Consider the following 115,343-nt stretch of genomic DNA (forward strand, 5'->3'; position numbering starts at 1 on the left):
AAATCTACAAGAACCGTACCGGATCCTTCTACTTCAGTTGAGAAAGATTGGTCAGACACATTAACGATAGCCATGATTCAATTTCTCCTTTTGCGGAAATAATGTCAACATGTAAAGTATACCACATCGAGAGCCTTTTTCAACCGAGCCAAAGTTTGCACAATTGTCACTTTACATCCTTTACAATGGAAGGCGATTTTGGGTATACTAGCCGTATATGAGTATCGCTAAGCTGCCTAAGCTGTGCCGTCAGGCGGCTTTGCCCGGCACAACCCTAAGGAGGAACCTTGTATGAACGACTCGACAAGAAATCCCGAACTGCACGTGTACGAAGAACAACGGAATGACTTTATCGACGTTGCTACGGGCTTCGGCGTTTTCTTCGCCATCCTGCTCGTGATCGGCATCATCGCGACAGCGGCTTCGCTTATGATGAAGTAATGAGGGCCCGGCCGTTGCGAAAAGCCTCTGCTTGATCTCCGTTTCCGGAGGGCGGCAGAGGCTTTTTTGTGCATCTTCCATGCTGAGCTAAAAGAGCGCGGCCCCTTAGGATCAGGATCGCGCTCCCCGTTTGTTATACCCGTTGACCATGACCACGTCGACGAACGGCCGAATCCGGTCCATGATGCGCCGTCCTTTGAACTCCTCGTCTCCGTCCTTGCTGGTGAAGCTGAAATGCTTCTCCAACGCGTCCAAATCGTGATTGGACGTGAAAAACGTCGGTTTGCGGTTCATCCGGTAGTTCAGAATCGCCCCCATCACATGGTCGCGAAGCCACGGATTCAAATTCTCCGCCCCGATATCGTCGAAGACGAGCAGGTCCGTTTCCTTCAGCACATCGATCGTTTCCTTCAGCTTAAGCGGATCTTGGAACATCGTTTTCAGATCCTCGGCAAAATCCGGCATGTACACAATCGCCCCGCTGTAGCCTTCTTTTGCCAGCTCATAAAGCAAATAGCACATCAGAAACGTCTTGCCTGTTCCGAAGTTACCGGCTAAATAGAGGCCCGTTGGCTGAAGCCCCTGTTGACGAATAGTTACAATATATTGCATAATCCGGCCGACCGCTTCTTCCCGGTCCGGATCTTTATCGAAAATTTCGAGCGACGAGTACCCTTGGGACAGCGCCCGCTCGTCCACATAGAAGCTCCGAATCCGGCTTCGTACCGCGTCCTGCGTCGATTTGGCGATAAATTTCTTGCATGCGACCTTCTGGTCGTACACCCGGGTCCAATCTTCTCCGGGTTCGACGTTAAGCAACGTGTAATGACCTTCCATATCGTTCGGGCATCGATCCAGTCCCGGGCAATTGTTGCAATTGTTATATTCCTTAATATATTGGTGCAGCTTGTTCAAATTCAGCTTGATCGTCTGGCTGTCGAGCTCCGGGTGTTTGGCTCTCAGCTTGACGATCAGCGGATCGGACGCAACTTCCCGCACCTTATTTTCCGCCTGCTGCAGCAACTGACGGCCCTGGCCGCCCCGCAAAAGTTCCCCAAGCGACTCCATCCGCTGCACCTCCCCATTGATTGCCAGCCGTGCATCGCTGACGCTTCTCTAGTATGATTGCGTCCTCTCCAGTCCTCTCTCAGGACTTCTATAGCTTGCCGTCGAGCTGCTGCGCCATTTTACGGAGCGCTTCCCGCTCGGCGGAAGACAGCGTTTTGGCTGCCGGCGTATCCTTGACGATCGGAATGACCGGCTTCTGCCGCCCCCGGCCTCCCCGGGCCGGAGCGCTCGTACCGCTTGCGCCTGCGCTGCGGCGCGTCCGCTGCTGCTCCTGAAACTTCATTTGCTCGCGGATGTACTGAACCGCTTCTTCGAACGTATTGACCTGCTTGGCCAGCATGTCCGTGACGCTGAACTCGATGGACGCTCTCGACCAGGAACGCTTATTGACATACATGTAATGAATCAGCACATTCATAACTTCCTCGCGCAGGCCGTAGTTCAAATCGACCTTGGCCAGCGTATCAAGCAGCCCGTCCGGGATCGAGCCTTGGCTGAAAATCTTCTCCAGCAAAAACGTATACGGCTCATTGCGCAAAATGTAGTTGTATTGGTGCTGGTTGCATTCCCCTTGAAACAGGTCGGGCACTTCGAGGTAATATTCCATCTCGACGATCTTGTCTCCCGTCGGTGCCGGACTCTCGCTTGCGCGTTCCGCCTCGCCGGTTTTGTCCGCAATCCTCGCCATATACCGCGTCCGCTCTTCGGTCCGCTTTTTGTCCTGCCGGAACACTTGGTTCGCCTTGTGCTGCAGCAGCTCGAGCATAATCCGTCCGTCCTCGTCGAACACGCCGTCTTCGTCCAAGAGCCGGCACACGTCGGTCAGGAACAGGTTGTACTTTTTCGCCACAAAATTGATCGTCGCCAGCTGCTCCGGCTCGTATTTGAGCCGCTCCACGAAGTCCCGGTTTACCGACTCCCGCGGGAAATGCATAATGATCTCCGCATATTGGTAACCCTTGTATATGACCTCCGGCTTCGCTTCGGCAGGCTTGGCCGCCGCCGATTCGAAGAACGCCTTCTCCAGCTCGTGATCGATCACCTGCGTGTTCAGACGGAACAGCTCGTAGAACGGAACGGACAAATTTTCGGTATTGGCGTCCGCCATTTCCTTCGCTTCCGGCAGCACCAGCTCGTCCCGCAGCGCAAACACCGCATATTTGCCGACCTTGTCCCGCAGCAGCAGCGTCAAATGCTGATTCCGGAAAAATTCCGTCGGCGGCAGCGGCGCAAACAGCGTGTACTCATACACATAATCGTCCGAAGCGGCCGCAAACCGGCGCGATGTCTTGAGCAGTCCCACTGCTTCCAGCCTTGAAGTCTGCTCGATGAACAGCTTCCGGCCGTTCTCGCTCGCTTCCAGCTCCAGCGCCAGAAACAGCTTGCGCTGCTGCTCCATCGCCGAATGCCCGACTTTGTCCGCAGGCAGCTGCTGGAACAGCGTCATGTATACGCTGACGGCGTAAGCGCCGATCATCGGCTGATACACCGCGGCCATCATCTTATAATCCAAGCTGCTCAAAGCGAAATCCCGCACGACATAGAAACGGTGATATTCGGAAAAATGCAGCAAATTCGTTATCCGCATTCAGTCAAAACTCCATCCGTAATTCAAGTGTTTACCCTCCATTTTATCACACAAATCGACAAAGAGGATAGGAGGAAAAAGCAGGCTTTTTGGGGTTGGCAGAGGTAGTTTTTGATGGGGCGAGGATTAGGGAGTTTCGCTGCGAGTCGTGCTGACTGCCTCCGGCCGCTCTTAAAATCGGATTCTATTTAACTTACCTTGCGGTAAGAATCCGATTTTAAAGGCGGCACGTAGACTCTCCGGCAGTCACACGACTCTCCGCTCCACACCCCGTTCCCCCATAAAAAACATAGGCCCTGCCAAACGGCAGAGCCTGCTTTGAAAAGAGTAAGAAAAACAAAACCCAAAACCAAAAAACCAAAAACTAAAACATTTTGAAGCCTTTTTGACGCAAGGATTTGATCGTAGAACCGCTGAGGATGGCGCCGATCAGGCCGCCGATGGCAGGGACGTAATCGGCGACGGAATATTCGGCCAGGTTCGAAGCGAGCGAGCCGGTGCCCCAGCCCCAATAAATGACCAGGCCGATCATGAGCGCTATATATCCGTAAATGGGGAACCAAGTCGTTTTCATAAGCATGTTTAGAATGAAACCGAGCCCGAAAAACAGCACGAACAGCAGCACGGTTACAATGATCAATTGCAGCAAGGCGGACAGCTCCTTTCCATATGCCTATATTGTATAAAAAAACAAAGGCGCGGTAAAGTGAGCCGTTGTGAACGATATATGAAAAAAATCACAGGCGCGAGCTACAAAAGAGAACAAACAAAACGGTACCAGCCGACCGCCGCGATCCAAAACGGGATGCTGATAAGCGTCCCCGTCAAAATGCCTAGCGCTAACCGGTTTGTCATGACGGACGCCTCCTTTAACAGGTACATCGGCATACGGGCTCCGAATTATAATAGTATTTTTCCGGGAAGCTGTTCACAAAAAGTTTGCCGTTTCGTCACGCGGCGGCATTTGCCCTTTGCGGCCGATTTCGCTACAATAAAACAAGCAGCTGGCAGCAGTGCCCATTTTGAAGGAATAGGGAGTGTCCGTTAATGAGTGAAGTCGTACATCCATTGGATGGCTGGTATAGCTTGCATGATTTCCGTGCAATCGATTGGAACGCCTGGAAAAGCTTGACCGCTCAAGAAAGAGCGCGCGCCGAGGACGAGCTGTACACCCTGCTCGGCAAATACCAAAGCACCGAGGACCAAAAGCAGGGCAGCACCGCCTTTTATTCCATTGTCGGACAAAAAGCCGATTTCGTCTTCATGCATCTGCGTGAGACATTGGAAGAATTAAACGAGCTGGAAACCGAATTTAACAAAACCATGTTCGCGCAAGTGACGATTCCGACGTACTCTTACGTCTCCGTAGTCGAGCTCGGCGCTTATATGGCCAAGCCAGGAACCGATCCGATGCAGGACCCGGATGTCGTGGCGCGTCTGAAACCGATCCTGCCGAAAGCGGGACATATTTGCTTCTACCCGATGAACAAGAAGCGCGAGGGCAATGACAACTGGTATATGCTGCCTGCCGAAGAGCGCCGCAACTTTATGCGCGGACACGGTATGATCGGCCGCAATTACGCCGGCAAAGTGAAGCAAATCATCGGTGGCTCCATCGGTCTGGACGATTGGGAATGGGGCGTTACGCTGTTCGCGGACGATGCGCTGCAATTCAAGAGAATCGTTCATGAAATGCGCTTTGACGAAACGAGCGCCCGCTTCGGGGAGTTCGGCGATTTCTATGTCGGCAACTTGCTGAATCAAGAGAAAATGGCTTCGATGCTGAAGCTGTAACGGGCCAACCCGCCGAAAAAACCCTTGCTGCCATTCGCCGAAACGAAAGCTGCAAGGGTTTGCTCATTTATTCGTCGTCTTCATCCAAGAGCTCCAGCTCTTTGCGCCGCAAGTACTCTTCCGTGTCCCGGTCGCGCTGCCGCGATTTTTCCTTCAGCCGTTCAATAGCCGGAAGAATGAGAATGTCGATTTCTTTCTGCACGATATACGACAGGTCGTAACGGTTCTGCGATTCGAGGTAATGACCTACATCGAGAAGAGCATTGTACCGGTCAAGCTCCTCCCGGGTCAGCAGTCCCCGAACCTGTATGCTACAATTGCGCATCGGATTAGAATCGGCCTTTCTTCAACACAAGCGGTATACCGCCGATGATGTACAAGTAGCGAAGGTCGATGAGCTTTTTCATCACGGCTGCGGTACCGCCCTTAATTTTCTTGGAGCCGACGATCCCGATCGCTTCGCCGCGTCCGAGAGAAGCTACGGTGCCTTTCGGCTTATACTCGAACTTTTTCAGTTCGGAGCCGCGGATTTGCGCTACGAGATTGTGCGCGCACACATCGGCTTGCTGCATCGAGATTTGCGCCGTTGGCGGATATGGACGTCCTTCCGGGCTCATCACGATCGAGCAGTCGCCGAGCACGTATACGTTGTCGTGCCCTGGAGCGTGCAGCGTATCGTCGACCTTGATGCGGCCGCGCATCGTCTCGAAGCCGGCTTCCTCCAGCATATGGTTGCCGCGAATGCCGCCGGTCCAGATGACGGTAGCGGATTTGATCTCTTCACCGGTTGCAAGCACGACGCCGTCCGGAGTGCACTCTTTGATCGCGGTCGCGATTTTGAACGTGACGCCTTTGTTCTTCAGTACGTTCATCGCATACTCGACAAGCTCGGGGTCAAAGCCCGGAAGCGCCGTCGGAGCCGCTTCGATGTTATATATTTTTACGAGGGATGGGTCCACGTCGAATTCTTTGCACAGTTCCGGAATCCGATCGGCCAGTTCACCGACAAACTCGATCCCGGTGAACCCGGCGCCGCCGACAACGAAGGTCAGATAGTCCGTACGGGAAGGCTCGCGCTTGAACTTCGCGAATTGGTACTCCACGTGCTCGCGAATGAAGCGGACGCTATTGATGGAGCGAATATTCATCGCATATTCTTTCAGCCCCGGAATGCCGAACGTTTCCGGTTCGCCGCCCAGGCCGATGACCAAGTAATCGTAAGAGAGCGTGCCCTCTTCCAGAATGACTTTTTTCTCTTGCGGCCGAATTTGAACGACGGTCGATTTCACGAAATCGATCTTGAACTCGTCGATCAGCTTCAGAATGTTCACGCGTGCATTTTCGGGATTATCCGTCCCTGCCGCGGGCATATGCAGATGGGTCGTAATGTAATGATAGTCGTGTTTGTTTACGAGCGTGACGTCAGCTTCATTATAATTCAGCTCTTTTTGCAACCGAATAGCCGTTACGATCCCGCCGTAGCCTGCACCTAAAATGACTATTCTTGGAATTCGACTCATGGTTCTATCCCTTCCATCACATATTTTTCTATATAGTATATGAGTTTGAAAACTGTTTGTGAAAAATTACACAAGCGACGCCGAAAAATGGTTTTTCTTCCTACAGGGTTCCCTCCGGCGTTTGAAAATATAAGCAAATGATGTGTATTTATACCAACAGTTTTAACCAATTCAAATGCAATAATATAATGATACGAAGCAAATAGCAAGTTTTATTTTGGTTAAAAACCCAGGAAAATCGCCAGACTAACGATGGTATCCCTTCGACTCCTTCGGCTGCTGCCTATTGCCATATAAAAACTTTATCAGGCTAATTAATTATATTACTCATTGAAAAGTCTAATTTATATTTTCAATGCCGTAGCCGTACGATTATAATTAGAATGGACCTTACTATGTTTCGGAGGTGTTTGACCCACCATGAGCAGCGAAATCGTCGACATTATTATCGTGGGCGGCGGCCCGGCAGGGATGTTTGCGGCGTTTTACGGAGGAATGCGCCAAGCTTCCGTTAAATTGATTGAAAGCATGCCACAACTGGGCGGTCAGCTCGCAGCGCTTTATCCGGAAAAATACATCTATGACGTAGCCGGCTTTCCGAAGGTAACAGCGCAAGAGCTTGTTAATAATTTGGAAGCGCAAATGAAGCATTTCCCGCTTTCCATCTGCCTGGAAGAAAAGGTATTGAAAGTGGAGAAAAAAGACGAGCGCCTGTTTGAAGTTACGACGGACAAAGGCGTGCATCAATCTAAAGCGGTCATCATTACCGGAGGCGTCGGCGCGTTCGAACCGAGAAAGCTCGAACTTCCGGAAGCCGCGCAATACGAGAAGAAAAACTTGCACTACTTCGTCAGCGACCTTCACCGTTTCGCAGGCCAAAAGGTACTGATCAGCGGCGGAGGCGATTCTGCGGTAGACTGGGCGCTGATGCTGGAACCAATCGCGGAGAAAGTAACGCTGATTCACCGCCGCGACAAATTCCGGGCTCATGAGCACAGCGTCGAGAATCTGATGAAGTCCAAGGTGGAAGTTATCACTCCGACGGAAATCAGGAAGCTCGAAGGCCGCGACCAAATCGAGAAAGTCACGCTGGCCGACTGCAAGTCAGGCGAAGAACGCGTCATCGATGTCGATGCCGTGATCATCAACTTCGGCTTCGTCTCCTCCCTCGGCCCGATCGCCGAATGGGGATTGAACATCGACAACGGCTCCATTGTCGTCGACTCGCGGATGGAAACCAGCATTCCGGGCATTTTCGCTGCCGGCGACATTACGACGTACCCCGGCAAGCTGAAGCTCATCGCCGTCGGTTTCGGCGAAGCGCCGACCGCCATCAACAACGCGAAGGTGTACATCGATCCGACAGCCAAGCTGTCCCCAGGCCACAGCAGCAATATGAAATTGTAAAAAAACTTTCATCTATATAGGCTTTAACGGAAAGATCGCTCTGCTCCCACAAGACAAGAGCGATCTTTTTTATTATTAAACAGCACATGTCCTATCGAATCAAATACCCCTTAATCCCGGAAAACGTAATTCCCTGAATGAATTTTTTCTGGGTGAAGAAAAACAATATCACGACGGGAATCGTCATCATCGTAGCGACCGCCATCATGAGCCCCCACTCCGAGCCTTTCTGATTCTGAAACTGCTAAAGCCCGAGCGACATCGTATACGAAGCCTCGTTCGTCAAGTAGAGCAACGGACCGATAAAATCCGTCCAACTGTTCATAAATTGAAACAGTGCAACCGATAAAACGGCAGGCTTGGCTAACGGAAGAATCACTTTCCAATAAATCGTGAATTCGTGCGCCGCGTCGTAATAATCCTGCGAAATATCCTGCAAGCCGGCCAAATAGATGACCACGGCCTGACCGATTCCCCACAAAGACATCAGGCTGAGCTTCCCAGCCAGCATGCCGTTCAGCAAGCCAAAATGAGGTTTCAGCAGCCACATCCACAAGACGGTCAGAGCGACCTGGGGAACCAGCGTCGGCAAAAAATAGAGCATCCGGTAAATGGCCATCCCTTTTACCTTCTCGTTCAAAAACAAAGTGTACGTCTTTGTTTCGGCATCGTAGATCCGCTCCTTCTTCTTATCTGCTCATTCTACTAGCCCGATCCAGAAATGCCCTCCCAACCTATTGACAATAATTCACTTGTTGCATATTACCATTTTTAAGTAGTTTTAGTAATTGATGGTAAGGTATAAATATTTTACTAGTTTGTATTACGGTGATTAACAAGAGAAGGGAGGATCATTGTAAAACTGCACTATATGTAAGTATTGCGATGTTCGGAAAGCGTTAACAATCAGTTATTAGGAGGAAAAGTTATGGATGTTTTTCAAAAATGTACCGATTGGGATTTTGTTAAGTTATTACGTTCCGATCAAATGTATCCTTACTTTAAACCCCTACATGAAAAAAATGGATCAGAAGTCGTTTTAGATGGTTTACCCATGATTATGATGGGTTCTAACGATTATCTGGGGTTATCGCATAATCCGACAGTCATGGCGTCAGCGGCAGAGGCTATCTCTAAATATGGCACTTCATCTTCCGGTTCGAGGCTTTTGAACGGTACTTTGACGCTGCATACCCAGTTGGAAGAGCGATTGGCGACCTTTTTGAAGAAGGATAGGGCGATCGTTTTCTCCACAGGTTACGAGACCAATCTCGGCGCTATTTCGGCCTTGCTCGGTCGAGGTGATGTGGCGATAATTGATCGTAGCGTTCATGCCTCCATTATTGATGGAATAAGGCTTGGTGTAGGTAAGATGCTTAGGTTTCAGCATAATGATATGGATGATCTGGAAAATAAATTGAGGAGCATTCCTAAACACTCCGGTAAGCTCATTATTGTTGACGGCGTGTTTAGCATGGATGGCGATACGGCTAACTTGAAGGACATAGTCTATTTGAAGCATAAATATCAAGCACGCTTGCTTGTCGATGATGCCCACGGTATTGGAGTACTTGGAAAGAATGGCAGGGGTACATGCGAGTATTTCGACGTAGAAGCCGAGACGGATCTTATCACCGGAAGCTTCAGTAAGGCGTTTGGAAGTTTGGGAGGGTTCGTTGCGGGTGACAATGATGTCATAGATTATATCCAATATCAAGCAAGAAGTATGATTTTTAGCTCAAGTATGACACCGGCGAGCATAGCGGCTGCAATAAGCTCTCTGGATATCATTGAGAACGGTGAAGATTTGCGTGCCAAACTGTGGGCGAATACCCGCAAGTTCAGCGAATCGCTCCAGCGTATGGGCTTTGATATCGGCCAGAGTACTACGCCTATTATTCCAATCCTTATTGGAGATACCCCTAGGACGTTTCATTTTTGGAAACAGCTTCAACAACATGGCGTATTTACGAACCCTATTGTTTCCCCTGCCGTCCAAGAGGGCAATGAATTAATTCGCACCTCTGTTATGTCGACACACACCACGGCACAACTCGATAACGTTTTGCGCATATTCGAACAGATTGGCACAAGCTTGAATATCATTAACCCTGGCAGTAGAGCACCAGCTTAATTAGAGGAAATACCTACAACATTTGAACATAAGAAGAGAGATTTCTTTAGGAGCCTTCGAACCATCGGGTTTTCTAAAAGAAATCTTTTTTAAGCATTGGACTGGTTGACTGCGGATTTCTCCTCAAGTGATTTTCTGAAGTCATATTGAGTGTGACCACAATACATTCAAACACTGAATTTTGAACACGTTGACCCTAATGCGGTTTGGTCAGGAATGGGTGCGGATAGGTAGCGCACATGATTTTCTGGGGACATTCGCACCGGAAAATGGAAGGGTTTATCCTATTTCCATACATTTTTGAATGAAGAATCGCCGTCGCACCCTCTACGGGTACATGCATGGATCCCCCGTAAAGTGGCATTTCTGATCGGGACTGGCATTTGCGTTTTTGTTTCTGATTCATGCTTTTCTATAGTAAAAAGCCAGGTCAACGGACCTGACTACAGCGAAACCCGGCCAAATCACCGGGTTTTGTATTTTATTCTGAGGCTGCTCATCGGCCGCCCTGCACTTCCTTTACCCACCGCTCGATCAGCCGGCTCCGGTTAGCTCCCGCCCAAGTCTGATCGTACGGCACGACGCGCAGCGCGTCCAAAGAGACCGCATCCTCGGGAGATACCGCCTCCCGGTTCGTCAGCCACTGATAATTGCCGACCTGCTTGCCGAGCTCCTGCGCCTGCTTCGTCAGCGCCCAGTCGATAAAGGTTTGCGCTTCCTTCTCATTCGGACCGCCCCGGATCATCCCCATCGCGCCGATTTCGTATCCGGTGCCTTCGCCCGGGTAATGGATCAGCAGATCGCGAAAGCCTTCCTTGTAAAATTTGACGGCATCGTGCGCGAACATGATGGCCGTTCCCGCCTCGCCCATCCCGACGCTGCGCCCGGGCGTGCTCCCGCTCGTCGTATAGCTGCGGACCTGTCCTTGCAGCTTCTTCAAGTAGTCGAACGCTTTCTCTTCGCCCCACAGCTGTACAAGCGTGGCCAATATCGTATAAGCCGTACCCGAGGATCTCGGATCGGCCAAGACGATCATCCCTTTGTACTTCGGATTGAGCAGGTCCTCCCAGGTTTGCGGCACCGACAACCCGACATCCTGCAGCCATTTGCGGTTGGAGACCAGGGCTAGAGCCCCGACATAAACGCCGATCCAATAGTTGTCCGGATCTTTGTATTTCTCGTCGATCCACTTGGCATTCGGCGACAAGTAGGGAGCCAGCAGCCCCTCCGCTTTGGCCTGGACGAACGTATCCGCGGGACCGCCGTACCAGACGCTCGCTTTCGGGGCGCTTCGCTCCGCACGTATGCGCGCCAGGATTTCCCCACCCGACATGCGGACGTAGGAGGTTTTGATCCCCGTTTCCTTCTGGAACGCTTCTACGACTTTAATCGCATGGTCCTCGTACAATCCTGCATAAATGGTTAACGTTCCTTTGCGCTCGGAAGCACAGGAGGTCAGCACGGCCGCGCAAAGGATAAGGATTAACGCTCCCTGCCATCTCTTGTTCATGCCTGCTGCCCCCTTGCTGTCTGTAGATTAGGCCGGAACGACTTGAATCGAATGCTCGGGAAATTCGAGCGTCACGTGCTCCCCGGTCGGGAAAACCGAGCCTGCCACCGGATTATGCTGGGTGACCTGAAACGTTTTGCCGCCGAAATCGATCTCGTATTCCTGCGTTTGTCCCATGAAGACGCTTTTCGTAATGACCGCATTGTTGCTCGCCGTCTTCAAGACGACGACGGATTCCGGCCGGATAACCAGCGCTACCTGCTGTCCCGCCGTCACTTCCGCATGGTTCGCTGCTACCATTATACCCATTGGCGTATCGATCTCCAAGCGATCCTCGACGACCCGCGTCACCTTGCCTTCAACGAAGTTGGCCGAGCCGATAAAGTCGGCGACGAACTTTGTCTTCGGTCTTTGGTATATTTCCTGCGGTGTTCCGATCTGCTCGATCCGTCCTTTGTTCATGACGATGACGACGTCGCTCATGTACATCGCTTCGCTCTGATCGTGCGTGACGTAGACCGCGGTAATGCCAAGCGTCCGCTGAATGCGGCGGATTTCATCACGCATGACGATGCGCAGCTTGGCATCGAGATTGGATAGCGGCTCGTCGAACAGCAGCACGCTCGGCTCCATCACGAGCGCCCGGGCCAGCGCGACGCGCTGCTGCTGGCCTCCGGACATCTGGGAAGGCATGCGCTCCTTGTACTCGTTCAGGTTCATGATTTCGAGCACGCGCGACACTTTTTCCCGGATCACGGCTTGATCGAATTTTTTGATTTTAAGCCCGTAGGCGACATTGTCCCAAACGTTCAAATGCGGGAACAAAGCGTACGACTGAAACACCATCGTGCAATCCCGTTTATTCGGCGGAATCTCGTTGACCGGCTGGTCTCCGAACAAAATTTCACCGGAGGTAATATCCTCGAAACCCGCAATCATGCGCAGCGTCGTCGTTTTGCCGCAGCCGGACGGACCGAGCAGCGTGGCAAATTGCCCCTCTTCGATGACCAGATTGACATCGGATACCGCATTCGACGGCTGCTTGGTGCCCAAGCCCGCATAAGCTTTCGTAACCTGTTTGAGCGTGACCGATTTGGCTGCCAAGTCTTTCTCCCCCTACATTAACGTTTTTTCTTTGCTGCCGCCGACGAAGCGAAGCAGCAGGTTAAGCAGCAGCAAGGCTGCGATCATGATCGCGATCAGAATCGTGCAGTACGCGCTGGCGACGCCGATCCGTCCGGATTCCACCTGTGTGAGAATGGACGCTGTGATCAGGTTGTATTTGGCCGAGATGAGGAAAATGACGGCGCTCATCGCGGTCATGCTTTTGACGAAACCGTACACAAGGCCGCTGTAAAACGCCGGCTTGATGAGCGGCAGGACGACGGTGAAAAAGTTGCGCGCCTGCCCGGCCCCCAAATTCGTCGCCGCCTCTTCGATCGACGGATCGATCTGCTGTAAGGACGCGATCCCGGACCGGATACCGACCGGAATGGCCCGCACGACGAACGCGACGATAATGATCAGCGCCGTGCCCGTGAGCGCAAGCGGAGCCTGGTTGAACGCCAAAATGTACGAAATTCCGATGACCGTCCCCGGAATGGCGATGGACAGCATGCTGACGGATTCGAGTGCTTTTTTCCCGATGAACTGCTTGCGGACGACCAGGAAAGCGATGATCATGCCGAGCAGGCCGGCAATCGGCGTCGCGATGATCGACAGCAGCAGCGTGTCCTTCATCGATTTTTGACCGAGCGAGAACACGTACTTGTAATGATCCCAGGTGAAGCTGTTGTTAATGCCCCACAGCTTGATGAACGAGCCAATCGGCACGAGCAAATAGAACGCGATAACGATAACCGATAGCAGCATGCACAGCACGAACAGCGACTGCCGGGTTACCCCTTTCTCGATCAGACGGCGGCCGTGGGCAGGTTTGCCGGTAACGGTGACGTAGCTTTTTTTGCCGATCCAAAATTTTTGCAATGCGTAAATCAGAAACGTGATGCTCATCAGCACCATCGCCAGCGCCGCGCCGGCTTGTATATCGTAGCTGCCGACCGCTTGAAGGTAAATTTCGCGGGCGACGGTCGTGTAGTTGCCGCCGAGCGTCATCGGATTGCCGAAATCGGCCAGCGACTGTACGAACACAAGCAGAAACGCATTCGCAATCCCCGGCATCGTCAGCGGCAGCGTGACGTTCAGGAACGTGCGCAGCCGTCCCGCGCCCATGTTCATGCTCGCTTCTTCCAGCGACGGGCTGATCGAGCGCAGCAAGCCGGCCAGCACGAGGAAAGCGACCGGGAAGTACGTCAGCGTCTGGACGAGCACCAGGCCCTTCAGGCCGTAAATGTTGGCGTTTTCCAAACCGAGCAGATGCTTGGAGACGAAGCCCTGCTTGCCGAACAGCAAAATCGCGGAAAGCGAGATGACGAACGGCGGGGAAATGACCGGCAAAATCGCGACGGCGTTAAACAGCTTTTTGAACGGAACCTTCACGTACGCGAACGTATAAGCGAACATGTAGGCGATAGCTGTCGACAGAATGGATACGATGACAGCCAAGAGCAAGGAGTTTTTCAGTGCTTCGAACAGTTGTCCGCCCGACAAAACGCCTACATACGCACTGAGCGAAACCGCTCCGTCCGGGTTGATAAAGCTGCTTTTCAAGATTTGATACAGCGGATAAACGATAAATACCGCCAGACACGCCATGACGAGCAGGATGCAGAGCAGAAGCAGCGGTTCCCGCGTCAGTCTGCGGAGCTCGCTTGCGGTACGGTTCCATGACATGGGCCACAGGCTCCTTTCTTGGGTGGGCCGGGACGGTTTTTGGATTTGGGGCGGGGAAATGTAGGATTCTCTTCGGCTATGCCGTGGAGTATATCCCTCCGGCCGCTCTTGAAACCCGTGAAATTTTGATTAGATTTTCTATAGTATTTTCACGGATTTCAAAGGCGGACGTAAACTCCTACGGAATATACTCCACTTTTCGCAGAGAAATCTAACAACATGTCTTCCCGCTCGGATAAATCCAAAGACCGTCCCGGAGTATTATTTCTTCACTTCACTATTCCATTTGTCGAGCAGGCGTTTGCGCTCTTTGCCCGCTTCCGTAGGATCGTATTGGATCGGGTTGATGTCGGACAGCTTGATCGCCTTTTTCGGCTCTTTCGCGTCCGGGTTCGTCAAGTTCTGGTAGCTGCCTGTACGCTGCCCGACTTCCTGCGCGCTTGCGCCGAGCGACCAGTCGACGAATTTTTGCGCCAGCTCTTGGTTTTTCGTATTTTTGATGACCGCGACGGCGCCGGTTTCATAGCCTGTCCCATCTTTAGGGATCGTCAGCTCCATCGTGTCGAAGCCTTCCTCTTGGTACTTGATGACGTCGTGCGCGAACAGCACGCCGACGGCCGCTTCGCCCATCCCCACCATACGCCCCGGAGCGGAGCCGCTGGTCGTGTATTGCTGAATTTGCGGGTGCAGCTTTTTCAGGTAATCGAACCCTTTGTCTTCCGCGCCTTTCACTTTCAATACCGTGTAGAGAGCGGTGTAGGCCGTGCCGGACGAAGCCGGGTTCGCCATGACGATTTGTCCCTTATACGCAGGGTTGAGCAGATCTTCCCATGTTTGCGGCGCTTGTAGGTTATGATCCTTTAGAAACTTTTTGTTCGACGCGAAGCCGAGGAAACCGACATAAATCCCGGTCCAATGCCCGTTCGGGTCTTTATACTTTGCATCTACCTTCTCGGCGGCAGGCGATTTATAAGGCGCGAGCAGCCCTTCGTTCATTGCAGCAACGAACGTATCCGCCGGGCCGCCGTACCAGATATCCGCCTGCGGGTTGTCTTTCTCCGCGCGGATTTTGGCGAGAATCTCGCCCCCGGACATGCGGACCATGTCGGCTTGAATCCCGGTGTCCTTCGTGAACTGTTTCATCGCCTCGACGGCATGGTCTTCCTGAAATCCGACGTATACGGTCAGCTTGCCTTTCGACTTGTCCGTTTTAGCTGCATCTCCAGCTGCGGGGGCAGGTGCGGCTCCGCCGGAGGCAGGCTTGTCGGCGCTGCCGCAGCCGGCAGCTACGGATGCGGTCAAAATTACGGCGAGCGTAGCGGATAGTGCTTTTTTCATCTTTTGTAACGACTCCCTTCGGTTGTTTGGATAACTTTATCATAAGTGAAGCGTTTCCAACCGGGAAGTTTAAGTCTTTGCCACATCAAACGGCAAAAAATAAAACCTCCGGCCCATGACCACAAGATCATGAACCGGAGGCTCAAACGGGCAGCATCCCGTATTAACCGGCCTCTATGCCGAACAACCGAAGCAGGCCGTTCAAAATCAGCCCGACGACGGCAAAGTCCGTATCCGCGAACGTTGCCCGGACGAAGCCAAGGCTGGAGAGCAGCGGCAGCAAAAAGACCGGCAGCAGCGTAATGACGAAGCCGTGGCATAGCGCAGCGACGATCAGCCCCCTACGGCCGCCGACCTGATACGCGATGACGCCGGAAGCGCCTCCCGAGAAAAAGTGCGGGATCACGCCGGGGATGATGACCGTATACTGGAATGCCATGAGCGTGCCCATCGCGGCGAGCCCGCCGATAAAGCTGAGCAGGAAACCGAGCGCCGCCGCAATGGGCGCATACGTGAACAAAACCGGGCAATCCAGCGCCGGAATCGCTCCCGGCACGATTTTTTCGGCAATGCCGTTAAAGGCGGGAATAATCTCAGCCAGCATCATTCGCACGCCCGACAAAATAACGAACACGCCGGCCGTGAACCAAATCGCCTGAATGGCCGAGACGACGACGGGATGACGCCCGGAAAACATCTCGGACAGCGCTTCGGCCGGCACGAACAAGCTGGATAAACCAAACAGCAGGAGCGTAAAGACGGAGATGACGACCATATGATCCTGGAAAAACGGATAAATCCGTTTCAAGCCTTCCGGCATCGGTTTCTTTTCCTTCGTCCCGACCACCTGCGCGATCAAGCCCGAAAGCGCATAGCCTGCGCTGTTGAAATGCCCGATGGCGAACTCGCTGCCGCCGGTCACTTGACGGACGTACCGCTGGCTCACCGCCGGTCCGAACGACATGGCGAGCGCCAAGAACAGTCCGCCCCATCCGTAAAGCTGCCACGCCGGAAGATGGGCCGAATCGAGCAAAGCCGCCAGCATCGACGCCATGAAAAGCATGTGATGGCCGGTAAGGAATACGTACTTGAACGGCGTCCAGCGGGCGATAGCCAGATGAAGCGCCATGCCGATCAGCATGATAACCGCGATCTCGCGGCCGTAGTTGATCTGCGCGAGCCCCGCAATCGTCTCGTTGTGCGGCATAATGCCGATCATTTGCAGCCCGCGCTGCACGATAATCGACAGATTGGATAAGGACGAACCGGCGGCGGAAGCTCCGATCTGGAGCAAAATATACCCGAGCATCGTTTTGATCGTGCCGCTGAGCAGCTTTTGCGGGGAAGCCTTCTGCAGCAGCAGACCGATCAAGGCAATGACCCCAAGCAAGAAGGCCGGTTCGCCGAGCAGCCCTTTATTGATAATTTGCGACCAGTTCATTCCCGCAATCCCTTCTCCCGTTCCCGCCAGGCCAGAAAACGCGGGCTTTCCATCAGCTTGGTCCGCAAATAATTCCGGTCGGTCATATTTTCCAGCGGTATCCATTCGGCTTGCTCCAGCAGCCGGGGAGGCAAAGAATCGGCGATGTGGTGAGCGCCGACAATCAAGTCCGCGGCCGGACTTAAGCCGAGCGACGCGACATCCATATGCTCGATGTCGGCGCGGAGCCCCTGCTCCCGAAGCAGCGCTTCGAGATGGATGCGGATCATCAGACTGGTGCCGAGGCCGCTTGTGCAAACCACATTAATTTTCAGCGTCAAGCGTCTCGCCCTCCTTTGCCTTCAAACGATCCCATACAGCTGCCGCATCGTCGGTTCGTCTCAGAAATTCCATAAACGCCGCATCGCCAAAAACATCGAGCAGCGTAGATAACGCGGTCAAATGCGACGTTTTGTCCGCAGCGGCCAGCGTAACGAGCAGCCACACCGGCTGCCCCGACGGTCCGAGCGGCACAGGGTCGGCCAGCGCGACCAAGCTGAAGCCGGTGCCCCATACGCCATCCTGAGGCGATGCGTGCGGAAAGGCAATGCCTTCCCCAATGACAAAATGATGCTTCTGCTCGCCAATCATCTGGAGAAGCTTTTCTTCGTACTGAAGTCCGATGATTCCCCGCTCGCGCAGCAGCCTGCTGCCGAGCCGCACCGCCTCTTCCCAGCCTTCGACCGTTTGCCCGGTCAGGATCGAGTCGGCGGGCAGCAGATCGCTCAGCCGCTGCAGCCCTTTATGCCCGGACACGCCTCCGCCCTGCAGCAGATGGATAAGGTCCTCCAGCAGCCGGTTCCGGTTGCGCACGTCGGCATGGCGCTCGACGATGCGGACGATCTCGCCCACCCGCTGCAGCGTATCGGCTTCCATCGGCCGCCCCAGCGGCGACACGCCTAGCAGGCGCCCGATGCTGCTCTCGTCCTCGGGGCTCAGCAGCGGCGATACTTTGATCACCTGCACAGGAAGCGGCAGTTGAATCTCGATCGTCGATAAAATCGCGTCGATTTGCCCGAACGGCAGCTGCTTGAGCTCCTTGTAAGCGAATCTCCCGGCAATCTCCAGCACAGGGAACGTCGACTCCAGTCTCCGCTGAAGAATCGCCGACGAGCCGAGGCCGGAGCTGCATACGATCGCTACCCGTTTCCGGACCGCGCTTACGGCATGGGCTAGCCCGCTGCTTAAATGCAAGGAGATGTAACCGATTTCATCGCGGTCGAAGCAAACGCCCTGCTCCTGCAGCACCCGGTTGACCACCTCTTGCGTTACGTCGAGCAGCGAAGCATATTCTTGCTCCAGCTGCGGCAGCAGCGGATTCGCGCTCTGCAGGCCGAATTTGGCGCGGTACATCGCAGGCTTCAAATGGACGGACAGCCCGTGCACCACCTGTTCGGTACGCTGAAGCGGCCGATGCAGCTCCTGCTCCACCTCCATGACGATCCGCTTGGCCAGTTGGACGTAAACGGACTGCTCCGCCTTGGCATCCTGCGCTTTTTGCGCGCCCAGAATGTGCTGGGTAATATAGCCCGCTTCCTCCAAGGGCACCTCAAGCTGAAAATAACGCTCCATTTCCGGCAGCGCAAGCTGTCGGACGACCCGGAATTCCTCCGCTCCGCTCACTTCGCCGAACAGCTCCGGGTCCATTTGAATGCGGTGGTTGTTTTTCAACCGCTCGACGGCCATTAGAAGATGAAGCACCAACGCCGAATACCCTGCGTCCGTAAATTCGACGTTCAACTTGCGCTCCAGCATCCGCACAATATCGAATAAAAATTGCGCATCCTTGGGCGAGAACCAAGGGTTCCACAGGTTCGTTCCCCCCATCCGGTCTTCCCGGTCTCCAAGAACGACCCGAAGAACATTCTCATCCGTAATTTCCAGCCGCAGCAGTTCGAGGTAAGCCGATCTTTTTTTCCGTTCGTCCCCCAGCACCCGAATCCATCCGCCCTCTCTGGCGAGCTTCAGGTCTTTGCCACCCAGCAGCCTGGTGACTTCCACCAAATCGCTCAGCAGCGTGCTTTTGCTGATTTTCAGCTCTTCCTGCACCTGGTCCGCCCTCAGCTTGGACGATTCGAGCAGCCGCTTGGCCAGCCAGCGGGACCGCCGCTCCGCATCGAGATGATCCGGCCGTTCTCTAAGCAGACGCTCAAGCTTCTCCCGCCCGTCCTCGTCTAAAATAAGCGCAATGCCGTGCTTGCGGCTGCGTTCGATCCCGATGCCGTATCCGGCCAGCCAGTCTTCGATCTGCAGCAGATCGTGGCGAACCGTCCGCGCCGAAATGCCGTACTCCGATTGAAACCGGTCCACAGGCACGAATCCGCGTTGTTCCAATAGTTCCGTCAATATGCTCTGCTGTCTTGCGGATAACATATTTCTGCCTCCGTAGCCGTAAACTTAAGCGAAAAACGATCGCGAGGCCAAGCTGGCAAGAGCGGCAAGCGCCTCTTTCTCATCAGTTCCGCTGGCGCACACCTCAAGCTCCTCACCGTCCGGAACAGCGAGCGCCATGAGCCCAAGCGCGCTTTTGCCGTCGACCGTTTTGTCCCGGAACGTCACAGTAATGTGACTTTGAAAGGTCTGCGCAAGGCTGACCCACCGCGAAACCGGTCTGGCATGAAAGCCAAGCGGCACATTGACAGCAATCGTTAATCGCTCCATCGTTTCTCTCCCACACCCGTCATAGTCGGAACTATTATATCATAGATTTTCCCGATAAAAGAAAAAAGCCCGGTCAGCTGACCTGGGCATTACCTTCTTTGTAGAAGTCTAAGTTGATTTGTCTCCTCTTGATCTCGTCTAACAACAATTCGACAAAATCTTCTTCGAGTTTCAAATCGACGGCTTTGAAATAGGAGTCCACTAAAATCTCATTACTGATCAGTTTCATGGAACAACTCACCTTATTCTGTAATGTAAAATTATATTAACATGCGCCCAAAATTAGAACAAGCGTTCCGTTATCCACATGAAGTTGTGCATATCTTGTGAGTATTCTGTTAATAAGTGTCGAATACATGTCATTGGCGGGGTGTATAGTGTGGACAAAGTTATACACAAGCAGCGTACCGTTTTCGCGATAAAAAAATATGATCGCATTACAACCATTTTGAACCATATAAACTAAAATTGGGTAATCATGGTGTGCGCATGTTATTTATTGTTTAAACGTCCCCCTGTCGGTTGAAACTATGCAGCGTGGCGATGCGAACCTGAAACCGGCTGCCATTTCTAGCGTAAGTAGTCTTACCATCGATGGATTTTGATATATGAAGAAGGGAGTATCCCTCATGGACGCACGCAAACTGATCGCTTCGCTTTGTTATTTCAGCATCTTTTTCGCCGGATTTCTTGTCCCGGTTATCGTGTATTTCGTCACCAACGACGGCTGGGTCCGCGAACACGCCAAAAAAGCGCTTCTCTCCCACATCTTACCGTTCCTCTCGCTGATCTTCTTCCTGATCATCTGGATCGCAACAATCTCGGTCACTTCCACGATTTTTCTGGGCGTCATCAGCCTGATTCTGTATTTCGTCGTTATGATCTGGAACGTGATCAAAGGCATTCAAGTTCTGCTGGAACGATAACAGCCACACTACGTGCGGACGCCACTTCGACCAAGAAGCGGCGTTTTTGGCGTTCGCCAGATTAAAAGAGAAAATAAAAACAGCCTGCCTCCATAAAGGAGGCAAAGCTGTTATTTCGGTTCAGGATAGTAACTTGCGAAAATTAATTAGCATCAAACTTGAATTCGTATTGCTGAGTAGTGCTATAGTCAAATAAGTCGGGTTTTATACGAATATATATCGTATCTCCGGGATTGAGCGATGTGCCTAATCCTTCAAGACCACCCGGACCGTTTTCGCCGGTGTTAAGGGTATATTCCCCCCCTGGTGTAACGAGATACCCCCAAATATCATAATTTAATCCAACTGGTGATTGCAAAGAAGCAGAAACATACTTGGTACTTCCTGTATCATTTCGCCATTTAAACCAATCTTCGTCATTAAAACTATCTAGAGTCCACGTACGAGTGGAGTGCAGATAAAGTGGAATTGCAGTATCGCGGGTGTCTCCTGCACCCTTAATTGCAAAAGCACTCTGAGAACCGACCGATAATAAAATTACTGAAGCAATCAATGAAGGTATCAATTTCTTTTTCATCCAAATTCCTCCTAAAATTTAATATTTTGTTTCTACCTAATTATACCTTTAAGAATAATAAATTACATATTTCTAGACTACTAATTATTGAGTTCCTCTAAATAGTATGTAATATCTATTTTACAAATTGATTTTCTGAAAAATATGGTTTTCTCGCATATATTTCCATTATAATCCTAATAAACCAGTATCTATAGGCCTCTTTTAATTATATCCTAAAAATATATCAAAAAATTAGTAGTTCTTTAGTCTGTAACCAATATTGCTATTAATTTGAATTAAACCATCATTTTCTTATTTCAAATCAACTTTCTACTCGTTATCTTTGTTTGGTTTATTCCGCTGTGCCGCAGTCCAAGCAATCGGGCCGTGCGGTGCGTATGCTGGAAGTCAAAGAGAGGCGATGGCATATGATGAACGTGTACCTGGACGACCTGCGACCTTGTCCGAAAGGATTTAAGCTGGCGAGGTCGGTCGAGCAGTGCATCGATTTGATGAAAGCCGGACCGGTTAACATCTTATCGCTTGATCACGATCTGGGTCTTGGCAAAGCCAGCGGCTACGATCTGGTCAAATATATGGTCGCGAAAGGTCTGTATGCAAAAAAAGAAATTATTATTCACAGCGCCAACCCGATCGGGCGGCATCTCATGTGGACGCTGTTGCACAAGCATAAGCCAAGCCACGTCAAGCTGTCGGTTCGACCGGAGCCGTTGGCGTTCAAGATTTAACCGGCGGATGCGGATATGATACAATGAAGTATCCGTTCGCACGTTCGCTGCCAACTACGGCAGGAACCCGCGGAATAAACCCATGGCTTAGATAGGAGCAGTCACGTGAATGCCAATGTGCTGAATTTTGAAGGAAACTCGCCGAAAGAGGAGGCCAAAGCCAAGCTCGCCGCTAACCCGGATATCGTGTTCGAAGAGCTTCAAACGATTGCGATCCGGCGCGAGGACACCGACTTTTGGCTGAAATTTGCTTCCGAATGGGGCGGGGCTTTGTATTTGCTGGACGAAAAAAACTTCAAGCAGTTCGAGCGCGAGGAGATCGACCCGCAGGCGTTTGAATTTGCGCGAAGAACGTATCGGCTCGGCCTGATTACGCTAAGCGCCTTGTATGACAAGCTGAAGGCTTGGTCGGATTCGAATCCGCAAGAGGACTACCGGCTGGCGATGAATGTATTGGAATGCTACTTTTTGCCGAGCTATCTGGACGACTACGGCCGCGCGTACGCGCCGGGAAAGAAACAGGGCCAAGCCTACGTCGAAGCGATTCGGCAAGCCTTCGGCGAAGACGGTGCCCTCGAGCAAAAGGCGGAGGCCCTGCAAGCGCTGGTGCATGAATATATCGAGCGCCTGCACGTTTATGCCAAACAGTGAGCCAACCTGCGGCATGCCATCATCAACGGCAAAAAAAAGCGGACTCCTTGTACAGGAACGTCCGCTTTTTTGCATGGGTCAGACTTCATCCCGCTTGCTTCTCCGCCAGCTGTTTGATGTAGAGATTTCGTTTCAGCAAAAAATTTTTCATATACGATTCCAGAAACATCCGGTCCGCCAGCTTGCCAACAGGCCCCAACGGCGACGTGTAATCAAATTCGTCAATCATCAACGTTCCCGAATCTACGGCGCAGAACTCATGCGTATGCCGAAACCGCTTGAACGCGCCCCGGACCATCTCGTCCACAAAATAAAAAGGCGACTCAAACTCCGTTATTTTTGCGGTCAGCCGCTGCTTGATGCCGAAATGGACGGCCTCCCACGTTACCGTTTGCCCCAGCTCGATCAACCCGCTCATGACTCCGCCGACCGCTCTTTCCTTCGTTTGCGAAGTCGATTGGGCATGAACGTCGATGCTTCGCGCCAGATCGAAGCAGGTCTCAATCGGCGCTTCTATGTACAATTCGGACCTGATTACCGGCATATTCGTCCTCCTCTCCAAATCGAACGAAGCGCTGCGTCTTCCACGCCCCCCGGTAACAAACACCTGTTCCGATATTACTACAAAATGGTTATTTGAGCAACGAAGCCGTAGTTTATACCGGTAACCAAGAGCCTGATGTGCTGTAACCGCATTCAACGTATCAGTGAAAGCCAAAAAAGCGCCCGAAACTCACGAAAACCGCGAGTTCAAGCGCTCTTTGACGGCAGAACAATAGAACGGGCTTCTAAGAGCAGCCCGCTTTTACTCGCCCTTCTCATGCAGCGAGCGGATAACCAGCCGAAGCGTCTGCACGGCCCCCCCTCGGACAGCTTCATCCTTGCTGGGAGTTTGCTTTTTCCTTCAATACGTTCTCCAGCAGTTCGTTTAGCTTCGTCAGACCATGCACAATATCTTTCAAATCGTCTTCCGACGCGTTCTTCACGAACAGCTCCTGAAAGTCTTTCACGTTCCCGAGAATTTCCTGCATCTTACCCCGGGCCGTGTCGGTCAATTGAATCTTGACCACCCGCTGGTCTTCCTTCGTCCTCACGCGCTCGATCATATCCATCGTCTCCAGCCGCGAGCACACCGCCGATACGTTGCTGTCCACCATATTGAGCCGTGCCCCGATATCGCCCACCCGGGTCGGACCTTCATGATGCAGCAGCAGCAAAATGTTGATCGACGGGCCGGTCAGATTGTGCGGAGAGTAATGCTGGTTCACGATCTTCGAATGCTTGGTATCAATGACCCGCAGCAGTTCCCCAATCATGATACAGTAGTCGATTAGACTCATTGCGTACCCCTCGCTGAACAATTTATTTACCGCGATAAATATTATTAAAATAAATATTATAACGATAAGGATGAACCGTCAATCTTTTTCCTGTTTTACATGTGAAAACCATTTATTGTGCCAAAAGAGAGTTCATTTTCAACGAATAAGGCTCAATTTATCTGCATCATGGAGCACGTGGAAATTCAGAAGTTCGTAAGCTGTCATGGCCTGGAGTTTCTCGTGCAGGTCGAAAATAGTGATCTCCCCTTTATGCGTCTTTCCTAAAATTAATCTGGCACCGCACTCCACGTAAATTCGATGATTTTGCGTCCGGGAAGCCATGGTATAATGAACAATATGGCTTGAAATAAAAAATGCGTGCGACTCGTCCGGCGTCAAATAAGCATCTGTAAGTTCAAAATCATTCTCACCTGCTTCGAGAACAAGGGTTACCCTCTTCAATATATTCTGCCACTCCTTTTTGTTTTAGTTCCGCCTACGACATCGGACGCCTAACTTCCAGCTAAGCGATTAGATCTAACATCATTGCTTCCTTACTTCAATTACGTTTTTCGTAATTTCCTAGTGTTCATATTAATTCCGAATTTCGTAATTGTCAATGTTTATTTTCTATCTTCTCTAGTTTTTTGTATACTCTATTTGGGGTGGATATTGATGAGAAAAGTGCGCTGCAATCTGAAAGCGATTCTTGAAGAACGAGGTATGGAACAAAAAGAGCTTGCACAAATAACGGGGATTAGAGAAGCGACCATTTCCGAGCTCTGCCGCGATATCAATAAAATGTTTCCGCGTTCCGTGATCGATAAAATTGCAAATGCCCTGCAAATCGACGACATTAATCTATTGATTTCTATCCAAAACGAAAAAGACGGCAGCCGATCGGAATAATCCGAAAAGCTATCGTCTTAATTTATTTTCTTGATACGCGTTATGGTTTATGTGATTATAAACTTATTAGCAACGAGCATATGAAGCCTAACCTGCTAATCTCAGTAATAATCGCGGTAGTGCAAAGTCTAACCGTACTTATGGGTCATGGTTGAGGGTGACAGAAAAACCGGGAAAATAAAAACCCCACTCGTTCGCGGCGAGTAGGTCGCTCCAAAAAACACGGAAGCGGTAGCTTCCGGGAAGGTGAATGTTGCTCCATCCCCTTATCCTAACATAAAATATGTATTATGGAAGCCATTGTCCCTTCTTCTAAGCTTACAAACAAAATTCCTCCAGACGACTTTTAGAAGAATAGCATCAAAGGGATTTCATCCTCAATGCATAAATTTCAGTTGCAACGTTCATTTTCCACGCCGTTTAATTTGCCACCTGCTCGCCAGAATCTACAGCCTCCCGTTCGGCTAACAGTATTCGCGTTGTGAATGCCTGCAGTAAACAGTCGACGCCGTTGCCCCAGTAATCGATCTCTGCCGTATAAAAGCTTATGTTGGGTAACACTCTTAAAGCTTATTTTCCGACCCTGTTGATAAAAAAACATAATTTTAATGTAGGACTACTGATTTTGCTCCATAATGAAGTTGTAGATTTTCTTCACTACTTTTAGCCCTTCTGGCGAAATATCATCTATTCTTTGCGTGTAGCTAATAGCCCGTTTACAAAACCTCAATTTGTCACTAACCGTCCCCGAATCACTTCCATACTTTGCTCTTCTTTTTCTATTAATTAATTGACTATCTATGTAAGAACCTAAGTATATTTCTTTATAGTCTGGTTCTGAAAATTCCGTCTTGAATCTTAATTGATCAACTTGAATGCATTCATACTCTGCAATTACATCTAATAATACATGTTTACTTATTAAGTTTTCGATTTCCCTACAGTCTAAACAGTAATACCGTTTACCTAGTTTCTTTTTTAGTTTTCTCTGTCGCTCAATCTTACCTTCGCTATCCTTATCTGTAATGAGGAACAACCTACCACATAGTCGATCAGCATTCATTTCTCTGTAGGTTTCGTCTTCTGAACTGTTACCGTCATCTAAAAATGACCAATGTGTTATATTTCCCCCACTATATTCTACAAAAGAATAATGCAAATCCTCTTTAAAATTCTTTTTTTCATACTCAGGAAGAGATTGCATATATAACCTTAAATAATGCCTTAGATAGAATCGATCAGTAATTCCTTCAACCCATATTGTACAATTAGATAAAAAAACAGATGAATTTTTAACACCAATCATTTCCAAAATTCCGCTATTCTCATTACTTGCATTTTCAATGACGAAGTTAGCTGTAACTTCTTTTGTCTGTGATTCATTCTCGAATTGTTTCCTAAACGTATAGATAGATATAACATCCACATCTAGCGTTATATCCAAAAAATGATTTGAATGTGTTGTAATAAAGTATTGAAAATTGCTAAAACTCATAAATGTTTCAATTAACTTTCTTTGTAAGCCAGGATGTAGATATAACTCAGGCTCCTCAATAAAAACTAGCAAATTCTCTTCTTTATTAATGAATAGTGGGAAAGTAAGGATAATAATGGATTGGATACCGTCGCCCAAATTATAGATAGGCTGTTCCTTCTCTTTGCCTATCTTCACATTGAGGACATCCGAATTTATAGAAGGTATTAGAGCGACTTGTTGTCCATCAAAAAAAGCATCGCCTAAAAATTTTTGAAAATCGCTGATTTTTTCTCTAGCTTGTAGGTCACCTAATAAAAGTTCTTTTACTTTTTGATACATCTCTAGTCCAGAAAAAATTTCGTCCATATCCTGTATACTAGGAAAATAGTCTTGCTTTGTTCTTTGAGAGTAATAGTCAAAATCATTGTCGAAGGGTCTTAACCCTCGTAAAGTTGGGATATACACCTTTTTAAAACTATACTTTTCTGGTGAAGAGCCAATGATTCCCCTAATTTTTGTGTAGTAATCATTTCCGATTGAATTTAAATCCTGCCTCAATTGAATATGTTGGTCTTCATAGAAGGAAAAATGGAGGCTTCTTTTAGTAATTGCTTGATCAGTGTTAACATGACGAACAAAGTCAATGCTAGTGAATAAATTAGCTAAATATTCATCTTCACTTTTAATGAAATTATTATTGGTTATTTTTGATAGAATAGAAACGGTATCTCCGTAGTCAACAATACCAAAACGTTCAATTATGGATTCGACATCTTTTTTATAAGCATCAATAAGTGAGTTTAACTGAGGAAGATTGACTTTTGCCGGAATTATCGAGTATGTAGAATAGTTAAATAAACTTCTCACAAATCGGCTTTTTCCTGAATTATTTGAACCGACAAATAAGTTGATTTTGGAAAGATTAGCGAGATTATTGTTGTCTTTTCCAACCATTTGGTATCCATCTAATGAATCTTTATCAATAATAATTTCTTTAATATGATAGTCCAATAATAAAACCTCCTACGATAATAATCGATACCCCAATTATAACTATTTAATCCACAATTGAGCAATTTGGACTAAAGTAATTTTCTTGAATTTATTTGTCGAGTTACAAATTTAGGTTCAACGTTGAAAGAGCCTAAATTATAAGTGACTTAATGTGCATCAACAACTCAAAACGAACTTCAATTATATAGCCAGTACTACATTCCAGCTGTGAAAATGCTAAAATATTTGTCCTGGTAAGGTAAAACAATTGACTATCACAAATTTTTTTAGCACAAAAAAAACCTCCCAGTTTATATATTGGCATCAATACTCAAACTTGAGAGGTTTTATGTTCATAAATTATGGATTGTTATTTTCCTCAATTCTAAAATCTGGCCTCAATCCTCGCAAGGCTGCGCCAGCGCTTCCTCCTCCGGCTTCGTACGGAAGCTGGAGCCGCAGCCGCAGGTGGCTACCGCGTTCGGGTTGTGAATGCTGAACCCGCCACCGATGCCGGTGTCTTGGAAATCAATCTCCACGCCGTACAAATATTTGGCGCTCTCTTCGTCCACGACGACCTTCAGTCCGTGGATGTCCATGACTTTATCGCCTTCCTGCTCGTTGTCGTCAAAGCCCATCCCGTAGGAGAAGCCGCTGCAGCCGCCTTCCTTGACGCCCACGCGCAGGAACAAATTCGCAGCTTCCTCCGCCGCGAGCATTTCTTTAATTTTATCGCAAGCCGTTTCGCTGATTTTAATCATATCGCCATGCCTCCCTTACCTGCTCGAAAATGTACTTCTATATAGAAGTATACTCCTTCCGGCCTCGGTCCTCAAGGGCTGCCTCATTTGCGGTTATCCGTTTTATCGGCTTCATAATAACGAAGCAGCAATTGATCTAATTGTCTGCTGCAGTGCTGCACTTCCGGATGCATGAACCCGAGCTGATTGCCCAAACTTACCATCTGCTCACGCATATCTTCGATTTCTTCGGAAATGGAGGCCTGCTCATCGAGAGCTGGAGTAAGCAACTTGGCACCGTCCTACCCAATATTATTTCAATCTAACAGTATACTAGACTCCCCTGCCCATGAAAATAGGAATTAAACCCTATCTTGTTTGTTTTTACAACAGGAATATAGTTTTAACGATTCATGTATTGCCCCTCTCCGGCAGTAGGTTTATAATAAGGAGTATTGTTTATCACACGTGTCATTCGGGAGAAACGCATTGTCGGTCTGTCCAAGCACCAAGCGAAGCTTCGTATTTCATGGAATACGCCCAAGCTTCGCCTACCTGTGTGTCCTTGGCCGGCTGACCATGTGCAAGCTTTCACAGCTTCCGCCGGTTCATCCGCGGCAGACTGTGAAAGATACGGTTCCCTGTATCGTTGTACAATTTCATCGACAGAGCGTCCCGTCAGCGGAAACCTGGGGCGCCTGACCCATTTACGGAGGTGGCTAAACCATGAGTATGATTGTCAACAGCCAGGAAAGGCGCATGGCCGAAATCGCCGAAAAAGTGGAGCACGGAGAGCGTTTGACCCTGGAAGACGGCGTTTTTCTGTACGAAACGGACGATTTATTAACCATCGGACAATTAGCAAACCAAGTGAACCTGAAGAAGAACGGCAAAAAGGTGTACTTCGTCGACAACATGAGCCTGTACTTCACCAATGTTTGCGAAGAGCACTGTGCGTTCTGCCATTTCCGCCGCGACGAGGGCGAGGACGGCGCGTACACGCTGACGGCCGAGCAAATGTTCGATTACATCGACAAGCACTTCCACCCGAACATGCGGGAGTTCCACATTACGGGCGGCCACAATCCGAATGTGCCGTTCCAATATTATGTCGACTGTATCAAGGGGCTGAAGCAGCGTTATCCGAATGTGACCATCAAGGCTCACACGGCGGCGGAGATTGAGTTTTTTTCCCGGCTCAGCGGGTTAAGCTATAAAGAAGTGCTGCAAACGCTGATGGATGCCGGACTCGGCACGATGCCGGGCGGGGGCGCGGAGATTTTGTCCGAGCGTTACCGCAAAAAAATGCACTTGGTTGACAAAGCCTCCACCGAAGCTTGGCTCGAAGTGCACCGCACCGCGCATCAGCTCGGCATGAAAACGCACGCCACCATGCTGTTCGGCTCCATTGAGACGTTCGAAGAACGGATTCGTCACATGATGTACCTGCGCGAGCTGCAGGACGAAACCGGCGGCTTCATGGTCTTTATACCGAACTCGGTTCAGCCGGCAAGCGTCAATGCCAGCATCAAGCGCCGGGTATCGGCCTTTGACAATCTGAAGACGATCGCGATCAGCCGTCTGATGCTGGACAACATTCAGCATGTCAAAGCATATTTTATCAATCTCGGTACGCAGCTTACGCAAATTGCCCTGACATTCGGCGCTTCGGACGCCCACGGCACGATTATCCAGGAACGCATCAGCCATTCCGCTGGAGCGACCTCGCCGGAAGGCATGACACGGGACGAACTGGTTTGGCTCATCCAAGGAGCCGGCCGCATTGCCGTCGAGCGCGATACTTTCTATAACGAGATCAAGGTCTACTAATTAAGTCATAAGAGAAAGGGTTAACCGTTGTATGAAAAAACTTGTCATTTTGGGCGGAGGCTACGGCGGACTGACGGTAGCGAAAGAATTGCTGGAAGGAGACATCCCGGCCGATACGGTGATGATCATGGTCGACCGGATGCCTTTTCAGGGACTAAAGACGGAATATTACGCGCTTGCTGCCGGAACGGTGTCCGAGCAAGACATCCGGGTGCATTTTCCGGTAGATCCGAGATTGATTCTGAAATACGGCGAAGTTACGGCTGTCGATCCCGAGCAGAAGGTGATCCGTTTCGCCAACGACGAACCGCTGTCTTACGACTGGCTGGTCATCGCGCTCGGATGCGTGGATAAATACCACAACATTCCCGGGGCGGAGGAATTTTCCAACAGCATTCAGTCGTTATCGGCCACCCGCAAAACGTATCAGGCTTCGAACGATGCGGCTCCTTACGGTCAGATCACTATTGTCGGTGGCGGTCTCAGCGGCGTAGAGATGGCGGCGGAGCTGCGCGAGAGCCGGCCGGACCTGAACATCCGCATCCTGGACCGCGGGGCCAGCGTCCTGTCTCCGTTCCCGGAAAGGCTGCAGCGGTATGTGCGCGAGTGGATGCTGGAGCATGACATCGAGCTGCGTTCGCACGTATCATTGAACCGTTTGGAAGGCGGTCTGCTATACAACCAGCAGGAAATCATTCAGACCGACATTACGATCTGGACCGCCGGCATTCAGCCCAGCCCGATCGTGCAGAACTTGAATCTGCCCAAGGACAATCAAGGACGGTTAACGATTAACGAGTACCACCAGCTGCCCGATTACAATGAAATTTACGTCGTCGGCGACTGTGCGGCCCTGCCCTTCTCCCCGAGCGGACAAGCGGCAGAAGCGCAAGGCAAGCAAGTGGCGGAAGTCCTGCAAGCCGTATGGAAAAACGAAACTCCCCGGCTCGGCAAAATCAAGCTCAAGGGAGTTCTCGGGTCGCTCGGCAAAAAGGCCGGCTTCGGCCTGATGGGCAAGCGGACGGTCATGCTCGGCATGGTGCCCCGCGCCTTGAAGAGCGGCGTGCTCTGGATGTCGAAGCGCCATCTGGGGTAAACTTTATTCGTCTTTAAAGAGATCGAGCATATCCTCGATCTCTTTAATTTTAAGCTGAATGGCCGCCTCCAGCTCCTCTGCGGTGGCTGCCGCTACGATCTCGCCGTTCACCAATGCGAATGGAGCCAAATAGCATTCGCCGCAGTTGCCGAGACATCCGTACTCGATCACGTCGTATTCCGGATTTTGCTCCAGCTGCTGCATCAGCTTGGCTGTCCCATGGTGCATATTGTTCGTACAAAATTCAATGATCGGTCTCATCGCACTTTCGCCTGCCTTAGAGCCATTTTAATTTTCGATCGATTGTACTATAATAAAATAAGAAGGGAGATGATGCAAATGAGCGAGAACACTCAGCAAAGCACCATGTACGACGAGGTTCTTGAAGTTCTAGATAAGCTGCGCCCGTTCCTGCAACGCGACGGCGGCGACGTAGAGCTGGTTGACGTTGAGGACGGCATCGTTAAACTGCGTTTGATGGGCGCTTGCGGCAGCTGCCCGAGCTCGACCATCACGCTGAAAGCCGGTATCGAGCGCGCGCTGCTTGAAGAAGTGGAAGGCGTTCAAGAGGTAATGCAAGTATTCTAATGCATTGACCGCCCAAGTTCTGCGAAAAAACAGCCCCGAGTCCGCATGCTTCATGCGCCGCTCAGGGCTGTTTTTTTGTGCCGTTTGCGGCCGTTTGCCCGGAACCGCTGCCGATCATAGCGCGGATCGGGTCTAGTCCTCCGGACACGTCCATAATGTTGCCGGTAATGAAATCCGAGCGCTCTTCGCATAAAAAGGCGATGACCCGTGCGATATCCTCTCCCGTTCCGGGGCGTCCGCGCGGAGATTCGTCGTCCTGCAAATGCTCCACCTCGCCGATCGTCCGCTCTTTATTCGCGCCGCGAATGTCCCCCGGACAAATCATGTTGACCGTGATCCCTTCCGACGCTTCTTCCACAGCCAGCGTTTTCGTAAAGGAGACAAGACCGACTTTGGCCGCCGCATAGGCTGCCCGGTGCGGCCACCCCCGCGCCTCCGCCGCATGGCCGAAGCCGAAGTGAATAATCCGGCCCCACTGCTTCTGCCGCATCATCGGAATAACCAGATGATCCAAATGCATCACGCCGAGCAGATTGCCCTGCATCAGCTCGTTAATTTCCCCAAGCTCATACTCCATAAACAGCCGGCGCTCGCGGATGAACGGACCAGCGTTGTTGATCAAAATGTCGATCGAACCGAAATGGCGGACCGCTTCCCGTACGAGCCTTTCCCTGTCCTCGGGAACGGCTACGCTTCCCTGAACCGCCTCGCAGCGTACGCCCTTGCTGCGTATCGTCTCTCGCAGCTCGAACGCTTCCTTCTCGCTGTGCACGTAATTCAGCACGATATCGGTTCCCCGTTCGGCAAGCAGGAGCGCGGTCATTTTACCAAGACCTTTGGCGCTTCCCGTAATGAGGGCGGTTTTCCGCTGCCCTTCCATGCTCCCACCTCCCGCTTCTCATTCGTTCCCGTTCTATCCAAAGTATAGTGCAAGCCGGAGAGCGATTCAACTTAAAGCCGCCCCGGATCACCGGACCAGATAACGAAATACGGTCGTCACCGAACGGAATGCCATGTCGCAGCCTTGCTCCAGATCGGCCAAATTTCCGCGGACATCCTCCGTCTCGGAACTCGGCCGCTCCCCGTATTTCGCTTCCTCCGCCTTCATCAAATCGTCCAGCAGGTCGGCGTTAATCGTATGGATTTCCATGTTGCGCTGATTGCGCAGGCGCGTGAGCGGCTCTTTGTAGCTCGTTTTCAGCTCGTAGAGCTTCTCCTCCAAATCCGTAAACAGCTTATGCTGATGCATATTGCGAAGAACGGTAAAATATGAGAACCGCGATTTGATCTTTTCCGTCTTCAAAGCAAGACGTTCGTTCATGAAATGCCCCAGCTTATCCAGCACAGCGAACAGACGAATCAGTGCATTGTTGTAATAATATAAATGGCGGTGGTAATCGTCCAATTCCTCGCGTTCCATCCGGTCGACGAATGCTGTTTTTACACGCTCCCCGTAGCGGGCAGCCGCATACTGGCTTTGCTCCATTTCGTCCAATGCCCGCAGAAAGCTTTGGCACCATATCGCATAACGGCGCTCCTGCGGTGTCGGAGCCGCTCCCTTCTTCGTCCGGGTGACGGTTCGCAAATATCCGCGGATCGCTTCGTTGGCCTCAAGCAGCAACCCGCTATCCTGCCTGGGCGGCTCGCCAAAAATCGCTCTTAACATAGGTGTCCCCATCCCATCCTGTTGTCCCATTCAGTATACCCGATCCCGTTTTGCAAAAACAATCGCATCTGCAAAAAAACGACAGCGGCGCATGGCCCTGGGTAAAGGATACGCCGCTATCGTCGGTTGCGTTCGTGTTATTAAGCAAAATATTCGCTCCACCGGGAATCGACCAGCTTCACGATATCTTCCCGCGGGAAAAGCTCGTCCGGGTAACCGAGCTTCATCCTGGCATCGATCACAAGCGGCAGCTCGTAGCCGATATGATGGCGATTGACCTGCGTGCGCGCGTAAATATCGGCCGCCGGGTTGAAGCGGGTGAATACCGTCCACAGAAACGCCGTCTGGTCGCCGGCAATGGACGTCTCGTCCGCGACGATGACAAGCGGCCACGGGGCCAGACGATCCCCCGCCTCCTCAACCAAGCGGTCAGCCAAGCCGGGATCGTCCGTATAGGAGGCGCCGGAGACCACGAGACAGCCGCGGCAGTAAACGGCGGCAGCCGAAATGCCCGGCAGCTCCCCGCCCATATAGACGGCCGGCAGCTCCCGCTTCGGCTCGCCGACGCCGACCAGCACCGCTTTGCTGCCGTGGTTAAGCCGGTCGCCGGTATAATCGAGCGTATCGTGCGACGTATTGCCGAATACGTACAAGTCTTGCAGCGGATCGAACCGCTCCAGCACCGTTTCGAGCAGCGTCGGGAAACGTTCCAGATCTAACTGCCGATCCGTCACCATCAAAAACTTAGTCAGTGATAACTGGCCCTCGCCAAGAATACGGAACGCCGAGACGATCGCTTCGCGGCTGTAGCTCTCACGGACAATCGCCGCAGCAAGCGCATGAAAGCCGGTTTCGGCGTACGTCCATAGATCTTTGACGCCCGGCATCGCCATCGGGAAGGCAGGCGACAGCAGCTTCTGCAGAAACTCTCCGAGATAGTAATCCTCTTGTCTCGGCTTGCCGACAATCGTAGCCGGATAAATCGCATCCTTACGATGCCATACATGGCTCACGTTGAACACCGGAAAATCGTGAGTCAGCGAATAATAGCCGTAATGGTCTCCGAACGGCCCCTCGGGACGACGCACATGCGGCGCTACCGAGCCGCAAATCGCAAATTCCGCCTCGGCGACGAGACGGTGGCCTCCTTGCGGATTGGCCACGAGCGGAAGCTTCTGCCCCATAATGAGCGAGGTCAGCAGCAGCTCCGGCAAATGCTCGGGCACCGGCGCGATGGCCGACGCAATCAAGGCCGGCGGTCCGCCGAGAAAGACCGTCACCGGCAGCGCTTGTCCGCGCTTCTCCGCTTCGTGGTAATGGAAGCCGCCGCCCTTATGAATTTGCCAGTGCATGCCCGTCGTCCGGTCGTCATAAACCTGCATCCGGTACATGCCCAGGTTATGATGGCCGTTCTCCGGATGCTCGGTATATACAAGCGGCAGCGTGACGAACGGCCCTCCGTCTTCCTGCCAGCTCGTCAATACGGGAAGCCCGGCAAGCGGCGCCTCGGTCTTGCACTGCTGCAGCACCGGAGCGGCGTCGGAGGACACGTTTTTGGTCCCGACTTTGAGCAGGTCCAGAAGAAGCTGCCGCTGGTCCCAGACCGCCTTCGGCGTCGGCGGAAGCAGCGTATCCTTCGCCGCAATAATATCCTTCATCAGCTGCTCGGGACGCGGCCCGAACGCGAGGTCTACCCTCCGGCTTGTGCCGAACAGATTCGTTACGACCGGAAAGGAAGCACCTTTTACATTGGTAAACAGCAGCGCAGGCCCTTGCTCGTCAATGACCCTGCGGTGAATTTCGGCAAGCTCCAGATTCGGATCGACCGGCGCGGAGATTACTTTTAATTGATTTTCCTTACGAAGCGCTTCCAGAAAGCTGCGTAAATTTTCGAATCTCATGGCCGAGCGTCTCCCTTCTTTCATCCCACGAAGTGAAATAGATCATTGCCAGATGTCCCTGGATAGGGCGTATAGTAATAAGAGAGGCTTACGGCAGCCGAGGAGCCGCGTAAGCCTGTACCTTCCCTTCTGCTGCGTGCAGAGACGTTATCCCCAAGTAGCATAAGATGCCGAACAAGCAGGAGATCAGCAGCGCATGCAGCATGCTGGCGAGCAGGTAAATGTCGTATCCCATGGCCAGCGTAACAAAGCCGCCGCTTAAGATTTGCAGGATAATGAGCACCAGCGACAAGCGGGTCGCCCGATAGATCGCGCTGTCCGTATGCGCCTGCATCCGAACGACGAGGAACAAAACCAGAATAGCGATCCCCAATACCGCAGCCGCCACGCGGTGCATGAATACGATGCCGGTCGCCCCGCTCAGCTCCGGAATGACTTGTCCGTTGCACAGCGGCCAGCCGATACAGCCGCCGGTCGCTTCGCTATGCCGGACATAGGCTCCCAAATAAACGACGACATAAGAGTAGATCAAAATGCCCCAGATGGCGATGCGCACGCCTTTGGTCAACCTCGTTCCGTCGCCGCGGTGCATCGCCTCTCCGAATTTCGTATACACCAGATACAGCAGCAGCGTAAAGGCAAACGACAGCAGCGAGAAGCCGAAGTGCAGCGCAAGCACCGGGCCGGATTGCGGCCATACGACGGCCATGGCCCCGAGAATCGCTTGCAGCACCGTGAACGCCATCGCCCCGCCTACGTACCATTTGGCATCCTTGCGATGGCTGTACAGCAGCACCAGAATCGTCGTAGCGAGCAAAATCATCCCCACAACGCCGACGACAAAACGGTGGCTATACTCAATCAACGACTCGATCGTGTACGCCGGAATGAACTTTCCGTTGCACAGCGGCCAATCGTCGCCGCAGCCGCGGCCCGATTCCGTTTTCGTCACCAACGCGCCCATCAGCAAGATCAAAAACATGCCGGCCATGCTCGCAAAAGATAAGCTTTTAAGCCAACGTTGTATGTTCATGCGTAACATTCACCCGCTTCTTCTATAAATTACGTCTATAATCATTTGTCGACAACATTAGACAAAAGCGAACGTCCAACCCTTATTATAGCGATAAAAAGTGCCTAAATCCATGCGGAAATGTTACAAAGCCTTGAAACCGGGCGAAACCGCCGCATCGCCTTCTTCAACGAACAAAAGCCCGGCCGGAACGGTTTCCGGCGGGCTTTTGAGCTTGGGCCTTCTATGGCTGCTACTTTTGCAAAGCGTTCGATACTTCCAGCGCGCGGTCCAGGAATTGCTCGATCTCGTCGCGCGTTTTGCGCAGCTTGCTGACGAAACGGACAAGCTCTTGCCCGTCGCGGAACGCGATAAAGCTCGGGATGCCCAAAATGTTCAATTCCGAGCACAGGTCCGGCAAATCGTCGCGGTCAATATGAATGAAGTTCAGGCGATCTTGGTACGCTTCCTCCACTTGAGGCATGAACGGATCGATGAAATGGCAGTCCTTGCACCAAGTCGTTTTAAAAACGGCAACGGTCGGCTTGGAGCCGGCGATTACTTCTCTAAATCGTTGTTCGGTTGTCACTTGTTCCACGGAAAGCACCGCCTTCGGTCATCGTTTTTGCGCTATTTCTTTCGCTTACCCCACTTATAGCACTCGGAGCGGCTTCTGTCAATGTCGCGCAGGAGGACCCGATTTCATTGTTCAATTGAAATTTCCACTTTATCCTACTTTACAATTATTACTAAAAGTGATATCATAAAAATATCAAAACAATATGATTCCCTTTAAACAAAAGGAGTGTTTGCGATGAAGGAAAGAAAAGCATGGGTGATGAACGGATTTGTCGGGCTGCTGCTGGTGCTTGCGCTGGTCGGAGGAGGACTTTCCCTGCTGATTACCGAAACTTCACCCGCTCTGGGCATTATCTTGATCATCCTGTCGGTGCTGCCCTTATCGTCATTGACGGTCGTTCAACCGAATCAGGCGATGGTCCTGACGTTCTTCGGCAGCTACGCCGGAACGCTGCGCGAGAGCGGCATGTGGATAACGGTTCCGTTCTGCGGACGCAAAAAGGTATCGCTGCGCGTGCGCAACTTCAACAGCGCCAAGTTAAAGGTGAACGATATCGATGGCAACCCGATTGAAATCGCCGCCGTCGTCGTCTTCCGAGTCGTCGATTCGGCCAAAGCCAGCTTCGATGTCGACAACTACGAGCAATTCGTCGAGATCCAAAGCGAAACCGCGCTTCGGCACGTAGCCAACAAATATCCGTACGATTCTTACGAGAACGGCTACTCCTTGCGCGGCAACTCCGAAGAGGTTGCCCAAGAGCTGAGCCGCGAGCTGCAGGACCGGCTGTCGGTAGCCGGCGTCGAAGTCATTGAAGCGCGTCTGACACATCTGGCTTATTCCACGGAAATCGCGAGCGCCATGCTGCAGCGTCAGCAGGCAACGGCGATCATCGCCGCACGCGCCAAAATTGTGGAAGGCGCCGTCGGCATGGTGCAATTGGCAATCGCCCAATTGCAGCAAGAAGGCGTCATCGAGCTTGACGAAGAACGCAAAGCCGCCATGATCAACAATCTGCTCGTCGCCATCGTGTCGGACCGTTCCGCCAATCCGGTCATCAATACGGGAAGCTTGTACTAACGGTTCCCCATGGCCGGCAAAAAAAATTTCCCGCTGCGGCTTGATCCGAAGCTGTACGAAGTGCTGGAAAAATGGGCGGCCGACGAATTCCGCAGCGTCAACAGCCATATCGAATATCTGCTGCGCGAAACGGCTGCCCGAGCCGGTCGGCTGCCTTCCCCCCGGTCGCTCGGACCGGGAGCGGAGACGAAGGCCCCGCCTTCCGATTCAACAACACAGGATTAAGCCTGATCCTCGCTATACAAAAAAAGAAACAGCCCCCCATCTTTCCGAGGCGGAGTCGGATGGGGGGCTGTTTTCTGCTTCCAAGGCCGGAATAGTCCGGCCGTTCAAGCACATATTAAGAATAAAGCCAAATTAATCGCGGGTAATTTTGACGGTTTGCGTTTCTTGCTCCCAGCCTACTTTCGCTCCGAGGCCTTCGGAAACGACGCGAACAGGAACATAAGTAACGCCATCCACGAGTACGGCCGGCTTCTCCAGCTTCACGGTTTTGCCGTTGATGGTAGCTTCGTCGCTGCCGATCGTTAATACAAGCACCGCGCCGCTGAGCGGATCGGTCACTTTGACTTGCTTGGTGGCCTCATCCCACTTCACATCGGCATCCAGTTCCTCGACGACGAAACGCGCCGGAACCATAATCGTGCCGTTGTCGTTATACGGGAGTGTGCCATAAGAAAGCTCTTTGTCTTCGCCGGCAAACATGCTGATATTTTTCTTCGTTACGCCAAGATCGTCTTTAAGCAGCTTATACAGCTGGGAGTTCGGATCAAGCGATGCGACGAATTTGCTTGCCGTCATACGGCCGTCCGCACCGTTCATTTCGATAACGCCGCCGGACGTATCAATCGTAGCCGCCTGTACCGGCTTGTTTACGTTCCACACTTCGTAGGCCGATGTGATTTTGACGCTTTTCAAGCCGTCTCCCTTGCCTTGCGGAAGGGTAAAACCAATTTCCGTGTTCGATTTGCGGGTTACGTAATCTTTGTCTACATACAGGTCCATCTTAAGCGATTGATTGTCGTTCAGCCAAGCTTTGGCTTCCGGACCCATCGCATCGACCGACGCGTCGAAATCCTTGAGCGCTTGCTCCAGGTTGGTTTTTACGAACGTATGAATGAATTCTACAGCCAGCGCTTTATTGTTCAAATAAGGCGTAAGCGGGTCGTTCATCGAATTGACATCACTCTTGCTGGCTTCCTTGGTGACTTCCTTCAAAATCGGCACATACAGATCATACAGCACGCCGATAAAATCCTTCAGGCCTTGATCGTCGGCAAGCACATTCGTCAAGAAGCCTTTCACCAAGCCAAGCAGCTCGTTGCCGTAGACTTCGGCATGAACCTTTTGCAGGGTCAGCGCTTCGCCGTTTACGGTTTCGTTCACTTCCGCAGCCGTAATTTTGCCCGGGTTCGGGAAGTTGCGGGTGAAGAACGACGTGAGCGAAGGCATCGCTTCGACCGCCTTCTTGCTAAGCTGCTGGAGCTGCTCCTGCACTTCCTTCGGAAGCTCGGCGGCAGAGCCATTCATCGCCGTCGCGCTGTTGCGGATGACGATCGGCTTTTTCGCGCCTTCGATTTTGAGCGTGTAATCCATGTCGGACATGACCAGCTCGAACGGCACGCGACCCTTCTGATACTCGAATACGCCTTTCAAAGACATATGCAGCTGATCTTGCATCTTCATCTCGGTAATGTCAACCTTCACCTTGCTGAACAGATCGAAAGCCCGTTTGCCCTCCGGTGACATGGTGACCGCCGGGTCCGGCGTCAGCTCCAGCGTTACCGTTTGCTTGCCTTCCGAAGATTTGACGGCCAAGCTTCCGGCCATCGCCTTGCCTACGTCGACATTGCCGACCGGTTGGCAGCCGGCGAGCAGGATCAGGATGCCGACCAGCACGAGGCTGAGCATGGCGTTCCAACGTTTTGTTCTCATCGGGAACCTCCTAAAAAATATGTACTATAATGCATGCAACCTACCGTCTTATACGAAATAATTGGCAGAACGTTGCGCACTTGCATATGGAATTATACGACAGCAGTTTGGAAAATCCTTTTTTTAAGGCGGGAGGTCTCGGACCATGAGCGGGGGAAAATACCGTTGGAACGGCATCGATCTGCTCCATAAGCTGGCGGATTTGCCACAGGAAGCGGTAGAGTGGGTCAAAGGAAAGGCTCAGACATTAGCGCATGAAAAAAAGCTTCTGGCCGCGGCACACCGCATTCCGATCGATCCGCTGTCGGTCGAAGCGCTGCGCAAGCGCCTGCAATGGAAGCTTGCGCTGCAGGAAGGGAACGCGGAGCCGGCAAAGGAACCCCCGGACATCGGGCCTGAGGCCAAGGAAGAGGAGCAGGAGCTGCTGGAGCGCATCCTGCGCGAGCGGGACGTGCACATCCGCAACAATGTGACGCGCACCGCGGCTTATTTGCATATATACCGGGAGCATCCGGAGCTGCATTGGGCGTTTCTGGCTCATATGGTGTCGCGCAACGGGGGCTGGAGCATGACGGATCTGCGGGGAGATCTGCTGCCGTTTCTGCTGAACGAAGAGCAATGCGAGAACGTTTTCGCTTTTTTGGAAAGGGCCAACGCGCTCATCTTCCGGGACGCTTACCCGCAGCTTCTGCTGTACCGGGCGAGCCTGCAGCTGAAACGCCCGCTGTTTCATCTGCTCCCCCGGCTCGGCGTTTCGCGCTTTATGCGCCCGGTCTGGGACCGCTTCTGGATCGAGCGGGAATCCGGGCTGCTCACCATCGCTTTAATCATCAATGAGCAGCATTATATTGAAGAGCGCGTCGTCCGTCATCCTTCGTTTCAAAGCACCGTGCTCGACACGCTGTTTTTTCAGACGCAGACGCTGCTTCAGCTGAACCAGGTCGTGTTTCCATACGTTCAAGGCGAACGAATACGGCTCGCAGGTCTGATTCTGGAAAACTTCAGCAGCGTGCGTGAGCGCATTGAGGTCGGCAAAAAGCTGTACGCCATTCTATTCGGGATACGTGCGGTAGCGGAGGGCGCCCAAGCGTTCGCCTGCGGACGCCGTCACAGCGGCTCCCGCGCGGATTACTGGCCGCACCTGTTCGCACCCGTGCGCAAGGAACCGCCCCGGCCCCGCGGTCAGCTGCTGGAGCGGCTTGACGGCTGCAAGCTGCGGCCGGGCGCAGCCCCGCTGTACAGTCCGGCGCTGACGGATGCCTGGAAGGACCGGGACGTCGAACCGCCCATTCCGGGGGATTGGTTCCGCGATCTGTCCGTCCTCGACTATTTTACGGAAACCAGCGCGCCGTTTTCCTTCGAAATGACACAGGACTGCTGTATCGGACTGAAAAAAATCGAGCTCGCCGTGCTCGCCAGCGATCTGATCGTTTAACGGGCTGCCTCCGTCGGACGCGCTTACTGCTCCCGGAAGCCATAACGCTGCGCCGCGCTCTCGTAGAGCCAGCCTCTGGCGACCTGCTGCGCCGTCTCGCGGTCGATCCAGCCCCGCTCCGTCTGCTCGAAGAGAAACTCGGCCATCAGCCGTTTGACGAGCGCGATTTTGCCGTAGCTCCATTCGATGCAGCGCGCGTCGGAGACGATCAGCGAGCTTTTGAGCGCAGGCAGCGCCTCCAGCCGGTACTGCATTGCATCACGGTACGTGCTGGCGCGGAAGTTGAACCACCACTGACCGCCCGTGTGCACATTGGGGAAATTCCACGCCGCTTGGACGATGTCCAGGTTATTCAGCTCCGAGGCAGTTACCAACTCGAACGGTACGGCATACCGCTCAAACAAACCGGACAGCTTGACGATCTTGAGCGGATCGTTGACCGGGGTTGCGGTGCCGCACCAGGACCGTTCCACGCCCACGAAGATTTGCACCATCAGCCCGTGACGCTCGGCCGCTTCGCACACCGCATGCAGAAGCATCATCAGGATCTGGTCCTCCGTCGCGCCGGCTTTCAACGAATACGAGCGGTTGGCGCTGGCCTCGAAAGCGGGCAGCGTCGTCATGACGCCCGGGCATCCCTGTTCCCGGTACGACGCGAACAAGGTGTCTATGGTCTGCCGCGCCTCTTCGTACGCTTCCTCCGGCTGTGCCGACGCCGCTATGTTGCGAGTCCACTGCGGCAGCTTGCCGTCGATCCGCGGGAGCAAAATCGCGTCGCGCTTCATGCCGACAAACTTCGCATGGTCCGGGTGATTGACCACGAAGGCGCGGACGTTCAGCTTATCCGCCACCTGCTGCGCCCAGCCTGCCTTTTGAGACGAAGCCCGGACCGCCTCGTCGGCTTCGTAGACAGAGCGCTCGTCGCGGAGCTCAATCCCGTACAGTTGCTTGAAGATATGTGTGACGGTCCAATTCATCAGCGTATTCCGCGTGGCGCGGTACGCCTTCATAAACGCTTCGATGCGTTCCTTCTCCGGCAGCTCCGCCGCGTCGGCGGGATATCCGCCCGCCTGCATTTCCCGGTTCAACCAGAAATAATGGGCGATATCCCAGAAGCTCTGCGCACACAGCTTGTCCCCGATCAAATGGGTATGCGTATCCAGCGTCTCGATGCCTTCGACTTCCGCAATCCAAGTTTCCCGCGCGGTCATGACGGATCTCCCCTTTCCCTTGATCTCTTCATCATACTACATGTTCGGACAAGGGAGGATGGATTCGTTTTGGAAGAGACTGTATTTTTTTAGGCTTGCCGCCCCAACGACCGGCTATAACCCTTCACTTGCCGTTCTCTCCCCGCCTCGCGCCCTTTTATCCCAAGGCTTGACGGACAGCAAGACGGACGAAGCGACGATGAACAGACCGCCCATGATTTGAAAGAACTTCAACGGCTCCGCAAGCCACAGCATCGAAACGACGATCGTCACGAGCGGCTCCATGACGGAGAGCGTGTTCGTTTCGGCGGGCTCCAGGTAATGAAGGCTTTCCAAATAAAACAAAAAGGCCAGGCACGTACCGAACAAGACGATAAACAGTACGAGAATCCATGAGATGGCATCCATGCCCTGCACAGCCGAATAAAAGCCTCCCGAGACAGGCAGCGCGTTGAACACAATCCCGCCGATCAGCATCCCCCAGCCCAACACGAGCATGCCGCCCCAGCGGCGGATGAGCGGAACCGGAAACAACGTATAGAAGGCGAACGCAGCAGCGGTGGCAAGCCCCCAGCCGACGGCTTTGGGCGACAAGGTAATTCCTTCCAGAGACCCGTTCGTGACCATGAAAAACAACCCGAGGATACAGAGTGAAACCAGCACCGTCTCCATCCAGGTCGGCAGCTTCCGCTTCTTAAACGCCAGCACGATCATGACAACTGCCGGGCTCAAAAATTGAAACAAGGTTGCCGTCACGGCATTGCCCGTTTCGACGGTACTGATAAACGCATACTGCAGCACCATGATCCCGCAGACCGAAAAGATGATTAAAGACAGGACCATGCGAAGATCGGTCCAAACCTTCCATATATTTTGCTTTCTGCCCATGGCTATCAATAGCAGGATGACGCCCGATAGCATGAATCGGAATTGCAGAAGCGCCGTGGACGACATTTTCTGATGGGAGAACAGCCATTCCATCATGGGGGACGACAATCCCCAGCAGCCGGCACCGATAATGATGAGCGCCAGCCCAAGATTTCTTCCTCGATACGACTTTTTCAACATGCTGCTTATGTCCTTTCCTGTCTATGTTTTTTCGATTATAATCATTATTTGAACGGATCATAAGCTTCAGTTTTACACAAAATGATGAGGTCAGTTTGAGGAAGGGGCATCACTGATGGATATGTTCACGGTTCATTTGGACCCGGGACGCAAACAGCCTTTATACGATCAGCTCTACATGCACATCAAGCGGGAAATCGAATCGGGGCAGCTTTCCTACGGGACAAGGCTGCCGTCCAAGCGGAAGCTTGCCGGGTACCTGCGCATCAGCCAAAATACGCTCGAAACCGCCTATCAGCAGCTGGTGGCGGAAGGCTACGTCGAAGCGGTGCCGAAACGCGGATTTTTCGTCAGCAAAACGGACGAGGTGCTGCGAATCGGCGCGGAACCGCCGGTACCTGCCGTGCGAAAGCCGACGGCAGACTCGGACGCCTTCATTCCCCGGTATGATTTTTCGCCGACCAGTATCGATCTGGACGTGTTCCCTTTTGCCATATGGAAGAAGCTGGCTAAAGAAACGATTCAGTCCGAGCACAAGTCGCTGCTGCAGCTCGGACATCCGCAAGGAGACGAGAGGCTTCGCAGTACGATTTCCCAGTACCTGTACTATTCCCGCGGAGTGTCCTGCACCCCGGAGCAAATTATCGTCGGCGCCGGGACGGAGAGCCTGTTTCAGCTGCTGCTGCAAATTTTGGGCCGGGATAATTCATTCGCCGTCGAGAATCCGGGGTATTACCGGATGTACCGCATTCTCCGAAGCTACGGCATTGACGTTCAACTGCTGCCGCTGGATGAAGAGGGGGTCGACGTTGCGCAGCTTGCGGACGGACGCTCGAACATTGTGTATACGACGCCCTCCCATCAGTTCCCGATGGGCATGGTCATGCCGGTCAACCGCCGGATGCGGCTGCTGCAGTGGGTCAACGAGCAGGATGGCCGGTACATCATCGAGGACGATTACGACAGCGAATTCCGCTACAGCGGCAAGCCGATCCCTTCGCTGCACGGGATGGATTCGAGCGGCAAAGTGATCTATATCGGCACGCTGTCGAAGCCGCTGTCCCCTTCGCTGCGCATCAGCTATATGGTGCTGCCCGGCCGGCTTCTGGAGGTGTACCGCACGCATTACATCTCATATGCCTCGACCGTTTCGCGCATCGATCAGCACGTGCTGTATCGGTTTATCCAGGAAGGGCATTTCGAGAAGCACTTGAATAAGATGCGCCGCATTTACAAAAGAAAACGAGACCGGCTTGTGGCGGCCGTGCGCAGGTTCCCTCAGCCGGTCGACATCATTGGGGAGAACGCCGGCCTGCACCTGCTCCTGAAGGTGCGCAACGGCTTGTGCGAGGAAGAGCTGGTAGCCCGCGCGAAGGAAGCGGGCGTCAAGGTGTACGGCATCTCGGGCTATTGCTTCGAGTCCGTCCCCGAAGGGCCGGACCCGGTCATTCTGCTCGGCTTCGCCGGGCTATCCGAGGAGGACATCGACGCTGCGGCGCGGATCTTGGAGCAAGTCTGGTTCTCCGCGTAACTTCCCTACGAATAAAGCATAAAAGATTCCATGTCATTCTTAAATTGTTCAATACCCGTCGGAACCCGAATCGGATATGATCATATACGAATTGGAATTCACCCTTTTTCCTAATAACGGAGGGATCGCCGTCAATGAAAAGATACCGTTTAAGCGAGCTGCAGGACGCCCGCGAAGGACACATCCTGAATCAGGTGCTGCCGGGCGCCTATGTGTCCTCGGGAGGGCTGGCGTTCAGCAAGCCGGGCGAGCGCAGCCACACGAACGACGGGCCGGACGGCCGGGACTATCACGTGCATACGGACTGCGAAGCGTTCCTGATCGTGCAAGGCCGCGGGACGATGGAGATCGACAAGACGTTCCACCCGGTAGCCGTGGGCGATATTATCGTCGTGGAGCCGGGAGAAGACCATCACCTCCACTCCAGCACCGAAGACCCGATCGTGACCCTCTGGTGTCACGCCGGCCCGGCACGGCACAAAAATCAACAGCCATAAGCGGCGAACGTTCAGTCCGTAACGGGCGATGCATGCGCTAGTGATAGCGCTCCCAAAATCCGCCGCTATCGGACGACGAATAGCCCCGAACCTTCGCATTGCAAGGTTCGGGGCTGTTTTCATAGTTGTCTGCCAGCGCTTACGCTTAGCTTAGGGCTCAGAGTGTTGAGAAAGTGGGCTTTTACAAAAATAGAGAAACATACGTAGGTGGGGTATCCACTGGAGAAGCGATAGCGGCCGCCTTTGTCTTCGGGAAATTTCCGCTACTAAGCGGCTTCCAATCAAATTTCCCGGGGACAACAGCGGTCGGAAGTGGATATCCCACCCCTTCGTAACCTCTATTACCTCAATTGACCACTTTCTCAACAAGCAGAGCACTAACGCTTCGCTTAGCGCTTTTCTTGCTGCGTCGTGCGGCCCAAACGGGCGAGCAGCGGCTTCGCCAGCTTCCGGAGCGGCCCGGGCAGATGCTGCAAATCCTGCAGCGTCATGACCCGTGTCAGGAAGAGCAGGACAGGGTAAGCCGCGCCGGCGATCGCACAGATGATCAAGGATTGTACCATATCGTCCAAGCGATCACTGCCAAACGGATGGACGTAGGCAACACAAAGCTGCTCCAGTCCATAGCCGATCAGGCAGATCAACGCCGTCGTTATCGCCAGCGACAACCAGCGGCGCAGGCCGAACACCCGGAACGGCACGGCGGACCGCAGCACCGTCAGGTTGAGCCAAGTCATTACAATAAAGCACAGAGCGGTGGCGGCAATGATGCCATAGATGCCCCAGTACGGAGCCAGCGCATAGCTGCCCGCCAGCTTGACCGCGATGCCGAAGAGCACGCTTAGCACAAGCGGCCTCATGCGGCCCATCCCCATAAGTACCGCTCCCGAGGTCTGCATGACGATCTGGAACATCGCACTGACGGTGAGCAGGGTAATGATCGGAGCGGCATACGTATCGACAACCGGCGAGCCGGTCGTGTTCGCAAAAATAAACCCGTTGATCGGGCGCGCCCCAAGACTGATCAGCAGCACCATCGGAAGGCCGGTAAGAATCGATAATTGCAATACCTTGGCCGTCTGATCGGACACCTGCTTCATGTCCCTTTGCGAATAGGCTGACGAAATAATCGGTACGACCGATTGGCTGAGCGCTACGGCGAGAATAATCGGAATGCCTGCCAGCGATTGCGCCCGGCCGGTTAAAATTCCAAGCATTTCACGAGCCGCGTGCTCTCCAAACTGATCCTTAAGCAGCAGAGTGACGATCGACGAATCGATCGTATAAATCAGCGTGACGGTCATCGAGAAAATGACGATCGGCACGGACAGCTTGAACAGCTGCGCATAAATCGCTTTGAATGTCAGCGGTTGGCTGGATGCCACATCTCCGGCGCTCGCTGCCGCTGCGTCGGCGTCCTCCGCGGACCGTTCGCGGCGGTCGCTTTGCTTCAGCCGCATCGCATAGTACAGCATCACGGCCGCCGCCGCAATGCTGCCTACCACGCCGCCGAACGAAGCGCCGGCGACGGCATAGTCCAAGCTGTGGCTAAGCAGCAAATAGGCAAGCGCCACCGAAGTGACGACTCGGAACACCTGTTCGATAATTTGCGATATGCCGTTCGGCATCATCATCCGGCGTCCCTGGAAGTAGCCGCGCATGATGGCGATCAGCGGAAACAGCAGCAGCGCCGGTGCGATGGCCTGGATCGGCAGCGCCGCCTGCGGGTTGAGAATGCTGTCGGCAAAATACGGCGCTGCAGCGTACAGCAGCACGGTCATCAGCACGCCTGCGCAGACGGCGAACCACAGCGCCGCCTTGTAGATCCGGTCCGCCTCCGCATGCCGGCCAAGCGCGGTCTTCTCGGAGATCATTTTGCTGAGCGCGCTCGGAATGCCTGCGGTGGCGACGACGAGCAGCACGGAGTACAGGTTGAAGGCGATCCCATAGGCCGCCATGCCGATATCGCCGAGCAAATAAACGAGTGGGATGCGCTGCACCACGCCGAGCGCCCGGGCGACCAATGCCGCCAAGGTTAGAATCAGCGTTCCTTTGACTAATGAATCTTTGGACAAAACGTTCCCTTCTTCCCTTAATGCCTTACACGACCCAGATGATAAACAGCACGATCATCAGAAGCTGCAGCACGAGTTTAACGACGAGCCCCGAGAAAAAGCCGACCAATGCTCCGATTCCCGCCCGTACCGCCTGCCGGAATTCCGTTCCGACGATCAGCTCGCCCACGACGGCGCCGAGAAACGGCCCGATCAGCAGCCCTGCAACCGGGATAACAAATGGTCCGATCAACAGCCCGATCGTGCTGCCGATGACGGATGCCCGCGTGCCGCCGAACTTTTTGACGCCAACCGCACTGACGGCATAATCGGCCACCATCAGAACGGCCACGATCGTCGTTTGAACGAGCCAGAACCAGACGCCGAACGGTTCGAAGCCGACCATAAAGCCGTAGACGAAAAACGCCGCATAAATCGCGAGCGCCCCCGGCAGCACCGGGTATACCGCCCCGGCCATGCCGACGAGAAACAGAATAACGACGATGATCCATGCGGCAATAAGCATAGATAGATGCCTCCCTTCTCAGCTGTCATGCCTGCCTTGCCGGATAGCACGGTCCCGCTATTTCAGCGCATATTCCCTGATAATCTGAGCGACGCCATGTTCTTCGTTCGTCCCGGTCACCGCATCGGCCAGCCGCTTGACTTCCTCCTGCGCGTTCCCCATCGCCACCCCGAGTCCCGCTTCGCGGATCATGGCGACGTCGTTCAAGCTGTCACCCATGGCGATCACCTGCGACATCCCGATGCCGAGCATGGCGCATACTTGTCTCAGTCCGCTGGCCTTGCTGATTCCTTTCGGATTCACCTCGATATTGAACGGATGGGAATTGGTAATTTCCAGTCTATCCCACGATTCCAGTTCCCGGCGAATAGCGGCGAGGCTTTCTTCGTTTTCGATATAGTAGCCGAACTTCAGCCACTGCTGCGCATCGATCTCCGCTTCGGGCAGCCAATGCTCTTTGTTGTAGATTTCCTTGACGCAATAAGCCCAGAACCAGGTATCGTAATAAACCGCGAGCGCATGCATGCGGCGGATCAGCTCCGTGTCCAGCGTATGACGCTCAAGCAGCTCGCCCGGCGCCTTCCATACTTCGCTGCCGTTCACGGTGACGAGCGGCGACTTCAGACCGAGCTCCTCCGCATAAGCCTGACAGTTCTGAATCCCCCGTCCGGTCGAAAACATGACTGTTACTCCGGCATCGTGCGCCGCCAGAATAGCCGCACGGTTTTCCTCCGAGATTGTCTTTTCCTCCGTCAGCAAAGTGCCGTCCAGATCCAACGCTACCATTTTGAATCGACTCATGTTCGCTTCTCTCCCTTTTCGTCCGTTCCTTGGGGCTCGTACCTGCCGCGGGCTGCGGCCGGAGGCGTTCCCGTGCGGACTTTAGCTTATTGAGCGTGCGCGAGCGTTCGGGCCGGCAGTTCCTCCATGTAGGCCGCATGCCAAAGCGCGAACATATAAATCGTCCAAATGCGCCGGGCGTAATCGCCTTTGCCGCTCTGATGATTTCCGAGCATCGCCCTTACGGTATCCATCCGGATGTAGCTGTCGATGCCGCTTGCCGCGATCTGCTCCATCACAATGTTTCCTTGCGGGCCCTTCAGCCAATCGCGCATCGGCACCGGGAATCCGAGCTTCGGCCGGTTCAAGATAAAATCCGGAATGATGCCTTCCATCGCTTTGCGGAATACATATTTGGTCGTGCCTTCCGCAATCCGGTATTTGGCCGGAATCCGGCGCGCCACCTCGTACACCTCCACGTCTAGGAACGGCACGCGCAGCTCGATGGAATGCGCCATCGTCATTTTGTCCGCCTTCATCAGAATGTCGCCGGGCATCCACAAATTCATATCGATATACTGCATCCGGGACACCGGGTCCAGATGCTTGCTTTTATCGTAAAACGTTTTGGCGATGTCGAACGGATTGCGGTACCGGCTCAGCAGCTCGCGGTCGGCCCGCACGATCTCGGCTTTCATGTCTTCGGTGAAAATTTTGGCATTGCCGAGGAATCGCTGCTCCAGCGGCGTCGTGCCGCGCAGCACGTAATTGCGGCCGTAGACGCCGTCCGGCAGCAGCCGGGCGAGCGCGTGCAGCAGCCGCTTCACGCCGTGCGGCAGCCGCTCGATCGGCGCGAGCGATTGCGGCTCGCAGTAGATGCGGTACCCGCCGAACAGCTCGTCCGCTCCTTCGCCGGACAGCACGACCGTTACGTGCTCGCGAGCTAGCTGCGCCACATGGTAAAGCGCAATTGCCGAAGGGTCGGCCACCGGCTCGTCCTGATGCCAAACGGCTTTGGCCAAGGTGCCGAAGTAATCTTCCTTCGTGATGATTTTGTCGTAATGCTCGGTCCCTAGCGCCTCTGCAGTCTGACGCGCGATGACCGTCTCGTTGTTGGCCCCCTCGAAGCCGACGGAGAACGTGCGGATCGATTCGACCTGACGCATATGCGCCGCAATCGCCGTCGAGTCGATGCCGCTGGATAGGAAGCAGCCCCGCTCCACGTCGCTCTGCATATGGTGAACGACCGAATCTTTGAGCGCCTCGCGGATCCGCTCGACGCATTCGTCAAACGGCCGTTCCTCCGGCTGCAGCATCGGGTCCCAATACCGCTTGACCGACAGCCCGCCGTCATACGATACGGTAACGGTATGTCCCGGCGGCAGCTTATGTATGCCTTGAAACATCGTCGTCGGCTCCGGCACGTATTGAAACGTCAAGTAGTTCAGCAGACTTTCCGTATGGATCGTCCGGGCGACTCCGGCGGCCAGAATGCTTTTGATTTCAGAGCCGAACAGGAATTGGCCGTTGTCGTGGTAATAATAGAACGGCTTGATGCCGAAATGGTCCCGTGCGCCGAACAGCTGCTTTTTGCGGCGGTCCCAGATGACGAATCCGAACATTCCACGAAGCTGCTTCACGCATTCCTCCCCGTACTCCTCGTACAGGTGGACGATGACTTCGGTGTCCGAATGAGTTTTGAATTGGTGTCCTTTCGCCTGAAGCGAATTGCGCAAATATTTATAGTTATAAATCTCGCCGTTGAACGCAATCCATACCGTTTCGTCTTCGTTGGCGAGCGGCTGATGGCCTTCCTGCAAATCGATGATGGACAAGCGGCGGAAGCCGAGTCCGATGCGGTTCTCACTCCAAAATCCAAAATCGTCCGGTCCCCGATGCACGATACAATCGGTCATGCTTTTCAGTGTGGACGGGGAAGGCTCGCGGTCTTCAAAATACATGACGCCGGTGATCCCGCACATTGTTTTTCCTCCTCAAGCGCTAAAAAATAGTCCGATATAACAGTATACCATATTCGTACGGGTTTCAGGAAATGGTAGGTTTCCGGCAAAAATCATGTCGCTATTTCCGAGTAGACAGCCTGCGGAGCGGCGGTTTATGATGTGGGCGGGTATACCTTGTCGGAGGAGTGAAGAACGGATGATCAAAGGATTGACTAGAGCAGGCATCGGCGAAGCAGGGCCGATCTGCAACTTTGTAGAGCTGGCTTCCCGCTTCGGGTTCGGCGCGGTCGACGCGCATGGCCAGGAGCTGGAGGAATGGATCGCGACGGCAGGCTTGGAACAAGTGAGAGGCTTTTTGCAGGAGAAACAAGTGCGCATCGGGGCGATCGGACTCGCCGCGGAATGGCGGCAAACCGAGGACGCGTTCCGGGAAGGCTTGCCCCGGCTCGCAGCGGAGGCGGCGGCGGCCAGCAAGCTTGGCGTAACCGCCTGCTGCACGTACGTGCTGCCGTCGACAAACGAGAACGCCGCGCGTTTTATGGCTGCCGCAACCCGGCGCCTGCGCCTGTGCGCTGATATTTTGGAGGCGTACGGCATCCGGCTCGGACTGGAATTCGTCGGTCCGCACCATCTGCGCACGCGCTGGAAGCATCCATTCCTTTGGGATGCGGAAAGCATGCTGGAATGGATCGATACGATCGGCAAAAGCAGCGTCGGCCTGCTGTTCGACGCCTACCATTGGTATACGACGGGAGGGACGGCGGCCGACATCGCCAAGCTGCGCGCCGACCAGATCGTTCATGTCCATATCAACGACGCGAAGGACGTTCCGGTCGCCGAGGTGCTGGACAACGACCGGGTGTATCCGGGCGAGGGCGTCATCGACCTGACGACGTTCCTGCAAGGGCTGCAGCGTATCGGCTATACCGGCGTCGTGGCACAGGAGATTTTGACGCCGCAGCCGCCGGCAGACACCGCCGAAGCGTTGGCGGCGCGATCGCAGCAGGCGTTCAAGCGCGTATACGAAAAAGCCGGGCTCGCGTAAGCCCGGCTTCTTGTATTGTGAAGGTTATGTTCGAAAAATTCCCAGACAAATTTAGATGGGGTGTGTCCCGGAAGAGTTTACGTCCGCCTTTGAAGCCCGTGAAAATACAACTAAAATTTATAATCAATTTCACGGGTAATGGGGTCCCCGGAAAGTATCAGAATAAGCTTCTAAGAGTAACATCACTTTCTGGGGAAGGGCAGCGGCTGGAGGGATACACCCCATCGGCATATGCAAAGTATTTTTTGTTTTTTAACCGACAACAGCGGCCTGCTTCCGTCTGAATTTGCGCCAGACGACGCCGTGCGTCGGCGAGAACAGCAGCGCCAGGATGAACAGCACGCCTGCGGCGACGATCATGCAGCCGGCGATCGAGGCGTCCAGCAGCACGGCGGCAAGGTAACCGAGCACGGCGCTCAGCACGCCGACTCCCATGCTGTAAAGGATCATGCGGCTGAGCTTCTCCGTAAGCAAATACGCTGTGGCGGCCGGCACGACCAGCATGCCGACGACCAGAATAGCGCCTACGCTTTCGAACGAGGCTACCGTCGTCATCGAGACCAGTCCCATCAGCAGGTAATGGAACAGCGCGACCGGTATGCCCACCGCAGCAGCCATGGCCGGGTCGAACGCGCATATTTTGAACTGCTTGTAGAACAGCCCGATGATCAAAGCGCTGAGCGTCAACACGATGCCAAGTCCCCAGACCGCTTTCGGACCGATATCGATCCCGTTCCACTCCACCGTTTCCCACGGCACATGAATAATTTCCCCGTACAGCACGCAATCCAGATCGAGGTCTACCTGCCGCGTATACAGACTTACCAAGACGACCCCTGCGGCGAACAAGGCGGTAAACACGACGCCGATGGAAGCATCGGATTGAACGCCGTTCTGATGAAACCATTGGATCAGAAACACCGTCACGAGGCCGATGAGCGACGCCCCCAGCATCATCCACAGCGAATCCCGCGAGCCGCTGAACAGAAACGCCAGCACAATGCCCGGCAATACCGAGTGGCTGATCGCATCCCCGATCATCGCCATTTTCCGCAGAACGAGGAAGCAGCCGAGCAGGCTGCAGGAGCAGGCTACGAGCGCAGCTGTCAGCAGTATCCAAAAGTCGTTCATGCCTGCCCCTCCTTCCGAAACGGTTCGCCTGCCGCACCGATGCCGTGCAGTTGCGGCCGAAGCTCTTGCTCGCTTAGCACGCTGCGTTTGACAGCCAAACGCTCCAGCAATTTGGCTAGCAGCCCCCGGCGAGGCGCGAACAGCACCGATACGACGAAGAAAAAGGTCGCCGCCAGCACCGTAAGCGGTCCGGTCGGCATATTGTTCGCCATGCCGCTAAGCAATGTGCCGAAGAAGCCGCTGAGCGCTCCGAAGACGCCCGAAAGCACCACCATGACGCCCAGCTTCTCGGTCCAATACCGGGCCGAGACAGCCGGTGTAATGAGCAGCGCCGACATCAGCACGACGCCTACGGCTTGAATGCCGACGACCACGGCCACCACGATCAGAAACATCATGAATTGGTCGAGAAAAGCGACCGGCAGCCCGATCCCTTTGGCAAAGCCCGGGTCGAAGCTGAGCAGCTTGAATTCCTTGAACAACAAGGCACAAATCATCGTCAGCAGCAGCGCCACAACCGCCATCGTGATGACATCCGACAGCACCATGGAAGCGGCCTGCCCGAACAGAAACTTGTCAAGGCCGCTCTGGTTGCCGCTGCCGCCGTGCTGAATTTTGGTCAACAGCACGATGCCGAGTCCGAAAAATACCGACAATACGATGCCAAGCGCCGTATCCTGCTTGATTCGGGAGTTGCGTGTTACATAGCCAATCCCGAAGGTGGCCGCCAAACCGGCGACAATCGCGCCGAGCAGGAAGAAAAAGATCGATTTCGAGCCGGTAAGCATAAAAGCGATGCACACGCCCGGCAGTGCTGCATGCGCAAGCGCGTCGCCCATCAGACTCTGCTTGCGCAAATAAGCGAAGCTGCCAAGCACGCCGCTGCTCAGGCCGAGCAGCATGCTCCCCATTAAGATCCACTGCGCATTCGGATCGCGAAACAATTCCAGCCATGCCATGCCGCTCACCTCGCGTTCACGACGAGCGCGCCTTCACGCTGATCCAAAAAGGCCAGCCGCCCGCCATACGTTCGTTGAAGATTGTCCCGCGTAAATACTTCTTCCGCCGGCCCGATGCCCTGAAGCTCCACATTCAGCAGGATGACCCAATCGAAATATTGCTTCACCGTCGCGAGGTCATGGTGCACGACCAGAACGGTCTTGCCTTGCTCCCGGAGCTCACCGAGCAGTGTAACGATCGCTTTCTCCGTGGCCGCATCGACGCCGACGAACGGTTCGTCCATAAAATACAGCTTCGCATCCTGCGCCAGCGCCCGGGCCAAGAACACGCGCTGCTGCTGTCCGCCGGACAGCTGGCTGATCTGTCTGTCGGCAAAGCTGGCCATGCCTACTTTGGACAAGCAATCCATGGCAATCTCCCGTTCTCTGGCACCCGGTCGCTTGAGCCAGCCTAAATGACCGTAACGTCCCATCATCACCACATCGAGCGCGCTTGTCGGAAAATCCCAATCGACGGATTCCCGCTGCGGCACGTAGCCGATGAGCTTCCGCTGCTCGGCGTATGGCTTGCCGTAGATCGAAACTTCCCCGGTTACGCTGGGAATGAGCCCGAGAGCCGCTTTGATCAGCGTCGATTTGCCGGCGCCGTTCGGTCCGACAATGCCGATCAATTTTCCTTCCGGCACCTGCAGCGATATATCGCGGAGGACCGGCTTTTTCTGGTAAGCTACTGTCATGCCTAGTATAGATAACGGTATGCGCTGTTCTTTCATTGGTTCCACTCCCCTTTTTCGTTGTCCGCTTCTCGCCCTCTCTCCCGGACTCTTACTTCAACGCTTGAACGATCGTATGAATGTTGTGCTTCACCATGCCGATATAGTTGCCTTCCGGCGTTCCTTCTTCCCCCATCGCGTCGGAGAACAGCTCGCCGCCGATTTGAATCTCGTGTCCTTGCTTCTTGGCTCCTTCGATAACGGCCTCGATCGATTTTTTCGGTACGCTCGACTCTACGAAAACCGCCTTAATCTTGTTCGCTACGAGGAAGTCGCGCAGGTCGCTGACATCCTTGGAGCCGTATTCCGACGCGGTGCTGATGCCCTGAAGCCCCATCACTTTGATGCCGTAAGCATCCCCGAAGTAACCGAACGCGTCATGCGCCGTAACGAGTACCCGCTGCTTTTCCGGAATCGAGGCAATCTGCTCCTTTGCAAACTGATGCAGCTCCTCCAATTGCTTGATGTACGCCTCCGCGTTTTTCTTGTAATCCGCCGCGTTCGCCGCATCGTGCTTGCTGAGCTCGTCGCGCACCGTCTCGGTCGCGCTGATCCAGTGCTTGACGTCGAACCATACGTGCGGGTCGTGCGCTCCGGTTCCGTCCTCCATGCCGCGAAGCTTCGACTCCGGTATGTTTTTCGTCACGGCCACCGTCGGCTTCGTTTTCTCCATTTTCTCGAAGACGTCGGTCATTTTGCCTTCCAGATGAAGTCCGTTATAGAAAATGATATCCGCCTGATCCAGCTTTTTCAGATCGCCTTGCGATGCTTTGTATAAGTGCGGGTCGACGCCCGCCTTCATCAATCCGGTCACCTCGACGTGCTCTCCCCCGACCTGCTTGACGATGTCGGCGATCATTCCGATCGTGGTCGTTATTTTCACTTTGCCGGAAGCGGCGTTCTCCTTCTCCTTAGGCGCTCCGCACGCGGCGAGCGATACGGCAAGCGCGAGGAACATGATCGTCATAATAAATCGCTTGAACGAAGACGATAGCCTCGGTTTTGTTTTTACGTTTTTCAAAGTACCCCTCTCCCATCTCTCAAAATAAGTTGTATTAGCCCACTTTTATTTCCCTAAAGACTATATGTTTATAATATACAAATATGTTTACCTATTGCAACACTTTTTTTTATAAAAAAAGAAATCCCCTCTTCGCGAGGAGATTTCCGGTGCTTTGCTATGGCGTTTTGTTTTCTGTCGGAGGCCCTTTCGGCTTTCCGTCCAATCCGTAATATTGATCGTAAGCGTCGAAGATTTTACGCGCGATCGGCGCCGCTCCGTAGGAGCCGAATCCGCCCTCCGGAACGACGACGGCGACGGCAAGCTTCGGATTTTCTGCAGGCGCAAAGGCAATAAACACGGCGTTGTCAATTTCTTTGCCGCCGGCCACTCTTTGCGTCGAGGTCCCCGTTTTTCTGGCGAGTGTATACGGAAAATCGTCAAAGCCTTGAATGCCGACCTGCAGCATGCCTTTGATCACGGCATCCCAATAAGCTTTCGGGAAATCGGTCTGATCCAGCACGACAGCCTGATCGAATTTCTTGATTATTTGTCCTTTGTCGTACGTCTCGATCCGGTCGACAAGCAGCGGCTGAAGCCGTTTACCCCGGGTCGCCAGCGTTGTCGTATACTGCGCCAATTGAAGCGTCGTATACTTCTCGTTCTGCCCCCAGGAGGCGAATACCATCCGAGATTGCGGAGTTTCTTTCGTATTCGTCTTGTACTCGCTGATTCCTGCGCTTTCCCGCGGCAGGCCGCTGCCGGTGAGCACGCCAAGACCGAATTTGGCCAAATACTGGTCCCAAATTTCTACAGCTTTGTTAGGGCTGCGCATGTATAGCGCGTTGCCGATCAAAGCGGACATGAACGTGTTCGACGAGTGCTGGATCGCCCCTGTAGCATTGATCGATCCGTAGGCGGCTCTGCCGGAATTCGTCAGTTTGGAATTGTTGTCTTTTCCGTACGTAAATACGCCGGTATCGTTATAATACGTATTGGTTGTGAACAGCCCTTCGTTTAGCCCGATCAGTACCGAGAGCGGTTTAACGACGGAGCCCATATACACGATGGACGTCGGATGATATTTTTGTTCGTCCTCCGGGTAGTCCGGGTACGCGGTCGTAATCGTGCCGTTGTTGATTTTCGTCTGAACCTGCTTGTAATCGGCATCCGAGAACGGATTGCTCCAGAAGGTCGGATCGTAATCCGGCATACTGGCCATCGCCACGACCTTGCCCGTCTCGACCTCCATCGCCACGGCATAGCCCGCAACGGCGTTGACTCCTTTGTTTGCGTACGGGTTGGAGCGGTAAGCCGGACTTTTCAGCGTCACTAGGTGGTCCATGATCGCCTTCTCGGTGGCAAGCTGGACGTTCTTGTCGATGGTCAGGATCAGGTTGTTCCCCTTCTCCGGCGGAATGACAGGGGGTGCTTCCGCACTGCCGATAATTTTCTGCAAGGCGTTAACCGGATATGACTTCACGCCGTTTTTGCCGCGGAGCTCCTCCTGATACATCAATTCAATACCGTCATAGCCGACGTATTCCCGGTCCAGGTAGCCTTCCGTTTTCGTTTTGTCCTTGTAAAATTCAAGCCCGTTCTTTGCTTCTCGCGCTGTCGAGAACGGCCGCATATACCCGACAAGCTGCACCGCAATCGTATTCTCGCGGTCGTACGTACGAAGGCTCTCCTCCATGATCTCGATCCATTTCAGCTCGTCACGATGCTCCAGAATAAACGCCATCTCCGCCTGCGTCAAGTCGGTCTTGATCCGCCGAGGGATCGAGTAATAGCTCGGTTTTTTGGCCGTGTCTTGCAGATTCAGATCGAAGCCGACATCCATTTCCTTGATGATTTCCTCCGCGGTCGGCTGCTTCACGTCCTTATTGCCGTACTGCGCAAAAATGTCCGCCAAGCGTTTGGCCAGAGTGACCACCTGATCCTTGGGCTGGTCCTGCTCGATGCGGAAGTAGAGCGACTGCGCCGATGTCGTGTAGGCGATCGGAGCGCCTTTGCGGTCGAAAATATTGCCGCGAATCGGCGGGATCGGCGTATCGGCGTTGTTGATTTTGTCCTTTTCGGCCGACAGCTCTTTGCCTTCGACAAACTGCAGCATCGCCAGCCGCACGATAAGTACCGAAAACAGGAAAAACGTAAAGAAAAAGAACAGGTTGATCCGGGTCGTAAAATGACGGCGCTGGCTTCCGTCCTGCTTGCTTGAGTCGTCCATGCCGATAGGTTTCTTCATCTTGCTTGCGGCTCCTTCCTTCCAAAAATGGTTCCCCTATGCTATTTCACGTCCTGCAGCAGCTCGCGCAGGGAAAGAATGCCGTCTCCGGTATGGTAATCGTATCGCTTGATCTTCACCGCATCGATGCCGGCTTGAGCAGGGGCCCAAATGTCGTTGCGCTCGTGGTCCCCGATGTACAGCACATCTTCCGATGCCAGCCCCGCGCGCTCCAGCGCCAGACGGAAAATCGCCGGGTCCGGCTTCTCCAGACCGACCTCCGTCGAGACGATGACCGGATCGAAGTGATGCAGAATGCCCTTGTATTCCAGAATCGAGCGCAGGGTCGGCGCAAAGTTGGAAATGATGCCGAGCTGTAACCCTTTCCCTTTAAAAGCGAGCAGGCTTTCCTCCACATCCTCGAACAGCGCATACTGCTGCGGAGCCGTGAATAAGTCGTAGAGCTCGTGGCAGCAGACGTGAATCTGCTCTTCCGTCCACTTTTCCTCTTCAACGCCCAGTTTTTTCAAGATATAATCGTACAGCTTCATCCAGAAAGCCCGGTCCGATTCCGGCGTGCAAGCTTCGAACGGGTCAAGCTGCTTCCCATAATAAAATAAACGAAAAGCTTCGGTAAAAAGTTCCCCGATTTGCTCCTGTCCCCGATGAAAAGACCGGCTCGCCAAAAACTGCTGCATGATGACCCGGGCCGCCGGAATCGTCATCAGCGTATCGCCGACATCGAAAAATATCGCTTTATATTGCGTTAACGGTTTGCGCAGCAACGATAAACCCACCTTTTTCAAACTTATATCTTCACAAGTGTATCATATTCGGGGAATTTATAGAAACGTACGGAAAAGGAAAAAACCGGTTCGTCGCCTGCAGCGGCCGTCCGGCTTCCGTTATTACGTATCTTTAATATGCGTGTCCTGAAAACGGGGCGGATTGAACCAGTTGCCTCCGCTGGCTACCCAGGTGGAATCGAGCGGCACCCACTCCCTTTTCTCCCCCAGGTACACTTCATTCCAAGCATGAGGGCCGTAACCGCCCCGCCCGTCGTAACCGAGCCCGGTCACAACCTTGACGTCCAGCCCCACCGACCTCGCCATAACCGCGTACAACCTGGAAAAGTCGATACACACGCCCTTCTTCGTGTTAAACGTATCCTCCGGCGTCTGCTCTCTCCAGATACGTTGCTCCTCGTACACCTTCACTTTGTCCCAGTCGTACTTGATACGCGTGCCGACCCAGCGGTACAGCAGCTTGGCTTTTTCTTCGTCGGTCTGGCCTTTGGCCGTCACCTGCTTGGCCGCTTCCGCGACATCCTGGGGAATACGGGCATCCACGACCTCGTATTTTCGCTGTAAAATGTTGCCAAACTCCTGTTCCACGGCCCGTGTGAAAACAGGGAGCTGGTTAGCGAAAAAGTCGCCCGTCATCGGCCGGATCACTTCCGTCGCCCCTTTTTGAAAAAGGGACGAATCTTGAATATAAGCGGCTACCGGCGTCTGCGGGAACAGCGTCGTGACGATAAACAGCACGGCAATCATAATCATCCCCCGGCCAAACCCGGTCACCGAGCCGATGACGCCGCCGATCAGACTGCTGAGCAGGGAGGGAGAGGCGACTCGCCCCCCGCCGGCGGTGTCCGCATTCGTCCGTTCCGCCAGCCAATCGTCCACCAGCGGGTCGATAATACGGTAAACCAGCTGCTTGATCAAGCCGTATCCCAAAACAAACAGGACGCTGAACCGCAGCAGAGAGAAATCGCGCAGTGCCGTTGCGGCAGTATAATATAGCTGCTTCCAAAAGCCGAGTTCCTCGGACGGGATCGTTAGTCCGAGCCCTTCAAGCCAGGTCTGCAGCTTAGGCGACAGCCATGAAGTCAGCTCCCAAGCGAGAAACAGGCTGAGCAGCGTAACTGCCCCTTCCGTCACCATAAGCGCGAGATGCTTCGCGGAGGAGGACGCCCCGCGAAGCAAGCCTTGTACAATCGATACTACAAACAATACGGCGATGAGCACGGTAATCAAATTGATTTGCGCCAGCTTCTCCAGTTCGTTCACCAGCGTCCCCCTCCTTTCCTATCGAAATGCGTTCCGATGGCTCATTGGCCGGCGTTTTTCTTCGCCTGCTCAATGAATCCTTTCAGGACATCGTCCAGCTTCATCGTGAACGTTTGGTTCATAAAGGTAACCTGCACATCGCTCGAACCGGGTTTGCCTTCCAGCTTCGCGCTTTTGGTGCTTACGGTATACGAGCCGTCGGCGTTCTGGCTGTATTTCGCTTCTTTCACTTCGTCGGTAATCGCTTTGACCGCTTGATTCTTAACTTCGGCGGCGACTTTCGCTCCCACCGTCGTACCCAGCTCCAGGAGCTGATCCTTGTAGCTGGCGCCATACCAGAAGAGCCCCGCCAGTATCGCGAGCACAAGAACCCACTTGATGACGGTTTTCACCACTTTGATGACGAGAAACAGCACAATCAGCGCTCCGACGAGCACATACCACCGCTCGGATAAAAAAGCCGTTACGAAATCCACTTCCATCGCTCCCCTAAAAGTCCGTCTTCCATCGCTTATGTAAATCCCTTACAGCGGTTCTCCGCCCTTATCATACACCAGTTCCGCGTCACTCTTCATCTCTTTTTTTGCGGAGCTCGGCGAGCCTGCGCTGGATTTCCGCCCCTTTGTCCTCTCTTCGCCTGGTTCGGCGCAACGATCCGAACAGCCTCCACAGCGCCAGCACCAAAACGGCCGCCAGCACGATTCGGATAAACATGTCCATCCGGCACCCCTCCTTTTGTCCGCCGGAACCCACGTTTCTTATACGCTAAACGATCCGGCACGTTGCAAAATACTTGTACTATCCCTTTGCCGGCAGACGTAAACGTATAGAGTAGCGGTAGACGGACGAACCCCATTATGAAAAGAGGTGTTTTCATGAAAACCGCCGTATGGCTCTATCTGTTCATGTTCGTCGCCATTTTCGACCTGCATGCCCAGTACCCGATTCTTACTCCGTTTGCCGTTTCGCTAGGTGCGACGCCTTCGTTCATCGGGCTTATTCTCGGGGTCTACTCGATCACGCATTTGCCCGGAAACCTGATCGCAGGCTACGGCGTCGACCGCTACGGAAGCAAGGGCTTCATTGTGTTCAGCCTGATTGTAGCAGGAATCGTGCTCTTAATTCAATCCCGCGTCAGCGATCCGTGGGGGCTGCTTGTCATCCGTTCGATCAGCGGCTTCGTCTTGGCCTTTCTATCGCCGGCCTGCTTGTCCCTGCTCGCCAAAATCGCCAAAAACCAGATTCAGCAAAGCAAGCTGATGGCCGGGAACGGCATGGTGCATACCATCGCTTCCGTGCTCAGTCCGGCGGCCGGCGCCTACCTGGTCTCGCAGCTTGGCTTTGCCAAATCGTTTACGTTTCTAGGATGGGGCCTCATTCTTACCGGATTGCTCGCTTGGATCGGGGTAAAGGAACAGCGCAGCGAACGCCAAACCAATGCAGCGATTGCCGGGGAGCACGCCCTTTCTTCTGCTTCTCAGGATAATTTACCGGTCTCCGGCCAGGAAAACGTTCCTTGGCTTTTCTTCGTTATTCCTCTTGCGCTGTCTTGCTCCCAAGGTATTTTGTTTTTCGAACTTCCGTTGATGAAGGAGGCGAGCAGTTCGATCATGACCTCCGGCGTGTTCTTTTCCGTCATTTCCATGGGGTCGCTGGTGACGCTTAGTTTACTGTTTTTGAACCGGATTTTTCCTTTTTACCGAATGTTGTTCGGTTGTCTTGCGCTGGCGTTCATTTTTTTCGGGATGTCGGTTCATTGGCCGTTGCCGCTCTACGCTTCGCTGTTTCTGATCGGGATGACCAAGGGCGTCATTTTTCCGGCCATCGCATCGCTGCTTGCAGCCCTTACTCCCGCAGACCGTTATGGACGCGTCTTCTCGATTCTGTCGGTTTCATACTCGATCGGCGCCTTTATCGGCCCGATTGTCGCCGGGCATACACGGACACAAGTATCGCCGTATTTCCTCGCTTTTCTCTGCCTTATGCTTGCACTCTCTTTGCTACCGTCCCGTTCGTTTGTCGCTCCCGTGCGAGTTTGATTCGACTTGGGGGTATGAAAAGATTCGGAGCGCGTTTTTTTGCTTTTCCAGATGAAATGAGAATCGTCTCGATATTCCCAATTCGGTATTTTGTAGGAATTTAGTCATAAATTAATAGTCCAAAAGTAGTGATAAACGATTCGGAACGCAACTTTACTTCACTCTCCGCCGTTTAAGATGCCGAGATGTTTCACTGCGGGCAGATTTGGGTAATGTTCAAAGTGCTGCCGTAATGGATCATTCTGCCATTGGCGCGACGGACATAAATAGCTCTGTCCGATTCGAAAACATCTAAATGATATTCAATAAACTGGCTGAAGGAGGTGAAAATGCATTTGTCCAGGAAACCTTTTCAACGCATTAGTAATAATCCATTATTCGTCAAGAAAGATAGGAGTGAACCCTGCATGAAGCCTGCTGTGCTTAAAAAGACAGCACAAGTGACCGTACTGATGCTTATCATCTCTGTTTTGGTTCCCGTGCTGGCGTTTGCCGCTTCGGGATTCAAAGACTTGAAATTTGAAAGCAACAACACGGTAACCGGTACGGTGTATTCCGATGTTTACAGCGTGAATGCTACTGTATACGCGTTTGACCCGAACGGAAATCGTTTTGACGTTTCCAGTGCCACTTATGTTGACTACGATGTTACAAACAATGTTTATAACTACAAATTTACGATAGCGAGCAACACCTATGATTATGTTCGTGTACAAGGGCCATTCGGTACGTCGGTTGACGGCAAAACGATTACCGACTCCGTTTACCAATCCGTATACCGTAACAACGGGACTAACCCCGGCAGCGGCAGCACTTGCTGCAGCGGCGGACCCGGTGGTGGAATTTGGGGTTCGGAAATTATCAACGTGAACTCTGACGGTTCCGTCGATGCCGACCAACTGAAAAATTCGTTCAAAAACAACGACAAAGTGACGCTGAAGCTGAACGGCGAAATCGCTCTGATTCCGGCTAAAGCGCTTGTCGATTACGTAACGGATTCCAAGAAGGTATTGGTCATCGTTAACGACAACGGCGCTTACATCATTCCGCTCAACGTGCTGAAGCTGCAAGACTTGGCTAACAAGCTATCGGTAACGACGGATGAGCTGAAGCTGAAAGTAACGATCGCCAAAGCAAACGATACGACGAAGGACGGCGTGGATAAGGCTGCTAAAGCGCTTGGCGGTACGGTAGCAAGCAATGCTGTCGACTTCGATATCGTCGGCCTTGGCAAAGATAAGCAAACTGCTGCTCTGGACCTCGGCAACAACTACATCAGCCGGATTCTTCCGCTGAGCAAAGCTGTCGATTCGTCCAAAGCGACAGGCGTTCTTTACAACCCGACAACGGGTAAACTGAGCTTTGTACCTGCTGTCTTCTCTGCGACGGACGGTAAAAACGAAGCGACGTTGAAACGCAACGGCAGCAGCATCTATGCCGTAATCGAGTTGGATAAAACCTTCTCCGACATCAACGGCCACTGGGCCGAAAGCTACATCAAACTGCTGGCTAACAAGCTAGTCGTTGACGGGGTAACCGACACGACATTCCAGCCGGAGCGCAATATCACTCGTGCGGAATTCGCAGCACTGGTTGTTCGCGCGCTGGGTCTGGATACGAACAACGGCAGCAGCACGTTTAAAGACGTTGCAGCTAGCGACTGGTACGCAAGCGTTGTAGCAGCAGCGGCAAACGCGAAGCTGGTTGACGGCTACGAAGACGGAACGTTCCGTCCGAACGCTACGATCAACCGCGAAGAGCTGGCAGCTATGGTCGTACGCGCTCTGAACTATGCCGGTGCGAAACCGGACGTCTCGGCTGATAAACAAACTCAGCTGTTGGCGAAGTTCAAAGACGCAAGCAAAATCGTATGGGCGAAGAACGAAATCGCCGCTGCGATTGACGCCGGCATCATCGACGGCATGACGGACGACACGTTGGGCGCCCGCGATACGGCGACTCGCGCACAATCCGCAACCATGCTGAAACGTCTGCTCTCTAAAGCAAGCTTTATCAACAACTAATTGTTAATGCATCATGAACCACTCTCCATGAAACAGGGCCGTTTCTTTTGTCTCTCGCAGACAAGGGCAACGGCCCTTCTGTCGTTTCTTCTACTGTAATGACGGACAGCTTCCGACATTTCCTGGGAAATACGTTCACGTAGGGATTGGATCGGACAGCAAAAGCGGATATACTACAAGAAAGAAATTCATTGCAGGAACGGAGGCCGTCGATGTCTATCGCTATTATTGTGGAAGGAAAAAATGACAAAAGCAGGCTTCGTCGCCTGCTGACAGAGGACATTATCATCGTTTGTACCTTCGGATCGCTGAATACGGATCGTTTGGAAGAGTTGAAGAAGAAGATCGGAACGAGCGATGTATACCTATTTACGGATAATGACCCCTCGGGCAAAAAAATACGCGCCATTCTCCGGGATACATTTCCGGATGCCGAACAAATTTATACGCGGCGCGGCTATGCCGGCGTCGAAGGCACGCCCGACGAGTATCTTATTGAACAATTGGAAAAGGCCGGGCTGGAGGAGTTTATTATCTATCCCCCGATGATCCCGACCTTTGAGAAGTTCTAACCTATAAATTTCATCAAATAAATAACCAGTGTTACCGTAAAAATGCTAAATATCGTCGAGGAAAACACAGCTTGTGACGAAAATTCCGGCTCATTGTCATACTCGACGGCAATGAGTACGCTGCTCAGCGATGTCGGCACCGCGCAGGACAGTACAAGCGCCTGCGCCATGACCCCTTCAATCCCCATTAGCAGAACGATCAGAAAGCCGACGACCGGGCCCACACAGAGCCTCAGCACGTTCGACAGCATGACATCCGCCAGGTTGAACGTCCATTTCATGCTTCCCAATTGTACCCCAAGCGTCAAGAGAGCGGTTGCAATAAACGCGTCCGATACATAATTGATCGGAGCATACACCGGTCCAGGGATCGGAATGTGCAGCCCCTTCATCAAAAAAGCGATCGGAATGATATAGATGACCGGAAGCGTCAGGATCGTCCGGAGCGTCTGCTTCATATCATTGCGCTTGGACGCGTTAACGGCATAGATGCCGTAGGTGTTCGGAAGCAGACTCTGCATCATCATAATGATAATCTGAATCGATAAGGTGAACGCGTCCCCGACAAACACAAGCTGATTAAGCGGAATCGCATAGTTCGCGCTGTTGTAAAAAATAACGCTATTGCGCATCGCCGGGATCATGCCGCCCTTATATCCCCGCAGACGGATCACGACTTCCATCAAAAGAAACATCGCGGCAAAAAACAGGACGAAAAACAACAGCGTTTGTCCGAGAACAGCAAGCGACAGCGACGATTCGTAAAGCATTTTGAATACGAGCGCCGGGGAGAATAAGTAAAAATTCAATTTGGAAAGCGTCTTGATATCGAGCTTGAATGCCCTGTACAAAACGACGCCTATCGCAATCATGATGGTTAGCGGAATGACATTATTGAGCAAAATATGCGTAAAATAAGCCATGTCAAATCGATGCCCTCGCCATTTGCCTAGGATTCCTTGCTAACCTGAATCAAGTCGTTGGCGATTCCTTCGATATCGATATTTTCGTCATTGCCCGAATAATAGGTCCGTACGTCGCCTTTGCCGTCGACCAGCAAAAACAAGTTCGTATGCGTAAAATTGCCGGTTTTCGGATCTTTAGCTACAAGGACGTCGAACTTCTTAGCCAGGTCCGCCGTATAAGCCTCGTCGCCGCGCAGGAAGTACCAGCCCTTATAATCCGGATGGAAGCGGCCGGAAAATTCCTTAAGCCGTTCAGGCGTATCTCTCGTCGGATCGAACGTGATGGAAAGAAGCGCCGTCTTCGTGCCGAACACACCTTTTTTCACCAATACGTCCTGAATTTTAGACAGGTTGTAGGTCGTCGGCGGGCAGACGTCAGGACAATACGAAAAATAAAAATAGACCAGCTTCGCTTTTCCTGCGGTATCAGCCAATGTTACCGTCTTGCCGTCCAGGTTTTCCAGTTTGAAATCCGGCGCCTTCTTGAGCACCCCGATTTTTTTCTCCGGACCTTTGACCAGCATATAAGCCAATGTTGCGATCAAACCAACCAGCAGTACCATGACAACGATTTTAAAACCGGTTTTCTGCATATCACCGCTCCCCTTCCCATTGTTCAAAAAATAAATCCCAAGGCCGGGGCCAAGGGATTGTCATCCACCGTGTTGCACCGTCCGCGAATACCCTACGGTAATGGAGTGGTGCTGATGACCATGATGATATACAGCAAGGTCAAATAGTTAATAGAATAAATAAACATTTTTTTGGCCCATTGCACTTCATCCTCCGCTTTGAACCCTTTAAGGCTCAAGAACGCCCAGTACAAGCCCATGATCGTAGCCGCGAAGAAGTAAAGCTCTCCTACGTACCCAAGCCAATACAGCAAAAGTGAAATGGGCACGAGCAGCACGATATAACGGATCATCGCCATCTTGGTAATGTACGTTCCTTTAACAACCGGCAGGAGCGGGAAGCCGGCGGCGCGGTATTCTTCCATCCGGCGAATGCCAAGCGCCCAGAAGTGCGGCGGCTGCCACAGGAACATAATGCCGTACAGAATAAGCCCCGCGGCATCGATCTGTCCCTGAACGGCACAGTAGCCGAGCAGCGTAGGCATTGCGCCGGAAAAGCTGCCGACGAACGTGCTCCATACGGAGGACCGCTTGAACCATGCGGTATAAATCCATACGTAAATAAACAAACCAAGCAAACCGAGCAGAGCGGTCAGTGGATTCGTCAAGAACCACAGCACCGATAGGCCGATAACGCCGAGCACGATGCCATACCATAATACGGTCTGCGGAGCAATGGTGCCTACTGCGGTAGCACGCTTTTGCGTCCGGGTCATCTTCTTGTCCATGTCCCGGTCCAAATAGTTGTTCAGCACGCAGCCGGACGCCATCACCAACACGGTGCCAAGCAGCATATATATCAATTTATCCCACTGGATGTGCCAGCCGGAAGCGACCCAAAAGCCGCCAAATGCTGTAATAGCGTTAGAAAATAAAATGCCGGGTTTGGCGAGATTCACAAAATCTCTCCACGTAGCCGACGAGTTCACAACGGTATCCGCCTCAACATCTGCCGTCTCTACACCCATTCCCAAACTTGCCTGTTTTTCCACCTCTATGCAACCCCCTTGTGTGAGGAATTCGAAATTAATTGTGATTTCCTTCACTCTTAAAAAGATCCTCTTTATCATAACAACCTGCGGACCTTTTGACAACAACGGATGGCGTTGTTCAAAATATTGTCGAATCCCCCATCAAGAGACAATAGCGGCCGTGTGCTTGGAGGCGCAGGGTATTACACCGTATATTTTTTTGCATAGCTTCGGAAAATACAAGAAGCGTGCTCCTGCACCGGTGAATGATCTCGTCAAGCAGGAACGGCCCCTTCCGGATGGCGGGCATAGAGACAAGCGGGCAACAGCAAAAAAGGCCTCCGGTTAAAACCGGAGGACCGGAATTAGCTACGCTATAGTAAAGCTCCGAATCGGCCGCAGGAGTGGAAAAAACGTTCAGCCGCTTGCGCAGCCCTTCCATAAGCAACGAATGCGTGCGCGCTACCGCTCGACGCGGACGGGAAACTTAGAAAGAAATCCCCTCTCCCCGAGGTTTTCGCTCAAGCTCCAATCTTCGGGCAAAGTCAGCCGGGAATAGCGCCTCATGAATTCGGTCAAGCCGATGCTTGCTTCCATCCTCGCCAGCGGCGCGCCCAGGCAGAAATGCGTACCTTTCCCGAACGACAGGTGCTGCTGATTATTCGGCCGGTTCAGATCGAACTGTTCCGCTTGAACAAAATGTTCCTCGTCGCGGTTGGCCGAGCCGATCCAGGCGATGACCGATTCCCCTTCTTTCATTTCCACGCCGAACACATTGGTATCCTGCGCAACTCTGCGCATCATGAACTGGGCAGGCGAGCGGAAACGCAGCACTTCTTCCACCGCCTTCGGAATGAGCGATGGCTCCTTCCTGAGCAGCGGGTAAGCGGCAGGCTGGTCGACCAGAAAGCAATAGAACGCATTGGAGATCAGCCTCGTCGTCGTCTCGTTCCCGGCAAAAAGCAATCCGATACCAAAATGAATAATTTCCTCGTCGCTCAAACGCTCCCCTTCGAGCTCGGCGATCGTCAAATCCGAGATGATATCATCTGTCGGACGGCTTCTTTTTTCCCGGATGATAGGCCGTAAATAATCCGCCATTTCCTTCAGCGCCCGCGTCCTTTCCTGCACGCTTTCGGCATAGGTGTCGCGGCTGCCCGGTGTGACAATCGCATCCGACCACAGCTTGAATTGCTTCCAATCGCTCGCCGGAACGCCCAGCAGCTCCGCAATGACGGTCACCGGCAGAGGAATCGCCAGATCGTAGACAAGATCGATCGTAGCCTGCTCCCGGATTTGATCCAGCCAATATTGCGCGACCGCGGCAATTCGCGGTTCCCATGTTTTAAGCGACTTGGGGGTGAACGCTTTCGCAACCAACCCTCGTCTTTTGGAATGCGACGGGGGATCCATGGAGGTCAGGCTTTTCTCTTCCTCTCCTATAACCGGGAACGGCGACAGCCTCCGGTCGTTTTTGCTGGAGAACAGATGATAATCGGACAATACCCGCTCCACGTCCCGGTATAAGAAGACATTCCAGACCTTCTGCTCCGGATCGAAATAGACCGGATGGCTCCTCCTCATCTCCCGATACCACGAATACGGCTCGAACCGCTGCTCCTCCCTGCTGAACCCGGTGATCTCATCGGGGTAAACGATCTTTTCCACAGCCTCCACACTTACCGCTCCCTTCGTTTTTTTCAAACAAATACAACGACGGACGATTGACGGATCTGCCACGATGAAAGATGTTTTAAAACAAAAGTATTAAGCAATAAAAGTTTATTCATGGATAATTATATTAAACAAGGTGATAATTGTAAATATTTTGTTACGAAGATACCTCAACGACGCAGCGATGCGGCCCTGTCCTGGAATCGATTCGAGCATTAATGAGTATTTTCGACATTTTTCATACAAGAAAGCGGCTTTTTTCTTCCAGATATCCTAAAAATGGAGCAAAACACCTTTTTTATGACATGATTAAGATGCTTCACATCAACGACGTCGTATCCGTGAAGTAAACTATTCCATTGATGGAGGGATTTGTGAAATGAAGGCAAAAGTAGCGATCGTAGCAAGCGCACTATTGGTTGCCGTAACAGGCTCGGCTTTGGCAGGGTATGACAGCACGCGTTTTACAGTAGACGGCGTAAAAGTCAAGGGAGAATTGGAATATGACGGTACTAAAGCCAAAGCCAAGACCTACACGGTTGATGAGAGCAAAGTAGATTATTTAAGCGTGGATGTTTCAATCAAGAACAGCGACGGCAGCTCCCTTGGACATAATCCGAAAACGGACACCGATGACGACTATGTTTCAACAAGAATTGAAGCTGAAGGCGGAGCTTATGCAACAGGGTACCATCAAGTAACCCATAACGGGGAAACCGTTAGCGATAGCACTTCCACTTCGTCGTAATGTTATATCTTAATGCCGGAATGTCTGTTCACTAGAACAGACATTCCCCATTTTTCGCGCATCATTCAAAACCGCCTTGAATTTTACTATATTTGCTCTTCGCCGGAGGAGATGTCATTGCGCAAGGTAATTAAGCTTATACTCTGTGTTTTGCTCGGTTCGTCTATTGGACTTGCCTTTAACCTCACGGTAAGCTCGTTCATGCCCAAAGAGCCTACAACTTTTACGGAAAGTTACGGAATGAAACTTACAGATGCCCGAGGCGAAAAAGTCAGTCGCTTTTTTCTCGAACTCGATGATGGAAATGAAGTTAACTATACGATTCATTTTACCAACGAATCGAGACAGGATGAAAACTTCTCGCTTTACCTTTTCATGGACTATATAAAAATACCGTTCTATGTGGAATCGGATCCCCATGCGTCCGTAAACGAATACAAATTCAGCGCTGCAAGAGGCGCTTCCGTCAGCATTCCTGTCCGCATTCCCACCGATTCGCTGTCGCCCGATCTGCATGCATTGACTATCAGTATTGTCGCCAATAAAAACAATCCTTGGGACCGGCAGGACAAAATCAAAGATTACTTCGGTATCGTCGGCCGGTACACCATAAAAAAATCCGGAAAAACTGAATTTACGAAATCCGATATTCCCGACCTTATTTCCTATACGATCTCCAATTCGTCCGTGCACGGGATCGTGTTGAACCAGCAGTTTGAAAATGAAGACAAATTCGGGACGCTCCCCAAAGTCATCCAAGCGAAACCGAATGAAAAAATAAAGTTGGCCATTCGGGCCGGAGGATTTAAAAATACAAAAGATTATTTGGTATGGCTGATGATGGATGACCGGCAGCTTCCTTTCCCTGACGGCAAACCATACTGGTGGTTCGAAGCCCCGCCCGAGAAAGCGGCTCTGCGGCAAATTGAATTTAACGCCCCGGAAAAACCGGGACGCTACGAGGTGTACGGCTATGTAATGAACAGCCCGTGGGATACGATGACCGAGCTTGCAGGCAAAGAAATCGGCAATCGGTCCTCCCATAAAATCACGCTTCTTGTGGAATAAGTTGATTCTCATGCGGAAGCGGTAAACGGAAACAACTTCCTACTGCCTTAACACCGCGTCCCGTACGCCTTTTTCTTCCGCCATCAGCTTGCGGGCCCGCTCAAAATGGGCAAAACAGCTGCGGCTTAGCGTCAAGGATTCGGGTACGCCGTAAAGCAGGATTTCGTAATTGCCCGGCGTAATCAGATCGGCGCAAATTTTTTGAATATATCTCACGTTGACCAACTGGCTCTTGTTACACTGGAAGAGAAGCGGCGAAGTCGCCGCATTCAGCTCTTTCAGGGTGGAGGAGGTATGAATCGTCTGGACCGAATGCGAATCCGTCCATTTGATCGAAATCTGCTTGCTGTCCTTGGAGATATAAACAATTTTCTCCTCCTTGACATAAAGCTCCCGCTGGATGTTTCGCCCGTCCAAATCGCAGATTTTTTGCTTGAAGCGGATCAAGCGTTCGTCGTTGGATCCGGCTGCGTGCGACTGCTTTCTTTTCTGCGTCAAATGCTTCTTCGCCTTCTCCAAGCTTTTCTTGAATCGTTCGGAGGTGACGGGCTTCAGCATCAGGGAAAGCGAATCGATCTCAAAGCTCTCCTCCGCATATTTCATATCCGTGAGCGCCGTGACCACAATAATGCAAGGGTCGTACCCCTTCGCCTTAATCAGTCGGCAAGCCTTCAGACCGGAAATATCGTCCAGGTTAATATCCGTAAGGATGAGGTCCGGCTGCAGCTCGATATACTTGTCCACCAGCTTATTTCCCGACGACACTGTATCGACAACGATGAGTTGATGTTCTTCGGCAAATCGAATTAAAAGCTGCTTTTGTGCAAAATCGTCTTCCGCAATTAAAGCGGTCAGTTGTTCCCCTTGATTCAACGTCCGGTTCACCACCTTATGATCGTTCATTGGATTGTCTAAATGTGGATTTTGAACATAAACGTAGCGCCTGCGCTTTCAAAATCTTCTACCCACAGCTGCCCTTTATATTTTTGCACCAGCTCTTTGACCACTTGCAAGCCCAAGCCTTCGTGCTTGAATTTTGTGGAATAGCCCGCGCTTAGAAGCTGGGGCAGCTCCTCATCGCCGATCTGTCTCCCGCGATTGGATACTTTGAAGTACAGCAAGCGGCCCGTGTTCCAAGCGGCTACTTGAACCAGTCGCTCCTCCACCGGCAGCTTCACGGTTTCGTCAAACGCATTGGATATTAAATTGGTTGCAATGCGAATCAAATCGAGCGACTTCTCCCCGTTCAGCTTCAGATCACCCGTGACGGCGATGTCGTGCTCCAGCTTCACCTTCTGCTTGATCGCGCTGCTGGCCGCGAATTGCACAATGGCCGATAGCGTCGGATGCCGGATCACAACGACATCTTGAATTTCAACGACTTCCTTCACCCACGCTTGCGTTACTTTTTCCAGCTCGTCGTATTCCTTCTTTTGCACATGAGCGTGAATGGCATTGACAATATTGCCGACATCGTGATTTAGCCCCCGGATGGCCGTAAATAAGCTGTTCATATTTTCAAGATAAATTTTCTCGGCGGAAATGACAGCCGCTGCAAGCTTGCTTCTCCGGATTAAAACAAGCACGAAAGCACCGAGCATCAGGAAAGACACGACGCTGATCGTCAGAAGCCGCTCCGACTGGCGTTTCAGTTCGTTCTGAATATAGCTGTAATCCGAGACAAGGCCGACCACCAGCGGCAGCTGGGTTTCGATGGGCACAAAGCTTTTAATCACGTCACTTCCTTGAACGCTTGTCTGATAGCTGATCGTCTTTTTGTCCCGATGTGCCTGTCTGACCATCTCCACATCATCGTCCGACTGCATGGCATACTGCCCAAAATAGATCGGGCGCGTCGGATGAGGAAAAACCAACCGATTATTTTGCTTGACTTCATAAATTTCTTCTCCGAAACGCTCGGCATTGAAGCCTGTGATTTCGATCAGGAACGGTTTTTCTTTCTGCAGACGTTCGATGATGTGCATGTAAGAAGCCAAGGTCACATATTCCTCCATATCCTCCTCCCTGAAGTATGGATCGATAATATAGTCGGTCTGGCCGTCATGGTAGTATCCGAATTTATGGAGCGCATTCGGGTCCGAGGATGAAACGTCCACAGGTCCTGACCAATAATGGGGAAGCGTGTAGCCTTCGGAAATCGATACGTTCTTACCGTCCAGCAGTTGCTTGAGAGCGAGAAACCAAAAATCGGTAAACTCTTTGGCAGATATGTTCCGTTGAGTAGGATTGGAGGAACGCATGGCTACGATATCGTCTCCCTCGCGCTGAAATAGCGTAATATCAGACACGCGCAGCTCTTTGCTTAGTTCTGTCAACTCCTTATTGCTCACCTGTTCCAAGCGCGGAGGCAGCTTGCTTTGCGCGAGCATGGCCGCCAGCCGCAAATTTTGCGCCAGCAGCTTTTCGGCATAGTCGGCAGACCGTTGGGAATGCTCGAAATACACTTTGATATTGCTCGAGAAACTTTCCACTTCATTATAGTGATTGTTCATCAGCATCTGTTTCGTCGTATAATAGTAAATGACGTTGCTCAAAGCGAGCAGGCACGTCACAGGCACGACAAACCACAAGATAAAGGACGTCCGAAGCTTCATGCTTATTCCTTTCCCAGCCGATGCAGTGCGGCTAACATTCTGACAGAAACAAGAAGACAACACAAAGGATTACCGTTTGGTTCTATTTTTTCCTTAACTTACATAATAAACTCTTTTATACCGACGTTCAATAACGAAGTTTCCAACGACCGGAATGCCCGGGCGAATTTTCCGTTCATACCTGTTTGTGTTATCCTAAAATAGATTGAAAGTTGTCCAAGGAGGGAATTTGAACATGACCGCGATTCAGCGAAACGACACTACGGTGTTGAACAACGGCGTCCGCATGCCATGGCTCGGACTGGGCGTCTGGAAAACCAAGGAAGGCGACGAGGTCGTCCAAGCCGTGCAGCATGCGCTGGAAGCCGGTTACCGCTCCATCGATACGGCTGCCGTCTACGGCAACGAAGCAGGGGTTGGCCAAGCGGTTCAAGCCAGCAACATTCCGCGCGACCAGTTGTTCATCACCACGAAAGTATGGAACGCGGACCAGGGCTATGACAGTACGCTTCGTGCTTTCGAGGAGAGCCGGCGCAAGCTGCAGCTCGAGGTCATCGACCTGTACCTTATTCACTGGCCAGGGAAGGACAAATATAAGGAAACCTGGAAGGCGCTCGAAAAGCTGTATAAGGACGGACTCGTCCGGGCGATCGGCGTCAGCAATTTTAAAGTGCACCATCTGGAGGATTTGCTGCAGGATAGCGAAATCGTTCCTGCGGTCAACCAAGTCGAGTTCCACCCGCTTCTGATTCAGCAGGAGCTGCGGACGTTCTGCAAGGAACACAAGATTCAGCTCGAAGCTTGGAGTCCGCTGATGCAGGGCAATCTCGATCTCCCGCTATTAAGCGAGCTTGCGGGCAAATACGGCAAAACGCCGGCGCAGATTATTCTCCGTTGGGATTTGCAGCACGGGGTGGTTACCATTCCGAAGTCCATTCGCGAAAGCCGCATCCGCGAGAACATCGACGTCTTCGACTTCACCTTGTCCGACGAGGATATGGCGCGTCTGGACGGCCTGAACCAGGACCGTCGCTTCGGTCCGGACCCGGATTATATTGAGTTTTAGTTCGGGAAGAGCCCTTGGGAATCGAGGGCTCTTTTTGCATAGCTATCCGAATCAGTCGGGTAGGAATATATGCCGAGCCCGCGCAGCGAACGGTGCTGGTAAACTAAGAATCGACGTCGCTTCGGAACACTCTACGTTGACTCCGTTATTTGGAAACATTGTGGCCAGCATTGCGGTTACAGATTTTCGGTTAGCCCGCTTCCTTTCGGGCTGCGCAGCATTGCTCCCCAATTTCAATATAAAATCCGTCACCAAACTTTCGCCCACACCATAGTATGAATGGTGTGCTCCAGCCCAGTCGAAACCCAAATCAAGCGAAGTTTGAAGGAGGATTATAAGCGATGTATAACAATCCGAACAAACCAGTACCGACTCCTTACGGCGCCGGTTACCCCGGACCCGGCTACGGCCAGCCTACTGCGCAATCGGTGCCGCCGATGATTCCGGCAGGCTCTTCGATTACCGCTGCAGGACAGCCGATACCGACGGCGGCCGCGCCGACCACCCCGGGGCAACTGCCAATGGAGCAGTCCTTCATCGAAAATATTTTGCGCCTCAATCTGGGCAAAATCGCTACCCTGTATATGACGTACGAGAACAACACCCAGTGGAACGCCAAAATTTTCAAAGGACGCCTGGAAGCCGCCGGCCGTGACCACATCATCATCAGCGATCCGAAAACCGGCATGCGCTTTTTGCTGCTGATGGTCAACCTCGATTACATCACGTTCGACGAACCGCTTCAGTATACTTACCCGTACGGCTCGGCCCCGCTGCCGGGACGCTAAGCGCAAGAAAGACCGGATCCTGCCAGGCGGCGGGGTCCGGTCTTTGCTTTTAATCGCGAACGGTCATACGCGGGAACCGGCAACATCGGCGCTTCTCCGCTTCAGCATCACAGCTTGGAACACCAGATACAGCACGAACAGCGCCAGCACCAGCCCGACGCCGTAGATCGACGTCTCCACGCTTGTTCCCGCAGCGGTCGCCTGCGTATACGCCCGCACGCCCGCGAACATCAGGACGTTCTCGAACAAATTTTGCACGGCAATCGTTTTGCCTGCGCCGATCTTCGGGTTGCCTACCTTCTGCAGCACCGAGTTCAGCGGCACGACGTAGACGCCGCCGGCGAAACCGACCGCCAGCAGGATAAACACCGTCACGTACAAATTTCCCAGCATCGGAAAAACGAGAATCAGCACGACCATCACGACGCCATACAGATAAGAGTTCAAGTACTTGGGCGCCGGAATCAGTCTAGGAGCGGTCAGGGCTCCAGCCATAATGCCGATCGCTGTGACCGCAATCAGCATCGAAATCTGATCGACTCCGTGAATGCCGAGGTGCAGCGGAATCCAGGAGATGACCGCCACACGAATGACCGACGACGTCATCCAGAACGAGCTGGTGCCGATCAGGCAATAGCGGGCCGTCCGGTCCCGGAACAGCCGGGCGATATCTTTAAAGAACAAGATCGAGTCTTTGACGTAATGAATGTTCGGGTTCCCCGCCACCCGCGGAATCGAAAGCGACAAAAGCAGCGCGGTCACGTACAACAGCAGGCAGGCGACGATGCACACCGTCAGCGACTGCTTCGCCAGAATGCCTCCGCCCACCGTACCGGCCAGAATGGCGACGATCGTATAGCCTTCGATCTTAGCGTTCGCCTTGAGCAGTTCGGAGTCGAGCTGCTTCGCATCTGTGGCCGAGCGGCTCAAAATTTCGCCGAGGATGCCGTACTTCGCCGGACTGTACACGGCTGCGCCGATTCCGATCACGGCGTAGCTTAAAGCTGGCTCGAGACCGAGCAGCAGGCCGACGATCCCGAGCGCTTTGAGCGCGTTGCCGATCAGCAGCACGACCGACTTCGGATGCTTATCCGCGAAACTGCCGACGAACGGCGCCAGAACGACGTAAGCGAACAAAAAGGCTTGCTGCACGTTGCCGATATACGATTCGGGATACGCCTTGGCCCGCAGCATCTCAATGATCGCGAATAAAATGGCGTTATCGGCGAACGCGCTCCAGAACTGCGAGACGAGCAGCGCGTTAATCGGCTTGAGTCTGAGTTTTTTCCATAGGTTCATACGGCGTTCGCTCCTTCGTCTGCCGCCGGCTCTTCGGCCAGCTTTTTCAGTGCCACATAATCCGGCTTGCCGCTGCCCAGAATCGGCAGCTTCTCGACCTGTACCAGCTTGGACGGGGTCATGAGCTGAGAATGCCCATGGTCTTTCACGAATTGCTTGATCGTCTGAATCTGATGCTCTTCTTGCGTTACGAACAGAATGATTCGTTCGCCTTTGCGGCTGTCCGGCACGCTGACCGCAGCAACGTTCGCGTCCCGGTAGCAGCTTGCCGCAAGCTCCTCCACTTGGTTCAAGGACACCATCTCGCCGCCGATCTTCGCGAACCGCTTCACCCGGCTCACAATCGTCACAAAGCCGTCTTCGTCGATCTTCACTACGTCTCCGGTATCATACCATTCGGGGCACGGGATGAAGCCCTTTTCGTGGAGCAGGTAGCCCTTCATTAAGTTCGGGCCCTGAATCAGCAGCTTGCCGCCTTCCAGCCCTGGCACCGGCTCCAGCTTATAGGCGATGCCCGGGAGCAACTGACCGACCGTGCCTTTGCGGTGCCACATCCGGGTGTTCATTGCCACGACCGGCGAAGCTTCCGTCGTGCCGTAGCCTTCCACCGGGCATACATGGAACTTGTCGACCCACAGCTGCCGGACTTCGTCCTTCAGCTTCTCGGCTCCGGCAATCACGCAGCGAAGCGATTGAAAATCGTACGGATGCGCCGCTTTGCCGTACGCTGCCAGAAACGTCGAGGTGCCGAATAGAAACGTCGCATTTCGATCATAGGCCAGCTCCGGAATGACTTTGTAATGGAGCGGGCTCGGGTACAGGAACACCTTCACACCGTTCAGCACAGGAAGCACCGTCACCAGCAGCCCGAGGCTGTGGAACATCGGCATCGCGTTGAAAAAGACATCCTGGGCGTTAATATCCATCACCGTGCGCGTCTGCTGCATATTCGCATACAGGTTCGCATGGTCCAGCACGACCCCTTTCGGGACGCTTTCACTGCCGGACGTGAAGAGCACGATCTCGGTATTGTTCACCGTCGCCTTCCGTTTGAGCAGGAAATCCGCGAAGCCGGACAGCTTATCGCTCATACGGAGCGTATCCTTCATGTCTTCCAAATACAGCACACGGTACTGTTGGCCGAGACTTTCGATCACCGGCGTCAGCTTTCCTTTATCGACGAACTGTCTGGAGGTCAGAATCGTACGGACGGAAGCGGTTTCGCAGGCGATGCGCATGTTATTTTCCCCGGCCGAAAAGTTGAGGATCGCCGGTCGTTTATCCAGCTTGAACAGCGCGAACAAAACAAGCAGATGGGCGGCGGAATTCGGCAGCAGGACGGCGACGCCCGGCTCGTCTTTCAGTTCGGCCGCAAGCTTTCTGGCAAAGACGTAGGAAGCGGACAGCAGCTTTTTATACGTAAACGTCTGGCTTATATCCTCGCACACCGGGAAGTTGTGGCCGTGATGCTTGGCAGCGGTCAGCAGTTCGTTGAACAGGTTGATCTTCGTCTTCACCCGGCTGCTCACCAGCTCGGCCTCCAGCTTCTTCTGGATTTGCGCCGCAGCGCGTTCCTTTTGCGATTTCATCGACTGGCTGCGGTCGTAATCCAAGGTGAACGGATCGCCGATCTGCACGGTCACCTTGGGAAACCACACCTGCCGGATTTTGTGCTTCAGGTAAGAAAATTTCGACCTCTCCGGTCCGTTCAAGGCAATCGGGTACAGCGTCGCTCCTGTGCGGAGTGCAATGTAGCCGACGCCGCTGTATATTTTCATCAGCGAGCCGCCGCTCGCGGTATTGACGCGCCCTTCCGGGAATACGAGAAGCGGGGCCCCTTTTTGCACCGTCTTGACCATCTGTTTCACGGAGTACGGATTCATCGGATCGACGGCGATATGCTTGCGCAGCCGGATCAACGGGGCGAACTTCTTGGCAATGCGCGTGTTCACGACGAACGTCACTTCCTCCGGGAGCCGCGTAGCGAGCAGAGCCGCATCGATCAGCGACAGATGATTCGGAATCAGAATGGTCGGTTTGCGGAAGTCGAGCTTTTCCAAACCGCTGAATCTCGCTTGAAATAACAGGTTGAGTACGATTCGGGCCAACCATTTTACCAATACCATAGCCATTCCCTCCGTCGGTGCTTTGTGTTTTTGCGATTAGTTCCTAGCACCTGGTCTTAAATCTTATTGTACGCGAAATCGACAAAGCGGATAGTACTAACTTTGCGTAGTACCTGAAGTGTACTGCATCCTATTCCGGGGGAACGAAAAAAGAAGCGCCTCCAGCCGCTTTCGCCGCAAGAGGTGCTTCCTCTGTATAATGGACGGATCAATTATGCATTCAACGGACTATGCTCCTCCAGCGAGGTCAGCTCGATCACGGTCAACGCCTTTGCAACCTCGGCCCGCGCGTCTCCCGGATTCGACCATTCCCGGGTATAGCCGAGACAGCTGCATACGTACAGCGTGCCGTCGAAGGTTTGGCGCTTCCGGTAATGCACATGGCCGCAGACGGCCAGCTTCACGGAGGAGGCGTACGATTCGATCAGCTTCCCGTACTGCTCGCTTCCGAGAAAGGCGTTAAAGTAGCCCCACACCTCGGGAGCGTACGGAACGGTAAAATAACGGTGCGGCAGCACGTGGGTCATGACGATGACCTTTTTGTCCCGAAGCTCGTTCAACTGCTTGTCCAGCTTCTGCACGAAATAATCGCAGACCTCCGTCGTCGGCCGGTCCCACAGGGCGAACAGGCTGTCCTGCCACGTCCGCTCGCCGAGCGACATCCGGTCAAATTCTTCCTTCGTGTAGCGGTCTGCGCCGAACGAGTAATCGTACCAGCCGATATCTCCGACGACGGCCCATTCTTCGTTGATCATGTAAGCGCCGTTCGCGAGGTTCCCTTCGAACGCCTGCAGCTCGCGGTACGAATCCCAAGCCGTACGTTCCGGGTCGTGGATGTTCCATAGATCGTGATTGCCCGGGACGAACAAGCAGGGGATGGATAACCGTTCCCGGATGTATCTGAGCGTCTTCAGCGTCGTGGCGCTGTTGTTGGAAATGTCTCCGCCGATCAGCAGCAGATCCACCTTCTGCGCAAGCGCTGCCTCGCAGAGCGCCTCCTCGACCGGGACGGAGCAGCCGGGGTTATTGGTATCGATATGCAAATCCGACAAAATGCCGATGTTCAAAAGTATCCCTCCTCGTTCTCCTGTAGGCTTGAGCGGATCGGATGGCGATGGCGGCTTCTGCAAGCTGCGCCCCGTCGCTCCGAATGCGAATGCTGCTTAAATCAGCAGGCAGCGCGCGTAATGGTCCGGGCCGACGGGCTTCCAGTCCGGCGGTACGGAAGCGCATTCCGCCACCGCCTGCGGGCAGCGTGTGTGAAACGGACAGCCCGCGGGCAGATGAAGCGGGCTCGGTACCTCGCCGCGGAGCACGATGCGTTCACGCCGCTCTCCGGCACCGACGGACGGAATCGCCGAGATCAGCGCCCGCGTATACGGATGTACCGCACCGCGAAACAAGGTTTCGGCCGGTGCAAGCTCGACCAGGGTGCCCAGATACATGACGGCAACCCGGTCGCTCATGTACTGCACGACATTCAGATCGTGCGAGACGAACAGCGTCGTCAGCGCGAAGCGCCGCTGCAGTTCCTTGAGCAAATTCAAAATTTGTGACTGCACCGAAACGTCAAGCGCGGACACCGGCTCGTCCGCCACGACGAAGGACGGGCGCAGCATGAGCGCCCGGGCGAAGCCGATGCGCTGCCGCTGGCCGCCGCTCAATTCGTGGGGATACCGGGCGGCGTAGCTGCGGTCCAGCCCTACCGTCTCCAGCATGTCGCGGGCTTGCTGCCTGCGCTCGGCGCTTGATCCGATCCGGTGGACGCGAAGCGGCTCCTCCAGAATCGAGCCGATCGTATGCCGCGGATTGAGCGAAGCGTACGGGTCTTGAAAGATCAGCTGAATGTGCTTGCGCAATTCCCGTACCTCGCGGGCCCGCAGCGTTGTCAGTTCCCGGCCGCGAAAGCGGATGGACCCGGAGGTCGGCTCCAATAACTGCGCAAGCAGCTGGCCGGTCGTCGACTTGCCGCAGCCGCTTTCGCCGACGAGGCCAAGCGTCTCGCCGCTGCGGATCTCGAAGGAGACGCCGTTCACGGCGTTCACCCAGGCTTTGGGCTTGCCGAAGCCGGTGGCGGCGGCCGGGTAGCGCTTCGTCAGCCGGTCGATCGCCACCAGCGGTTCACGTTCAAGCGAGCTGATACTCACGGACGGACGGCCTCCCTTCCTCGGCAAGCAAGCAGCGGACCTCGTGCCGGTCCGCGATCAAGCGGCTCGCCGGCTTTACACCGGAGCAGGCCGCAACGGCGCGGTCGCACCGGACCGCGAACGGGCAGCCTCCGGCGCGCTCCTCCGGCGGCGGCACGCGCCCGGGAATCGCATACAGCGCCTCGCCCCGCTTGTCAGGCGAAGGGATCGACCGCAGTAAGCCCACCGTATACGGATGGGCGGGCGAGCGGAACAGCTCCGCTGCCGGGGCCGTCTCCGCCACCTGTCCGGCGTACATGACAGACACGCGGCTGCACATTTCCGAGATGACACCGAGGTCGTGCGAGATCAGCAGCACCGACGTGCCCTCCGTCCGGTTCAAGTCCCGCAGCAGCTCCAATATTTGTGCCTGCACCGTCACGTCGAGCGCCGTCGTCGGTTCGTCGGCGATCAGCAGCTTCGGCTGGCACGCCAGCGCCAGCGCAATCATGACCCGCTGCCGCATCCCGCCGGACAACCGGTGGGGATATTCACGCATCAACTGCTCCGCGCGGGCCAGCCCAACTTTTTCCAGCATCCCTACGCTATGATTATACGCGTCTTTGCGGGACATCGCCAAGTGCAATCGCGGCCCTTCCATCAGCTGCTCTCCGACCGTAAATACCGGATTGAGCGAGGTCATCGGGTCCTGGAACACCATCGCGATCTCCCTGCCGCGCAGTCTGCGCATCGCCTCCGGCGACAGCTGTCTCAGCTCTGCACCGTCGTAGTCGATCGTGCCGCCCGCGATGCGGGCGCCGGCAGGCAGCAGTCCCATCACGGCCTGGGCCGTGATGCTTTTGCCGCAGCCCGATTCCCCCACGATGCCGACGATTTCACCGCGCCCGACCGAAAGCGATACCCCTTCGAGCACGGCGCGCATGCCCTGACGGGTCGGAAGCTCGATATGCAGCTCGTCCAGCCTCAAGAGAGGCGTTTCATTTCCTCTGGCCATGGTTCGTTCCCCCTTATCGTTTCGGGTCGTTCCAATCGCGCAGCCCGTCACCGAGCAGATTGAAGCCGAGCACGGTCATCGTGATCATGAGGCCCGGCGCCAGCGTGTACCAAGGCGCTTTCGCGATATAGCTCTGGGCCTCGTTCAGCATGCGTCCCCAGCTCGGGTCGGGAGGCTGGATGCCGAGCCCGAGATAACTCAGCCCCGCTTCTGCCAGAATCGCCCCCGAGAAGCTCATCGTGGCCGCCACGATGAACGGCGACAGAATGTTCGGGAAAATGTGGCGGAACACGATGGAGAGCGGCCCGGCCCCGATGCCGCGCGCCGCCTTCACAAAATCCATCTCCTTGTACTGCACGAACCCGCTGCGGACGATGCGGGCAAATCCGGGCACGGCCATGAGGCCGATCGCCAAAATGGTATTGGTCAGGTTCGGCTGAAACACCGCCACCAGCATGAGCGCCAGCAGCAGCCCGGGAAACGCCATCATCGCGTCCATCAGCCGCATCAGCGCTTCGTCCAGCCAGCCGCCGACATAGCCTGCGGCGGCTCCGACGAGCAGCCCCCCGGCCGCACCGATCAAAACGGTCAGGAAGCCGACCTGAAAGGCGGTTTGGGAAGCCGTCATCACCCGGCTCAAGATGTCCCGTCCGAAATTGTCCGTCCCGAGCAGGTGCTTCGCCCCGGGAGCGAGAAACCGTTCGGCCGGATTCATGCTATTGACGTCGTAAGGAACATATAACCAGCTCACCAGCATGATCGCCAGCATCGCGCCGACCAACGCGCCCCCCACGATCAAATGAACGTTCCGATTTCGTATCATGCCGCTCTTCTCCTACTTCAACCGAATTCTCGGGTCCAGCACCCGGTACAGCATATCGACGGCAAAATTGATCGCAATGACCGTTACGGCCGTGAATAAAATCATCCCCTGAACAAGCGGAAAATCGCGGGCGCCGATCGAGGAAACGAGCAGCCGCCCGAGCCCCGGCAGCGCAAACACCTGCTCGACCACCAGGCTGCCGCCCAGCACGTCGGCAAAAATCATTCCCATCACCGTAACGACGGGGATGAGCGCATTTTTCAGCACGTGCTTGTACAGCACCGCCCGTTCTCTCAGCCCCTTGCTGTAGCCGGTCCGGACGTAGTCCTGCTTGAGCTGCTCCAGCATCGTCGTCCGCAGGTAGCGTACCACGACGGCGACCTGCGGGATCGCTACGGCCAGCGAAGGCAGGAACAAGGTGCGCAGCGCTTCGAGCGGCGATTCCGACCAACGGACGTAGCCTCCGGCCGGAAACCAGCGGAAGGTCAGGGCGAACAGCAGCACGAGCAAAATGCCCAGCCAAAACGACGGAATGGCCAGTCCGAGCTGACTGAGCAGCGAAATCCACCAGCCGGACGCCCGGCGCTGGGATTTGGCCGCCGCGATGCCGAGCGGCACGGCGATGACGACCGTCATCGCCATGGACAGCACCGCGAGCGACGCCGTCACCGGCAGCCGGTCCAGAATCAGCTCCCCGACCGGCCTGGAAAACTTGAGCGATTCGCCAAGATCGCCCGAGACAACGCCCCCGAGCCACCCCGCGAACTGCTCGCCGAGCGGGCGGTCGATGCCCAGCTTTGCTTCAAGCGCGGCCACCTGAGCCTCGTCCGCTTCCATCCCGAGAATGGTCAAAGCCGGGTTCCCCGGAATGATCCGAAAGACGGCGAAGGTCATCATCAGGACCAGCAGCACCGTCAGCACGAATGTAAAGGCTCTCCGCCATGCGTACGTCACGTCGCTGTCACTCCTTTCTTTAAAAAGTGGGCGGTTCATTCGAGATGCCTTTTTTCCGTGTGATCCGCCCGTTTAACTCGACATTACCCCAGCTTCTTGTTACTTCACCCGGTGAATCGTGGACATATCCTGCACGTAAATCGGGTACAGCTTGTAGCCGTCCAGCTCTTTTTTCATCGCTACGGTGAAGTTCGGGTCCATGATGTAGACGGCGACGGCGTCTTTGGTCAATAGTTTTTGCGCGTCTTTATAATGCTGCGCCCGTTTGGCGTCGTCCAGCTCGACCTGGGCGGCCTTGATCAGCTTGTCGTATTCCGGGTTGTTGTAGTTGTAGAAGTTCGACTTGTAGTCGGACGCGTAGCGTACCAGCACCTCGTGCGGATCGAGCTTGCCCGTCAGCCCGATGATCGTCATATCGTAGTCGCGGCCTTTGTAGATCCGGTCCAGCCAGACGGCCCATTCGACCATTTCGATTTTGGCGGTGATGCCGACTTTCGCGAGCTGCTGCGCGATGACCTGCGCGGTATCGACATGAAATTTGTAGTTCGACGGCACCGAAATCGTCGTGCTGAAGCCGTCCTTCAGCCCTGCTTCGGCCAGCAGGCTTTTCGCTTTGTCCACGTTCACGTTATAGGTCGATTCCAGGCCTTCCTGAAAATATTTTTGCATGACCGGACTCATGTTGGACCCGAGCTTCGTTCCTTTGCCGTCGGCTACGACTTTTATAATTTCATCCGTGTCCACGGCGTAATTGACCGCCTGACGCACACGCGGGTCGTCGAACGGCTTGCGGGCGATATTCATCGTCATGAGCTGAACCATGTTTTGCATGCCTTCCACATAGCGGAATTGATCCCCCAACTCGGCGATGCGCTCGTTGCCGATTCGCGGGTACATGTCGATGTCCCCCGATTTCAAAGCAAGCAGCGAAGCCTCGGCATCCGGCATGATGCGGAATTCGACCTTGTCGAGGTAAGGCACGCCTTGGACGTAATAGTCTTTGTTCTTCTCGATCACGAGCTTCTGGTTCGGCTGGAACTCGACGAATTTGAACGGCCCCGTGCCGACCGGCGCTTTATTCTGGTTGTCGTATCCCTTCGGCAAAATAGCGGCCGTGAAGTTGCTCATGAACGATACGTCGTTCTTTTTCAGCTTGACCGTAACCGTCCTGGCGTCCGGCGTATCGACGGCTTCGACGTTCGCGAAGGCGCTGGAGAGCGGCTTACCCGTTTCTTTGCCCATCAGCCGCTCGTACGAAAACTTCACGTCCTCCGCCGCCACCGTCTTGCCGTTGTGGAACTTGACGCCGTCACGCAGCGTGAACGTATACGTCAGCCCGTCGGGAGAAACCTTGTATTCCTGTGCGACCGCGGGCTGCAGCTCCCCTTTTTCGTTGGGCTTGAGCAGGCCTTCGAACACGTTGAACATCATCTCCTGCGTCCCCGAAGCGACGGCCAGGTGCGGGTCGAGATAGTCCGGGTCCTGCGGAACGGCGACGACGACGCTGCCGCCCTGCACGGGCTCTTTGGCTGCTTCGGCTCCGGTCGCCGGCGTCTTGGCCGGGTCGCCCGAGCCGCAGGCGGACAGGACGGTGACGGACAGCAGCAGAGCGGCAAGCAGCAGGGGGGTCCTTCGCAATCTTTCGGTTAGCATGGTTTCTCCTCTTTTCTATTTTTAATTTCTTCCGGCTGTAGTACAGCGGGTCAGAGTGTTGTGAAAGTGGTTTTGGACTAAAGTAGAGCAACAAACGGAGGTGGGGTATCTACTGGAGGAGTGATAGCGTTCGCCTTTGTCTGCGGGAAATATCCGCTGCTAAGCGGCTTCCAATAAGAATTTCCTGCAGACAAGAGCGACCGGAAGTAGATACCCCACCCTCTCGTACACCTCTATTACCTCATTCACCACTTTCTCAACACCCACTCCAGCTGTACTACAGCCGATATTGATCGCCCGTGCGAGCGAGATCAATCGGTCCTTGATACGTCTCTTGCGCTTCCCGGACAAGCTGGGCCAGATCGCCGTACTGGGGAAGGTGCGTCAGCACGAGCCGCTTCGCTCCGCACTGCGAGGCGAGTCTTCCCGCTTCGCCGGCGGTCAGATGGCCGCCGATTTTGCCGAAGTATTCGTTGTACAGATTGCTTTCGCAGAGCAGCAGATTCGCGTTCCGGCCGATCCGCACCAAATCGTCGTTCCAAGCGGTATCGCCCGTAAACACGAGCGTCTGCCCCCCATGCTCGATGCGCATGGACAGGCACGGAACCGGATGCGTCGTATGCCCGAAGGTCCACGTCAGATCGCCCAGCGCAAGCGTATCTCCTACCGCAATGACATGCGAGTGCATGTACTCTCCGTAAGCGAGCGTTGCGAAGGCCACAGGGTCCGCGTCGTGGGCGTAAATCTCGATCGGCTTCGTCCTGCGGCCGAGCTGCATCAGAATCATCGCCGCGTGCTGAAGGCAATACACGTCGGCGATATGGTCGGTATGGTAGTGCGTGAGCACGACCGCATCCAGCTCTTCGAGCGGCAGATGCCGCTGGAGCTGGGCGAGTGCGCCGGAGCCGCAATCCAGCAGCACGTTGACCGACTCCGTCTGAATCAAATACGACGCCGACGCGGAATCCGCAGCCGGATAAGCGCCCCACGGGCCCAAAATCGTCAATTTCATTTCGTTGTCCCCTTTCCGTTCGGTCCGGTCCACCCGGACGATTCCGTCTCGAACATCCGGAACTTCCGTTCCATCTCCACCATATTGCGCTTGACCCGCTCCAAGTCGAGCTGGGCCATCTTCTTGATCAAAGCGTTAGCCAACGCAAGCGGCGCCACGTACGAATCGAGAAAGCCCCGCGAACGGGTCGCGGCAAGCAAATACACGTCGGCCAGCTTGGCAAAAGGCGATACCGGCGAGTCCGTCAAGGCGACGATGCGCGCGCCCTTCTCTTTGGCCGCTTCCGTCAAGTGCCTCGTCGTCTGGCAGTAGCGGGGAAACCCGGAGACGAGCAGCACGTCCCCCGGCCGGAAATGCGCCGCATATTCCGCCGCCTCGCCTTGCGGCACCAGCCGGGCCTGGCCGAGCATGTAATGCATGATGTAAGCGAGCGGCGCGGTCACCGCAAGGCCGGCGCGCCAGCCTGCCGTATACGTGCGCTCCGCGTCCAGCAGCAGCCGGACGGCCTCCTCCACCTTCGCCTCCTGCTTGAGCGCGGCGGTCTCGCGGAGGTTGTCGATGTCCTGCGCGAACAGCTCGTCAAGCCACGTCGCCTGCTCCTCCTGCGCCGTTTCCAGCAGCCGCTGCACGGGACGCGCCTGCAGAAACTGCGATTGCAGCTCGTTCTGCAGTGCAGCGTAGCCTTCGAAGCCAAGTGTCTGCGCGAGCCGGTGCACCGTGGCTTCGCTGACGCCGGCAAGCTCGCCCATCTTTTTGGCCGGCAGAACCGCCGCCTGACGGATGTCTTTGGTCAGAAAGTAGGCGGCTTTCTTTTGACTCGGACTCAGCGAATCGAATAGCTGCTCGATCTTGCGCTCTACGCTCATACGCTGCGCTTCCATTCCTTTCTGTGTAAATAGGCGGGCAGCTCCTGCACCGACGCGAGGACGGGCTCATGCTGCACCTCTTCGATGCCGACCCGGCCGAACCGGTTGATCAGGCAGCAGTCCATCCCCACTTCGCGGCAGCCGACGACATCGTCGTAATAATTGTCCCCAACGTAGCAGCATTCCTCCGCATGTACGCCCGCCTGCCGCAGTGCCAGCTCGAAGATAGCCCGGTCCGGCTTCTCTATGCCGACTTCCGAAGAAACGATCACATGGTCGAAATACGGCAGCAGCCCGGTATCCGCCAGCACCTGTCTGGCACTGGCATCCCAGTTGGAGATCAGGCCGATGCCATAGGACGCCCGTTTCAGCTCCGCCAGCACCTTGGCCGCATAAGGATAAGCCACCCAAGGCGAACGGCGCTCCGTCCGCAGCTCGTTCAAACGCCGCCACTGCTCCTGCAGATCGAGGCACAGCCCCAGCCGGTAATTCAGCACGCCGAGGTACCATGGGAAAAACGTCGACGCTTCCCTTCCAAGAATGCCGGGGTATTCGCGCATGAACAGCTTGTCCGCATAATGGTAGGCCAGCTCGATCTCCCGCAGCTTCCTGGCGATCCCCTGCTCGGCCAAATAGGCCGCAAACCATTGTTCCCTTTCCAAATAAACTAACGTATAACCCAAATCGAACCACACAAACGTCGTCTCCATGCCTTTCCTCCGCTCCGTTACCCCGCCAAGAAGGAAATCCTTCATCTTCCTTCACTTTGTTGTATTCTCTACATCTTCACTTTATCCTCCGATTGTTTGCGCTATGTTAAATGAATCCAAAGATGATGTGAAGACGGCGCCCCACCCAATCCTGCTCTTGACGTTCACCCCATGCGGAAGGTACTTTAAATCTAGGAGAATCTTCCTGAACTTGGAAACAGGTCTAGGCACAAAGTACGATCCTTTAGAGAGAGGTTGTGAAACGATCGACGTGAGGCATTGGGACAAACTCCGTTGGGCGGCGCGGATTCATCCGTATTTGCGCCGCTCCAAAATCAAGAACCGGCTTATTCTGTCATTTCTTTTTCTCTCCATCCTTCCCCTATGCATCGCCACGCTGCTGACGTATAACAAGTCGGGCGAAGCGATCCGCTCGAAGATCAGCGCCTACTCGCTGCAAATTTTGGACCAGCTGCGCAACGAAATTAAGCGGGAAAACGAGCTGCTGCTGTATTTAACGGACCAGATCATGATGCATAACCTCGTGCAAACCAGCCTGCTGCAGGCGAACACCGCCCTGGACACGCAGTCCGTCATGGACAGCTACTACGAGTTGAACAGCGCCTTCAGCGGACGCAAGCTGTTCAGCCAAATCAAGTCCCTCCAAATCACCAATTCTTCCGGCAACTTGATGTACGATCTGGGCTATGACAAGCTCCGGGACGAAGACATCGCCATGTTGACCGATATGATCGAGGCCGGCGACGGCAAAGACGTCTGGACCCATATCGTGACGAAGAACGGCGTCGACTGCATCGTGCTCGCGAGGCCGATTCATTCGCAGTTCGACTGGATGAACACCATCGGCTACGTATTCATCGCCGTCAAGGAAAGCTATTACTCCCGCATTATCCATGAGGATGCCGACGTCGGCGAAGGCTCGGACCTGTTCATTGCCGATACGCGGGGCGTCGTTTTATCGGCGGGAAACCGCAGTCTTCAAGTAGGCGCCAATTACCCGAACAGCGAGCTGCTGAAGGAAATTTCGGAGCATGAGCTGCTCGGGACGCGGGCGTTCTCCGCCGTATTCAACAAGCAGAAATACCTTTTGGTCTATTCCTACGACGCCGTCTCGCGTTGGTATTTGGTCGGAACGATCCCTTACGAGCTGCTCAATAAAGAAACGAAGCAAATTTTGCCTTATATCGTGCTGGTCGTCGGGCTGTGCCTCCTGTGCTCCCTCCTGCTCGCGTTCCTGATCTCAACCAGCATCTCCACCCCCTTGCAGCGGCTGACCGAATCGATGAAGCAGGTCTCCACCGGCAATTTCCAGGTCAGAATCCAGGACCCGGGCAACGACGAGATCGGCTTCCTGACGGGCAAGTTCAACCTCATGATCGAGCAGCTTCGCGATCTGATCGACCATACGAAGCAGGAGCAGATCAAGAAGCGGGAAATCGAGCTCCAGATGCTGCAGGCGCAGATCAATCCGCATTTTTTGTTCAATACGTTAAACTGCCTGAAATGGACCGCCGCGATCAATCACGTGCCGGTCGTCAGCGACGGGTTGACCGCCCTTGCCGAGCTGCTCCGCCATACGATGGTCGACAAGAAGGAATTTATCCCGCTCCGCTCGGAGCTTGCCAATGTGGACAATTACCTCATCATTCAACGCCTTCGCTTCGGAAGCTCGTTTACCGTCGAGTATGACATCGACGACGGCCTGTCCGAGGCCGCCATTATGAAGTTCATTCTCCAGCCGATCGTGGAAAACTCCTTGATCCACGGGCTCGACGGCGCGGAGCGCGAGGAAAAGAAGCTCGTCATTTCCGCCACAAGCGCGGACGGACAATTGCTGATCGCCGTTCAGGACAACGGCAAAGGGATGGACGAAGAGCAGCTTCGCCGCCTGCTCGATTCGAATTATCGCGGGAAGCACCGCTTGTCCAATATCGGAATACGCAACGTTCAGGAACGAATCCAGCTTAATTTCGGGACGAAATACGGGCTGTCGGTGGAAAGCCGGGAGGGCGAAGGCACCCGGGTCCTGCTGACGATGCCGATGATCGGGGGAAATCAGGAGTGAAGGTCATGATCGTAGACGATGAAAAAATGCTCCGCATCGGGCTCAACATGATGATTCCGTGGGAGGAGCACGGCTACGAGCTGTGCGGCGGGGCGGAGGACGGGCTGGCGGCGCTCGGCATGATCGACCGGTTGGACCCGGATATCGTCATCACCGATCTGCGGATGCCGCGGATGGACGGGCTTGAGCTGATTCAGGAGCTGCAAAGCCGCCCCGGGTTTCGCGGCAAAATCATCGCTCTGAGCAACTACGACGAGTACGCACTGGTACGCGAGGCGCTGAAGCTCGGCGCGCTTGACTACTTGCTGAAGGTGACCCTGAAAGCGGAGGAACTGCTCGCCGTGCTCGGCAAAACCCGCGAGCTCATCCTCACCGAGTGCCAGGAGAGAGAAGCAGACCGGATCAAGACGGAAGCGGTGATGGAAGGCTACCGGCTATCGAAAAACCGCTTTTTCCAGGAACTGATCCATGGCGAACCGCTGTCTGATAGCGAGCTGATACGACAATCGAGCAGTCTCAAGATCGAGCCCGGCGAGCGGCCGCTGTTCCTGCTGTACCTGCACGTCGACCGGTATGACCGGAACAAATGGAGCCAAAAGCAGCTGATGTCATTCTCCATACGCAACATCGTATCCGAGCTGATGACCGGCCTGCCCGTGGGCGAGTTTGCGGAAATTGCCGGCCGCGAGTACATGGTGCTGCTCTCCGGACAAGGACGGTACGCCTCCGGGAGCAGCAAAATACAGCTTGCCAAGCAGATCGCGGACATGCTGCGGATGTACTTGAATATGGAGGTTAACCTCGTCGTCAGCGAACCATTCACCGGGCTGCGTCACGCAAGCGGAGCTTACCGCGCCTGCAAGCGGGCGGCGGGCATCCGCTTCTACCTTCCGGCCCCGGTCGTTATGCATGCCGAGGAGACCGGCTGCCACGAAGGTTCACTTCCTCCGCCTATCGTACGGCTGCAGGACGACATGATCGCGCGGATTCGTTCCGGCGAAACCGATGGCCTGCCCGCAGCGATGGAAGCCTTGCTGGAAGCGGCCGGAGAGGCGCGGCTTCACCCTTCCCTGCTGGCGCGGAGCGCCTTGACGGTGATCGACTGCTGGGAGGCGGCCAGTGCGGGGACCGGCGGGAGCTGCGCTCTACCGGGGACGTACCGCGATTCGCTCACGCAAGCGGGAACCGCCGGTGAGTTCCGGGCCGCGTTCGCAGAGGCGCTGCGCTACCTTGAGCGCCACGCTCCTCCTCCCGCCGCGCGGAAATACCGCAAGGAAGTGTGCGAAATCATCGAATATTTGCTCCGGCATATCGACCGGAAAATTACGCTGGAGGCGGTCGCCCGGCACGTCAAATTGAATGAAAGCCACATGTCGCGCCTGTTCAAGAACGAGACCGGCCAAACGATCGTCGGCTACTTGAACGGGCTGCGCATGGAGCGGGCCAGAGAGCTGCTGAAAAATCCCGACCTGAGCGTCAAAGCGGTCGCCGAACACGTCGGCATTCCGGACCCGTTTTATTTCAACCGCCTGTTCCGCAAGCTGTACGGCCTAAGCCCGACCGATTACAAGAAGCAGGCGTTAAAAAATCAGAATTGTCCATAATCGTGCAAGGATCGTTCATTTCCATCCGCCCTTGCTTGCTTTACGATAAAATCATTATCCGCCAAGGGGGAAGCCGCCTATGAAAAAGAAGCTTGCGGCCGTGCTGAACGTCTGCGCGGCAGTCGGTCTGCTCGCCGGATGCGCCGCATCGACGACGCCCGCCGCAACTGCGCCGGAAAAGAAAGAAGAAAGCCCGAAAAAAGAAAGCGTTTCCCTGAACGCCATCTTCATGAAGCAGGCGGGCTACAGCGAGGAAGCGATCAAGGAAGCGGTCGACGCATTCATCAAAGCCAATCCCAACATTAAGGTCGAGGCCACCTTTGTGCCATACGAGGCGCTGGAGCAAAAAATTCTCGTCGGCGGAGGAAGCTACGACGTCATGCTGATCGATGCGCCGTGGACCGCCAAATTCGTCAAAGCGAATCTGCTGCTCGATGTAACGGGCAAAGTATCGGACGCCGAGCGCGGCGATATCTTCGAAGGCGCGCTGAGCGCGATGCGCGCCGACGGCAAGCTGTACGGCATGCCGTGGCTCAATGACGTCAAGTATTTGTTCTACAACAAGGAAATGCTGGAGAAAGCGGGAATTGCCGAGGTGCCCAAGACGTGGGACGAACTGATCGCCGCGTCCAAAACGCTGAAAGAGAAAAAAATCGTCGAGCATCCGATCGTCTGGTCATGGAAGCAGGCGGAAGCCTTGTCGGTAGACTTCACAATGATCGCCGGCTCCTTCGGCGGCGAGTTTGTGAAGGACGGCAAGCCGACGATCCGGACGCCCGAGAACGTCGAAGCGCTCACGTTTATGCAAAAGTCGATCAAGGACGGGCTGACGAATCCGAGCTCCGTAGAATATTTGGAGGAGGATGTGCGAGGCGTATTTTCCAGCGGCAAAGCCGCCTTCGCCTTGAACTGGACTTACATGTACGACATGGCGAACGACCCGAAGGAGTCCAAGGTCGTAGGCAAGGTCGGCATCGCCGCCGTGCCCGGAACGGCCAAAAAGCCGAGCGCCACGACGAACGGAGGCATGGGGCTGGCAATCTCCAAGAAAAGCAAGCATTCCGACGAGGCCTGGAAATTCATCCAGTTTCTGTCGTCGAAGGAGTTCCAGAAAAAACATGCCCAAAGCGCGCTGCCGATCTGGAAATCGCTATTCAACGACAGCGCCGTCGTCGGCACGAACCCGCAGCTGATTGAAGTGTCCAAGAAGCAGTACGAGCATATCGTCAACCGCGCGCAAGTGCCGTGGTATGGCCAATTTTCCACCGAGCTGCAGGTTTCCGTCCACCAGGCGCTGCTCGATAAAGCGACGCCGCAGAAGGCGCTCGACGACCTGCAGGCCAAAGTAGTCAAGGATATCGCGAAATAATCCGTAACGGGGCGCTTCGCCGCCCCCTGCCTTGCCAAGGAGAGATGCTTTATGAAAAAAAGAACCGGTGACCAAGCGTTCGGACTATTCAGCGTCGCTCCTGCCATCGTGCTGGTGTTCGGTATTGTCCTGCTTCCGCTGATCCAAACGCTGCTGTATAGCGTGCAGGACCGGAACCTGACCTCGTCCGGGTCGGGCGAGTTCGTCGGGTTGAGCAATTACGCCTCCGTCCTCGGCAATCCCGACGTCTGGTCGGCCTTCGGACGAACCGCTTATTTCGCGGCCGTCTCCATCGCGGCGGAGCTGCTGCTCGGTACGATGATCGCGCTGCTGCTCAACGAGAAATTCGCCGGCGTCCGCTTTTTGCGCTCCGTTATCATCCTGCCCTGGGCCGTACCGACCATCGTCAACGGCGCGATGTGGAAATGGATTTACCACCCGGAGTACGGGGCGCTGAACGCTCTGCTGACCCAGCTTCATCTCATCGATGCGTATCGGCCGTGGCTCAGCAGCCCTTGGACGGCCATGAACATGGTAATCCTCGCCGACGTGTGGAAAATGACGCCGTTCGTCGCCATCTTCATCCTAGCCTCCCTGCAGCTTACGAACAAAAGCGTCTACGAGGCGGCGAATATCGACGGCGCCGGCCTGCTGCGCAGATTCGCCGTCCTTACGCTGCCGTATCTGAAATCGACGTTCCTGTTCCTGATCGTCATGCGGACGATGGAAACATTCAAGGTGTTCGACCTGATCTTCGTTCTGACCCAAGGCGGACCCGCTAACGGAACGATGGTCGTTAACTATATGACCTACATCAAAGCGTTCACCAGCCTCCAGTTTTCCGAAGGGGCGACGCTGTCCTACCTGATCGCCGCTTTCATCGCTCTGCTGACGTTCGCTTACGTGAAAGGGTTCGGCACCGGGGAGGCGAAGACATGAAATCGCGCACGCTGACTTTCGTCCAGTATGCGTTCGGACTGGCCGTCGCCTTCTGTACGCTGGCTCCCTTCGCATGGCTGGTGCTGTCCAGCATTTCGTATCAGGTCGATCTGCAGAGCGTCCCGCTGCGCTGGATACCGGAGCGGGTGACGCTTGCACGGTATAGCGATATTTTCACGAATCCGGACAACGATATGGCCTACGCCTTCCGCATTTCGATGAAGAACAGCTTGCTCGTAGCCGCCTTTGTTACCTTGATCGCACTGATCGTGGGGGGATTGGCCGCTCATGCTTTCGCAAAGTACCGCTTTACCTTCCGACAGCCGCTCATTTACTTGTTTTTGTTCACGTACATGATTCCTTCCATCGTAATCGTCATCCCCTTATATATGATAGTGGACCAACTGGGCCTGCTCGACTCCAAAGCGACGCTCGTACTGTTGAATTTGTCGTTCGCGATCCCGTTCGTCATCTGGATTATGCAGAGCTACTTCAAGCAATTGTCCCACGAGTTCTACGAAGCCGCCGCACTGGACGGGTGTACCCGGCTGCAAACGCTCCGGCTGGTCGTCGTACCGATGGTCAGACCCGGCATCGTCGCTACCCTGATCTTCGTGTTCCTGCTGTCCTGGGACGATTTCTTCTTCGGCCTGCTGTTCACCTCCACGCTCGACTCCAAGACGATCTCCGTCGCCATCTCGGAGTTCAGCGGCAAGCATGCGGTCGATTTCGGCATGGTGGCCACCGGCGGCGTCGTCGCTTCCATCCCTCCGCTGCTCATTGCTATCTTCCTGCAGCGTTTTCTCGTTCACGGCATGACGGCCGGAGGGGTCAAGGAGTAACGGCACGCCGTTGCTTACACAACAACAATAAAGGAGGCTGTTTCATGAGAAAGCGAATCATGATGCTGGTCCTGAGCTGTCTGATCGTGCTGTCGGCGTTCGCGGCGTCCCCCGCCCCGTCGCACGCCGCGGCCAATGCGATCCGCGTCAATCAAGTCGGCTACGAGAAAACGTATCCGAAAACCGCCGTCGTCGATTGGTCGTCCTCAGGCGCCAAGCCGACATCGTTTGAGCTGATCGACGCGTCCACTTCACAGTCCGTCTTTCAAGGCGCCATCGCCGCCACGGATTGGAAAAGCATGACTTCGTGGTACAGTGACCGGGTATTTGCCAAGCTCGATTTCACCGCGTTCCGGACGCCCGGCACATACAAAATCAGAATCGTTCAGGGCGGCACGGTTACATCTCCGGCCTTCGACATCGACGATGCCCTTCTGTTCAAAAAGACGTTCGGCCCGGCGCTCGATTATTTCTTCAAAAGCCGCAACGCCGGCGCCGTTTGGAACGCCGACGCCAAAGCGAAGCTGTATGGCAGCAATCCCGCCCAGACCCGCGACGTGCGTGGCGGCTGGTACGATGCTTCGGGCGATATCTCCAAATATTTGAGCCATCTCCAGTACACCAACTTTATGACCCCGCAGCAAACGCCCCTTGTCGTCTGGGCGATGAGCTACATCCGCGACCGCTACCCGGCGCAGCTCGATGCGATCGGCAAGAAGGCCGCGCTGGAGCAAGAAGCCGCCTTCGGCGCCGATTTCCTCGTCCGCATGAAGGCGAACAATCCGTACTTCTACGTTACCGTGTTCGACAACTGGACAGGCGATTTGTCCAAGCGGTATGTGGCCGCCTACTCCAACAGCACGGGCGACAAGTCGGCCAATTACCAGGCCGCCTTCCGCGAAGGCGGCGGCATGGCGATCGCAGCGCTGGCAGCCAGCGCCAGACTCGGCTTGTCGGGAGAGTTCACCAGCGCCGACTATTTGAACGCGGCCGTCAGCGCCTACGCACATCTGAAGACGAACAACACCAGCTATACCGATAACGGGGTCGAAAATATTATCGACGACTACTGCGCGCTGATCGCGGCTACCGAATTGTACAAAGCGACGAATAACCAGACTTACCTGGCCGACGCCCGCGCCCGGGCCGCGAGCATCGTGGGCCGGCAGGACACGGAAGGCTGGTATTACGCGGACGGCGGCTCGCGCCCGTATTACCATGCGGCGGAGGCGGGAATGCCCGCGCTGGCGCTGGCTCTCTATGCACAGACGGATACGGCGGCTTCGCAGACGATGAATATCGATTCGATCAAAAATTACATTAACCATCTGATCGCCATTACCGGCGAAGCTCCGAACGGCTTCGGCCTGTCCAGACAAGTAACCAAGCACAACGGCAAGCTCCTCAAAGATTTCTTCATCCCGCGGCAGAACGAATCGAATTATTGGTGGCAGGGGGAAAATGCGCGGCTGTCGTCCTTGTCGGCCATGTCGCTGATCGGGGGGAAATACGCCTTCGCAGGCAGCGCGAATTTGCCGGACACGTACCGGACCTATTACGCGGATCAATTGGATTGGATTCTCGGGAAAAACCCGTACGGCATCTCGATGCTGCGAGGCTTCGGGACGAATCACCCGGATTACGGCAGCACGAAGTACGGCCATACGGACCTCGACGGCGGGATCAGCAACGGCATCCATTCCAAAAACAACGACGGCTCCGGGATCGATTTCATCCAATCCGGCGGCGAGAAATGGCGCAGCCTGGAACAGTGGATTCCCCACGCCGCCTGGTATATGCTCGCCATTACGTCCATCCTTGACGAGGTGCCTGTCACGCCTCCGCCGACAGGCGGCAATCTGGCGCTCGGCAAGCCGGCTGTCGCCAGCTCCGTCGAAAGCGCAGGCTTCGAAGCGTCCAAAGCGGTGGACGGCAACGGCAGCACGCGGTGGGCCAGCGTGGAAGGGAAGGACCCACAATGGATCTATGTCGATCTCGGCTCGTCCAAAGCCGTCAGTAAAGTCAAGCTGAAATGGGAAGCCGCCTACGCGTTGGCGTACAAAATTCAAGTGTCGGATAACGCAACCGATTGGACGGACGTCTATACGACGACAAGCGGCAGCGGCGGAACGGACGAAGTCACGTTCGCCTCGCAGAATGCAAGGTATGTCCGGGTACTCGGCACCGCGCGCGGCACGGCCTACGGGTATTCGCTGTTCGAATTCGAGGTGTATTCATGAAATAACAGACAAACTTTCCTCCCTCGGGCCTGCCGGTACGACTGCCCGAGGGGCCCCTTTCCACCCCGCTGAGAGCCGCATCCATCACTTGATGGCCCCGCTGCTCTTGAGCGTCAGCTTGACTTTGACGTTCACGTCCGCTTTTGCGAACACGTCTCCCCATTGCTGCTGCACTTGTCTATAGGCCTTATACTGATGGGCCCGGGCATAGATGCCAAAACCGACCGGATCGAGCTGCTGACTCTGGAATTTTTTTACCAGATCCGAGAATTGCTTCTCCAGCTGTTTTTCAATCATAGCTTCCAGTTCCCCTCCTTTTTTGGCAAAATCAAAAGGGAACAGTCTTTGTGTCAAAGCTCCCGACAAATGGATGCCGACATCAAAACGAAACTTCCCTTGATTGTAAGCCGTTCTGATCTTGACCTTCTCGGTGCCTGCGTTGAAGCTGACAATATCCGATGCGAAAACACCGCTTTTCCGCTCGTTCGGAACATGGATACTGAAAGGAACTTCTTCTACCGTACGCCGCTGCAGAATGAGCAGCAAGGAGCTTTCCTGTTGATTCAGCGAGCCCTTGTATTTGCCCTTGTTATCCAGCAGCGCCGTACCCCTCACCTCGAACTCCTTGTCCAATTTAAGCTCGGAAATGGAAATGGTCATGCCTTTCTCATACTTCTGATCGAGCAGCTTTTGAATCGTCGTCCGGACGGTGAAATTTCGCCGGTTATTTTTATCGAGCAACCTGGTCAGATGAAGGGAAAGCCGCGGTTTGTCGTTAGGATAATGGTGAATCACATCGGATACACGCCCGTCCACAAGCACGACCTTCGCATTGACGGTTTGCTTCCCGTCCCGGAAAAAGACATCCATCAAGGGAAACCAATCTGCCTGCTCCGTCAAGCGCTTGCCAAGAAGCAGCACTTGCGACTTCCCTCCGACGGTAAGGGCCGTCACGACGGAATCGAATTTGTTTCTGGCCACGCGGACTGTTTTGGACCGGAATTCGTAGGCTTCATTTTTTTTCTTCGCTTCTTTACTGAACACGGGAGCGGCCATATAAACCATCAAGTTCTTCTTCTCGTCCAAGTCGAGGCCTATCGATAACCCGAGCGTCAAATCCTCGATATTCGTCTGATCCCAACATCCGGGCAGTATCGCTATGCAGACGGCCAATGCTGCCGACCGTATCCATCGCTTCATGTGCCCCTCCGCCTCCACTGCACACGATCGTGAATCCATACGTACAGCCACAAAACATAAGGGAACAAATAACCGAAGCATATCCCCAACAAGTTGACAACTTCAATCCACTTATCGGTCTTGTTGAACGACGGCTTAACAAAGAACATGCTGGTGACAAAAAGCAGCATTAACCATTGAAGCAGCTTGCGGTGATCTTCTCTGCCGAACATCCAATTGATCGAGAAAACGGTAAAGTACATCCCCGGCAGCCATGTCGTTGAAATGATAATAACAAAGAAAGCGAGAAAAACGATTTCCAGCCGTTCGATAAACCGGAATTCCATCGTTTTGAGCACATTGACCGACGGCTCGTTAAAGTGGGTAATGGTATCCGGGCTGTAAAAGACGTTGCAGGTCACGGTAACATGCAGGTAAACGAGCAGCGCCAGCGTATTGGCGACGATAATCCCCTGGGAGGCGTATTGTTTCGATTTTAGAAACGGATACAGGAGAAACGCCACTTCAAACCCTAAAAAGGCGAACAACGCAGGCTTCACCGCGAGCAGGATCGGCTGCAGGCCCTCTTTAAACAAAGGAAGCAGGTACAGCCAATTGCTCTCTCTCAAGGAGAGGAGGTAGAAAAAAGGCATCCACAAGGTAATATAAAAAACGAGCTCCGCATAGCGGCCTAACACGCGAACGCCTCCCCGGGCAACCAAATACGACGGGACAGCGAGCAGAATCAGCATGACGATATCAGGCGTTTTCGGTAAAATCCACGATCTGACAAACAGTACCGCCCTTACCATAATGGTATAGGAAAAGAAAGCGAAGTACAGCGCGGTAACGACCGCTGCGGCTTGTCCCGCCCACTTCCCCACATAACGCTTCAGCAGATCAAAAAGCGTTCCTTCCGGATGCCGCTTCATCACTTGGATAATCATTAAACTGGAACATGTGGCGATGACAAAACCGATAACGATGGCGATCCACCCATCGGTTCCCGCACGCTCGGCCAATTCGCGGGGGAGCTGAAGCAGACCGATCCCCATTTGAATACCGGCAATCAGAAAAATATATTGCATCAATGTGATATCATTAAACGCATACTTTTTCATTCATCATCACCCGCTTTACGGATTAAACATGCTTCCGGCATCGTTTATTTGACCGGCCCCATATCGGTAATTTCTGTTTTCACGGAAAGCTTCACATCAGCCTTGGCGAACGCTTCGCCCCAATGCTCCTGCACCTTCTTGTACGCTTGGTACTCAAAAGCGCGGGCGTGTAGCCCGAGACCGATTGGATCGATTTGATGCTTTTGAAACCTGTGGATTATATGGTCGAATTGCTGCTTCAACTGCTCGTCAATGGCCTTCTGGAGCTTGTCTCCCCCTTTTCTGACGTCAAACGGGAATAACTTCTCCGACAAAGCAATAGGCAATTTAACATCGATATCGAATTGAAACCTGTCTTGGACGTACTTGGTTTTAATTTTCGTTTTGACACTTTTGACCCGAAAGGTGATCGCGCTGCGGCGGATCGGTCCCCGTTCGTCCTCTCCCGGAATTTGAACGGAAAGGTTCATTTCCTTCGCGCGCTCCTGCAAAATAAGCAGCAACGTGCTCTCCTGCAAGTTGAGCAGTTCCGCATACTTCCCACGCTCATTCAGCACGGCCGTTCCTTTCACCTCAATAGCTTTGCCCATCTTAACTTCACTGATCGAAGGCGTCACCCCTTTCTCATACATTTGCCGGTGCAGCTCCTGCAGCGTCGTTTTCACGGTGATGCTCCTTCGGTTGGCCGTATCGATCAATCTGGTCATATGCAGGGGCAGCCGCGGCTTATCCAATGGGTAGAAGTTAATGATTTCCGCAACCGGACCATCCACAGCGACAACTCTGGCGTTCACGGAATACTTGGCGTCCCGGTACACGACATCGAACAGACGGAACCAATCGGGATGCTGCAATACGCGTTTGCCTACCAGCATAACCTGCACCTTCCCCCGAATGGTTAGCCCGGTCGACATGGCATCGAACCCCGTCATCGATTGGCGGAGCGTTTCCGTCTTGCGGCCGAACTCTTCGTTTTTCTTCTTCGCTTCCTTGTTAAACACGGGGCTGGACAAGTAATACACCATATGGTTATCTTGGTCCAGATCCATGCCGAGCATTAAGCCAAGCGTCAACTCCTCGACATTAATCTTATCGCTGCTGCAGCCGGGCACGAACAGAAGAACCAGCAGTCCGAGCGAAAGCCATCGTTTCATGCGAGCTTCCTCCGAGCAGAACGAGTTTTCATCCACAGCAGAAACCATAGAGCAAAAGGCAGGACAAAGCAAAGATAGAGCGCGATGTTTCCGAAAATCTTCTGAGACTTATCGCTCTGGGGAAATGTCGGAACAAAGAAAAGCGTATAAGCAAGAACAACCGCCGCCACGACCAAAAAGTGTCCGCGGAAAGCCTTCGTGCCGAACAGCCAGTTCGAGCAAAAAATGGTGAAGTACATCATCGGCATCGCGGTGGTCGACAGAATAAACAGGTAAAACGCGAGGAAAACAATTTCCATCCGCTCGACAAACCGGAACTCCGTCACCTTCAGCACGCTGAGCGTCGGTTCGTTGTACCGCGCAATTTCGTCCGGACTGAAGAAAACGAAGCAGACGAGCGTAACCCCCAGATAAACGATCACGGTAAGGATATTGGCGACGATAATCCCTTTGGAAGCGAACTGTTTCTTTTGCAAGAAGGGATAGAGGAAAAAAGCCGTTTCAAACCCAAGGAAAGACAAGACGGTCGTCAGGGATGTCTCCAAGATGGTTTTCCAGCCTTCCTTCATCACGGGTAAGAGATGAAGCCAATGGTGGCTGACCGACAAAGGAAGCAGGTAGAAGAACGGAAGCCATAACGCCATATAAAAAACGAGTTCCGCATACCTCCCCATAATGCGCACGCCTCCCGGAACAATGAGGAGTTTCGGGATCAGAAACAAAATCATGATCAACGCATCCGAGGTTTGCGGCAAAATCCACAGCTTCAAAAACAGCACGGACCGGACAATGACAATAAAGAAAAAGAAAAAGAAGTATGCGCCAAAAACGAGTGCCCCGAGCTTCCCTGCCCAACGGCCGAAATAATGGGACAAGAGCTCCAGAATCGTTCCCTCCGGATAATATTTCATGATCCGGATGATCACCAGACTGACGATAATCGAAACCAGCCAACCGATGACCAAGGATATCCAGCCGTCGGTTCCGGCCTTCTCCGCCAGCAGACGGGGGAGCTGGAGCACGCCGATCCCGACCTGCATCCCGTGAATCGCCAAAATATATTGCATCAGCGTGATCTCGTTAAACGCATACTTCTTCATTCAGCCGTCACCTTTCGGATGGTTGTCGCCCATTCTTTGCGAATTAACGGCCCGTGAGCTCTTGGGACGAGCCTTCATGCGCCATAAGGGCAACCGAACGAACGTATCCTTCATATCCGCGAACCGCATCGGAGCGATCGGATTGCCGTAAGGCGTGCCCAGCGATTCCAGTGAAATCAAATGCCCGATCAAGGTCATCATGCCGATGACCATGCCCACAATCCCAAACATCGCGGCAATGATCATCATCGGGAACCGAATCAGCCGGACGCCGGAAGCCATATCGTAATTCGGGATAATAAACGAAGCGATCGCCGTGGAAGCGACCACGATAACCATAATGTTGCTGACGATTCCCGCGGATACGGCCGCTTGCCCGATCACGATGCCCCCGACGATCCCGACCGTTTGTCCGACCGGCGCCGGAAGCCGTACCCCCGCTTCGCGCATCATTTCCAGCGTAATCTCCATCAGCAGCGCCTCGACAAGCGGAGGAAACGGAACGCGTGCCCGGGATTCTCCGATCGATAATAACAACTGCAGCGGAATGACCTCGTAATTAAAGGAAATGACGGCGATATAGAGCGCCGGCAAAAAGACGGCTACGGTAAAGCCCATAAATCTCAGCAAACGTGTAAAGGATGCGACCATCCAGCGCGTACTGTAATCGTCCACACTTTGAAAAAACGAGGTAAATGTCGCGGGGCCGATCAGTACGCTGGGCGAACGGTCGACGATGACGACAAATCTCCCTTGTAACAATTGAGCGGCAGCCGAATCCGGGCGTTCGGTGGAGATAAACTGCGGGAAAGGCGAGTACGGGTTGTCTTCGATCATCTCGGCCAATTCCCCCGTGTTAATAACGGCATCGATGTCTAACTGTCGAATGCGGTCTTCGATTTCCTTCAACACTTCGGGATGAACGATATCGGCCATATATAAGATGGATACGAGGGTGTTCCCCCGGCGGCCGATCGTCAGTTCCTTAATTTTCAGTTCGCGGTTCGGAATGTAACGGCGGATCAGCGCGATGTTCTGGGTGCCGGTTTCCACAAAGCCTTGATGCGCACCCTTAAGCGATGCTTCGAGCTGCGGGTCTTCGATCGCTCGCTGCGGCCACCCCTGCGTATTGAAAACGGCGGCCTCGCTGCGGCCCTCCTCGAATAAGATGCTGAGGCCCTGCAGCATGGCCATTTCGAGCTCGGACCACAGACTGATCGTCCGGACATTCCCGACGTTCACCCGGGGCAGATGGCCCAGCGCGTCCTCATTCGCTTCGAATTGAAGCGGGCGCAGCACGTCGTTGTTAAGGGAGTTTTTATCCGTGAGCCCGTCCAAATAAGCGATGGCCGCCTGATTGCCCGTCTGTTTGATCACGAAATGACGTACGACCAAATCGGGCGTCTGACTGAACAGCTCATGCAAATCGGCTATATTTTGTGCTAATACGGAGCTGATCGGGGTATTCAGTTTATGGTTCGCCTGCGCTTGCGTCGCAAAGCTCTTCTTTCCTCGAATCCAATTATGCAAAAAAGCCATGGCGATCATCCTGTGTGTTAGAGAGAATAAGTTACACGTTAGGATGTGGTTTCCATGGCAAAGTTATACGTGTGCTGCGGTGTAATCAATGAAAAAAGTCCCTGACCAGTTCGCTTGGCCGGGACTCCTTCGAAGGCTCAACTATCGGCGTTTGAAAAGACTTATGGTTTCCCAAGGCAGACACACCAGTAGGGCTTCCTTCTGGTGTGTTATTTATGTTATAATTAACATATATATACATTGAAGGTAAATATGAGATGTAAGGAAATGAGCTAAGTGATGATTAAGAGATCATTTTATCTTTTATGGGGAAGTCAAACTATTTCAAACGTTGCAGACATCATTTACTTAATGACAGTAATTTCTTTTGTCTTTGGAAACACCCATTCATTGTTGTCCACCGTAATTGTACCTTTAATGCGATATCTTTCACAGATCGTAAGCGGTTTGGTTTTTCCGTTAGTAGTTTCAAAGTTCAGATTGGTCAAGATATTGGTATTCGCTCAATTAGCGCAATTCTCAATATTCTCATGCTTAATGATTTATTATTTTTTAACGGAATCAATCCCCTTAGCCATCCTGTTTTTGCTGATTTTTTGTATTTCATTTTTCGATGGTTGGGTTAAGCCTTGCAGAAATTCCATCATTCCTCGACTAGCCACCAAAGAGGCACTGATAAAAGTAAATGGGTTGGTATCCACAACCGATCAGATCATTAAATGCTCTAGTTGGGCTTTCAGCGGTGTTTTGGTGATTATGCTTGGAACATTTAATTCCATGATAATCGTTTTAGTATCATTGTTTATTGCTACAATACTTGCTTCTCTGATCAAAGATAATAGCGAGCAAGACAAATCACATCATAAAAAGTCAAAATGGACACAAGCTGTGGAAGGATGGAAGGCATCGTTTAAAGATAAGCGGATCAGAACTGTCTTTATAGTTGATGCTATTGACACCATAGGAGGTACAGCTTGGATTGGTGCCTTCGTTTTAGCATTCTGTGTTCAAGTCCTCCAAAAAGACGAAAGTTGGTGGGGATTAGCAAATGGATCTTTCTTTGCGGGGTCTATTATAGGTGGGTTGCTTGTAGTTTCAGTGTCGAATTACTTTAACAATAAGAAATTCCCCTTAATGTTATGGGGTCTGGCGATTTATGCAGCCATAGCAGGAGCATTCGCATTTAACGGAAGCCCTTTTGTGGCAATAGCACTGATGTTTATAATGGGTCCACCCCTCCAAGTAACGGCAGTGATTAGGAGAACTTTATTACAAGAAAATGCTGAAAAAGATAAGCTGCCGAAGGTCATGGCTTGTCTTGAGGTAACGAACAATGTGGTTTTCAGTGTTTCATTGCTTTCTCTTGGGTGGGTAGCCGATACTTTCGGCATTCAGACGATCTATGCCATAGCCGCCATGGTTACTTTGGGCTCGGTATTGATTGGGATATTCGCCAGATCAAACTTCACAGAACAAAAAGTAAAATCTTTTCAAGGCGAGACTGTACGATATTGAATTGCAAACAAAATACGGGGAGTTTGATTATTGCTGATATGCCGCGGCCGTGGTGCCTTCCCCGGCACGCTCCGCCTCCTGCCGTTTTACGTCCAGCTCCTTCTATTCCTGGCCCATCCATGTCTCGATAATCACTTTACAGCAATTCGCCTTCTTTGTTCCCCTCTTCTTCATATACTTGCCGTGTGAAACGCTCTAGTGAGGTGTTATTCTGGTTCTTTTCATTTTGCTGGTCATTGTTAGCATCAGTTTATGGATCTGACATTAAAAGTTTTTTTATTCTGATGGGGCCGCCGCGTGCGGCTTTTTTTTGTTTTCTTGCAGTGGAATACCTGTATAATGAAAAAAGACCCTTGTTCGTCGAAGCAATGAGTACGATTACTTTGATGAACAGGGGTCTCCTTAATATCCATTCTCATTTCGCGGCTGTTTCCCCATTCAAATCTTCATCCGTTATCGAATATCTAATCAGAAGTTCATACCAGTATTGATCAAAAGAAATTTTGTTCCTGTCCTGTAAGGTTAAGTATCGATCCCATAATCTCATCCGAAGTTTTTCCAAGTCGGTCGTTGGCTCCATACAGCATTCTCCTCCCAGGGCGTATGATCAACTTTATGAGATCAGTCTATGGGGAGACATCCAGAAGAAGCACGGTGTTTACCTAATAGGAAGAAATAAAGATTAGCGTTCCGGGTGCTTCGGCTTAAGCTCGGGCATCTCCAAAACGGCTGAAATGTTGCACAACATGCCGTTCGCCATGAACATGCTGACCGCTACCTCCGGCTGTGCGATGCCCGCTTCACGAAAGCGCGCCTCCACGGAAGCCGTCACCTGATGTATGCCTTCCCGCATCACTTGGCGGATCGGCTCTTCCTTGATGACCATCGCTTGCATTTGCAAAACGATCTCATGATGATGTGTGCGCATCAGCTCTTCGTAAGCTTGTATCATCGCCTGCTCCAGCCGGTCCGAAGATGCATCCACTCCCGAGAACGCACGGACGATGCGCTCGAAGGCCAGCTTCAGCGCAGCGGCGAACAGCTCCGCTTTGCTTTTGAAAAATTTGAACACATAAGGCTGCGAAATGCCCACCCGCTCCGCAACTTGCGCCGTAGTGGCGCTGTAGTAGCCATGCTCCGAGAACACCGCAACGGCGGCTTCCAATATTTCATCTCTGCGGTTCGCTGCGGCAGGCTCACCGTTCTTCGACTTCATCTTGCCCATCGTTCCTCCTGCGAAACCGGAGTGCTCCGGCCGATCTCCTCGATCAGTTAGTTATTAATTACTAACTGTACTATAAGCGGACCGGCCGAAAATTTCAAGAACCGATTTCCGCCGGAAACAGCCAAGCCATCGCTTCCGGAAAACGTTTGATGAAATACTTCGCTTCGTGACCCGCGCCGTCTTCGATCTCAAGCCGCAATCGGTCCCCGGTAAACCCCCGCTCCGTCAATATCGCATGCGCTTCGCGGGTATACGGTACCATCATTTTCTGGGCGCTCGGTTTATGGATGCCTTCGATGCTTCCGACATACATATAGATTTTGCGTCCCGCCGCCTCCATCGGCTTCGTTCTCACATACTCCATGAAGTCCGGATACCAGAAGGAAGCGGACAGCAGCCCGAACCGGCCGAACACGTCGGGATGCAAATAAGCGGCGTAAAGCGAGACCAAGCCTCCGAACGAGCCGCCGGCGATGCCCGTCTCCTCCGGCAGGCGGGATGTCCGGTACTTCTCATCGGCCCAAGGCTTCAAGCGGCCGGTAACGAAGGCGAGATAATCGGCGCTCTGTCCGCCAAAATTCCGGGACGAGTCCGCCAGCGAGGGGGCAACCCACGGTGTGTACTCGTCATTCCGCTCGAATGGCGTAATGCCGACGAAGATAAGCTCGCGCAGCTCGCCGCTCTCAAACCGTCGTTCCAGCTCCTCCATAGAGGAATCGAACAAATAGCTTCCATCCTGCACGTAAACGACCGGGTATGCCGCCCCGCTTGTAAAATATGAAGGCGGGAGATAGACGGCTATCTCCCTGCCCTCGAACGATTCGACTATGATTTTTCCCTGCATGACGCCCTCCCGGGTTGGGACCAGTCCCTGCATCAGGCTCTGGCCTTAAATAACAAATATACAAAATACGGCACGCCGATAATTGATATGACAATGCCGACAGGCAGTTCGGCGGGCGAAAATACTGTCTTCGCAATAAAGTCCGATACGACGACCAGCGCCATGCCGATCAGGCCGCAGACGGGAACCATACGGACGTGCCGGATGCCCACAAGACGTCTGGCGATATGAGGCGCCATGAGGCCGACGAAGCCGATCCCGCCCGACACGCTGACGCAGGCGCTCACAAGCCCGATGCTGCCGAGCAGCAGGATCATGCGTTCCTTTTCCACAGCGACGCCCAAGCTTCTGACGCTGTTCTCCTCCAGCTGGAGCAAGTCCAGAACGTACGATCTGCGCACGATGACGGGTATAAGAACGACCAGCCACGGGAGCATCGCGACGATAAACTTCCAGTTGGCGTTGTAGATGCTGCCGGTCATCCAGACCGTGGCCATCTCGAAGTCGGACGGATTCATTTTCAGGCTGATATACATGGCAACCGCGCCGAGTCCGGAAGCGGTCGCGATACCCACCAGAAGGACGCGCTGCGGGTCCAGCTTGCCATCCTTCCAGGCGAACAGGTACAGAAACGCGGCCGTGGTCAGACCGCCGGCCCAACCGAACAACGGCATCGCCATCGTGGAGAACCAGCCCGCCCCCTTGATTTGCCCGCTGAAAAAAAACATAAAGATGACGACAGCCGCGCCCGCTCCGGCGTTGATGCCCAAAATTCCCGGATCGGCCAGCCCGTTCCGCGTGACGCCTTGGATCGCCGCGCCGGCCACGCCCAGCCCCAAGCCGACCAACGCGGCAATAACGATCCGGGGCAGCCGGAAATCGAAGATGACCAGGTCGTGCTCGGGCTGCGGGTCGATCCGAAGCAGCGTTCGAACGATATCGCCCACCGTCATGTCGAAGGCTCCGTTCGTCAGAGACAGGTAGGCGGCCGTGACGATCAGCGCGACCCCTCCGAGCAGCACCGCCATGTACTTGCCGGTTGATTGATTACGCACGCTGTTCCCCTCCCTTCTTCCGGATCAGATACAGAAAGAAAGGAACCCCGACCAAGGACGTCACGACGCCGATCGGCATCTCGAACGGATAGTTCATGAAGCGGCTTGCGACATCGCACAAGGCAAGAAATACCCCGCCCAGCACACCGGCGCACGGCACGATCCACCGGTAATCGAGGCCGACGAGAAAACGGGTAATATGCGGGACGATCAAGCCGACGAAAGCGATCTTGCCGGCCAGCGCCACGGAAACGCCCGTAAGCAAAATGACGGCAAGCATCGCGACCACTTTAACGATCAGCGTCCGCTGTCCGAGGCTGACCGCCACTTCTTCGCCTAAGGAAAGAATCGACACGGATTTCGAGATGAGCAGCGCAAGCACGACCCCGACCACGGCAAAAGGAATCGCCAGCTTGATCAGATTCGGGTCCATCTGATGCAGGCGGGCGTTATACCAAAAGCCGATTTTTTGCGAAACTTGAAAATACGTCGAGAACGCGGTCGCCATGCTGCCGAGAAACGTTCCGATCACGGTGCCCGTCACCGCCAGCCGGACCGGAGACATCCCGCCCGGCAGAAGGGACGCCAGTCCGAAGACAAGCCCTACGCCGAACGCCGAGCCGATGAACGAATACACGATCATTTCGATCGAAGAAGAGCCGGGCAGCGCGATCATGCAGACCGTAATGGCGAATACCGAGCCGTCGGTCACCCCCATGATCGAAGGGGATGCAAGGTAGTTCCTTGTCATCCCCTGCATGAGCGCTCCCGACATCGCCAGGAAAGCGCCGATGAGCAGCGCTCCGACCGCGCGCGGGACGCGGGAGTGCATCACGATTTGATGATTGACGTTGCCCGGGTCGAAATTGGCGAACGCCCCCCAGAGCGTGCCTGCATCGATCGTTTTGGAGCCGAAACGGACGGATAAAATGATCGAGAGGACGATCGCAACCGGCGAAAGCCATAAGATCCACGCCGGGTGAAGCTTGTATGCTTGTTTCATGGTTTGTCGGCTCGCCTGCCTGGAATCAGGAGGCCAGCTTTTCCACAGCTGCTTTCAGGAATTGAATTTTGCTCCACGAGGTGCCGCCCTGCCCCAGCGGATCGACGACGTTGACGAATACTTTGCCGTTTTTCACCGCATTGATGCTCTGCCAGATCGGATTTTTCTGCAGATCCTCCAGCGCCTTCGGCGTGTCTTTGTTTTCGTCCTCGGAGAACTGCAGGAAAATGTAATCCGGGTTCATTTCGCTGAATTTCTCGATCGAGATGAGCTCCTGCGCCTTCGCCGCCTTCACTTCCGGAGGAGCCGTAAAGCCGAGATCGGCATACAGCGACGCGTTGAAGAACACGCCTTCGGGATAAATGTACAGGTTGCCGGTCCGGACTCTCAGGGAGACGACCTTCTTGTCTTTCAAGCGATCGCCGAGCTTCGCTTTGGCTGCCGTCACATCTTCCTTATATTTTTGCAGCACCTGCTTGGCCTGTTCCTGCTTGCCGGTCAGCTCGCCCAGCAGCAGCAGATTGGCTTCCCAGTTCGTCGAAATATGCGACACCGGGAACGTCGGCGCGACTTTCGCCAGCTTCTCCGCCATTTCCGGCGGGAACTTCGAAGAGCCCAGAATGACGTCCGGCTTCATCTTCAAAATGCCTTCGATATTCGGCTGCATTTTTTCGCCGGTGCTTTCCACGCCTTGCGTGATGCTTTCGAACATCTTCGGAAATTTGCCGCCTACGGTAATCGCGCCGACCGGCTTCACGCCAAGCACCAGCGCATCCTCCATCGCTTCCATCGCGCCCGCGATGACGATTCGGTCCGTTTTGCCGGGCACCGTGTAATCCTTGCCGAGATATTTGATCGTTTTGGTCGCCGGAGCCGCGGCGTCTTTGGCCGCTGCCGCCGGTTTCTCCGTTCCTGCCGAAGCGGCCGGCTGCTCTTTCCCCTGACCTGCCGTGCCGCAAGCGGACAAGGCAAGCGCCAGCAGCACCGCAGCTCCTATTCCTGACCATCTGCGTTTCAACATCTTGCTAATCCCCTCTCATTGATAACGATTCTCATTTGCGATTATAAACTACCCTCCCCCCTTAAACCATGGACGATTTCCGGAGTCACTTTGGACAATTGTCGGAAAACAGATGCAGCGCCGCATCGACGATCCGATCGTGGGCAGTGGCGGAATATTCGTGCCACGGGTCGGAAGGAATGCGGTGCGCCCGTTGCTTCCGGACCGCTTTCAAATCCTGCCATGCAGGAGCGCCGCTTAACCGCTTGGCGTGAGCCAGAGATTCCGGCTCCTGGCGAACGAGCAGCAGCAGGCGGTCCGCGTCGATCTCCGCCAAGTCTTCCAGCGTAATCGGCTCATTGAGAACGGTGCGGCCAACCGGGCAAGCCGGCTTCACTTGCAGGTCGCCGTACAGCACTTCCCGCATGCTCCGGTTGCTGAACACATGGCATTCGTCCTTATAAATGCGCAGGATCAGAACCGTATCGTCCCCCGCCTCGCGGGCAAGCCGTTCCCGAACGGACTCCACCTTCCGGTCGTACTCTCTCAGCCACAGCTCCGCCTCCTTCGACGCTCCGAGAAACTCTGCCGTAAACTGCAGCTGTTCCCGCCAGTTCTTCTCGGCCCACGGCACCTGCAGGAGCGGAGCGATCTGCTTCAGCTTATCCTGTTCTTCCTCGTCCAGCCCGGTGCGGCACAGAATAACGTCCGGACGCGCTTTGCGCAGCGTGTCGATATTTGTTTCCCAATCCATATTGTTGCGGTAGGCGCTGAGATGAACGGGAATATCGTTGCGGTACGTTTCGTAGTAGTAGGCCGTCCACTTCGGATGAAGCGGTGCGGCATAAGGCAGCATCCGCAGCGCTACAAGCTGGCCGGTGATGGCCGAGCTGTAGGCGGCTATCTTGCGGCTGCGGTTCTTCATATACACCGTCGGCGATACGCCGACTTCCTGTTTGAACTTTCGACTTAAATAAAACTCGTCGCTGTAGCCGACCTGCTGGGCGATGTCCCGCAGCCTGACGTTCGAACCGGCCATCAACTGCTTGGCCCGCGTCATGCGCAGCTCCGTCAAGTAATCGATGGCGCTGCTGCCGTACGTTTTTTTGAACAGCTCCACGTAGTATTTGGGACTGACCCCAGCCATCCGGGCGAGCTGCTCGATCGACAAGCTTTCGTTGAAATGACGCTCCATATAGTCTTTCGTCCGCCGGATGGCGGCTTCCGAATCTTTTCTCGAGGAAAGCCCGACATTTTTCATGACGCCATAGATCAGTTCGCGGAAGGCAAGGCGGGCGCGCGGACGTCCGACGTCCTCACCGCTCTGCCAACGGCGGTTCACGGCGTCGCATAGTGTAATCATCTGCGCGGCGGGAATCATCGGAATTTCGTCCTGCACCCAGAACAAGCCTTGTTCCTTCTCGAACCGGAGCTGTCCCTCGTCCTCGTCCTCTTCCGTCTCCCGGTACAAGTCGAACCGGAACAAAAACAGGCTCAACCCTTCCGCCGTATCTGAAGCGGCGCCGAACGTCTGGCCCGGAGAGCACACATAAGCGGTATCCTGGCGGAGCCGGCCTTCCTTCCGGTCCACGATCAACCGCCCGTGTCCCTTCGTCACCGCAAGCAGAACGTACGAATTCGCGAGCTGCTGCTCCATGCGCCATTCGCCGTCCCCTTTGACCGCTTCGACGTCCCGAAGCTTCCAGTATGTACCGTCCAGCCAAGTGACCACCCGATCTCCCGGTTCCGTGATGCCTGGATTCATAAGCTTGTGCACCGCCCTATATGATAATGATTCTCAATACATTTTTTGAAGTATACCAAAAAGCTACCCCCTTGTCGATGAGACCGGTGTCCGGCAAAAGTAAAACAGACCTTCGAGCCACCGTAAAAGTAGGATTCGAAGGCCTATTTTTCAGTTCGATCGTCCAATCGCAGGCGGGCTTTACGGCCTGACCCATTTGGCGCCCTGCCAAGTGTGGATGTAATACCAGGACTCCCCGTTGGGAGAGTTCCAAACCCGCGATGCCGTAACGGTTTGCGGGGTAAACGTGAGCCATTTTTCCGCAGGCTGATTTTCTACATAAGGGACGTCGAACCCGATCGAGGACGCGGTAAGCTCAAGCCGTTCGCTGCTTAGCTGCACCCCGAGCTTGGCGTCATGCTCGAACTCGCCGGTCAACCGGGAGGCAATTTCCATGGACGGATTGATCCATTTTCCGACGCCCTCGCTTACCGTAAAGTACCAGCTTCCTTTTTTCCCGATGACCTGAACCGTTTGGGCTGTTTGTTCTCCCCCCGTTTTATAGGGATCGGAAGAGAAAGCCAAAGGCGTCTGATAATAATAGAACGGAACGGGAATATCCAGCTTCAGATCGACCTGCTCCAATCCTTCAATACCAAGCCCATAGTCGTCGCTGCAGCGTATCCATCGCAGCCCGTTCGGCGTCTCGACCTGGTACCAGACACTCGGAGGAGCCATGCCGGCCAACCGGGTATATTTCGCTACAGGCTTCAACACTTGAGGGGGCAGCTTCGGCTCGTCGGCCAACGGCTTTTCAAATGGCTGACTGTACACCTCGCTCTCCCGCGCAATGGGGATCATGCCTTCAACCGGTTGGCCCGCGTAATTCTCAGCATATTGCTCCGAACGAATCCATTGCTCCCCGAGCCAGGAGGTTCGGATCAAATGCCACTTCGCCGACGTACGGCAGGGCGTGTATGGATCGCACGCATCGATGGAGGCAACCGCCTGAACCTGCTGCGGAGAAAGACTGTACCCGGTTATTTTCATCCGGGAGTCATAAAGCGGTGTCTGGGGGTCCAGCAGAGTCAAGGTCTGTTCCTGCTTCTGCAGTTGGCCGTACTTGTACGCCCCTTCCTTCAAGTTAATCCACGCTTTGCCAAGCCACGTCTCGACCGGCACTTTGTCCATCCTCGTAATAGAGAGCAGTTTATCGCTTTCAATCGGGGCGAGCTTCACAGACTGGTAAGCGCTGATGGAGCCGAGGACTTCATTCGGTTTCGTTTTATCACTGGCGTACAGTTTAAAATCGTCAAGCAAAGTAATATAAGGCATCGCGCCCGGTTCGGCAAGCTTCTGATCCGCAGGCTTCTGGTCGGCACGGGCGGTCTGCGATCCCGACGGGAAGGTTACCGCTGCGGCCAGCAGCAAAATGAGCCATTTATTCATGTTGTCCATCTCCTTTTCAAAAAAACCAAAAGTTTTCCATTTTTAAACCTACCATAAAAATGGAACAATTTCCATCAGAGTGTTGAGAAAGTGGTCAAACGGGATTACAGAGGTAACGAAAGGATGGGGTATCCACTTCCGACCACTCTTGTCTTCAGGAAATTTGATTGAAGCCGCTTCATAGCGGACATTTCCCGAAGACAAAGGCGGCCGCTATCGCTTCTCCAGTGGATACCCCATCTCCGTATGTTTTTCTCTATTTTTGCTTAGACCACTTTCTCAACAAGCTCATGGAATAATTTCCATACGCTCCTCCGGACCGCTCCCCTCAACCGGCTGGGGGGTTTTGCCAAAAAGTTCATTTTATCTTCACAGGAAACCGCCCCCGATAGCCCGACCGGGCTATGGGCAACCCGCTTTCCGTTCTATACAATGAGGGTGCTTGCCTGTTTTGTAAGGAGTGATGAGATGAATCGTAAACGAATGCTGACGGTCCTGCTCAGCCTGCTGCTGGTTGCCGTGATGACCGCCTGCTCTACCTCCGAGCGTCCGGTCGACCCGTCGGAGGTGGAGGTCACGCTGACGACCGAGCCTTCGCCGCCCAAGGTGAACGCCGTCACCAAGTTCACCGCCACGCTAGGCGGTGTGCCGGAATCGACCAAAGCCACCCTGGCCTTCGACATTCGCAAGTCCGAAAACGATACGCTGTCGTATTTGAATGCGAAGCAGGAAGGAAGCGCGTACTCCGCGGAAAAAGAATTGAAGGAGCCGGGAACGTACACCGTCTACGTGCATCTGTACATCGGCGACCTGCACATCATCAAGAAAAAGAAGATTGAGGTCGCTTCATGAGCCGCAACCGCATCCGCAGCCTGATGCCGCCCGGGTCCGTCCTGCGCGCCGCGCTGCTGGCGTTCTCGCTCGCGGTGCTGCCGTCCACGGCGGTCTGCGCAGCAAGCAGCGGCAACAATGGAAGCAGCGGGAAGGAACTCCCGCTCCAGCAGCTCATTGACGAAGCGCCGCCGGGCGGCACGCTAAAGCTGGCGGCGGGGACCTACCGGGGGCCCGCCGTCGTCGCGAAGCCGCTGCGGATCGAAGGCGCGGGCGGAGCGCAGATCGTCAACGAGTCGGATCAGCCGGCGGTAGAGCTTCGTGCCGACCGCTCCGCGTTAGCGGGTCTGGCGATCCGGGACACGGGAGCGAAGACTACGGCGGCCGTGCTGCTTTCCGGCGCCGAAGGCACGCTGGAGGATCTGCGGATCGAGACGGTGTCCTCCGGCATTCATCTGCGAGACGCGAGCCGCAACAAGATCAGCCGTACAACGGTGGGTTGGGCGGGGCCGGACGTCAAGATAACGGAGAAAGGCAACGGCATCGACCTGTACGCCTCCCATGACAACGTGATCGCAGGCAACACCGTCACCGGTATGCACGATGCCATCTACATCGAGAACAGCAACGGCATCCGGGTAGAACAGAACGAGGTGAACGAGTCCCGGTACGGCGTGCATTTCATGTACGTCAACGACTCGTCGATCCGGGGCAACACCGGGGCGCGCAACATCACCGGAGCGATGGTGATGGCCGTCAAAAGCGTGGAGGTCTCGGGCAACACGTTCGTCAAGCAGAGCGAGAACGTCAACTCCCAGGGCCTGCTGCTGTTCGACGCGAGCGATTCCGTCTTCGCGGACAACCGTCTGGAGGGCAACCGCGTCGGCATCTACGTCGAGCAAGCGCAGAAAAACGTGCTGGAGCGCAACCGGGTGACCGTGAACTACGTAGGCCTGCAGCTCAAAGAATCCGAGAACAACCGGTTTCAGGGCAACGATTTTCAGGGCAATGTCATCCCGGCGGAAGCGACGGACAGCCAGAATAACGACGTGAAAGGCAACTATTGGGACAGCTTCCAAGGCGTCGATCTGGACGGAGACGGGTTCAGCGATATGCCGTATGCGATCAATCCTTTTTTTCAAAAGATGACCAAAACGACTCCGCCGTTCCAGCTGTTCTTCCAGTCGCCCGGCATGGCGTTTCTGGAAGGCATGCTGACCTCGTCCAAACAAGCTTGGACAACCGACCGGGCACCGGCGATGAAGCCTTACGCAGCGGACGCCTACCGTCTGCCGGCCGGATCTGAAACGGCAGGAACGCTAATCGTCAGCCTCCTCCTGCTGGGGAGTGCAGTAACAACCATATTCGTAACGGGGGTTCGAAGAAAATGAAAAAGATTACTTTAAGTCTGGCCATCGTCATGATCATTCTGGTGCTATCGGCATGCGGAGCCAAAAAATACGAGCCGCAGGCCATCAACGAAGCGACGGACAAATGCGCCGTGTGCAACATGCAGGTGAAAGACGACCAGTTTGCCACGCAAGCGGTCCTGAAGGACGGCAAATCGCTGAAATTCGACGATATCGGCTGCTACAACGAATGGAAGAGCAAAAACGGCACCGAGCAGGTCGGAGCGACATTCGTCCGGGACTACCATTCCAAGGAATGGATCGAGCTGGAGAAGGCTTACTACGTGTACGACAAATCGTTCAAATCGCCGATGGCTTACGGCATCTATTCGTT

108 protein-coding genes (2 of these 108 cut by a window edge) are annotated in these 115,343 nt (G+C 53.9%); 34 read left to right on the forward strand and 74 right to left on the reverse strand.

Annotated elements, in window-relative coordinates:
• Positions 1 to 74, reverse strand: partial view of a thioredoxin gene (gene trxA, locus KQX66_RS01885; protein WP_010493653.1) — the start only. It extends 244 nt beyond the left edge of the window; only the first 74 of its 318 coding nucleotides appear in the window; the start codon lies at positions 72 to 74; the stop codon falls past the left edge of the window.
• A 217-nt stretch (positions 75 to 291) separates the two neighbouring features.
• On the opposite strand from trxA, the gene KQX66_RS01890 reads away from it, so the two are divergent.
• Entirely contained in the window at positions 292 to 441 is a 150-nt protein-coding gene (locus KQX66_RS01890) for a YqzM family protein (protein WP_216789049.1), read from the forward strand.
• A 111-nt stretch (positions 442 to 552) separates the two neighbouring features.
• Here the strand turns inward: KQX66_RS01890 and dnaI are convergent, their stop codons facing one another.
• The 3 genes from dnaI to KQX66_RS01905 form a co-directional block, all read right to left on the reverse strand.
• The gene (dnaI, locus tag KQX66_RS01895; protein ID WP_216789057.1) at positions 553 to 1,509 is read right to left on the reverse strand and encodes a primosomal protein DnaI; all 957 of its coding nucleotides are present in this window, start codon (positions 1,507 to 1,509) and stop codon (positions 553 to 555) included.
• A gap of 88 nt (positions 1,510 to 1,597) precedes the next feature.
• On the reverse strand, positions 1,598 to 3,097 hold the full coding sequence (locus KQX66_RS01900) for a replication initiation and membrane attachment family protein (protein ID WP_216789063.1): 1,500 nt from the start codon (positions 3,095 to 3,097) through the stop codon (positions 1,598 to 1,600).
• Between the two features lie 364 nt (positions 3,098 to 3,461).
• Entirely contained in the window at positions 3,462 to 3,746 is a 285-nt protein-coding gene (locus KQX66_RS01905) for a YuiB family protein (protein ID WP_216789064.1), read from the reverse strand.
• Positions 3,747 to 4,144: 398 nt separating this feature from the next.
• Here KQX66_RS01905 and hemQ point away from each other — a divergent pair, with 398 nt between their 5' ends.
• On the forward strand, positions 4,145 to 4,891 hold the full coding sequence (gene hemQ, locus KQX66_RS01910; protein ID WP_216789065.1) for a hydrogen peroxide-dependent heme synthase: 747 nt from the start codon (positions 4,145 to 4,147) through the stop codon (positions 4,889 to 4,891).
• A gap of 67 nt (positions 4,892 to 4,958) precedes the next feature.
• Here hemQ and KQX66_RS01915 read toward each other — a convergent pair whose 3' ends face one another.
• A complete protein-coding gene (locus KQX66_RS01915; protein WP_054972855.1) occupies positions 4,959 to 5,216 on the reverse strand; it encodes a hypothetical protein in 258 nt (85 codons plus the stop codon).
• 4 nt (positions 5,217 to 5,220) lie between these two features.
• The gene (locus KQX66_RS01920; protein WP_216789067.1) at positions 5,221 to 6,411 is read right to left on the reverse strand and encodes an NAD(P)/FAD-dependent oxidoreductase; all 1,191 of its coding nucleotides are present in this window, start codon (positions 6,409 to 6,411) and stop codon (positions 5,221 to 5,223) included.
• 420 nt (positions 6,412 to 6,831) lie between these two features.
• On the opposite strand from KQX66_RS01920, the gene KQX66_RS01925 reads away from it, so the two are divergent.
• The gene (locus KQX66_RS01925; RefSeq protein ID WP_216789069.1) at positions 6,832 to 7,818 is read left to right on the forward strand and encodes an NAD(P)/FAD-dependent oxidoreductase; all 987 of its coding nucleotides are present in this window, start codon (positions 6,832 to 6,834) and stop codon (positions 7,816 to 7,818) included.
• 244 nt (positions 7,819 to 8,062) lie between these two features.
• On the opposite strand, the gene KQX66_RS01930 is transcribed toward KQX66_RS01925, so the two are convergent.
• Positions 8,063 to 8,437: a carbohydrate ABC transporter permease gene (locus tag KQX66_RS01930; protein WP_216789071.1), complete on the reverse strand. Its 375-nt coding sequence runs from the start codon at positions 8,435 to 8,437 to the stop codon at positions 8,063 to 8,065.
• 309 nt (positions 8,438 to 8,746) lie between these two features.
• Between KQX66_RS01930 and KQX66_RS01935 the strand changes: the two genes are divergently transcribed.
• Entirely contained in the window at positions 8,747 to 9,952 is a 1,206-nt protein-coding gene (locus tag KQX66_RS01935; protein WP_216789073.1) for an aminotransferase class I/II-fold pyridoxal phosphate-dependent enzyme, read from the forward strand.
• Positions 9,953 to 10,448: 496 nt separating this feature from the next.
• On the opposite strand, the gene KQX66_RS01940 is transcribed toward KQX66_RS01935, so the two are convergent.
• From KQX66_RS01940 to sda, 9 genes are all read right to left on the reverse strand, one after another.
• Entirely contained in the window at positions 10,449 to 11,462 is a 1,014-nt protein-coding gene (locus KQX66_RS01940; RefSeq protein WP_216789075.1) for an ABC transporter substrate-binding protein, read from the reverse strand.
• 27 nt (positions 11,463 to 11,489) lie between these two features.
• Entirely contained in the window at positions 11,490 to 12,566 is a 1,077-nt protein-coding gene (locus KQX66_RS01945; RefSeq protein WP_216789082.1) for an ABC transporter ATP-binding protein, read from the reverse strand.
• Between the two features lie 12 nt (positions 12,567 to 12,578).
• Positions 12,579 to 14,255 (reverse strand): ABC transporter permease, encoded by a 1,677-nt coding sequence (locus KQX66_RS01950; RefSeq protein WP_216789084.1) that lies wholly within the window; start codon positions 14,253 to 14,255, stop codon positions 12,579 to 12,581.
• Between the two features lie 261 nt (positions 14,256 to 14,516).
• Positions 14,517 to 15,593, reverse strand: coding sequence for an ABC transporter substrate-binding protein (locus KQX66_RS01955; RefSeq protein ID WP_216789087.1), 1,077 nt, complete (start codon positions 15,591 to 15,593; stop codon positions 14,517 to 14,519).
• Between the two features lie 163 nt (positions 15,594 to 15,756).
• Complete coding sequence (ulaA, locus tag KQX66_RS01960) at positions 15,757 to 17,034, reverse strand: PTS ascorbate transporter subunit IIC (protein WP_216789088.1); 1,278 nt, start codon at positions 17,032 to 17,034, stop codon at positions 15,757 to 15,759.
• Positions 17,031 to 17,354, reverse strand: coding sequence for a PTS sugar transporter subunit IIB (locus KQX66_RS01965; RefSeq protein ID WP_025850104.1), 324 nt, complete (start codon positions 17,352 to 17,354; stop codon positions 17,031 to 17,033). The genes ulaA and KQX66_RS01965 overlap by 4 nt, the downstream gene beginning before the upstream one ends.
• Positions 17,338 to 19,446 (reverse strand): BglG family transcription antiterminator, encoded by a 2,109-nt coding sequence (locus tag KQX66_RS01970; RefSeq protein WP_216789089.1) that lies wholly within the window; start codon positions 19,444 to 19,446, stop codon positions 17,338 to 17,340. Before KQX66_RS01970 ends, KQX66_RS01965 begins: the two co-directional genes overlap by 17 nt.
• Positions 19,447 to 19,470: 24 nt before the next feature.
• Positions 19,471 to 19,734 carry an HPr family phosphocarrier protein gene (locus tag KQX66_RS01975; RefSeq protein WP_216789090.1) on the reverse strand — a complete coding sequence of 88 codons (264 nt, stop codon included), beginning with the start codon at positions 19,732 to 19,734 and terminating at the stop codon, positions 19,471 to 19,473.
• A gap of 73 nt (positions 19,735 to 19,807) precedes the next feature.
• Positions 19,808 to 19,963 (reverse strand): sporulation histidine kinase inhibitor Sda, encoded by a 156-nt coding sequence (gene sda, locus KQX66_RS01980; RefSeq protein WP_054977516.1) that lies wholly within the window; start codon positions 19,961 to 19,963, stop codon positions 19,808 to 19,810.
• Positions 19,964 to 20,363: 400 nt separating this feature from the next.
• Between sda and KQX66_RS01985 the strand changes: the two genes are divergently transcribed.
• Positions 20,364 to 20,660: a magnetosome magnetite crystal formation protein family gene (locus tag KQX66_RS01985; RefSeq protein WP_216789093.1), complete on the forward strand. Its 297-nt coding sequence runs from the start codon at positions 20,364 to 20,366 to the stop codon at positions 20,658 to 20,660.
• Positions 20,661 to 20,802: 142 nt separating this feature from the next.
• On the opposite strand, the gene KQX66_RS01990 is transcribed toward KQX66_RS01985, so the two are convergent.
• Positions 20,803 to 21,237, reverse strand: coding sequence for a hypothetical protein (locus KQX66_RS01990; RefSeq protein ID WP_216789095.1), 435 nt, complete (start codon positions 21,235 to 21,237; stop codon positions 20,803 to 20,805).
• A 410-nt stretch (positions 21,238 to 21,647) separates the two neighbouring features.
• Here KQX66_RS01990 and KQX66_RS01995 point away from each other — a divergent pair, with 410 nt between their 5' ends.
• Together KQX66_RS01995 and KQX66_RS02000 are read left to right on the forward strand one after the other, a co-directional pair.
• Positions 21,648 to 21,968 (forward strand): cyclic-phosphate processing receiver domain-containing protein, encoded by a 321-nt coding sequence (locus KQX66_RS01995; protein ID WP_216789097.1) that lies wholly within the window; start codon positions 21,648 to 21,650, stop codon positions 21,966 to 21,968.
• Between the two features lie 105 nt (positions 21,969 to 22,073).
• Positions 22,074 to 22,619, forward strand: coding sequence for a hypothetical protein (locus tag KQX66_RS02000; protein ID WP_308647036.1), 546 nt, complete (start codon positions 22,074 to 22,076; stop codon positions 22,617 to 22,619).
• An 85-nt stretch (positions 22,620 to 22,704) separates the two neighbouring features.
• Here KQX66_RS02000 and KQX66_RS02005 read toward each other — a convergent pair whose 3' ends face one another.
• From KQX66_RS02005 to KQX66_RS02015, 3 genes are all read right to left on the reverse strand, one after another.
• Entirely contained in the window at positions 22,705 to 23,163 is a 459-nt protein-coding gene (locus KQX66_RS02005) for an SRPBCC family protein (RefSeq protein ID WP_054977245.1), read from the reverse strand.
• 331 nt (positions 23,164 to 23,494) lie between these two features.
• Entirely contained in the window at positions 23,495 to 23,959 is a 465-nt protein-coding gene (locus KQX66_RS02010) for a MarR family winged helix-turn-helix transcriptional regulator (RefSeq protein WP_216789100.1), read from the reverse strand.
• A gap of 138 nt (positions 23,960 to 24,097) precedes the next feature.
• Positions 24,098 to 24,403, reverse strand: a complete 306-nt coding sequence (locus tag KQX66_RS02015) for a hypothetical protein (RefSeq protein WP_216789101.1) — start codon at positions 24,401 to 24,403, stop codon at positions 24,098 to 24,100.
• A 213-nt stretch (positions 24,404 to 24,616) separates the two neighbouring features.
• On the opposite strand from KQX66_RS02015, the gene KQX66_RS02020 reads away from it, so the two are divergent.
• Positions 24,617 to 24,850: a helix-turn-helix domain-containing protein gene (locus KQX66_RS02020; RefSeq protein ID WP_216789102.1), complete on the forward strand. Its 234-nt coding sequence runs from the start codon at positions 24,617 to 24,619 to the stop codon at positions 24,848 to 24,850.
• A gap of 616 nt (positions 24,851 to 25,466) precedes the next feature.
• On the opposite strand, the gene KQX66_RS02025 is transcribed toward KQX66_RS02020, so the two are convergent.
• From KQX66_RS02025 to KQX66_RS02035, 3 genes are all read right to left on the reverse strand, one after another.
• Positions 25,467 to 27,338, reverse strand: a complete 1,872-nt coding sequence (locus tag KQX66_RS02025) for an AAA family ATPase (protein ID WP_216789103.1) — start codon at positions 27,336 to 27,338, stop codon at positions 25,467 to 25,469.
• A 380-nt stretch (positions 27,339 to 27,718) separates the two neighbouring features.
• Positions 27,719 to 28,081 (reverse strand): HesB/IscA family protein, encoded by a 363-nt coding sequence (locus KQX66_RS02030; protein ID WP_216789105.1) that lies wholly within the window; start codon positions 28,079 to 28,081, stop codon positions 27,719 to 27,721.
• An 83-nt stretch (positions 28,082 to 28,164) separates the two neighbouring features.
• Entirely contained in the window at positions 28,165 to 28,350 is a 186-nt protein-coding gene (locus tag KQX66_RS02035) for an aspartyl-phosphate phosphatase Spo0E family protein (protein ID WP_036679471.1), read from the reverse strand.
• 436 nt (positions 28,351 to 28,786) lie between these two features.
• Between KQX66_RS02035 and mqnE the strand changes: the two genes are divergently transcribed.
• Both mqnE and KQX66_RS02045 read left to right on the forward strand, forming a co-directional pair.
• Positions 28,787 to 29,890 (forward strand): aminofutalosine synthase MqnE, encoded by a 1,104-nt coding sequence (mqnE, locus tag KQX66_RS02040; protein ID WP_216789107.1) that lies wholly within the window; start codon positions 28,787 to 28,789, stop codon positions 29,888 to 29,890.
• A gap of 31 nt (positions 29,891 to 29,921) precedes the next feature.
• Complete coding sequence (locus KQX66_RS02045) at positions 29,922 to 30,986, forward strand: NAD(P)/FAD-dependent oxidoreductase (RefSeq protein WP_216789109.1); 1,065 nt, start codon at positions 29,922 to 29,924, stop codon at positions 30,984 to 30,986.
• Positions 30,987 to 30,989: 3 nt separating this feature from the next.
• Here KQX66_RS02045 and KQX66_RS02050 read toward each other — a convergent pair whose 3' ends face one another.
• Positions 30,990 to 31,247 carry a YuzB family protein gene (locus KQX66_RS02050; protein WP_010493714.1) on the reverse strand — a complete coding sequence of 86 codons (258 nt, stop codon included), beginning with the start codon at positions 31,245 to 31,247 and terminating at the stop codon, positions 30,990 to 30,992.
• A 78-nt stretch (positions 31,248 to 31,325) separates the two neighbouring features.
• Between KQX66_RS02050 and KQX66_RS02055 the strand changes: the two genes are divergently transcribed.
• Positions 31,326 to 31,574 carry a NifU family protein gene (locus KQX66_RS02055; RefSeq protein ID WP_010493716.1) on the forward strand — a complete coding sequence of 83 codons (249 nt, stop codon included), beginning with the start codon at positions 31,326 to 31,328 and terminating at the stop codon, positions 31,572 to 31,574.
• Between the two features lie 61 nt (positions 31,575 to 31,635).
• On the opposite strand, the gene KQX66_RS02060 is transcribed toward KQX66_RS02055, so the two are convergent.
• The 5 genes from KQX66_RS02060 to KQX66_RS02080 all read right to left on the reverse strand — a co-directional run bounded on the left by KQX66_RS02060 (position 31,636) and on the right by KQX66_RS02080 (position 36,751).
• Positions 31,636 to 32,454: an SDR family oxidoreductase gene (locus KQX66_RS02060; protein ID WP_216789112.1), complete on the reverse strand. Its 819-nt coding sequence runs from the start codon at positions 32,452 to 32,454 to the stop codon at positions 31,636 to 31,638.
• An 87-nt stretch (positions 32,455 to 32,541) separates the two neighbouring features.
• On the reverse strand, positions 32,542 to 33,240 hold the full coding sequence (locus KQX66_RS02065) for a Cthe_2314 family HEPN domain-containing protein (RefSeq protein ID WP_216789114.1): 699 nt from the start codon (positions 33,238 to 33,240) through the stop codon (positions 32,542 to 32,544).
• A 140-nt stretch (positions 33,241 to 33,380) separates the two neighbouring features.
• A complete protein-coding gene (locus KQX66_RS02070; RefSeq protein WP_216789116.1) occupies positions 33,381 to 35,141 on the reverse strand; it encodes a UbiD family decarboxylase in 1,761 nt (586 codons plus the stop codon).
• A gap of 88 nt (positions 35,142 to 35,229) precedes the next feature.
• Complete coding sequence (locus KQX66_RS02075; RefSeq protein WP_216789118.1) at positions 35,230 to 36,183, reverse strand: COX15/CtaA family protein; 954 nt, start codon at positions 36,181 to 36,183, stop codon at positions 35,230 to 35,232.
• 223 nt (positions 36,184 to 36,406) lie between these two features.
• The gene (locus KQX66_RS02080) at positions 36,407 to 36,751 is read right to left on the reverse strand and encodes a thioredoxin family protein (RefSeq protein WP_025850086.1); all 345 of its coding nucleotides are present in this window, start codon (positions 36,749 to 36,751) and stop codon (positions 36,407 to 36,409) included.
• Positions 36,752 to 36,967: 216 nt separating this feature from the next.
• On the opposite strand from KQX66_RS02080, the gene KQX66_RS02085 reads away from it, so the two are divergent.
• Positions 36,968 to 37,810 carry an SPFH domain-containing protein gene (locus tag KQX66_RS02085; protein ID WP_216789120.1) on the forward strand — a complete coding sequence of 281 codons (843 nt, stop codon included), beginning with the start codon at positions 36,968 to 36,970 and terminating at the stop codon, positions 37,808 to 37,810.
• Positions 37,811 to 37,819: 9 nt separating this feature from the next.
• A complete protein-coding gene (locus KQX66_RS02090; RefSeq protein ID WP_010493727.1) occupies positions 37,820 to 38,035 on the forward strand; it encodes a type II toxin-antitoxin system antitoxin in 216 nt (71 codons plus the stop codon).
• Between the two features lie 132 nt (positions 38,036 to 38,167).
• On the opposite strand, the gene KQX66_RS02095 is transcribed toward KQX66_RS02090, so the two are convergent.
• Complete coding sequence (locus tag KQX66_RS02095) at positions 38,168 to 39,745, reverse strand: copper amine oxidase N-terminal domain-containing protein (RefSeq protein ID WP_216789122.1); 1,578 nt, start codon at positions 39,743 to 39,745, stop codon at positions 38,168 to 38,170.
• Between the two features lie 145 nt (positions 39,746 to 39,890).
• Here KQX66_RS02095 and KQX66_RS02100 point away from each other — a divergent pair, with 145 nt between their 5' ends.
• Positions 39,891 to 41,180: a DUF2515 domain-containing protein gene (locus KQX66_RS02100; protein WP_216789124.1), complete on the forward strand. Its 1,290-nt coding sequence runs from the start codon at positions 39,891 to 39,893 to the stop codon at positions 41,178 to 41,180.
• A 23-nt stretch (positions 41,181 to 41,203) separates the two neighbouring features.
• On the opposite strand, the gene KQX66_RS02105 is transcribed toward KQX66_RS02100, so the two are convergent.
• Positions 41,204 to 42,391, reverse strand: coding sequence for a glucuronate isomerase (locus KQX66_RS02105; RefSeq protein ID WP_216789126.1), 1,188 nt, complete (start codon positions 42,389 to 42,391; stop codon positions 41,204 to 41,206).
• Between the two features lie 114 nt (positions 42,392 to 42,505).
• Positions 42,506 to 43,459 carry a DMT family transporter gene (locus tag KQX66_RS02110; RefSeq protein WP_216789127.1) on the reverse strand — a complete coding sequence of 318 codons (954 nt, stop codon included), beginning with the start codon at positions 43,457 to 43,459 and terminating at the stop codon, positions 42,506 to 42,508.
• A gap of 115 nt (positions 43,460 to 43,574) precedes the next feature.
• Between KQX66_RS02110 and pdxR the strand changes: the two genes are divergently transcribed.
• Both pdxR and KQX66_RS02120 read left to right on the forward strand, forming a co-directional pair.
• Complete coding sequence (gene pdxR, locus KQX66_RS02115) at positions 43,575 to 44,990, forward strand: MocR-like pyridoxine biosynthesis transcription factor PdxR (RefSeq protein WP_216789130.1); 1,416 nt, start codon at positions 43,575 to 43,577, stop codon at positions 44,988 to 44,990.
• Positions 44,991 to 45,124: 134 nt separating this feature from the next.
• On the forward strand, positions 45,125 to 45,487 hold the full coding sequence (locus KQX66_RS02120; RefSeq protein ID WP_216789133.1) for a cupin domain-containing protein: 363 nt from the start codon (positions 45,125 to 45,127) through the stop codon (positions 45,485 to 45,487).
• A 389-nt stretch (positions 45,488 to 45,876) separates the two neighbouring features.
• Here the strand turns inward: KQX66_RS02120 and KQX66_RS02125 are convergent, their stop codons facing one another.
• The 4 genes from KQX66_RS02125 to asnB form a co-directional block, all read right to left on the reverse strand.
• A complete protein-coding gene (locus tag KQX66_RS02125) occupies positions 45,877 to 47,562 on the reverse strand; it encodes a putative polysaccharide biosynthesis protein (protein ID WP_216789136.1) in 1,686 nt (561 codons plus the stop codon).
• Positions 47,563 to 47,587: 25 nt separating this feature from the next.
• Positions 47,588 to 48,067, reverse strand: a complete 480-nt coding sequence (locus tag KQX66_RS02130; RefSeq protein ID WP_010493735.1) for a DUF456 domain-containing protein — start codon at positions 48,065 to 48,067, stop codon at positions 47,588 to 47,590.
• A gap of 57 nt (positions 48,068 to 48,124) precedes the next feature.
• Positions 48,125 to 48,868, reverse strand: coding sequence for a Cof-type HAD-IIB family hydrolase (locus KQX66_RS02135; RefSeq protein WP_216789138.1), 744 nt, complete (start codon positions 48,866 to 48,868; stop codon positions 48,125 to 48,127).
• A gap of 86 nt (positions 48,869 to 48,954) precedes the next feature.
• Entirely contained in the window at positions 48,955 to 50,829 is a 1,875-nt protein-coding gene (gene asnB, locus KQX66_RS02140; RefSeq protein WP_216789141.1) for an asparagine synthase (glutamine-hydrolyzing), read from the reverse strand.
• Between the two features lie 178 nt (positions 50,830 to 51,007).
• Between asnB and KQX66_RS02145 the strand changes: the two genes are divergently transcribed.
• On the forward strand, positions 51,008 to 51,856 hold the full coding sequence (locus KQX66_RS02145; protein ID WP_216789143.1) for a sugar phosphate isomerase/epimerase family protein: 849 nt from the start codon (positions 51,008 to 51,010) through the stop codon (positions 51,854 to 51,856).
• A 252-nt stretch (positions 51,857 to 52,108) separates the two neighbouring features.
• Here the strand turns inward: KQX66_RS02145 and KQX66_RS02150 are convergent, their stop codons facing one another.
• The 9 genes from KQX66_RS02150 to KQX66_RS02190 form a co-directional block, all read right to left on the reverse strand.
• Positions 52,109 to 52,987 carry a metal ABC transporter permease gene (locus KQX66_RS02150; RefSeq protein ID WP_216789145.1) on the reverse strand — a complete coding sequence of 293 codons (879 nt, stop codon included), beginning with the start codon at positions 52,985 to 52,987 and terminating at the stop codon, positions 52,109 to 52,111.
• Positions 52,984 to 53,946, reverse strand: coding sequence for a metal ABC transporter permease (locus KQX66_RS02155; RefSeq protein ID WP_216789146.1), 963 nt, complete (start codon positions 53,944 to 53,946; stop codon positions 52,984 to 52,986). The genes KQX66_RS02150 and KQX66_RS02155 overlap by 4 nt, the downstream gene beginning before the upstream one ends.
• Before the next feature lie 5 nt (positions 53,947 to 53,951).
• Positions 53,952 to 54,719 (reverse strand): metal ABC transporter ATP-binding protein, encoded by a 768-nt coding sequence (locus tag KQX66_RS02160; protein WP_216789147.1) that lies wholly within the window; start codon positions 54,717 to 54,719, stop codon positions 53,952 to 53,954.
• Positions 54,720 to 54,771: 52 nt separating this feature from the next.
• Positions 54,772 to 55,686, reverse strand: coding sequence for a metal ABC transporter solute-binding protein, Zn/Mn family (locus KQX66_RS02165; protein WP_216789695.1), 915 nt, complete (start codon positions 55,684 to 55,686; stop codon positions 54,772 to 54,774).
• Positions 55,687 to 55,897: 211 nt separating this feature from the next.
• Entirely contained in the window at positions 55,898 to 57,967 is a 2,070-nt protein-coding gene (locus tag KQX66_RS02170) for a peptidoglycan D,D-transpeptidase FtsI family protein (RefSeq protein ID WP_216789148.1), read from the reverse strand.
• A gap of 41 nt (positions 57,968 to 58,008) precedes the next feature.
• On the reverse strand, positions 58,009 to 58,731 hold the full coding sequence (locus tag KQX66_RS02175; protein WP_216789150.1) for an HAD-IA family hydrolase: 723 nt from the start codon (positions 58,729 to 58,731) through the stop codon (positions 58,009 to 58,011).
• A 123-nt stretch (positions 58,732 to 58,854) separates the two neighbouring features.
• Positions 58,855 to 60,015, reverse strand: coding sequence for a transglutaminase domain-containing protein (locus KQX66_RS02180; RefSeq protein ID WP_216789153.1), 1,161 nt, complete (start codon positions 60,013 to 60,015; stop codon positions 58,855 to 58,857).
• 41 nt (positions 60,016 to 60,056) lie between these two features.
• The gene (locus KQX66_RS02185) at positions 60,057 to 60,497 is read right to left on the reverse strand and encodes a hypothetical protein (protein WP_216789156.1); all 441 of its coding nucleotides are present in this window, start codon (positions 60,495 to 60,497) and stop codon (positions 60,057 to 60,059) included.
• Positions 60,498 to 60,579: 82 nt separating this feature from the next.
• Positions 60,580 to 60,735 (reverse strand): hypothetical protein, encoded by a 156-nt coding sequence (locus KQX66_RS02190; RefSeq protein ID WP_216789158.1) that lies wholly within the window; start codon positions 60,733 to 60,735, stop codon positions 60,580 to 60,582.
• A gap of 155 nt (positions 60,736 to 60,890) precedes the next feature.
• Here KQX66_RS02190 and KQX66_RS02195 point away from each other — a divergent pair, with 155 nt between their 5' ends.
• From KQX66_RS02195 to KQX66_RS02205, 3 genes are all read left to right on the forward strand, one after another.
• Positions 60,891 to 62,054, forward strand: a complete 1,164-nt coding sequence (locus KQX66_RS02195) for an MFS transporter (RefSeq protein WP_216789159.1) — start codon at positions 60,891 to 60,893, stop codon at positions 62,052 to 62,054.
• Positions 62,055 to 62,461: 407 nt separating this feature from the next.
• Positions 62,462 to 64,078 (forward strand): S-layer homology domain-containing protein, encoded by a 1,617-nt coding sequence (locus KQX66_RS02200; RefSeq protein WP_216789162.1) that lies wholly within the window; start codon positions 62,462 to 62,464, stop codon positions 64,076 to 64,078.
• Between the two features lie 212 nt (positions 64,079 to 64,290).
• Positions 64,291 to 64,650, forward strand: coding sequence for a toprim domain-containing protein (locus KQX66_RS02205; RefSeq protein WP_216789163.1), 360 nt, complete (start codon positions 64,291 to 64,293; stop codon positions 64,648 to 64,650).
• On the opposite strand, the gene KQX66_RS02210 is transcribed toward KQX66_RS02205, so the two are convergent.
• From KQX66_RS02210 to KQX66_RS02225, 4 genes are all read right to left on the reverse strand, one after another.
• The gene (locus KQX66_RS02210) at positions 64,647 to 65,573 is read right to left on the reverse strand and encodes an AEC family transporter (RefSeq protein ID WP_216789164.1); all 927 of its coding nucleotides are present in this window, start codon (positions 65,571 to 65,573) and stop codon (positions 64,647 to 64,649) included. The two genes, KQX66_RS02205 and KQX66_RS02210, sit on opposite strands and share 4 nt — an antisense overlap.
• Before the next feature lie 26 nt (positions 65,574 to 65,599).
• Positions 65,600 to 66,208: an SCO family protein gene (locus tag KQX66_RS02215; protein WP_054973024.1), complete on the reverse strand. Its 609-nt coding sequence runs from the start codon at positions 66,206 to 66,208 to the stop codon at positions 65,600 to 65,602.
• Between the two features lie 92 nt (positions 66,209 to 66,300).
• Positions 66,301 to 67,239 carry a heme o synthase gene (gene cyoE / locus KQX66_RS02220; RefSeq protein ID WP_216789165.1) on the reverse strand — a complete coding sequence of 313 codons (939 nt, stop codon included), beginning with the start codon at positions 67,237 to 67,239 and terminating at the stop codon, positions 66,301 to 66,303.
• Between the two features lie 441 nt (positions 67,240 to 67,680).
• Positions 67,681 to 68,895 (reverse strand): cytochrome P450, encoded by a 1,215-nt coding sequence (locus tag KQX66_RS02225; protein ID WP_216789166.1) that lies wholly within the window; start codon positions 68,893 to 68,895, stop codon positions 67,681 to 67,683.
• A gap of 376 nt (positions 68,896 to 69,271) precedes the next feature.
• Here KQX66_RS02225 and KQX66_RS02230 point away from each other — a divergent pair, with 376 nt between their 5' ends.
• On the forward strand, positions 69,272 to 69,640 hold the full coding sequence (locus tag KQX66_RS02230; protein ID WP_216789167.1) for a hypothetical protein: 369 nt from the start codon (positions 69,272 to 69,274) through the stop codon (positions 69,638 to 69,640).
• Positions 69,641 to 69,880: 240 nt separating this feature from the next.
• A complete protein-coding gene (locus KQX66_RS02235; protein ID WP_216789169.1) occupies positions 69,881 to 70,708 on the forward strand; it encodes a hypothetical protein in 828 nt (275 codons plus the stop codon).
• A gap of 39 nt (positions 70,709 to 70,747) precedes the next feature.
• Here the strand turns inward: KQX66_RS02235 and KQX66_RS02240 are convergent, their stop codons facing one another.
• Complete coding sequence (locus KQX66_RS02240) at positions 70,748 to 71,581, reverse strand: LytR/AlgR family response regulator transcription factor (RefSeq protein WP_216789171.1); 834 nt, start codon at positions 71,579 to 71,581, stop codon at positions 70,748 to 70,750.
• A 38-nt stretch (positions 71,582 to 71,619) separates the two neighbouring features.
• Positions 71,620 to 73,323 carry a sensor histidine kinase gene (locus KQX66_RS02245; protein WP_216789173.1) on the reverse strand — a complete coding sequence of 568 codons (1,704 nt, stop codon included), beginning with the start codon at positions 73,321 to 73,323 and terminating at the stop codon, positions 71,620 to 71,622.
• Between the two features lie 235 nt (positions 73,324 to 73,558).
• On the opposite strand from KQX66_RS02245, the gene KQX66_RS02250 reads away from it, so the two are divergent.
• Both KQX66_RS02250 and gerQ read left to right on the forward strand, forming a co-directional pair.
• Positions 73,559 to 74,389, forward strand: coding sequence for an aldo/keto reductase (locus KQX66_RS02250; RefSeq protein WP_216789175.1), 831 nt, complete (start codon positions 73,559 to 73,561; stop codon positions 74,387 to 74,389).
• Positions 74,390 to 74,730: 341 nt separating this feature from the next.
• Positions 74,731 to 75,177: a spore coat protein GerQ gene (gene gerQ / locus KQX66_RS02255; RefSeq protein ID WP_216789177.1), complete on the forward strand. Its 447-nt coding sequence runs from the start codon at positions 74,731 to 74,733 to the stop codon at positions 75,175 to 75,177.
• A 63-nt stretch (positions 75,178 to 75,240) separates the two neighbouring features.
• Here the strand turns inward: gerQ and lplT are convergent, their stop codons facing one another.
• The 11 genes from lplT to KQX66_RS02310 form a co-directional block, all read right to left on the reverse strand.
• Positions 75,241 to 76,476, reverse strand: a complete 1,236-nt coding sequence (gene lplT / locus KQX66_RS02260; protein WP_216789179.1) for a lysophospholipid transporter LplT — start codon at positions 76,474 to 76,476, stop codon at positions 75,241 to 75,243.
• The gene (locus KQX66_RS02265; protein WP_216789189.1) at positions 76,473 to 78,602 is read right to left on the reverse strand and encodes an AMP-binding protein; all 2,130 of its coding nucleotides are present in this window, start codon (positions 78,600 to 78,602) and stop codon (positions 76,473 to 76,475) included. Before KQX66_RS02265 ends, lplT begins: the two co-directional genes overlap by 4 nt.
• A gap of 212 nt (positions 78,603 to 78,814) precedes the next feature.
• The gene (locus tag KQX66_RS02270) at positions 78,815 to 79,669 is read right to left on the reverse strand and encodes a metallophosphoesterase (protein ID WP_216789191.1); all 855 of its coding nucleotides are present in this window, start codon (positions 79,667 to 79,669) and stop codon (positions 78,815 to 78,817) included.
• A gap of 96 nt (positions 79,670 to 79,765) precedes the next feature.
• Positions 79,766 to 80,749 carry an ABC transporter ATP-binding protein gene (locus KQX66_RS02275; RefSeq protein ID WP_216789193.1) on the reverse strand — a complete coding sequence of 328 codons (984 nt, stop codon included), beginning with the start codon at positions 80,747 to 80,749 and terminating at the stop codon, positions 79,766 to 79,768.
• Positions 80,730 to 81,743, reverse strand: a complete 1,014-nt coding sequence (locus KQX66_RS02280) for an ABC transporter ATP-binding protein (protein WP_216789195.1) — start codon at positions 81,741 to 81,743, stop codon at positions 80,730 to 80,732. The genes KQX66_RS02275 and KQX66_RS02280 overlap by 20 nt, the downstream gene beginning before the upstream one ends.
• A 13-nt stretch (positions 81,744 to 81,756) precedes the next feature.
• Positions 81,757 to 82,566, reverse strand: coding sequence for an ABC transporter permease (locus KQX66_RS02285; protein ID WP_216789197.1), 810 nt, complete (start codon positions 82,564 to 82,566; stop codon positions 81,757 to 81,759).
• 12 nt (positions 82,567 to 82,578) lie between these two features.
• Positions 82,579 to 83,520: an ABC transporter permease gene (locus KQX66_RS02290; RefSeq protein WP_216789198.1), complete on the reverse strand. Its 942-nt coding sequence runs from the start codon at positions 83,518 to 83,520 to the stop codon at positions 82,579 to 82,581.
• A 99-nt stretch (positions 83,521 to 83,619) separates the two neighbouring features.
• Positions 83,620 to 85,173: an ABC transporter substrate-binding protein gene (locus KQX66_RS02295; protein ID WP_216789199.1), complete on the reverse strand. Its 1,554-nt coding sequence runs from the start codon at positions 85,171 to 85,173 to the stop codon at positions 83,620 to 83,622.
• Between the two features lie 277 nt (positions 85,174 to 85,450).
• The gene (locus KQX66_RS02300) at positions 85,451 to 86,185 is read right to left on the reverse strand and encodes an MBL fold metallo-hydrolase (RefSeq protein ID WP_216789200.1); all 735 of its coding nucleotides are present in this window, start codon (positions 86,183 to 86,185) and stop codon (positions 85,451 to 85,453) included.
• Entirely contained in the window at positions 86,182 to 87,051 is an 870-nt protein-coding gene (locus KQX66_RS02305) for a MurR/RpiR family transcriptional regulator (protein ID WP_216789201.1), read from the reverse strand. Before KQX66_RS02305 ends, KQX66_RS02300 begins: the two co-directional genes overlap by 4 nt.
• A complete protein-coding gene (locus KQX66_RS02310) occupies positions 87,048 to 87,761 on the reverse strand; it encodes an HAD family hydrolase (RefSeq protein ID WP_216789203.1) in 714 nt (237 codons plus the stop codon). Before KQX66_RS02310 ends, KQX66_RS02305 begins: the two co-directional genes overlap by 4 nt.
• A gap of 211 nt (positions 87,762 to 87,972) precedes the next feature.
• Between KQX66_RS02310 and KQX66_RS02315 the strand changes: the two genes are divergently transcribed.
• From KQX66_RS02315 to KQX66_RS02340, 6 genes are all read left to right on the forward strand, one after another.
• A complete protein-coding gene (locus tag KQX66_RS02315; protein ID WP_216789205.1) occupies positions 87,973 to 89,847 on the forward strand; it encodes a cache domain-containing sensor histidine kinase in 1,875 nt (624 codons plus the stop codon).
• 5 nt (positions 89,848 to 89,852) lie between these two features.
• Positions 89,853 to 91,451, forward strand: a complete 1,599-nt coding sequence (locus KQX66_RS02320; RefSeq protein ID WP_216789207.1) for a response regulator — start codon at positions 89,853 to 89,855, stop codon at positions 91,449 to 91,451.
• Between the two features lie 79 nt (positions 91,452 to 91,530).
• Complete coding sequence (locus KQX66_RS02325; RefSeq protein ID WP_216789209.1) at positions 91,531 to 92,820, forward strand: ABC transporter substrate-binding protein; 1,290 nt, start codon at positions 91,531 to 91,533, stop codon at positions 92,818 to 92,820.
• Between the two features lie 51 nt (positions 92,821 to 92,871).
• Positions 92,872 to 93,759, forward strand: a complete 888-nt coding sequence (locus KQX66_RS02330; RefSeq protein ID WP_216789212.1) for a carbohydrate ABC transporter permease — start codon at positions 92,872 to 92,874, stop codon at positions 93,757 to 93,759.
• On the forward strand, positions 93,756 to 94,601 hold the full coding sequence (locus tag KQX66_RS02335) for a carbohydrate ABC transporter permease (protein WP_216789214.1): 846 nt from the start codon (positions 93,756 to 93,758) through the stop codon (positions 94,599 to 94,601). The genes KQX66_RS02330 and KQX66_RS02335 overlap by 4 nt, the downstream gene beginning before the upstream one ends.
• Before the next feature lie 44 nt (positions 94,602 to 94,645).
• Positions 94,646 to 96,841, forward strand: coding sequence for a galactose-binding domain-containing protein (locus KQX66_RS02340; RefSeq protein ID WP_216789216.1), 2,196 nt, complete (start codon positions 94,646 to 94,648; stop codon positions 96,839 to 96,841).
• Between the two features lie 84 nt (positions 96,842 to 96,925).
• Here KQX66_RS02340 and KQX66_RS02345 read toward each other — a convergent pair whose 3' ends face one another.
• The 5 genes from KQX66_RS02345 to KQX66_RS02365 are packed head-to-tail and all read right to left on the reverse strand — an operon-like array spanning position 96,926 to position 102,934.
• Positions 96,926 to 98,041: a Ger(x)C family spore germination protein gene (locus KQX66_RS02345; protein ID WP_216789218.1), complete on the reverse strand. Its 1,116-nt coding sequence runs from the start codon at positions 98,039 to 98,041 to the stop codon at positions 96,926 to 96,928.
• Positions 98,038 to 99,141 (reverse strand): GerAB/ArcD/ProY family transporter, encoded by a 1,104-nt coding sequence (locus KQX66_RS02350; protein ID WP_216789220.1) that lies wholly within the window; start codon positions 99,139 to 99,141, stop codon positions 98,038 to 98,040. The genes KQX66_RS02345 and KQX66_RS02350 overlap by 4 nt, the downstream gene beginning before the upstream one ends.
• 44 nt (positions 99,142 to 99,185) lie before the next feature.
• Positions 99,186 to 100,295, reverse strand: coding sequence for a Ger(x)C family spore germination protein (locus KQX66_RS02355; protein WP_216789222.1), 1,110 nt, complete (start codon positions 100,293 to 100,295; stop codon positions 99,186 to 99,188).
• Complete coding sequence (locus KQX66_RS02360) at positions 100,292 to 101,395, reverse strand: GerAB/ArcD/ProY family transporter (protein WP_216789225.1); 1,104 nt, start codon at positions 101,393 to 101,395, stop codon at positions 100,292 to 100,294. Before KQX66_RS02360 ends, KQX66_RS02355 begins: the two co-directional genes overlap by 4 nt.
• A complete protein-coding gene (locus KQX66_RS02365; protein WP_216789227.1) occupies positions 101,396 to 102,934 on the reverse strand; it encodes a spore germination protein in 1,539 nt (512 codons plus the stop codon).
• Between the two features lie 279 nt (positions 102,935 to 103,213).
• Here KQX66_RS02365 and KQX66_RS02370 point away from each other — a divergent pair, with 279 nt between their 5' ends.
• Positions 103,214 to 104,449: an MFS transporter gene (locus tag KQX66_RS02370; RefSeq protein WP_253956877.1), complete on the forward strand. Its 1,236-nt coding sequence runs from the start codon at positions 103,214 to 103,216 to the stop codon at positions 104,447 to 104,449.
• Positions 104,450 to 105,131: 682 nt separating this feature from the next.
• Here KQX66_RS02370 and KQX66_RS02375 read toward each other — a convergent pair.
• The 7 genes from KQX66_RS02375 to KQX66_RS02405 all read right to left on the reverse strand — a co-directional run bounded on the left by KQX66_RS02375 (position 105,132) and on the right by KQX66_RS02405 (position 112,769).
• Positions 105,132 to 105,674, reverse strand: a complete 543-nt coding sequence (locus KQX66_RS02375) for a TetR/AcrR family transcriptional regulator (RefSeq protein WP_216789232.1) — start codon at positions 105,672 to 105,674, stop codon at positions 105,132 to 105,134.
• 94 nt (positions 105,675 to 105,768) lie between these two features.
• Positions 105,769 to 106,518 carry an alpha/beta hydrolase gene (locus KQX66_RS02380; RefSeq protein ID WP_253956839.1) on the reverse strand — a complete coding sequence of 250 codons (750 nt, stop codon included), beginning with the start codon at positions 106,516 to 106,518 and terminating at the stop codon, positions 105,769 to 105,771.
• Between the two features lie 32 nt (positions 106,519 to 106,550).
• Positions 106,551 to 107,546, reverse strand: coding sequence for a FecCD family ABC transporter permease (locus KQX66_RS02385; RefSeq protein WP_216789697.1), 996 nt, complete (start codon positions 107,544 to 107,546; stop codon positions 106,551 to 106,553).
• A 19-nt stretch (positions 107,547 to 107,565) separates the two neighbouring features.
• A complete protein-coding gene (locus tag KQX66_RS02390; protein ID WP_216789236.1) occupies positions 107,566 to 108,576 on the reverse strand; it encodes a FecCD family ABC transporter permease in 1,011 nt (336 codons plus the stop codon).
• Positions 108,577 to 108,601: 25 nt separating this feature from the next.
• A complete protein-coding gene (locus KQX66_RS02395; RefSeq protein ID WP_216789239.1) occupies positions 108,602 to 109,597 on the reverse strand; it encodes an iron-hydroxamate ABC transporter substrate-binding protein in 996 nt (331 codons plus the stop codon).
• An 85-nt stretch (positions 109,598 to 109,682) separates the two neighbouring features.
• Complete coding sequence (locus tag KQX66_RS02400) at positions 109,683 to 111,341, reverse strand: ABC transporter substrate-binding protein (protein WP_216789242.1); 1,659 nt, start codon at positions 111,339 to 111,341, stop codon at positions 109,683 to 109,685.
• Between the two features lie 180 nt (positions 111,342 to 111,521).
• Positions 111,522 to 112,769 (reverse strand): hypothetical protein, encoded by a 1,248-nt coding sequence (locus KQX66_RS02405; protein ID WP_216789244.1) that lies wholly within the window; start codon positions 112,767 to 112,769, stop codon positions 111,522 to 111,524.
• 468 nt (positions 112,770 to 113,237) lie between these two features.
• On the opposite strand from KQX66_RS02405, the gene KQX66_RS02410 reads away from it, so the two are divergent.
• The 3 genes in view from KQX66_RS02410 to KQX66_RS02420 are tightly spaced (each overlapping or abutting the next) and all read left to right on the forward strand, a layout consistent with a single transcriptional unit that may run on beyond the window.
• Positions 113,238 to 113,621: a FixH family protein gene (locus KQX66_RS02410; RefSeq protein ID WP_216789246.1), complete on the forward strand. Its 384-nt coding sequence runs from the start codon at positions 113,238 to 113,240 to the stop codon at positions 113,619 to 113,621.
• A complete protein-coding gene (locus KQX66_RS02415) occupies positions 113,618 to 114,991 on the forward strand; it encodes a right-handed parallel beta-helix repeat-containing protein (RefSeq protein ID WP_216789248.1) in 1,374 nt (457 codons plus the stop codon). The genes KQX66_RS02410 and KQX66_RS02415 overlap by 4 nt, the downstream gene beginning before the upstream one ends.
• Positions 114,988 to 115,343, forward strand: the 5' portion of a protein-coding gene (locus tag KQX66_RS02420) for a nitrous oxide reductase accessory protein NosL (RefSeq protein ID WP_216789250.1). The gene runs 217 nt beyond the window's last position; 356 of the gene's 573 nt are visible here — the first part of the coding sequence; it begins with the start codon at positions 114,988 to 114,990; its stop codon lies beyond the right edge, outside the window. The genes KQX66_RS02415 and KQX66_RS02420 overlap by 4 nt, the downstream gene beginning before the upstream one ends.

The sequence above is a fragment of the Paenibacillus oleatilyticus genome, assembly GCF_018998565.1.
In the GTDB taxonomy this organism is placed as follows: Bacteria; Bacillota; Bacilli; order Paenibacillales; family NBRC-103111; genus Paenibacillus_G; species Paenibacillus_G oleatilyticus.

What these genes read in the sequence shown, in the direction of transcription:
- KQX66_RS01890 (WP_216789049.1), top strand. Translation starts at nt 292, where the DNA reads ATGAACGACTCGACAAGAAATCCCGAACTGCACGTGTACGAAGAACAA.
- dnaI (WP_216789057.1), bottom strand. Translation starts at nt 1,509, where the DNA reads ATGGAGTCGCTTGGGGAACTTTTGCGGGGCGGCCAGGGCCGTCAGTTG.
- KQX66_RS01900 (WP_216789063.1), bottom strand. Translation starts at nt 3,097, where the DNA reads ATGCGGATAACGAATTTGCTGCATTTTTCCGAATATCACCGTTTCTAT.
- hemQ (WP_216789065.1), top strand. Translation starts at nt 4,145, where the DNA reads ATGAGTGAAGTCGTACATCCATTGGATGGCTGGTATAGCTTGCATGAT.
- KQX66_RS01915 (WP_054972855.1), bottom strand. Translation starts at nt 5,216, where the DNA reads ATGCGCAATTGTAGCATACAGGTTCGGGGACTGCTGACCCGGGAGGAG.
- KQX66_RS01920 (WP_216789067.1), bottom strand. Translation starts at nt 6,411, where the DNA reads ATGAGTCGAATTCCAAGAATAGTCATTTTAGGTGCAGGCTACGGCGGG.
- KQX66_RS01925 (WP_216789069.1), top strand. Translation starts at nt 6,832, where the DNA reads ATGAGCAGCGAAATCGTCGACATTATTATCGTGGGCGGCGGCCCGGCA.
- KQX66_RS01930 (WP_216789071.1), bottom strand. Translation starts at nt 8,437, where the DNA reads ATGGCCATTTACCGGATGCTCTATTTTTTGCCGACGCTGGTTCCCCAG.
- KQX66_RS01935 (WP_216789073.1), top strand. Translation starts at nt 8,747, where the DNA reads ATGGATGTTTTTCAAAAATGTACCGATTGGGATTTTGTTAAGTTATTA.
- KQX66_RS01940 (WP_216789075.1), bottom strand. Translation starts at nt 11,462, where the DNA reads ATGAACAAGAGATGGCAGGGAGCGTTAATCCTTATCCTTTGCGCGGCC.
- KQX66_RS01950 (WP_216789084.1), bottom strand. Translation starts at nt 14,255, where the DNA reads ATGTCATGGAACCGTACCGCAAGCGAGCTCCGCAGACTGACGCGGGAA.
- KQX66_RS01955 (WP_216789087.1), bottom strand. Translation starts at nt 15,593, where the DNA reads ATGAAAAAAGCACTATCCGCTACGCTCGCCGTAATTTTGACCGCATCC.
- ulaA (WP_216789088.1), bottom strand. Translation starts at nt 17,034, where the DNA reads ATGAACTGGTCGCAAATTATCAATAAAGGGCTGCTCGGCGAACCGGCC.
- KQX66_RS01970 (WP_216789089.1), bottom strand. Translation starts at nt 19,446, where the DNA reads ATGTTATCCGCAAGACAGCAGAGCATATTGACGGAACTATTGGAACAA.
- KQX66_RS01975 (WP_216789090.1), bottom strand. Translation starts at nt 19,734, where the DNA reads ATGGAGCGATTAACGATTGCTGTCAATGTGCCGCTTGGCTTTCATGCC.
- sda (WP_054977516.1), bottom strand. Translation starts at nt 19,963, where the DNA reads ATGAAACTGATCAGTAATGAGATTTTAGTGGACTCCTATTTCAAAGCC.
- KQX66_RS01985 (WP_216789093.1), top strand. Translation starts at nt 20,364, where the DNA reads ATGGACGCACGCAAACTGATCGCTTCGCTTTGTTATTTCAGCATCTTT.
- KQX66_RS01990 (WP_216789095.1), bottom strand. Translation starts at nt 21,237, where the DNA reads ATGAAAAAGAAATTGATACCTTCATTGATTGCTTCAGTAATTTTATTA.
- KQX66_RS01995 (WP_216789097.1), top strand. Translation starts at nt 21,648, where the DNA reads ATGATGAACGTGTACCTGGACGACCTGCGACCTTGTCCGAAAGGATTT.
- KQX66_RS02005 (WP_054977245.1), bottom strand. Translation starts at nt 23,163, where the DNA reads ATGCCGGTAATCAGGTCCGAATTGTACATAGAAGCGCCGATTGAGACC.
- KQX66_RS02010 (WP_216789100.1), bottom strand. Translation starts at nt 23,959, where the DNA reads ATGAGTCTAATCGACTACTGTATCATGATTGGGGAACTGCTGCGGGTC.
- KQX66_RS02020 (WP_216789102.1), top strand. Translation starts at nt 24,617, where the DNA reads ATGAGAAAAGTGCGCTGCAATCTGAAAGCGATTCTTGAAGAACGAGGT.
- KQX66_RS02030 (WP_216789105.1), bottom strand. Translation starts at nt 28,081, where the DNA reads ATGATTAAAATCAGCGAAACGGCTTGCGATAAAATTAAAGAAATGCTC.
- mqnE (WP_216789107.1), top strand. Translation starts at nt 28,787, where the DNA reads ATGAGTATGATTGTCAACAGCCAGGAAAGGCGCATGGCCGAAATCGCC.
- KQX66_RS02045 (WP_216789109.1), top strand. Translation starts at nt 29,922, where the DNA reads ATGAAAAAACTTGTCATTTTGGGCGGAGGCTACGGCGGACTGACGGTA.
- KQX66_RS02050 (WP_010493714.1), bottom strand. Translation starts at nt 31,247, where the DNA reads ATGAGACCGATCATTGAATTTTGTACGAACAATATGCACCATGGGACA.
- KQX66_RS02055 (WP_010493716.1), top strand. Translation starts at nt 31,326, where the DNA reads ATGAGCGAGAACACTCAGCAAAGCACCATGTACGACGAGGTTCTTGAA.
- KQX66_RS02060 (WP_216789112.1), bottom strand. Translation starts at nt 32,454, where the DNA reads ATGGAAGGGCAGCGGAAAACCGCCCTCATTACGGGAAGCGCCAAAGGT.
- KQX66_RS02065 (WP_216789114.1), bottom strand. Translation starts at nt 33,240, where the DNA reads ATGTTAAGAGCGATTTTTGGCGAGCCGCCCAGGCAGGATAGCGGGTTG.
- KQX66_RS02070 (WP_216789116.1), bottom strand. Translation starts at nt 35,141, where the DNA reads ATGAGATTCGAAAATTTACGCAGCTTTCTGGAAGCGCTTCGTAAGGAA.
- KQX66_RS02075 (WP_216789118.1), bottom strand. Translation starts at nt 36,183, where the DNA reads ATGTTACGCATGAACATACAACGTTGGCTTAAAAGCTTATCTTTTGCG.
- KQX66_RS02085 (WP_216789120.1), top strand. Translation starts at nt 36,968, where the DNA reads ATGAAGGAAAGAAAAGCATGGGTGATGAACGGATTTGTCGGGCTGCTG.
- KQX66_RS02090 (WP_010493727.1), top strand. Translation starts at nt 37,820, where the DNA reads ATGGCCGGCAAAAAAAATTTCCCGCTGCGGCTTGATCCGAAGCTGTAC.
- KQX66_RS02095 (WP_216789122.1), bottom strand. Translation starts at nt 39,745, where the DNA reads ATGAGAACAAAACGTTGGAACGCCATGCTCAGCCTCGTGCTGGTCGGC.
- KQX66_RS02100 (WP_216789124.1), top strand. Translation starts at nt 39,891, where the DNA reads ATGAGCGGGGGAAAATACCGTTGGAACGGCATCGATCTGCTCCATAAG.
- KQX66_RS02105 (WP_216789126.1), bottom strand. Translation starts at nt 42,391, where the DNA reads ATGACCGCGCGGGAAACTTGGATTGCGGAAGTCGAAGGCATCGAGACG.
- KQX66_RS02110 (WP_216789127.1), bottom strand. Translation starts at nt 43,459, where the DNA reads ATGTTGAAAAAGTCGTATCGAGGAAGAAATCTTGGGCTGGCGCTCATC.
- pdxR (WP_216789130.1), top strand. Translation starts at nt 43,575, where the DNA reads ATGGATATGTTCACGGTTCATTTGGACCCGGGACGCAAACAGCCTTTA.
- KQX66_RS02120 (WP_216789133.1), top strand. Translation starts at nt 45,125, where the DNA reads ATGAAAAGATACCGTTTAAGCGAGCTGCAGGACGCCCGCGAAGGACAC.
- KQX66_RS02130 (WP_010493735.1), bottom strand. Translation starts at nt 48,067, where the DNA reads ATGCTTATTGCCGCATGGATCATCGTCGTTATTCTGTTTCTCGTCGGC.
- KQX66_RS02135 (WP_216789138.1), bottom strand. Translation starts at nt 48,868, where the DNA reads ATGAGTCGATTCAAAATGGTAGCGTTGGATCTGGACGGCACTTTGCTG.
- asnB (WP_216789141.1), bottom strand. Translation starts at nt 50,829, where the DNA reads ATGTGCGGGATCACCGGCGTCATGTATTTTGAAGACCGCGAGCCTTCC.
- KQX66_RS02145 (WP_216789143.1), top strand. Translation starts at nt 51,008, where the DNA reads ATGATCAAAGGATTGACTAGAGCAGGCATCGGCGAAGCAGGGCCGATC.
- KQX66_RS02150 (WP_216789145.1), bottom strand. Translation starts at nt 52,987, where the DNA reads ATGAACGACTTTTGGATACTGCTGACAGCTGCGCTCGTAGCCTGCTCC.
- KQX66_RS02155 (WP_216789146.1), bottom strand. Translation starts at nt 53,946, where the DNA reads ATGGCATGGCTGGAATTGTTTCGCGATCCGAATGCGCAGTGGATCTTA.
- KQX66_RS02160 (WP_216789147.1), bottom strand. Translation starts at nt 54,719, where the DNA reads ATGAAAGAACAGCGCATACCGTTATCTATACTAGGCATGACAGTAGCT.
- KQX66_RS02165 (WP_216789695.1), bottom strand. Translation starts at nt 55,686, where the DNA reads ATGACGATCATGTTCCTCGCGCTTGCCGTATCGCTCGCCGCGTGCGGA.
- KQX66_RS02170 (WP_216789148.1), bottom strand. Translation starts at nt 57,967, where the DNA reads ATGAAGAAACCTATCGGCATGGACGACTCAAGCAAGCAGGACGGAAGC.
- KQX66_RS02185 (WP_216789156.1), bottom strand. Translation starts at nt 60,497, where the DNA reads ATGGAAGTGGATTTCGTAACGGCTTTTTTATCCGAGCGGTGGTATGTG.
- KQX66_RS02190 (WP_216789158.1), bottom strand. Translation starts at nt 60,735, where the DNA reads ATGGACATGTTTATCCGAATCGTGCTGGCGGCCGTTTTGGTGCTGGCG.
- KQX66_RS02195 (WP_216789159.1), top strand. Translation starts at nt 60,891, where the DNA reads ATGAAAACCGCCGTATGGCTCTATCTGTTCATGTTCGTCGCCATTTTC.
- KQX66_RS02200 (WP_216789162.1), top strand. Translation starts at nt 62,462, where the DNA reads ATGAAGCCTGCTGTGCTTAAAAAGACAGCACAAGTGACCGTACTGATG.
- KQX66_RS02205 (WP_216789163.1), top strand. Translation starts at nt 64,291, where the DNA reads ATGTCTATCGCTATTATTGTGGAAGGAAAAAATGACAAAAGCAGGCTT.
- KQX66_RS02210 (WP_216789164.1), bottom strand. Translation starts at nt 65,573, where the DNA reads ATGGCTTATTTTACGCATATTTTGCTCAATAATGTCATTCCGCTAACC.
- KQX66_RS02215 (WP_054973024.1), bottom strand. Translation starts at nt 66,208, where the DNA reads ATGCAGAAAACCGGTTTTAAAATCGTTGTCATGGTACTGCTGGTTGGT.
- KQX66_RS02230 (WP_216789167.1), top strand. Translation starts at nt 69,272, where the DNA reads ATGAAGGCAAAAGTAGCGATCGTAGCAAGCGCACTATTGGTTGCCGTA.
- KQX66_RS02235 (WP_216789169.1), top strand. Translation starts at nt 69,881, where the DNA reads ATGAAACTTACAGATGCCCGAGGCGAAAAAGTCAGTCGCTTTTTTCTC.
- KQX66_RS02245 (WP_216789173.1), bottom strand. Translation starts at nt 73,323, where the DNA reads ATGAAGCTTCGGACGTCCTTTATCTTGTGGTTTGTCGTGCCTGTGACG.
- KQX66_RS02250 (WP_216789175.1), top strand. Translation starts at nt 73,559, where the DNA reads ATGACCGCGATTCAGCGAAACGACACTACGGTGTTGAACAACGGCGTC.
- gerQ (WP_216789177.1), top strand. Translation starts at nt 74,731, where the DNA reads ATGTATAACAATCCGAACAAACCAGTACCGACTCCTTACGGCGCCGGT.
- lplT (WP_216789179.1), bottom strand. Translation starts at nt 76,476, where the DNA reads ATGAACCTATGGAAAAAACTCAGACTCAAGCCGATTAACGCGCTGCTC.
- KQX66_RS02265 (WP_216789189.1), bottom strand. Translation starts at nt 78,602, where the DNA reads ATGGTATTGGTAAAATGGTTGGCCCGAATCGTACTCAACCTGTTATTT.
- KQX66_RS02280 (WP_216789195.1), bottom strand. Translation starts at nt 81,743, where the DNA reads ATGGCCAGAGGAAATGAAACGCCTCTCTTGAGGCTGGACGAGCTGCAT.
- KQX66_RS02285 (WP_216789197.1), bottom strand. Translation starts at nt 82,566, where the DNA reads ATGATACGAAATCGGAACGTTCATTTGATCGTGGGGGGCGCGTTGGTC.
- KQX66_RS02295 (WP_216789199.1), bottom strand. Translation starts at nt 85,173, where the DNA reads ATGCTAACCGAAAGATTGCGAAGGACCCCCCTGCTGCTTGCCGCTCTG.
- KQX66_RS02300 (WP_216789200.1), bottom strand. Translation starts at nt 86,185, where the DNA reads ATGAAATTGACGATTTTGGGCCCGTGGGGCGCTTATCCGGCTGCGGAT.
- KQX66_RS02305 (WP_216789201.1), bottom strand. Translation starts at nt 87,051, where the DNA reads ATGAGCGTAGAGCGCAAGATCGAGCAGCTATTCGATTCGCTGAGTCCG.
- KQX66_RS02310 (WP_216789203.1), bottom strand. Translation starts at nt 87,761, where the DNA reads ATGGAGACGACGTTTGTGTGGTTCGATTTGGGTTATACGTTAGTTTAT.
- KQX66_RS02320 (WP_216789207.1), top strand. Translation starts at nt 89,853, where the DNA reads ATGATCGTAGACGATGAAAAAATGCTCCGCATCGGGCTCAACATGATG.
- KQX66_RS02325 (WP_216789209.1), top strand. Translation starts at nt 91,531, where the DNA reads ATGAAAAAGAAGCTTGCGGCCGTGCTGAACGTCTGCGCGGCAGTCGGT.
- KQX66_RS02330 (WP_216789212.1), top strand. Translation starts at nt 92,872, where the DNA reads ATGAAAAAAAGAACCGGTGACCAAGCGTTCGGACTATTCAGCGTCGCT.
- KQX66_RS02335 (WP_216789214.1), top strand. Translation starts at nt 93,756, where the DNA reads ATGAAATCGCGCACGCTGACTTTCGTCCAGTATGCGTTCGGACTGGCC.
- KQX66_RS02340 (WP_216789216.1), top strand. Translation starts at nt 94,646, where the DNA reads ATGAGAAAGCGAATCATGATGCTGGTCCTGAGCTGTCTGATCGTGCTG.
- KQX66_RS02345 (WP_216789218.1), bottom strand. Translation starts at nt 98,041, where the DNA reads ATGAAGCGATGGATACGGTCGGCAGCATTGGCCGTCTGCATAGCGATA.
- KQX66_RS02350 (WP_216789220.1), bottom strand. Translation starts at nt 99,141, where the DNA reads ATGAAAAAGTATGCGTTTAATGATATCACATTGATGCAATATATTTTT.
- KQX66_RS02355 (WP_216789222.1), bottom strand. Translation starts at nt 100,295, where the DNA reads ATGAAACGATGGCTTTCGCTCGGACTGCTGGTTCTTCTGTTCGTGCCC.
- KQX66_RS02360 (WP_216789225.1), bottom strand. Translation starts at nt 101,395, where the DNA reads ATGAAGAAGTATGCGTTTAACGAGATCACGCTGATGCAATATATTTTG.
- KQX66_RS02365 (WP_216789227.1), bottom strand. Translation starts at nt 102,934, where the DNA reads ATGGCTTTTTTGCATAATTGGATTCGAGGAAAGAAGAGCTTTGCGACG.
- KQX66_RS02370 (WP_253956877.1), top strand. Translation starts at nt 103,214, where the DNA reads ATGATTAAGAGATCATTTTATCTTTTATGGGGAAGTCAAACTATTTCA.
- KQX66_RS02375 (WP_216789232.1), bottom strand. Translation starts at nt 105,674, where the DNA reads ATGGGCAAGATGAAGTCGAAGAACGGTGAGCCTGCCGCAGCGAACCGC.
- KQX66_RS02380 (WP_253956839.1), bottom strand. Translation starts at nt 106,518, where the DNA reads ATGCAGGGAAAAATCATAGTCGAATCGTTCGAGGGCAGGGAGATAGCC.
- KQX66_RS02385 (WP_216789697.1), bottom strand. Translation starts at nt 107,546, where the DNA reads ATGGCGGTGCTGCTCGGAGGGGTCGCGCTGATCGTCACGGCCGCCTAC.
- KQX66_RS02390 (WP_216789236.1), bottom strand. Translation starts at nt 108,576, where the DNA reads ATGAAACAAGCATACAAGCTTCACCCGGCGTGGATCTTATGGCTTTCG.
- KQX66_RS02395 (WP_216789239.1), bottom strand. Translation starts at nt 109,597, where the DNA reads ATGTTGAAACGCAGATGGTCAGGAATAGGAGCTGCGGTGCTGCTGGCG.
- KQX66_RS02400 (WP_216789242.1), bottom strand. Translation starts at nt 111,341, where the DNA reads ATGAATCCAGGCATCACGGAACCGGGAGATCGGGTGGTCACTTGGCTG.
- KQX66_RS02405 (WP_216789244.1), bottom strand. Translation starts at nt 112,769, where the DNA reads ATGAATAAATGGCTCATTTTGCTGCTGGCCGCAGCGGTAACCTTCCCG.
- KQX66_RS02410 (WP_216789246.1), top strand. Translation starts at nt 113,238, where the DNA reads ATGAATCGTAAACGAATGCTGACGGTCCTGCTCAGCCTGCTGCTGGTT.
- KQX66_RS02415 (WP_216789248.1), top strand. Translation starts at nt 113,618, where the DNA reads ATGAGCCGCAACCGCATCCGCAGCCTGATGCCGCCCGGGTCCGTCCTG.